Here is a 111,210-nt window from a genome sequence, read left to right as displayed (position 1 = left end):
CTCTGATTTTAGTACCGAAATGACAAAAGGGTTGGAAATCGTTACGATTTCCAACCCTTTTGTCTACAGTCTGAAACGCTCAAAATTTTGAGCGTTTTTTGTTTTTCTATTACTGATTCGTTGTCGAAACATATGCTGTTTAGGTTGTTATTTACATTGATTTTAGCGTTTTTCTCTCCCTCAACCGAACCCGTTACTAAAAAGGAATTGTCTTTTTTAGTTGATGAAATGAAAACACAATTCACATGTGGTCTCGTTTCCGTTCATAATGAACTGTTTAAAGAAAAAATAAAGAAGTCCTTAAGCGCATGCAGTCATCGGAGTAATGGGATGAAGTACCTGCGCGACAACACAATAGTTTCTTGCGCAGGTACCCTCCCCTTATTTACTCTTTCTAACTAGCAACATCATTATTGTAATGATTGAAAACGCCATAAATGATAAAAAAGGGATCGTAATAAAGCCAAGCCAATTAATATACTCCCCTGAGCATGGTACGCCATTTGCACATACACTGAATTCATTTAATGAAGGAATTTTTTGCAATGCGTAATGATAGCCCGAAACCATAATACCGATGACTGACATCGGAAGTACGTACCGATAAATATCCCTATCATTCCTGTAAAATGCAATACCTAGCAAAAATACGAGCGGATACATTACTATTCGTTGATACCAACACAATGTACAGGGGACAAACCCCATTTGCTCACTAAAAAATAGACTTCCCATCATCGCTACTAGTGATACAATCCACGCAAACAGAAGAGGTTTATTTAGCACTCTTCTCAGCCTCTTCTACCATTTTCGCAAAATCATCCATTGTACGTCCCTTGAATTCTTTGCCACCGATAAAGATGGTAGGTGTAGAGGAGATGCCTAGATTTTTAGCAGTCTTCATATCTTTTTCCCATGCGTCTTTTCCTTTATTGTCACTATGCGCAGCCATAACTTGACTCGCTTCTTCTTCACTAGCAACTTCCATTAGCATTTTCTCCAACACTTCATCTGTAAACACGATGGCCTGTTCAGATGTTGGCTGATTGGCAAAAAGCAGATGATGAAATGCCCAAAACGTTTCATTGCCTAGTTCTTTATAGACCGTCTCTGCAAACTGTGCAGCTGTTGTTGAGTCTGGCGCAATAAATGAGTAGTTCATAAAATAAAACTTTGCCTTCCCCGTCTTAACAAATTGTTCCTGAATAAGCGGGAAAAGCTGATCATTAAAATCTTTACAACTTGGACATTTATAATCTCCAAATTCTACAATTTCTACAGGTGCCGAAGCTTCGCCTACATACGGCTGATTTTCATAATCAATAGCAACAGATTCTTCATTTTTATCCGTTAATACAATGATCCCAATGATACAAACTGCAACAATACCTACAAGCCAAAATATTTTTTTAGACAATATACCCACTCCTTGATCCCACTTAATATGTTACAAAGACATTATGTAAATGCGTGGCAAAGCACGTAAGTTCCAGAAGCCTTACCACTTTGCTTAATTATTGTAGTCTGATGCAGCATTATTCGTCAATGAAATCGAACGATAAAAGAGATTTGCTAATAGTTTGTGTAATGGCACCTTATTAAATTTCGTATTTAGGGACATACTTTATGTATTCTTGTCATATAAGGAGATACGATTTATGAGCACACTTGAAAATACTTTGTCGATTTTTGCATTAGGCGGAATAAATGAAATTGGTAAAAATATGTATGTCGTGCAATATGAAGACGATATATTTGTCATTGATTGCGGGTCAAAATTTCCTGACGAAAGTCTTCTAGGGATTGATTTGATCATTCAAGATATTACGTATCTACAGCAAAACAAGGACAAAGTAAGAGCATTACTAATTACGCATGGTCATGAAGATCATATTGGAGGCATTCCATATTTTTTACAACAATTGAATATCCCTGTTTATGCAACAGCAATAACCGCTGGACTAATCAATATTAAGTTGAAAGAACATGGGTTACTTCGACAAACTGAACTAACGATCATAAATGATGAATCTAAATTATCATTTGGAAATATAGCCATCACGTTTTTTAGAACGAATCATAGTATTCCCGATTGTGTAGGAATTGTGTTTGATACTCCAATCGGAACAGTCGTCCATACAGGAGATTTCAAATTTGATTTAACACCAGTGAATAACGATGCTCCGGATATTCACAAGATGGCAGAGATCGGAAAAAACGGTGTGTTAATGTTGCTTTCTGAAAGTACCAATGCAGAGCGTCCTGGGTTTAACCCTTCCGAAATGACGATCGGTGGACATATTGAAGAAGAGTTCAGAAAAGCACGTAAAAAAGTATTTATCTCTACTTTCGCATCCAATGTACATCGTGTTCAACAAGTCATCGATGCCGCAGAAAAAACAGGTAGAAAGCTCGCATTACTAGGGAGAAGCATGATCAATGTAGTAAGCGTCGCCTCGGAACTTGGTCATTTACAAATTCCTGACGACATGTTGATCGAACCGTATGAGGTAGGAAAAATGGATCCTGAAAAAGTGGCCATTTTATGTACCGGTAGCCAGGGCGAACCGATGGCTGCTTTGTCACGTTTATCGAGTTCCAACTTTAGACATGTAGAAGTGCTTCCCGATGATACTGTCATTTTAGCTTCATCCCCTATTCCAGGTAATGAAAAAAATGTCTCTCGAATTATTGATAATTTATACCTTCTGCAGGCCAATGTAATTTACGGATCAGGAGGAACCACCGGTATGCATGTTTCAGGTCATGCGAATCAGGAAGAACTAAAGCTCATGCTAACGCTTATGAAGCCGAAATATTTCATTCCTATCCATGGTGAATATAGGATGCTCTATAAGCATCAACAACTGGCCGAATCTGTCGGAGTGCAGAGAGAAAATATATTTATAATTAATAACGGAGACGTTGTCGATGTAGATCATGAAAAAGCGTACCAAACACGAAAAGTTCATGCTGGCCGTGTGTTCGTTGACGGCTTAGGCGTAGGCGATGTGCGAAATATTGTGTTGCGAGATCGAAGGGTACTTTCAGAAGAAGGAATGCTCGTGATTATCATGACGATAAATAAAACAGACGGCCAACTAGTTTCTGAACCAGATACGATTACTCGTGGTTTTGTTTACCAACCGGATGCTCAAGAACTTATTAATGAAGTGAATGAAGTAGTGAAGACGACTGTTACTAACTTGAAAGCTGTAAATGGCAGTAAACGATCTGTTATTAGACAAAATGTAAAGAAGTCAGTAGAAACCTTATTATTTGCACGAACGAAAAGAAGGCCCATGATCCTTTCGTTTTTAATTGAGATTTGATTAGTGAAGTAACTTAAAACTACCTAGAAGAGGCGTTTAGCCATCAATCTTTGGCTTACTCTTCTTTGTCATTACGCCAGATATTCAAAAAAGTGCTGTACTTCGCAATTTGCTAGATGATAGATTTCCAAAATAAACATACGTTCCGTTACATAACATACAAGTAGGAATCATGAGTTCCTATTGAAAAAAATTCCTATAAATATAAAATAAATGGTGAAGCAATTTATTATTTCATTAGGTAAAGGAGAATGTCTGTGACAGAAAAGTATGTGATGATTACGGGCGCTAACTCAGGAATCGGAAGAGCAGCTGCCCTAAAATTTGCATCAGAAGGCTATCATGTGATTATGGCTTGCCGCAATATGAAAATTAGTGTCCCTGTCCAAAATGAGATTATCGCTAGTACAAAAAACAGCCATGTAGATCTACTTGAACTTGATATTTCTTCTTTTGATTCTATACGGAGATTTTGCAAGATTTTCAAATCCAGTTACTCGCGGTTGGACATAGTAATTAATAATGCGGCTTATTTAAATCATGGAGAAAAAGAGTACAAACTTAGTGCCGATCAAATCGAATTATCTTTTGCTACAAATGCATTCGGGCCATTTTTACTAACTCATTTACTCGCGGACCTTCTTGCAAAATCTCCAGATCCAAGAGTCCTTAACGCCTGTACAACCAATGTCAAAAACTTCTTTGACCCAAAACGAAAAATCGAGTTTGATAATTTACGCGGGGAACTGAAAGATGTCAGACCTTACAGTAAGTATAAGATGTATGGCGACTCGAAAATGGCGCTTTTGATACTCACTTTTAAAATGGCAGAACAGTATAAACACCTAGGTATTAAAATTAACGCGATTCAAATTAATCGTGTAAAACTATCAAAAGAAACGATCAATAAAATGCGGTCTTTTTGGAAAGTGCTTGCATGGGTACAAAATCTAACGAATCCTTTACCGGTGTATATGGCAGATAATTATTTTCACATATGCACGTCAGATGAATTTAAAAATAGTACTGGGCAATTTATCAATCATCACAAAAATATCATCACCCCTTCTATAACTGAAAAAGGTGTTGCCCAAGTAAAGAATATTTTTGGCTTTAGCACCTATCCACGTTATGCATTGGATCCTCAAAATATGGAACAAATATGGACGTTGTGCAAATCGCTTACTAATGAAAAAATCGATGCCAATAGAGTACAGGCTTTATTGTAGTGTTTTGTTTAAAGAAAATGTTTTTCAAAGTTCTAAGATGGGTACCGTAGTTTAAAAAGGATGTGTATGGTATGCCATTCGATTATGATCTCGACTATAGTGCGCTAGATTTACGTGAACATCCTGAATTATATAAAGTCGGAAAAGGCGAGCAAGGTGTTTTACTAGTAGAACCATACAAAAGTGAAATTTTACCGCATTGGCGTTTTAAGACTCCCGAGATCGCGAAAAAGTCGGCCGATAAAATATGTGAACTGTTTGAAGCGTATCGTAAAGAAAATGACTTTGTCGGAATGGACATGGCACGTAAATTCATTCAGATGGGCTATACGCGCTCACGCCGTTATGCAAACCATAAAAGTGGACGGAAATATAATATGGATGGCACGTTAAAAGAACGCGAGATAGATTTAGAAAAGGCAAAATCCGCAGATATTTTTAAAAAGCGTTGGGATGTTATACGTGAGGACGAAGATTATATCAAACGGAAAAAAGCTCATCAGAAGATCTATGGATGAGCTCAGTTTTAAAATAGGAAGCGATGAATGTTGTTCCAATGCCATTCATCGCTTTTTTTATAGTAAGCAATTTAAGTTTCTGATGAGGAAACTGTAAGGTAAGCTCCAACTAATTACTTCGCCAACTCCGCCAGCAAACTCTGTGCTCTCCACTTATTCTCAGTCTGCCCTGCCTCTTGCGCACCGATGCAAACCGGACAGCCATACTCACAATGGCACTCTGCCACATGATCAGCAGCCAGCATCAGCAATTCTTTCCAACGCCCATAAATATTCTCACTTAAACCAATTCCACCTGGATAGCTATCGTAGATGAAAAAGGTCGGAGCTTCCATATGAATCGCTTTCACTTGTGGTACGACATGGATATCGTTGCGATCACATTTGATAAACAGTGGAACCAAAGACTGGATAGCATAAGCAGCAGCTGTCATGGCATCTGTCAGCTCAGATTTCTCCCAGTCCTCCGGTACATCAAACGTCAGCCAAGTACCGGATGTATGCATTTCTTCTGCTGGCAATGAAATCGGTCCCGATCCAATATTGTCGTGTGTGTCGAACTTAATCTTCTTAAAAATAGTCGGAATCGCCAACACCGCCAAGTCACCATAAGCTAGCGTCCGTTCCCCGTCTTCCATTCGTTTATCTTCACTGATCACTTTTAATTCCACTGCTAAATTCGCATCCGTGAAATAATCAACATCCACTACAGTGACATACGCTTTCTTTTCTTCCCAATCCAATTTCTCCACTTGATACTGCGTGCCTTGATGCAAATAAATCGCTTCTTCGTGCAGCAAGGTCATCGCACTGAAACGATCCATCTCCCCGATAACACGTGTCTCTTTCGGATATGTTTGGTCAATAATAATCACATTTTCCTGGGAAGCGGAACGCAGACTGATTTCTCCAGCTGGAAAGCGATCCGTCATCCAATGCCATTTATCGGAAGTTTGTAGCAATACACCTTCACTCTGCAAAAATGCCAGTAATTCTTGTACTTCGAATTCACCATAGGTTTCCGTTGCACTAAACGGTAATTCAAATGAAGCACATTTCAAATGATCCATCAAAATTAGCATATTATCTGGATGTATATGAATCTCTTCTGGTTGCTGCCCAAGCAAATAGGCAGGATGTTTAATAATGTACTGATCAAGAGGCATCGACTGTGCTACATAAATGATCAGTGCATCTTCTTGCCGTCTTCCCGCACGACCCGCCTGCTGCAACGCACTCGCAATATTTCCCGGATAACCTGTCATGATACATGCTTGCAGCTGCCCAATATCGATCCCAAGTTCCAGTGCATTCGTACTGACAACTGTGCGGATGTCACCGTTCTTCAATCCGCTTTCGATCTTTCTACGCTCCGACGGCAAATAGCCCCCACGATAACCCATTACGGTTTCATCAAATAATTTCTTTTTCGTCAATTCCTTCATATACGTCACAAGCATCTCGACACGGACTCTACTGCGGGCGAAGATGATCGTCTGGATATGCTGCTGATATAAAAACGCCCCCAGATCTCTTACTTCTAATACAGCACTTCTGCGTATGCCGAAGACGTCATGGACAATAGGGGGATTATAAAAGACAAAATGTTTCTTTCCGCGAGGCGCCCCATTTTGATCGATGAGCACCATTTCCTTATTTGTCAAATTCTCCGCTAATTCTTTAGCATTCGAAATCGTTGCGGACGTACAAATGAAAATCGGATCACTGCCATAAAAACGACAAATCCGTTGTAATCTTCTCAGTACATGCGCTACATGACTGCCAAATACCCCTTTATAGGTATGCAGTTCATCGACTACAATATATTTCAGATTCTCAAATAATGAAATCCATTTCGTATGGTGAGGCAAAATAGCGGAATGCAGCATATCGGGATTCGTCAAGATGATATGTCCAGATTTCCGCACTTTCGACCGCAATCCAGGGGCCGTGTCACCGTCATACGTATGGCTCAAAATCGTCTCGCCACTAGCTTCGATCAAGTCATGTAAATCCGCCAGCTGATCCTGTGCCAACGCTTTTGTTGGAAACAAATACAATGCGCGGGAAGAAGGTTTGTCCAAAATCGACTGCAATACTGGCAAGTGGTAACAGAGTGATTTTCCGGATGCCGTTGGTGTAATTGCGGTAATGGAATTCCCTTCACTAACCGCGTCAAACGCCTGTCTTTGATGGCTATACAATTGCGTGATGCCTTTTGTTGCCAATGCCTGACGTATAGATGTATGCAATGTAGGAGGGAAATCAGCAACAATTGCCTCTTGTTCCTTCAGTGTTTCAATGTAGGAAATATTCGGCCCAAAGCGCGGATCAGAAAATAGTTGCTGAATGACATCAGGTATGTTTGACTTATTCATTCGAAGAATCCTCTCCTTTTTCATCCATCGCGTTCACAACCGTTTGTAAAGTATAACGGGCGGCATTAATCGACAGGATGAAACGCTTTTTCCCTGTTTCTTTATAAAAAGACTGCACAACGAATTGAGTCATTGAATCTTTCAATGAATCAATTTGCACATCATGTACATATCGTGGTTTCCTTAATTTGATCCAAACCTTCATATCAGTAGCCCAATCTGCAATCGCCCGATGACTCTGATCTGCATAAGGCTTCACTTCCTCAAAAAAATCAGGCGTATGGTCGGTCTCTCTCATTCTATAAAAACGTTGCTCACACTCATCACAGATCACGAGCAAGCTATTTGTATTTTGAAGTAAACTCATTGTATATAACCCCTTCTTCATTCTTTCCCTAGCCTTAGTTTATCAGAAAACCACTTCCCACTCCACTTCCTACGAACAAGTATTCCGCAATCGATTTTTTCAAAGCTTTATATAGTTGTGAAACTTTCTTTTCGGTAACTCGTCTAGTAGTGGGTATGGTATGATTAAGAGTACGAGGTGGTCACTTTGGCGATTCGTTATCCTAATGGGAAAAAATATAATCCGTCAGTACCTACACAAAAAAAGAAAACGTATGACTACTCCTTCAGTAACCGGGGTAAATCATTGGAGGATGAACTAAACGAAACAAATGAATACTATCTGGCGCACGGACTAGCTGTTATTCATAAAAAGCCTGTTCCTATTCAAGTAGTGAATGTCCGGTACCCTGCTAGAAGCGCAGCCGTCATCACGGAAGCTTATTTCCGCACACCTTCTACTACAGACTATAACGGAGTTTGGAAAGGTCAGTATGTGGACTTTGAAGCGAAGGAAACTAAAAACAAAACTTCTTTGCCTTTGCAAAACATTCATACACACCAAGTCCAGCATATGAAGCAAGTAAATGATCAAGCAGGGCATGCTTTTTTTATTGTCCATTTTAGCGCCTTAGATCGATATTTTCTATTGCCTTTTGAACAGTTCCATCCATTATGGATTAGAATGGAAAACGGCGGAAGAAAATCTATTACACTTGAAGAAATGGAAGAATGCTCTATAGAAATCGTGACAGGTATCCAACCTCGGCTAGATTATCTACAAGCTGTTGAATTTTGGATTCAACGTAAAGATATTGATAAAGACATTGAAAGGCAGGAAAGAGAATGAGTGACAATATAAACTCTAGAACCGCGAGAAGGAAACAACAGGAAACTAAACCAAAAAAGAAGCCAGGCAAAAAAGGTCCAAAAGGATGGTTTAAGAAAATCATCATGGCGATTGTCATAGCAGGGCTTGCCGTCTTAGTTGGTGGTGGAGCATTATTTGCTTTTTACGCCAGTACAGCACCTGATTTAGATGAAGAGCTTCTAAAAGACCCACTTACATCTAATTTCTTAACAAAAGATGGAGATGTGTTTTTAAAATTTGGTACGGAAAAACGTGATTATGTTCCCTATGATGAAATACCTGAACAAATGAAAGATGCGATTTTAGCTACAGAAGACGTGCGATTCTTTAAGCATGGCGGAATTGATTTCTATCGTTTGGGAGGAGCCGTGCTTGCTAACTTCCGTGGGGGATTTGGTTCGCAAGGTGCTTCTACACTTACCCAGCAAGTTATTAAGAACTCTTTCCTGAAAGATGAAAAAACATTAAAGCGAAAAGCACAAGAAGCATGGCTTGCCTTTAAACTAGAGAGAGAATACTCAAAAGAAGAAATTTTCGAAATGTATTTCAATAAAGTGTTAATGTCTGGCAATCGATATGGATTTGGTACAGGTGCGAACTATTTCTTTGGTAAGAAACTGAATGAATTGGAATTACCAGAGATGGCGATGTTAGCCGGAATGCCACAATATCCAAATGGCTATAATCCGTTCAAACATCCAGAACGTGCAGAAAAACGCCGGAATATTGTGCTGACACTGATGCATCGACATGAAAAAATTACAAAAGAAGAGATGGAAGCTGCTAAAAAGGTACCTGTCACTTCCACTTTATTACCTGAAGAAGAACGTCAAACAAACGGGAAATACCCTGCATATGTAGATGCCGTTTTGGATGAGTTAGAAGAAGCTGGCTACTCTGATTTGTTGGCAGAAGGTATCACCGTACAGACTTCATTGGATCCAAAAGTACAGGAAACAGTAGAAGCGGCAATTGATGATCCGAGCTACTATGAATCAGATGAAATGCAAGCAGGTATGACTGTCCTCGACACGAAAACTGGAGCAATTGTGGCGATAGGCGGAGGACGCGAGTATGCAGGTCGTAACTTAAACTTCGCAGAACAAAAACGTCAGCCTGGCTCTGTCATTAAACCAATTCTTTCTTATGGTCCTGCGATAGAGAACTTTAGTTGGTCTACAGGACAAAAAGTAGTGGACGAACCATACAAATATAAAGGAACAAATAAGTCTATCAATAATGCAGATGGCAGATTTCTTGGTACATTAACAATGCGAGAGGCGTTATACTATTCAAGAAATATTCCTGCTGTCAAAGTCTTTGAAGAAGTTGGCGCTAAAAATGCAAAGGCATTTGCTTCAGGACTCGGATTACCTTACGATAAAATCAGTTCAGGTAATGCTTTAGGCGGTGGCGAATATGAATTCTCTACTATTCAAATGGCTGGCGCATACGCTGCATTTGGTAATGGTGGAATTTACACAAAACCTCACGCAGTAACAGAAATCACATTACGTGATGGAAAAACAAAGAAAAATTTACGACCAGACCCTGTTACCGCAATGAAGGATTCTACCGCTTATATGATTACAGACGTATTGCGTGATGTTTTAACATATGGAACAGCTAAAAATGCGGCAATTAGCGGAATGGATATTGCAGGTAAAACTGGTACAACCAACTACGCTGCGGATACCATTAAGAAAAACAATTTAAAAAATACCGATGTACCAGATACTTGGTTCACGGGTTATACGACGGAGTACACCATCTCTACATGGGGTGGCTATGCGGATTACAAAACACCTATCTCCACATACGATAAAGGACGCTATGTACCACAAAAATTATTTAAAACCGTGATGAGTAGTATCGCGAGTAATCCGGGACAATTCTCACAACCAAATTCCGTGGAACAAGCAGCTATTGTAAAAGGCAGTGATCCACTCGCATTGGCGAGCTCATTCACACCTAGTAATTTAGTGCGGACTGAATTATTTGTTCGAGGCACACTTCCAACTCAGCAAGAAGTACCTGAAGAAATTTCATTGCCTAGCCCAACTGATTTAACAGCACAATTCGATGCGAACACAAACTCTATACAGCTAGAGTGGAACTATGACGTTCCGGACGAATTCGACGACTTAGGTGATCCTGTCTTCAATGTAGGCGTGTCGGTCGATGGAGGCGCTACTCAAAATATCACCACTACTTCGGATGAATCAGCTGTCTTCTCAGGAGCAGAATTAGGTAAAACCTATACCTTCTCTGTCAGTGCTAGCATGGGTGAGTACACAAGCGGCCCTACTTCTACCACATTGCTACTAGAAGGCGCAGACGAACCTGTTATTGAAGAACCTGATGATAATCCAGACGGTCAAATCGACGTACCGAACAGTGATAACGAGGATAACGAAGAAGATGATGACGGTTCATCAGATCAAAATAATCAAGGTAATTCCGGGCAAGGTAATTCGAATAATCAAGGAAACCAAGGTGATCAAGGTAATTCGAATAACCAAGGAAATCAAAATAATCAAGGACAAGGTCAAGGACAGGGGCAAGGGAATCAAAGTGGCTCACAAGGAAATCAAAATAATCCCGATGGCGGCCAAGGAGATCAAGGTTCCAATCCCAATATTTCCACCCCTAATTCTTCACAGTCTACTAACTAAAGAAACCGGCAAGAGGACGATTCCTCTTGCCGGTTTCTTCTTTCATTCATTTTAACGCTGTACACGCAAACGAGCTGCTTTCTTTTTAACTTCTTCGTACAGCATCGTTAATTGAATCAATGCGTAGTGGCTTGTTTTTTGAAGCTTGATGAACTGGATTCGTTCATCGTAATTATTCGGCTCCAATACATACTGAATTCTGTTTGTATACGCATGTTTAACTGTTCCGCTAGTCTGAATCAGACATTCTAATTGCTCTATGGCTGACTGCAATAAAAGTAACCGCTGATCATCACGTGAAGCATATGCTTTTTCTAATTCAGGCTTCTTGTCATCCCACAATTCCAATGATTGTCTTACCGATTCTTTGAGTTCATCTTGATTCATTTGGCTTTCATCCTTTTCTGACCTTCTCTGCATAAATGTAGCAGTGGACATTCCGGACAGTTCGGATTTTGCGCTTTGCAATGATAACGTCCAAAGAAAATCATCTGATGATGTGTCTGTGTCCACTGTTCTCTCGGTGTCCAACGCATGATTTTTTCTTCCACATCAATAGGACGGTCTTTCCATCGGTTCATCCCGAGTCGTTTTGCTACACGTTCCACATGCGTATCAACGGCTAATGCTGGAATCCCAAACGCATTGGAAACCACTACATTCGCTGTTTTCCGACCTACACCCGGAAGCGTCATCATGACATCACGGTTAGGTGGCACTTCTCCATTATATTCTTCAATCAATTGTTCACTTAATGCTTTAATATTTTTGGATTTGTTACGGTAAAGGCCAATCGAACGAATATCTTGCTGTAATTCTTCGATAGAAACTTCAACATAATCTTCAGGAACTGTATACTTTTGAAAAAGATCAGCTGTCACACGATTCACTAAGACATCTGTACATTGGGCAGATAATAAAGTGGCAATGAGTAGTTCAAACGGATTCTTATGAACGAGCTCACAATGAGCATCCGGAAACATCTCTTCGAACGTTTGCAAGCAGACTTGCCATTGTGTTTTTGTTAACATACTATCCCCTATTCCCGTTCTTCGAGCCAATTATAAAAGGGTACACGCTTAACAGAAGTATTGGCTGTTTGATGATTGACCGCAACACTCACTGGCCGGAATGATTGTGTTTGTCTTTCCACGTCTTGTAATGTTTTGACATTCTTCTTTTTCCATTCAAATAAAATGCGGTCAATATAACGCAAGCTCATTTTTTGAGCTAAGACTGCTTCTTTCAATGCGGCACGGATCACTTCAGCTGAGTGACCATCCTTGTCAATCCACATAGCAATCGTTTCACACTCCATAGGTGAAAGAAAACGTCCAAACTCCTGCTCGAATAGAGAGTAAATCTCCCCTTCCGCTTTTTTGTTCAATTCTTCTTGTGATTGCATTTGTTTCGTTTCGATCGTTTCTACTAATTGATTCCACAAAGGCAACAAAGAAAAACGTTCGTGTAACACTTTAAGCTCGTCTGTACTTTGTTCAATTGTAAATAAACCTTTTTGCATCAAACGTTGCAAGCAGTCTGTAACATCCTTCTCTTTTTGCTGCATACGATTCGCAATATCAGTAGGCGTCGGAAAATAATTTCCGGCTTCTTGAAATGCGATAATATGCAAAATCACCATGGCGTCACTGTCTGAAATCAGCAGTTGTTTATAATGTTGAAAAAAGAGCTGGGAAATGGTGACATTTCCCTGCTCAATCCAAATTTTCAGCCGCTCATCTTGCTGCATGTTTGAAACTTCCTCTCATCAGCAAACAAACTAGTTGCTTCTATACTCTCTTTATGATGAACTTTATGCTTTCCAATGATCCTTGACAAATTTTTCAATTCGATCAATACCTTTTTCTAGCTGGTCAATTGACGTAGCGTATGATAATCGAATCGTCGTATCAGAACCAAAGCCCGAACCAGGAATCACAGCTACATTCGCTTCAGTTAAAAGTGCTTTTGCAAAGTCATCTACTGACGCAAAGCCCGTTTTTTCAACAGCTTCTGACACATCCGGTAAAAAATAAAATGCACCTTGAGGCTTTACTACATGGAAACCTGGAATAGCAGATAGTTTAGGATAGACACGGTTCAATCGAGATTCGAAATCTTTTCTCATTGTTTCCACAGCATCCTGTGGGCCATTGTAAGCCTCAATTGCTGCATATTGAGAAGTCGTTGTCGGGTTTGAAGTCGAGTGGCTTGCCAAGTTTGTCATAGCTCCAACTACTTCTGCATCCCCCGCAATATAGCCAATCCGCCAGCCTGTCATCGAATGGGACTTGGAGACCCCGTTAATGATAAACGTGCGTTCTTTTGCATCCTCTGATAATTGTGCAATAGACACATGCTGTTTGCCATCATATACAAGTTTTTCATAAATTTCATCTGAAATAATCCAAATATCTTTTTCACGACACACTTCAGCAATTGCTTGTAATTCTTCTTTTGAATAGATCATGCCGGTCGGATTACCTGGTGAGTTAATAATTACAGCTTTTGTTTTTGCTGTTATTGCTTCGCTAATTTGTTCTGCCGTTACTTTGAACTGCTCAGCTGCAGTACCTTCAATGAAAACAGGTACGCCTTCTGCTAATTTCACTTGCTCTGGATAACTAACCCAGTATGGAGAAGGGATAATAATTTCATCCCCTTTATTCAACAGCACTTGGAATAGCGTGTGCAATACATGCTTCGCCCCAACACCAACTAGAATTTCGCTGCGTCCATAAGTTACTCCTTGATCTCTCTTCAATTTGTCAATTATCGCATCTTTCAATTCCGGAAGACCTCCGGCTGGAGTATATTTCGTCTTGCCATCCTTCATCGATTGATAAGCTGCTTCCAAAATGTTTTCAGGTGTATTATAGTCTGGTTCGCCTGCCCCGAGTCCGACAATATCTATGCCGGATGCCTTCATTTCTTTCGCTTTTGCAGTAATCGCTAGTGTGGTAGATGGTGATAAAGTACTTACTCTCGATGCTAATTGTTTTCTCAAACTGACCGCTCTCCTTTAATCCTAATTCAACAGTAATCTATAAATGCATTATTCGCTTCCGCCACTCGCCATCTTGAAAATTTAGATAGACATAATTCAAGCTTTCATCTTCTCCTAGGTATGTCACTTCCCAAAACAGAGTCTCTTTTTCCAACCCTAATGAAGTATGGAGAATTTTTTTGACGTGATCTTCCTTTTTCACTATGTCGGCGGCTTCTTGCTTTGTAATACCTTTAGTTGGTGTAACCGTGCGGATGATTTTACCAGCTTTTTCATCCACCAAAATTACTTTACTCTTGCCTTTTTCATCTGTACCGTATACGGAAACTATTGAAGCAGTCCCATGGTAAATATCTGCACGGTCGACTATCTCGAGTGCACCTTCGTTACGAACCAAATCAATGGCAGCTTCTCTAGACGAGGCAAATGGTTTTTCTGCTTGATAAAAAACCATGATGGTAATCGTAATAAAAAGAGTAAGTAAAAAAACGGATAGAAATTTAATCCAATTTAGCATACGTACCCCTTCCTATCGAATGAACCGTAACGAATTTTCGATTCATTTTCTAACCTACTTTCCACTTTTGGTGACATCCAGTTCCAAGCGCCAGTCTCTCGGGTCACTTCGGTCTTTCTGAAAAGGTGCAAAAAGCGCATCTTGTTCAGGAAGCCCTCCAGTGCCTGTCGAGACTAGACGGCGCTTTCCACTTTTGATTCCATCATTTATTATAGCAATTTTCAATCTCGTTCACCAGAGCTTCTAATGATACTTTTTTAACAAAAGATTGTGGTAAGGCTTCTAAAAAGCTTTGACCATACGATTTTGTATCAATTCTTCTATCTAGTATAATAAAAAATCCTTGTTCTTCAGATGAACGGATTAATCTGCCAAATCCTTGACGGAACCTGAGAATGGCTTCAGGTAAGCCTAAGTGTGTAAAGGCATTTTTTTGTTCAGTCTGTAAAGCAGCAGACCGCGCTTTGAATAATGGTTCTTCAGGAGACGTAAATGGCAATCGCACAACGACGACAGCAGAGAGTTCATCACTTGGTACGTCCACGCCTTCCCAAAAGCTTGTAGTTCCAAACAATATAGCTTTTTCCTGCTGTTTAAACGTCTTGAGAAGCTTATGTCGACTTCCTGAACTAACTCCTTGTGCAATTAATGTATACTCACCTTTTAACGATTCGCTGTCCATGATCGATTCATACGTCTTCTTCAGCATGTCATGAGATAAGAATAAAGCAAACACGCGTCCATTGATAGCGATGGCGGTTTGAATCAAGGCATCTGCTACCGCAAGAATATAGTCATCGTTTGAAACTTGTTGTATATCTGGCATGTCTTCCACAATGAATGTATTTGCCCCCGCATAAAAGTCAGTAGGTGCGTCAAAGGTGTATAACGGAACAGTAGAAGAAACCCCTACTTGATTCAGTACAAAGCGTTTATCTTGACCTGCGGTTAATGTGCCAGAAGTCCATAGAATCCCTGCGCTTCCTTCAATTTGATCAATAAATGAGTGAACGACCGAAGAAGCATGAATTGGACTTTTCTTAATTCGCAGACTGCCGGGCAGGCTTCTGCTGTCTTTCTCCATCCAAATTGCAAGATGAGCTTGAGGTTCCTCGAGAAAAAGTTCAACCCATTCTCCTGCTTTTATTTTCATTTCATTCAGCCAGTACAACCATTCGTTTAATGCAGCTTGTTCATGAAGAGTCAATTCTCTCTTTGGTTGCTGTAATGGGGCGATATAGTTTTCAGCTAGGCTTATATACTCATTCATTTTCCGCAACACGATCCGAAAGCTTTCATGAGTCAACGATCTACTCTTTAAAGATTCAACAGTCCTTGTCGCTATCCGATTACTGTATTCAACATCCGTATTCACCAGTATCATCATCGATTCGTCGAAAGCTAACATAAATTCTTCAAAAGTCGTCTGTAGTCGATCGGTAGAAAATCTGTGGTTAAAGTGAAACCCCATCAAAATTTCTTGGATATCGAAAAGCAACTGCCCATTGCTAAATGAATTCAACTGGCTCATTACGTATTTCCAATTGGTGTATGAGAAAACTTGTTCATGCGTTTGAATAGCCGCTTGATGTAATTGATGTGCTTCATCGATAATCAGACCACTTATTGACTGAAATAAAGGATTGATACGCTCGCTATCATTCATAATCATCGCATGATTCGTCAGCAATAACATAGAATGACGGCAACGCTCCAAACAGCGAGAGTAGAAATCAACTACTTTTTCATCCTCTTTTAGTTTCATTGAACGCTTACGGATCCGATCAATAAATAGTGGACCGCCACCTGAGACATTCACTTCATCCAAATCACCCGTAGTCGTTTCCGTCAGCCAAACGAGTACTTGCATAATTGTCATGGAATCATCATAGACCTCGTCACTGAAACGTAGTAATTCTTCAAATTTTCCTAATGAAATATAATTTGCCATGCCTTTAATGACAGCAGTTGGAATATTCATCTGCAACGCATTCCCCAAATGACTGACTTCCTCCGCTAGCATGTCGACTAGATGATTTGTATAAGTGCTGATGACAACCGGCTGTCTCGTTTCATACGCCCGGATCATAGCTGGAATCAAGTAGCCTATCGTTTTGCCGACACCCGTTGGTATTTCGACAGCTACTTGCTTTTTTTCTACAAACGCTTGCCATGTTAAATCCATCAGCTCCGCTTGCCCTCTTCTAACGTGAAACTTTGTATTTATACGCTGTAATAACTCTTCTTTTTCTGCATCACCTGAAGGAAATTTGATTGCCTTATCCCATACATCATAAGTGCTTGGTTCTTTACGATAAGGAATTCCGCGAAAAAGCGCATACTCTTTTGGCGTTTCTTTTCTTCGGGCGAGTGTTAGTGCTTCATAGAACAACGTAGATAGATCTGATTTCAATGCAAATGAACGTTCATGCAAGAGGCTTAGCGTTTCTTTAGGTAAATGATGAATTTTTGTCATTGCTTTCAATAAGAATAACGCTGTCGCCTCTGCATCATCGTCTGCCCGATGTGCTTGATGGAGCGGTATTTGAAGAGCTTCCGCAATGTCCTGTAAGCGATAACTAGGCAAGGCTGGATACAATATTTTCGCTAACTCCACTGTATCAATTTTCTTGCCTTGCCACTTGGACACACCACAGCGGACCAACTCTTTTTGCAAAAATGACACGTCAAAGTCGGTATTGTGCGCAACAAATACGCACCCGGCAAGCAGATCGGCAACTTCTTGTGCGATGGCTTCAAAAGGAGGAGAATCTGCTACATCTTCATCACCGATCGAGGTCAATTGGTGAATAAATGGCGGGATAGAACGTTGAGGATGAACATACCGCATATATTTATCTATAATTTGATTGTTTTCAATAAATACAATTGCAATCTGAATGATCCGGTCTCCCTTTGAAGGTGAATGACCTGTTGTTTCCAAATCGACAACTGCATACTTACTACTAGGCATACCATCATCAACTTCCTATTTGGTTTCTATAGCAAATTGTATCATATTTAGAACAGGTACTCACGTCTTCCACGAACCAAAAAGAAACCCACTTGATGATTCTCAAATGGGTTTCCAAAATACCTTAATAGATCGCGACTCCTGGTTTCTCAGTAATGAGTTCTTTAATGCGATTTTGTTCATCCATAATAAGAACTTTCGGCTGATGGGTACGCGCTTCCTCATCCGTTACATAAACATAGGACAAGATGATGACGATATCCCCTGGTTGTACAAGACGTGCTGCAGCACCATTAACACAAATTACCCCGCTACCTCTCTCTCCTTCGATAATGTAGGTTTCAAAGCGTGCGCCATTATTGTTATTGACGATATGCACTTTTTCATTTGGTAACATACCTGCCGCATCCAATAAATCTGCATCGATCGTAATGCTACCTACATAATTCAGGTTAGCTTCCGTGACGGTCGCACGATGTAATTTACCATTCATCATCATTCTAAACATTTTTCTCATCCTTTATTGTTGACATAATAATATTATCAATTAATCTTGTGGAAGTGAATTTTACAGCTGCCGCAATAATTACTTCTTCTGTCTGATTGAAACCTTCATTCAGCGACGGATAAGCTAGTGCCGTCACATAATCAATCGTTCCAGACGTTTCGTTTTCAATTGCTTTCCGAACAATCTTCTCAACTTCTTGAAGAGGAACACCTTCATAGTATCTTTTTTTGCCCGCCACTAATGCTCGATTGATGGCACTTGCTTCATTCCGTTCACTTTTTTCTAAGCGAACGTTTCTAGAGCTCTTAGCCAAGCCATCTTCTTCACGTACGGTTGGTACACGTGAAATGGTTGTCCGCAGATTGAAATCACGCACGAATGTCTCGATAATGGCCAATTGTTGAGCGTCTTTCATGCCAAAGTATGATTCATCTGGATCGACTATATTAAAAAGTTTCAATAATACTTTCAATACACCGTCGAAATGTCCCGGTCTAGAAGCTCCACATAAACGTGTCGCTTGTTCTCCTGGTAAGATCCGGATACTGCTCGGATGTGGATACATCTCTTTTACAGATGGAATGAATAAATAATCGACGCCAGCTGTTGACGCTAACTCTGCATCTCGTTGCTCATCACGCGGATATGCTTCATAGTCTTCTCCAGGTCCGAATTGAGCTGGATTGACGAAAATACTCATGACCACGATATCGTGATCTCTTCTTGCATGTTTCACTAATGTAAGATGACCTTCATGAAGAAAACCCATCGTAGGAACAAACCCGACAGTCCGCCCATCACGCTGTTTCGTATTCAGTATATTTTGTAGTTCAGCTATAGATCGGACGATTTGCATCGTTGCATTGGCATTCATAGCTTTTTTCCTCCATACAGTGCATCTAGTTCTTCTTCTTTCATCGTGAATCGATGACTTTCAGCAGGGAATGAACCATTTTTTACAGCTAAATTATAAAGCTTGATGGCACCTTCAATATCTTTCCCCACATCGGCATAGCTTTCAACAAACTTCGGTAAATTGTGGTTGCCATATCGAACCATGTCATGGAACACAAGCACTTGACCATCCGTTTCCGCACCAGCCCCTATTCCAATGATCGGAATGGAAACCGATTGTGCCACTTCTTTCGCCAGTTGGAATGGGATACATTCTAACACAATCATAAATGCACCAGCAGCTTCACACGCTTTTGCATCCTCAATTAATTGCTTAGCAGCCGCAGCAGTTTTGCCTTGTACTTTATATCCACCCGTCACACCTGCAGACTGAGGAAGAAGACCTAAATGTGCACACACAGGGATACCAGCTGTAGTTAACAGGTTAATTTTATCGATCACATCCCCGCTGCCTTCCACTTTTAACGCATTGGCAGCTGTCTCCTGGAATAGACGAAGCGCTTGTTGCAATGTTTGATCCGTTGATCCGTGATATGTTCCAAACGGCATATCTACAATGACAAACGTATCTTTGGCGCCTCTTCGCACAGCTTTTCCGTGGTGAATCATCTCCTCTAATGTAACGAGTGCAGTGGAGTCATAACCTAACACGACCATTCCGAGAGAATCGCCAACAAGTAAGAGATCCACCTCTGCTTGTTCCGCTATTTGGGCAGTGGGAAAATCATAAGCCGTTAGCATACTGATCTTGTCACCAGTCGCTTTCATTTTCAAAAAATCTGTTGTTGTTTTCACAGTCATCTTCTCCTTTTTACGGATTTCAGCAGGGTTTTGACTCTCAAAACCAAAATAAAACCCTGCTGATCCAAAATTGGACAGAAGGGTTGCGTAAGCGTAAATAAATTGCTTCCTCCGTCCCTGTCTATGCAGATCAAGGCAGATCTAGTTGCTATTTCATTTTATCTGACAGGTGCAGCTCTTAACGATACCGCCCTACGATTCATACTATATCAAAACAGGCAGATTCTGTATAGCTTTAATTCTTTATTTCTATATCAGCAGAATAAATCCCACGAACTGTGCCGTCTTCAAGTTGCAACTCTAACAAGCCCTCTGCAGAAATACCTAGCGCTATTCCTTCTACTGATTCATTTACCATATTCGCTCTAATCCGCTTACCTGTAATCGAAGCATAACTTTCCCACAATAACTTTATAGGAGCAAAACCTTTCTCTACATAAAGGGCAGTATACTGCTCTACGTATTCTAATATCTTGGCCACTAATAAAGCTCGATCAACCTTTTCACCCTTTTCAATTCGCAAAGAAGTGGCGATCGTTTGCAGCTCTTCCGGAAAATCAGCTAGTTCTTGATTGGCATTCAACCCGATGCCGAGAATAATCGCTTTGACTCGATCAGGATCTGCCTGTAGTTCAGTTAAAATACCAGTTACTTTTTTACCATTGATCAATATATCGTTCGGCCATTTTATCACAGGCTGAATGTCTGCTACTTCTTCAATTGCACGTACAATGGCTACAGCGGTCACAAGCGTTAATTGCGGAGCTTGTTGGGGAGCAAGTTCGGGACGAATGATCAGACTCATCCAGATGCCGCGGCCTTCATTCGACGTCCACGGTCGTGCAAGTCGTCCTTTGCCGGCCGTTTGTTCTTCTGCAATGATTAATGTACCGTCAGCTGCCCCATTCTGCGCTTCTTCATGGGCAATCGTCTGTGTAGTGGGACAAGTTTTAAAATAGTGGATGGTATGTCCATACTCTGCAGTTTGTAAATGCTTTTTTATATTTGCTTGATTCACTAGATCGGGAATTTCAATTAAATAATAGCCTTTTTTCCGCAACGACCCGATTTTATATCCTTCTTCTTCTAGTTCCTTAATATATTTCCAAATGGCCGTTCGGGAAAGACCAAATTCATCTGCCATATCTTGTCCAGACACGGGCTCACCTTTTGCTGCAAACAGTTTCTTCAGCAGTTCATTTTTCACTGGAGATTTCATATAAAAACCATTCCTTTATCGCCTTTGCGTCATTTTCAACTTGCCTGCAGATTACCGCTTCCTCAATTTTGCTAATCCACTCGCTCGTCCACTTCCCGCCACGCCGCCCTGACCATTTGAGTAAGTCATTGCCAGTAAACGAAAGCTCAGAACGGTGTTGAATAGGTAAATTATTTTTACGTTCCCATAAATCTTCACGTGTCACGATCTCTTTATTCGAATGTTGTACTTGATGAATTCTTTCGACAATATCCAATACATCTACTGAAAAATGGTAAAGATCCAAGTCATTGAACTTGCGGTGCGAGCGTCTACATGCAGCTTCATGACATTGCTTCAAAAAACGTTTTTCTTCATTCGATAATTTATAATTATTGGCAATTTCTGCGGGTGTTGCATCACTCGTCAAGAGCAACGCAGCCCATCCATGACGAGCATGGAGGAAAGGCGCATAGACATCAAGACGTTCGAAAGAAGAAAACAAGTCAGGAAAAAGTGTGGGTAATCCGATTTCTCTACCATATTGAAATGCAACCGCTGGGTATTTCCCTTGGAGTAATTTATCCATCTCCACCTTAATACGCTCAATGGCAATATGTTGCAATTCATGAGAGAGTCCTTTCATTGCTTGCAACGTTTCTTGTTCGATTCGAAAATTCAACACGGCCGAAAAACGCAGTGCACGAAAAATCCGTAACGCGTCTTCTCCAAAACGTTCAGCAGGACAACCGACACAACGAATCAATTGATTTTCTAAATCTTGAAGTCCTCCGAATAAATCAATCATCTCACCCTCAGACGTCATAGCCAATGCATTGATAGTAAAATCACGGCGCTGCAAATCTTCTTTCAGCGAGGTGACATAATACACTTGATCAGGTCTCCGGTGATCGCTGTAAGTACTTTCCGTGCGATAGGTGGTCACTTCAATTGGTTCATTTTGCATTAGAACTAATACAGTTCCATGCGCAATCCCGATGTCTACTGTATGGTGAAACACACTTTTGACTTGTTCAGGTGTAGCGGACGTCGCAATATCGATATCCACAGGTGCCTTGCCTAGCGCAAAATCACGTACCGCACCACCGACAAATACAGCTTCATATCCTGCCGATTGTAGTTGCTGAACGACTTGATGGCTCGCAGCTGAACCAAAAGAAGTTGTCATTTCATCTCCGCCACTTCATAGTATAATGCTTCATATTGAGAAACGATTTGTTCGGAACTAAACTGATCACGCACCGTCCGTATCGCATTGTTTTTCATTTGCTGATAGAGTGTATCGTCTGTTAACAGCCGTGATACCCGCTCAGCGACTGCTTGAATATCTCCAAATTGGACCAAGAAGCCATTATAGCCGTCCTCTACTACCTCAGGAATGCCTCCGATCGCAGTCGCTACAGCAGGTATACCGCATGCGAAAGCTTCCAGCAAGACTAAACCGAACGCTTCTTTTTCTGATAATAGTAACATGACGTCGCTTATCGAAAGTAACTCGGGCAAATCATCGCGTTTACCTAAAAATAACACATCATCCTGCAAACCAATTGTCTCAACATATTGTTCTAAATCAAACTTTTCAGGTCCTTCTCCAACCAATAGCAATTTGACATCATGCTGTTGACGGATCAATTGAAAACTTTCAATGATATCTGGAATGCATTTCACTTTCCTGAAATTCGAAATATGGATTAGTATTCTTTCATCTGAAGAAATTCCCAGCTCATTCCGAAGTTCTTGATCATTACGAGGATAATATTTCTCTTCATCGATAAAGTTGTAGATCGTCTGGATGTTTGTTGTCGGTTGTAATAATTCGATCGTTTCATTTTTTAATGAATCAGATACCGCAGTGACTCGGTCAGACTTATTGATTCCATATGATAACGTATTTTTCAACGCAGGATCGTACCCAAGAATCGTAACATCAGTGCCATGAAGTGTGGTAATGATACCGATCGTGGACTCCGCCATGTCTTTTGCCAACACTGCCGAAATTGCATGTGGCACTGCATAATGAACGTGCAGTAAATCGAGTTTTTCCGATTGAATGACTTGTGCGATCCGGTTAGCGAGTGCTATATCATAAGGCGGATACTTAAACACTGCATATCCTTCAATTGTCACTTCATGAAACTGTATGTTCGGGTGGGCATCGAGAAAACGAAATGGCTTACTAGAAGTTATATAATGCATTTCATGGCCTTGATCCGCCATTTTCATTCCCAATTCTGTCGCCACTACACCCGAACCACCTAATGATGGATAACAAATCACACCGACTTTTAATTTTCGTTGTACTGCCATACGTTCAACCGCCTCACCGCAAAATTTTAATCAATGATTTTTTCTAGTCCGTAGACGAACTGTGTTGTCGAGACTGATTCACGAATGGCCAGCAAAATTCCTGGCATGAATGATTTCCGATCGAATGAATCGTGGCGAATCTTCAATAGTTCACCTTCACCGCCCAGTAATACCTCTTGATGAGCTAGTAAGCCCGGAAGTCGTATACTATGTATCTTCATCCCTTCTATATCTCCGCCTCTTGCTCCTGCAAGCTTCTCTTGTTCTTCGGGGTGCCCTTGTATATGTGCAGCACGTACTTCTCGGATCATCTCCGCCGTCTTGACTGCCGTTCCAGAAGGCGCATCTAGTTTGCGATCGTGATGCATTTCTAAAATCTCAATATCCCCTAAATAGCGGGCTGCTTGCTGTGCAAATTTCATCATTAACACAGCACCGATTGAAAAGTTTGGTGCAATGACGCAACTTTTCTTTTGTTCTATCGAAAGACTCTCTAAATCTGTAAGCATTTCTGCAGTTAGACCAGATGTGCCGATGACAACGTGCATTCCTAATGCTAACGCTTCACTTGCATTCACGAAGACAGCATCTGGATCCGTTACATCTAGCAATACATCTGGATTATGTGCTGCCTGTAATGCGGATAATGAGGTATAGATCGGAATTCCCTCTTCCGTTTCGGTTACGATTTCATTATGTAAAAATTGACCATCATATTTATAATCTAATGCTGCCACCACTTCAATATCCGCTGCTTCATTTGCAGCTAGTACCGCTGTGCCACCCATTCGTCCACGTGCTCCAGCTATTGCTAATTTTATCGTCATGTTGTTTCCTCCTTTTTTGTCCAACGGTCCGCATCTCTTGTGTTAAATTTCGTCATTACCGATTCAAGAGCTTCGGATAAATCTATATTCTGCGAATTCGCAAAACAAATAAGTACAAACAATAAATCGCCCGTTTCCTCTTCCAGCGTACGTACGGCTTCCGTCGATTTCTTCTTCTTCATGCCATAACGATCCTGGACTTCACGAGATAATTCGCCTAATTCTTCTGTTAACCTTGCCACTAACTCCATTGGAGGAAAATAACCTTCTTTAAAACTTGTTATGTATGCATCGACATCTTGTTGCATTTGTGCCATTGATTTAGATGGTTCCATTCCGGTATCAGCTCCCCTTCCTATCGTATGCATTCTACTCCCTATTGTCAAAATAAAATATTTAGCACATACTGTCTATATTGCTCTAATTTCAACGAAGTTTTTAGATTCATCTTCACTATAAAATAATATGCCCTCCAATGAAAGGAATGTTGTCGTTGTTCTCAGGTATTCGTATACGCAATATATTATTAATCATACTAGGTGCGGCCATTTTTAGTTTTGGCCTTGTTAACTTCACGATTCAACACGAACTGGCAGAAGGTGGATTCACAGGTATTACGTTGATCTTGCTTTTTGCATTCCAATGGGATCCGGCGGTTATGAACTTAGTGTTGAATATTCCGATGTTTTTTCTTGGGTGGAAAATGCTCGGTAGAAGGTCATTCATTTATACGGTAATCGGCACCGTTGCGGTCTCCTTCTTCATCAAAATCTTTATGAAATATCAAGTAGCGATTCATATGGAAGGCGATTTATTTCTCGTTGCGTTATTCGCAGGAGTCTTTATTGGTGTTGGACTTGGGATTATCTTCAGGAGCGGTGGCACAACTGGCGGTTCTGACATCATTGCCAGACTAGCTCATAAGAAGTTCGGCATTACGATGGGGAAAACGATGTTTGCATTCGATGCTGCAGTGATTTTGCTATCGTGGGCGGTTTATTTGGATTACCGGTCGATGATGTATACGCTGGTCGCTTTATTCGTTGGAGCTCGTGTAATTGACTTCGTACAGGAAGGAGCCTATTCCGCGAGAGGAGCATTCATTGTAACGAATTATCCTGACGAACTAGCAGAGAAAATCGGTAACCACATGGGTAGAGGTGTGACGGTGTTTAAGGGATACGGACACTTTTCAAAAGAACATCGTGAAATTTTGTATTGTGTGGTAGGAAAAAACGAAATGATACGTTTGAAGAATATGATCATCTCTGTTGATCCCGAAGCGTTTGTCTCCTTAATGGAAGTGCACGATGTAATGGGAGAAGGATTTACATTAGACGACCAAAAACGACCGCTTCACGACTAAAAATCCGTCTGCTAACAGTTAGGTTAGCGACGGATTTTTTTACGCAACAAATTTTTATTTGTTAGTCACGATTTACGAAAATCAATACTAGGCGTACTAGTTCAAGAACAGCAACTGCTGTAGCGGCAACATAGGTCATCGCAGCTGCGCTCAATACTTTCTTTGCTTGTGGTTCTTCTTCATTGCGGATAATACCTAGCTCCACAATTTGATCCATCGCACGTGAAGAAGCATTAAATTCTACTGGCAATGTAACAACTTGGAATACGACCCCAACCGCCATTAGCAAAATCCCAATCCCAAGCAATGAATTCATACTGGAGAAAATCAAGCCGATCATGATAAATACCCAAGATGCATTCGATGTCAAACTCGCAACGGGCGCCAATCTGTGCCGGAAGCGTAAAAATGAATAATCTTGCTGATCTTGAATCGCATGTCCTACTTCGTGGGCAGCTACCGCAGTACCAGCAACCGATGCTTCATGATAGTTACTTGAAGATAACGCAACAATTTTCGTCATAGGATTGTAGTGGTCGCTTAAGAAACCTTTACTTTCTACAACCTTCACATCATGTAAACCGTTATGGTCTAAAATGAGGCGAGCCACTTGTGCTCCTGTCATACCTGACGTAGAACGTACTTTCGAGTATTTATTATATGTGCTTTTCACTTTAAATTGTGCATAGATTGGAAGCAATATAATAATACCAAAATAAATCCATATCAAGTTAATCTCTCCCCTTTCTTTCTACTTCAATTTTATAATCTTTGCTTGTTTACTGCAACTATTAGCTATTGGTTCATTCGCAGTGATTTGGCTCTAAATTTCAAGCTCCAGATCGCAATGACGATACATGCAATGGACAGCCAAAATGTGAAATAGCCGATTTGTGGACTATACTTCATTATGTCATGATAAATAGGCATTTGACCAAATACATAGTCAATGACATCATTGTGCAACGTCCAAATGGCTGCAATCGCTATATGCCAACCGCTAAATCGATAATTCCGCATATACAGAACGCCTTGAACAGCCATCGCAAAGTGAGAGCCGATGAGCATCCAACCAACTGGGTCAATCGAGCCTGTCTCTGCTAACATAAGGAAATTCATCGCAACAGCCCATATGCCATATTTAACTAACGTGATGAGTGCGAGCGCTTCCATTAACTTAAAATTTCGTTTCAATAACCATCCAATGATTGCGAAACAAAAAAACAAGGTAGCTGTCGGACTATCCGGCACAAATATCCAAAACTTCGGTTCTGTTATTTCTAGCTGCCACATATACCAATCATATCCGTATACGGTGCCGAATATATTAATGAAAAGAAGAATCCATAAAAATGATTTATGAGAAAGAATCATCCATAACTGTGTAAATAAAATGCGCAAAAACATACCTCCTACCTTTCAATTCTTCCTGAACGTATGTATATTGAGGATGCGTTATCTAGACCGAGTATATAGAAAAAAAGAGTCAGTTTCCTGACTCTTTTTCTTACTTCGTATTCAAACCTTCGATGAACTCAGCAAGAGTTTGAAGATCTTCATCCGAACCTTCCCAAGTACCAGGAGGCATTGCACCTCGACCGTCATGGGCTATTGCAATAATTTCATCTGCAGTCATTCCTGTATTTGTCAATGGTAAACCCAATCCACCTTGAAATGAGTCACCGTGACAGCCGATACAGGAGGAACCTTGGTAAATTTGATATCCTTCGGCAGTTTCATCAAACTCTACTTCTTCAACAATTTGACCTTGAACTTTCGCTGCTTCCCAGTCGTGATTCACAACTGATTCCCAAGTTAAGTAGAAAATTGCCAAGAATGAAAGAATCATAAAGCCTGTAGGCAATGGACGTTTAAATGGACGTCGCTCTTTCGTTGTATCCATGAAAGGTACTAGCATTAATGCCATAACAGCCAATCCTGGAATGACGATGGCACCGATCACGTTATAAGGACCGGATGCAAATTCATATTTCAATAATTGATACATGAATAGGAAATACCAGTCAGGAACCGGTATATACATTGTATCCGTCGGGTCCGCTTGACGCTCAAGTGGAGACGGGTGTGCAAGTGTAACGATTAGATAGCCGATTAAGAAAATCGATCCAATCATCCACTCTTTCAATAGAAAGTTTGGCCAGAATGCTTCGGTTTTACCCGGATATTCTGAGTAATCTTTTGGAACATTCGGCATTTTATTTGATGCTTTAATGCGCGAATCTCCAACAAATTTCATCCCTTTACCGCGGTGCATGTTATTCCCTCCTTCTTAAATTTCAGATGACCGTACCACAAATTCTTATAGTGGTCCGGAAATACCTTGTCTTCTGATCATGATAAAGTGTGCTGCAAGCAACCCAAGCAAAGCAGCTGGTAGGAAAAATACATGAATCGCGAAGAATCTTGTTAGCGTTTGTGCACCTAAAATCGTGGAATCACCCGCGAGAAGAATTTTAATCTGTTCTCCGATGAAAGGCACAGACGCGGCAATCTCAATCCCAACTTTCGTTGCAAATAGAGCTTTCATATCCCAAGGTAATAGATACCCTGTGAACCCTAGACCAAGCATAACGACGAAAATCAATACGCCGACGATCCAGTTCAATTCACGTGGTTTTTTATAAGACCCTGTAAAGAATACACGCAAAGTATGTAGGAACATCATAACGATTACTAGCGAAGCTCCCCAGTGGTGCATCCCACGCACAAGTTCACCGAATGCAACATCATTTTGAAGGTAGAAAACTGATTTCCATGCGTTTTCGATATCCGGTGTGTAATACATTGTCAAGAACATACCAGACAAGATTTGAATCACCGTTACGAAAAACGTCAAACCTCCGAAACAATAGATGAATGCAGAAAAATGATGTGCAGGGTTTACGTGCTCAGGTACTTCATGATCAGCGATATCTCGCCAAATTGGAGTGATATCTAACCGTTCATCCACCCAATCATAAATTTTATTTAACACTACGGTCGTACCCCCTTACCCTTTAGACTAATGTGTTCGGTATTGTTGCACCAAGACTAACAAAGCCGTCGATGATCTCCACTTCATATTCATCAAGCGGTCCAAGCGGCGGTGTTCCTGGTATGTTCGCACCGTTTTTTTTGTAACGTCCTGCGTGACATGGGCAGAAAAATTCGTTTTTATGCTCGTCTCCTTCCCAGTTAACTGTACACCCTAAGTGTTTACAGACTGGAGAAAGTGCGATGACCTTGTCGCCTTCTTTGTAGACCCAAGCCGTATTCGATACGTCAGATGTATACCAACCATCCTGTCGATCTTTGATTGTATAGTCTACACGAACCGGAGTGTCTGTTAACTCGTCGACTTTTTGTGGTGTTGGGATATAATCCGAACTGCCAGCACTCGCCAATACAGGATCAATTGCAAAGCGAACCATCGGCATCAGCATTGCAGAAGCCATGAACCCACCTGTTCCCATTAGTGCATAGCTCAGGAACGTGCGTCTAGACACTTTATTGCTCATCAGTAATTTCCCTCCTCTTACTCCAAAGTCAGTCCCACGGACATTCTTTTGCTAATTGTAATACTAGGACATATCTATGATATATCAAGATGAAAGTAAATTCAATAATGCTTTTACTAGGCCTTTAAGTTTGTGAACAAATATTAAGATTTGGTGACAAACGAGAAAGGTTTTTCAATGTTACTCAAATAAAAGCTTTACATGAAATATTTACTGATAGACTAAAAACTGTATGGAGATTCCGCTCAATCATCCCATTCCAATATTTCACTTTTTTACACATAAGAAATCCCCGTGTTAGCCTTCTCATTATACCACCGCTTTTCACTTCGGGTAGGTCTTACTGGGCATTCCATTTTTCCATAAAATGAGTCAGTACTTGTCTCAGTTGATCTTCCATGATGGTTTGGCGCAAATGCTCGTCCATTGTATCGAGCGGAATCGCCGGTAGCCAAATTATCTTCCCATCCACGGAGACGTTTGTCCATTTTGAGTCGGTCGTCAAATAAAAGATATGCGTAAAAGATGATTGTTTCATATCCTCTGTGAGCGTGTCTGCTAATTGTTGTAAGTCTGTTGATTGTGTATAGGAGACAGGAGGTGAAAACATCATTCTTCCTTTAAATTGTTTTTCAATAAACGTTGATAAGTACATTAAAAATTCTGCGGATGACGCACTGTTTTTCATAGTTTCCGGCCTTGTATCAATTGAAATTAACGGAACTACTAACGTATCAATGTAATCCTTTTGGTTACTATATGTATCCACATCTCTTGGAACCCAGTTCATATCTATTCCTCCCATCATTGCTTTGTAAAGTTTAGCCCAGTTTTTTCTTTAAAGCAATAGAATGACTTCACCACAGTTGGTGAAGTCATTGGTCTTTGTCTTTTTTCATTTCATTCAACAGAGCAGTTAGGCTGATAAAGAGTTCGCGGTCTCCACGGTCTAGCGCCTCATCAATCCTCTTTAACAACATATCATTTGTAGTGAGGGTGAAACTTTCTTCTAACAAACGCTCAGCTATTTCTTGATCTTTCTTCTTCGTTAGAAGGTCTTCAGGCAAATATGGATTTTCTTCTGCAACGCTCGCATACTCTGGACATTTATTGCTATTCCTGAAATTCAATTGAATGAACATTTTTTCATCAGGATGCAACCGCAAGTCGTGAAATGATTTTTCAGCATCTGCAGTCATTAAATTTCCTTTGTAAAATCGAAATGGGATACTGTCTACTTCTGTGGTAGAAATAATCATTGCCCGTGGACAGTGATGAGCTTCGTCTGTAAAGTGAACATTGGTCAATAAATGCTCATTGCTAAGAAGATAATTTAAAATCCATACACATTCCCGCCGCTTCAATCTATAGCGTTTTAAAAACCACCGCAAAAAATCTTTCTTGGCGGTTACAGGAACCATGGCTTTCATTTCACACCTCCTCTTCAGATTGCGCTTCTAAATAAGCCGTCCACTCTTCTGCTTGCGGAGCGTTTTTGACTAGTTGTCGAATCACTTGAAGCGCATCAGACTGTTTGCCTTCCTCCAGTAAAAATTTCGCGTAACTGTCTAAAAAGCCGGCATCTTCAGTCATCCCATCATATGCTTTCACATACATTTCATATGCCTCTTTATAAGCATCCGTACGTTCATAGGCATACGCGAGAAAAGCATGGAGTAACGGAATCTCCAACTGATCTGCTTCTGTATACGTTAACAGCTCAATCAACAGCTCATCTTCTTCCTGTTGATCATACAATGAAGCGAGCGTCACAAGGGCATCGATATATTCAGGATCCAGAACGAGCGCCTCTTTAAGATAGCGTTCTGCGACATCAGGTTGTTGAAGCTTCAGAGCAGCCTTTCCTGCCGCAAGTTGAAGCTCTTTATCAAACGTATCTCGTTCGATCCCTTTCTTGAATAGTTCAAGCGCTTTGCTATCCTCATTTAGCTGAGCATAGCTTTGTCCTGCCAGCATATAGGCAGAGAAATAATCGGGATCCATCTCCAATAATTGTTCCAATCGGCTAAGGGCGTCCGTGTACCGCTCCGTCTGGTAATACGCTAGCCCTAATCCAAATAACTCTTCAGGATTGGTTTCCTGATGTAATAATTCCTCGTAGTAAGGGATCGCTTCCTCGTACGCTGCTCCAGCACTATATGCTTCTGCAAGGCGAGAGGATAAACGGACACCAGCGAGTTCATCACTAGTCTCATGTAGTTTCTTATAAAGCCTCACCGCTTCACTATATCTGCCGGAATCCAACAATAATTCTGCTTGCGCTAGCTGGATCACAGGTTCATGTGGCGCAAGTGTACCGGCTTCACGCACTTTGGCAAGAGCAGTTTCTGCCAGACCCACCATTTGATAATAATCAGCTTGAGCCAAGAGAGCTTGAACATATTCCTCTTCGTCCGGCTCAATTTCAGTCAATAAAAGCAATGCTTCGTCTTCTTCACCTAGTTCAAGCAAGGTAGAAGAACGATCAATTTTCAGTTGTGCTTCATCGGGAAAAACACCTAGCAAATGAGAGAAAATCTCATCCGCCTGTCCGATAAAACCATACTCGATCAATAGATTGGCAACATCGTACAGTACATCATATTCTTCAGTGGATTGAAGATTTTTTATCCTATCATTTAGGGCATCTAGGTCCCCATCCAATAAAACTTGTTCCACATCTTGCAATATATTCATGTTTTCACCTGAACTTTCTATTGTATTTCTTCACTCACTAGATCCGAAAGATCCTCGAAGAAACGTGGATAAGATATGGCGATACATGATGGATTTTCAATATGAACAGGTTCAGAAGTAATCAAGCCTGCGATGGCTGCCATCATTCCAAGACGATGGTCTCCATAGGATTGAAGCGTACCACCTGACAATGGTGTAGGTCCTGTAATGATCATGCCATCCGGTGTGGTTTCAATAGTGGCTCCAAGTTTCCGAAGTTCTGTTGCAACGGCTTCTATGCGATCGGTTTCTTTGACACGTAATTCCTCCGCATCCCTTATGATGGTTGTTCCCTCCGCTTGTGTAGCCAATAATGCCAAAACAGGAAGCTCGTCAATCAATCTAGGAATTAGCTCTCCGCCAATTTCCGTAGCTTGTAACGTGGAATGAGAAATTTGAATGGTGCCATAGCGCTCACCTGAAAAACCATGCTCTTCCAACTGTTTCATGCTCACACCCATCGCTTCCAATACATCCAGTATGCCTGTTCGAGTTGGATTCAATCCTACCTTTTCGAAAGTGACAACACTATCTTTCACCATTGCAGCCGCCACCATGAAAAAGGCTGCGGATGAAATATCTCCAGGCACGACTACATCCGTACCAGTCAATTTCTGTCCACCTGCTATACGAATCGTTTTCCCCTCTTGCGTAAGTTGAGCACCAAACTGCATCAGCATTCGCTCTGTATGATCCCTCGAAACAGAAATTTCCGTAACAGACGTCTCTCCTTCACCATGGAGTCCCGCCAACAACACCGCAGATTTCACTTGTGCACTGGCGACAGGCATTTGGTAATCAATCGCCTTCAATGTAGTTCCTTCCACTGTAAGAGGTAAAAAGTCATCATGTTCATCACTAGTAATTTTAGCGCCCATTAACCCTAATGGTCCAGTCACACGTTTCATTGGACGTTTGGATAAATATTGATCTCCACACATTTTGGAAGTAACCGAAGATCCAGATAAAATGCCAAGCATTAAACGTGCAGTAGTTCCTGAATTGCCTGCGTCGAGTGTTTCGGTTGGTGTTTGCCAATTTGCAATCCCTGGACTTTCCACTACCACATCGGTACCTTTTCGTGTAATCGTCACGCCGAGTTTTCGAAACATATCAATCGTGCTTAAACAATCTTCTCCATCCAAAAAACCTGAGATCGTTGTTTTGCCTTCTGCTATGGAACCAAGCATGACGGCACGATGAGAAATCGATTTATCTCCCGGTACTTGTATAGTTCCACGGAGGACAGGCCGTTCAAATGAAACTGTCTTCTGTTCTGACATCTCGCTCTCCTCCTATCAAAGTACGTGCATAGAATAATCCGTTTCCTGTGTCAGCACTTGTCGCGCACGCTTTCGCTCAGCTGCCGATTGAAAACTGACTACTAAAATTCCATATACATCTGTCCGTGTCTCGACGATTCGGATATTTGTCAAACTGATATTTGCATCTGCCAGGATTTTCGTAATTTCTGAAATGACTCCTGGATGGTCAGGTACATCAATATGTAAATCAAATGTCATATACAGCGCACCCTGAATAGCTCCTTCATATGTGGAAGGCAATCGATCCCTATAGGTTTTAGCTTGAGAAAAAAAGTCGAAAATTTGATTCGGATTATTTTCAATCAGCATATTACGGATATTACTCATTTCATCCAACCAACCATCCACTTGCGACAGCAGTTCATCTCTATTTTGAATCGTAATATCACGCCACATGACCGGATCTGCCGAAGCGATTCGAGTCAAATCTCGAAATCCACCTGCTGCCAGCTTTTTAACAAAAGGCTGACCTTCTTCTTGAGCAGCCAAACGGCCAACCAAAGAAGATGCAACTAAGTGCGGAAAATGACTAATAATGGCTGTCATTCGATCATGCTCCTCTGCCTGAAGCACAATAAGTTTCGCTTTGGTCGATTCAAGCAATGTTTCCAGAAGTGAGATTTGCTCTTCAGTCGTTGTTTCACTCGGAGTTAAAATATAGTAGGCATTTTCAAAGAGATGTTCCATTGCTGCCGAAACTCCACTTTTATGTGAACCCGCCATTGGATGGCCACCGATAAACGTGATGCTTTTTTCCTGAAGACTCTTAGCAGCCTCCATAATCGGTTTTTTGGTACTTCCCGTATCCGTTACAATGGCATGTTTTTTGAACTCCCAATTAATAGCCTCTTCAAAAAGCGTTACTGTTGTATTAACCGGTGTTGCAAAAATAACAAAGTCAGCCTGCTCGCAGGCTGATTTAGCGGAAGGGGCAATTGTGTCAATGATGCCTCTTCGAAACGCCTCGTCTGCGGTTGCATAGGAGCGATCAAAACCGATAAGGTGAACATTCGGATTTCTTTTTAATGCAAGACCGAGGGATCCTCCGATCAATCCCAGTCCTATTATGCTAACAGTCGTTTTCATCATCATCTATCCTTATTTGTTAGTTAGTAGTTGATCGAACGCTTCAAAAAAGCCCGTGTTTTGCTGCTCTGTCCCAACTGTGATACGAACATATCCCGGTGTACCGAGCAAGTTGCCGCTTCGGACAATATATCCATGTTGTAACAGACGTTCGCATGCTTCATCAGCATCCATGGGAACTTCCATTAATACAAAGTTCGTTTCTGAGGGGTAGATCGATAAAGAATTTTTCGCTGCATATGCTGCAAACCGTTTCCGTTGCTCATGATTTTTCGTAACACAATCTTGAAGAAACTGTTGATCCTCTAGTGCTACTTCTGCCACAGCAAGAGCCAACGTATTATTATTAAATGGATTACGCACTTTGTTTAATTCCGCCATATTCTCTTTGTTTGTCACACCATAACCTAGACGGAAACTAGCTAACCCGTAAGCTTTAGAAAACGTTCGCAACACGATCAAATTATCATAGTCATGTATCCAATTTATCGCATCTTCTTGCTCCGGCTTCGTCACATATTCAAAATACGCTTCATCTAACACAACTAAAGCTGTTTTAGGAGCTCGATCTAAGAAGTCTTTAATGTTTTTGCTTGTTAGTAGATTGCCTGTAGGATTATTCGGGTTACATATCCAAATAATAGCGGTCTGATCATCGGCAACCTTTAAAAAGCCTTCCAGATCGTGATCGCCATTTTCAAGCATAGGTACTTCTCGTATTTCAGCACCTTCAATTTTTGCATTATGTGCGTATTGGGGGAACGTGACGGAAGCCATTACGGTGTTGGTACCTGGTTGCAAAAGTGCTCTTGAAATCATCGTCACCATTTCGTCAGAACCATTACCAAATAAGATTTCATATGGATCTACCTGATGATATTCTGCTAGCTTCGTACGCAATCCTGCTGTAAATGCATCGGGGTAGATTTCAAATTGATCTGCTTTAGATTGTAAATAGTCCGTAACTGCTGGCGATGAGCCATATGGATTTTCATTTGACGCTAGCTTATTTACGTCCTGAAGTCCGTATGTCCGTTTCACTTCGGCAATCGAACGACCAGGAGTATAAGGTTTCATAGTTGCTAAAATCGGCTTCCAATACATTGGGGTCCCCTCCGTTATCATAATTCTTTATTTTTGTAAATCAGGGCGTAATTGAATCGCGTTCTTTTGATAAACATGCTGTATTTCATTTTGCTTTATAGATGTGTTGACATTCATCATGACGCGAATGCATTTACGCATAGAACCAGGTACATCGATCTCATGTGTGCACATGACAGGTACATACGTCCAGCCTTCAATTGAACGGATTGCTCTTGCAGGAAATGCCGCTTTGACATCCACTGTTGTGGAGACAATGACTGAGACAATATCTTCCGGCTTAAATTGATTCACTTTCGCCATCTCCAACACAAGCTCCTCTGTTGCCAATAAAATTTCCTGTGCTTCATCTTTCTCTACCGTCGTTGCACCTCGGACTCCTCTGACACTCACACAATCTCCTCGCTTTCTAGCTTCTGCTTAAATAGTTCAAACACTTCCTGACATTCTTCTGTACTAATTTCCTGTACAAATGGCTGCCCTAGTTGCTTAAGCAGGACAAAATTCATTTTTCCAAAAGACGCCTTTTTATCTTTCTGCATATAGGACAATAGTTCATTAAAACTGTATGAAAAAACAGGATCAAATGTATAGCCATTACGCTTCGCAAAATGTAAATAGCGATCCGTAAAATTTTCAGGTAACTCGCCGTATCTTTCGCTTAGAAGGAATGCATATCCCATACCGATGATTACACACTCTCCATGACGTAGACTGCCGAACCCAGATGCGGCTTCTACAGCATGGCCAAACGTATGTCCAAAGTTCAAAAACTTTCGGGTAGAATGTTCAAATTCATCTTCTCCGACGATTTGTGCTTTGACCTTGATCCCTTGCAACAATTCTGTTTCCAACCATTTTATAGAGGGAGAAGTAAATTGATCCTCAACAAGTAAACGCTCCGTCCAGCTAGCATCTGAAATAAACGCATGTTTAATCAATTCTGCCATCCCCGAGCGCATTTCAGAAGCCGGCAGTGTCTTGAATACATCTGTATCAAACAAGACGGCAACTGGTTGATGAAAGGAACCGACCATATTCTTCCCTTCCGGCATGTTAATCGCCGTCTTACCTCCCACTGCACTATCATGAGCCAATACCGTTGTCGGACATTGAATAAAGCGAATACCTCTCATGAACGTAGCCGCTACAAAACCAGTCAAATCTCCACAAGCACCACCACCGAAAGCAATGAGAAGGGAGTTGCGTGTAAATCCTTCTTTTAGAAGAAAGGACTGACAATCCGTATAAACTTCTGGTACTTTACAACTTTCTCCGCCAGGCACGATTTTCACCGACACTTCACGTTCCGTATGAGCTAACGCTTCTTGTAATAACGGAAGATGCAGTTCAGCGACATGAGCATCTGCAATAATCCCAATGCGATCAGTACTTTTGATCAACTCAGCATATTCTGTCGCAAATACTTTATACGTACCAGAACCGATATAGACATCGTATTGGTGATCATGGACGGACACTGTTAACTTTTCCATCTTAATACTCCTTTACATACTGTCTATATTGCTCGATATCCCTTTGTAAACCATCCATTGTATCCGCACGGAATTCTTCCATAATCGCTTTTGCCATTTCAGTCGCAATCACATGCTCTGCGACAACGGATGCTGCAGGCACTGCACAAGGATCAGATCGCTCGATTGTCGCAACAAACGGCTCCTTCGTGTCAATATCTACACTCTCCAAAGGTTTGTATAACGTAGGGATCGGCTTCATCACGCCTCTTATCACAATTGGCATTCCAGTTGTCATTCCGCCTTCCAGACCACCTAAGCGATTGGACTTGCGATAATATCCTTGCTCCTTGTCCCAACTAATCTCATCATGAACTTCACTTCCTGGCATTCTTGCCATGTCAAAACCTAAACCGACTTCTACGCCTTTGAATGCATTAATACTCATCATAGCACCAGCTAGCTTACCATCCATTTTTCTATCAAACTGTACATAGCTTCCTATACCTGGAGGACAGCCTTCGATAATGACCTCCACTACACCACCAAGTGTGTCGCCACGCTTCTTGATGTCATCAATAGCTTCCGTCATTTTGACTGAAGCTACTCGGTCAGCGCAGTACACACCATCTTCCTCGATCGTTTGGCGTAGTTCTTCAATGGTTAAGTTTGCATAGGTTGAAGGATCTGTTTGTATTCCACCAATTTCCGTCACATGCGCTACCGTTTCAATACCTAATTGACGTAAAAACTGCTTGGCCACTGCACCAATCGCAACTCTCATCGTCGTTTCACGTGCAGATGAGCGTTCTAAGACATTTCGCAAATCGCGATGGCCATATTTCATGCCACCTACTAAATCTGCATGACCAGGTCGCGGTCTCGTTATTTGGCGTTTCACGTCTTCTGGATTCACATCTTCCCCTAAAGGTTCTACACCCATAATCCCTGTCCAATGTTTCCAATCATCATTTACGACTGTAAGCGTAACAGGTGAACCGATTGTCTTACCGTGTCGTACGCCTGATGAAATTTCCACACGGTCTTTTTCAATCTGCATTCTTCGTCCTCTTCCGTGACCACCTTGTCTTCTTTTCAATTCCTTATTAATCATCTCGGCTGTCAATTCCATTTGTGCAGGTAATCCTTCTATGATGGCTGTCAGTTGCGGACCATGTGATTCTCCAGCTGTAATATACCGCATGTTCAGTTCCCTCCTTGAATTCTCTATTATTTCTTCCGATAAAAAAATGTATCCATTGATTCGAAACCATATTTTTCCGGGTTGAAGATTTGTTCAGTACTTCCGACAAATAACACTCCACCCGGCTTAAGTGCTATGGAAAAGTTCGTGTAAATCTTATCTTTCGCTTCTTCTGTAAAATAAATCATGACATTCCGACAAACAATTAGATCATAATTCGAATCGTAACGATCTTCCAACAAATTATGCTGTTTGAACGTGACGGTTTTTTTTATCTCATCAACCACTTGATAAGATTGTCCCTCTTTCACGAAATATTTATCGACAATGGGCTTTGGCACTTCTTTCAAAGAACGCTCTCCGTATAGACCTATTTTTGCGCGATCCAACACACCTATATCCAAATCGGTAGCCAAAATAGAAATATCACGCAGCGGAACATGTGAAGATTGTACCATTGCTAATGAATAGGGCTCTTCACCAGTTGAACAAGCAGCACTCCAAACTTTCAAATTTTTATTCTTCTCTAATAAATATGGCAGTATCTTTTTCTCTAACACACTCCAGCGAACTGCATTGCGGTAAAATTCAGAAACATTTATCGTCATTCGATCCAGGAATTCATCCAATAATTCCTTGTCGGATTGAATTGCTTGATAATATTCTTTAAAATCCCGAAAGCCTTTTTTTTCATACAAAGATGTCAATCTACGTTTCATTTGCGCCTCTTTATATAACGATAAGTCGATGCCGGTTTTTTGTTTAATCCCTTGAATAAATATCGAATAATCAGACATGTATTACCCCTCCCTACTGCCCTATCTTTCTATGTACGTTCCTATTATAGCGGAAAAAGCATGTCATATGTATAATCAATTGCACCTAAGCATAATTGCGTCCAGATTTTCGCCACGGTAGAAAGTCAAAATACTTTTCTACCCCGACAAGTTCAACTAACAATCTAAAAAAAAACCGATTGAAGGTTCACTAATCGAACTTCCTCGAAAAGACCTGTTACTCTCGCTGATCAGAAACTTACTGGCATTGATCCCAGCACTGATACAAGTGGGAGCCTTCTACTAAATGCAGATAAAAAAACAGCCATGCGAAATTCGCTCGGCTGTTTTTGGCGATTAGTTTATCCAGTTGTTCACTGATTTGTCATAAGTCACAAGCTCTTCTTCTTTGAAGAACAAGTTAATTTCGCGGCTTGCTGACTCAGGTGAATCTGAACCATGAATAATATTTTTGCTTACCGTTACAGCGAAGTCCCCGCGAATCGTGCCAGGAGCTGATTCTTTTGGATTCGTAGCACCCATCATTAAGCGTGCTGTAGAAATGACGTTCTCGCCTTCCCAAACCATTGCAAATACAGGTCCAGAAGTAATGAAGTCTACAAGCTCTCCAAAGAATGGGCGTTCTTTGTGCTCACCATAGTGCTGTTCAGCAAGTTCTTGAGAAATATTCATTAATTTTCCGCCAACTAACTGATAACCTTTGTCTTCGAAACGGCCAACAATTTCACCTATAAGATTACGTTGTACACCGTCTGGTTTCACCATTAAAAATGTTCTTTCCATCTGTCAAAACACTCCTTCATACGTCTGTCGGGGAATATCCCTTTTAAATCGTACCACCGTCGCCTTGTTCTTTCAACTATTAACAAGTATCGTCAATATTTTCTCTGTCCGATAAAATCTGCAATTTGAACCAGCGCTTTTTTTGACTTGCCATTTGGAAGACTTTCGAGTTCTTTCAGAGCCTTTGCCAAATATAGGTCACTAACATGCTGTGCTTTTTCAATTGCACCACTTTGTCTAATATAACGCAGCATACTTTGCCGTTCAGACTCCACCATATCACCTGTAAATGCACGTTCCATATAAGGTTGAAACTCCACATTTTCTTTTATGTATAAAATAGGCAGTGTGATATGACCATTTAATAAATCACTACCCGCCGGTTTTCCTAATTCGGCATCCGTTGATGTAATGTCGAGAATATCGTCTACAATTTGAAATGCCATTCCTGTAAAATAACCATATCTTTTAAGTTTCCGAACGGTTTCAGAATCTGCATCAGCGCTTAACGCTCCCAATTCGCAACTAGAAGCTAATAACAAAGCCGTTTTACGCTTAATTCGTTGTAAATAATCTCGTAAATTTTGATTTGTTTGTCTCTGAAAATCAATTTGGATGATTTCACCTTTACAAATTTCTAACATCGTCTCTGCCAAGATTCGATGAACAGCTTCTTTTTCAATGCTACCAATGGAAGTTAGCGCGCGAGAAAAGATAAAATCACCAGCATACATGGCAACTCGGTTATTCCACTTTGCCTTGACAGTCTCTAAGCCCCGTCTCATATTTGAATCATCAATGACATCATCATGTACAAGTGATGCCATATGGATCAATTCAAGCGACACAGCGACTTTTGAGGCGTTTTCAAGGGAGTAGTGACCGAATTGCGCTGCCAAAATGACAAAAATCGGGCGAATTCTTTTCCCACCAGCTTTTAATAAATGCAAAGATGCTTGACGGACAATGGGAGAAGAAGATTGCACGGAACGCTCAAGCTCTTTTTCAATATAGGACACGTCTTTACGAAAATCCGTATAAAGTGACATCAACTTAATTTTTTCCAACCCCATTACCTTCTCCCGTGTACTCATTATTTGTATGCAATATGGCCCGCCGCCGCACCGCCACTGTATGCCTTGTATGAAACTTCTTGATAGCCCGCATCAACAAATAGCTGCGCAAGCTCTTTCATTCCCGGAAAATCATTTGCCGATTCCTGAAGCCACGAATATTCTTTATAGCTTTTCGCGAAAAGCTTCCCAAATAACGGCATGACATATTTAAAATAAAAGCGAAACGCCTGGCGATAGACGGGTATTTTAGACTGAGATGTTTCTAGGCATACCGCCATTCCACCTGGTTTTAGCACTCGGTGCATTTCTTTCAGGACAGTAAGATAGTCCGGAACATTACGCAAGCCGAATCCTATCGTTACATAATCGAATGAATTGTCATCAAATGGAAGAGACATCGCATTTCCTTGTAGCAGCGTCAGATTTGGATAAGATGCGGTTTTCGTTCTTGCAGAATCCAGCATATTTGCGCTGAAGTCAAGACCCACTACTTCACCAGTTGGTCCTGCTGCTTCAGCCAGTGCCACTGTCCAATCGCCCGTGCCACAACATACATCCAATGCTTTAGCACCAGGCTGTACGTTCATTCGGGTCATTATGTCATTGCGCCATTTAATATGTTGATTGAAACTGATTACGGAATTCATTTTATCATAGTCCGTTGAAATTTTTTCAAAGACATTATGAACTCTTTCTTCTTTTGAAACCGCCATAACCTGACCCTTCTTTCTAAATCAGTTTGCTAACCCCTTGCTCCGTCAGACTCAGTAATTCGTCTACTAGGGGTTTATGTAAATAAAAACTGTTCTGTAATCTGCTGTGCAAATTATCCCTTAATAGTTCAATCCATTCTTCCGTATCACTCGTATTGGGAGCTAGATGCGGAAATTTCATGTTGCACAAATCATTTTGCTTACTTTGAATTAACCAAAGTAAAGGAAAAGCTATTTCAACAATGGCGATATACCGAGTAAAATCAAACGTTTGATAAAATTCCAGTATACAACCACTCTCTACTTCGCCGATCATTTGCAACCGGTCCTTTAAAGAGTCTGGAGGTGCTTGCAACAGAGTCGTTTTGCTTTCATTGATCTTACCGATCGCAGTGGATAAAGAACGTATAAGATGGAAGTTTGGAATGGAAGCCAATAACTTATAATGGATTCCACTAAAGTGATCACCGGCGAGCACCATTAATTGCTGTTCCTTTGAAGAAGCGTCAGATATGTCGATTTGATCATGGATATCAAAGGCCATATGTATGGCTCCAATTGCTAAGGCTGCGCTATGCATTTCATCGGTCCACTGTTCCCCATTCAATAAAGGTAACAAAAGTAAAAACGCCTTTTGTCTATCAATCGGAGCATGTCCTGCATCTCGCTCGACAATGGGTTGATAAATAGCACTTCGCAAGTTTTGTATATAATTGTCGACTTGATCAGTGAATCCTTTTGTATCCATCAGTATGCTCCATTCCCATCAACCTTAAATTGCCGGTCATTCTTTTTCTTCGCTCGAAATTACTCCATGAGCTGTGTGAATTTCCGCCTCACCTCGAATTTTCATGGCAGACGTATGCTCGGTAAACTGAGCGATCATTACCTCTCCGCGATCTAACTTCTCGGTATGGTGAAACTTTGTATCATTGCCTCTCGTCAAACCAATGACATTCACTCCATCTTTTTTCGCTTTAATTATTAGATAATCAGGTTGTGTCATCCTTTCATCTCCAGTCTCTATATGGTCTTAATAATAGCATATAAATCGAGCGCTCCGCAAAGACCTCAATTCGTTTTAACAAGAGATAGAATTTCTGCCCGCTTCACGTCATCATGTTCATAAATTCCCCTAGCAACTGTTGTAATCGTCTTAGAGCCAGGTTTTTTAATTCCTCTCATCGTCATACACATATGCTCGGCTTCAATGATGACATAGACACCGATAGGATTTAGCATTTCCATCATAGCATCTGCAACCGTTGACGTAATGCGTTCCTGCAGTTGTGGACGTCGGGCTGTTGTCTCGACTGCTCTGGCCAGCTTACTCAATCCTGCAACTACACCATCTCGTGGAATATACGCTACATGGGCTAAACCGAAGAAAGGAACTAAATGGTGTTCACACATGGAGTAAAATGGAATATCTTTCACTAAGACAACTTCGTTATGGTTTTCATGAAAAACAACTTCAAAATATTCCTTCGGGTCCTTGTTTAATCCTTCAAATACTTCATTATACATTTTGGCGACACGCTTAGGCGTATCAAGTAAGCCTTCGCGATTTGGATCTTCCCCAATCGCTTCTAATATCATCTTGACTGCTTGTTCTATTTTATTAATATCTTGCTCATTCATCACAGCATGTCCTCCTTGTAGGAACAAAACCTATTTCACCAAAATAGTAGCATATTCCACCCATTCCGTACAGTTAGGGTACTTCGTTATGTAGTGAGTTCTCAAATGTAAAGGAGTCCATCCATTGGCATCTGGTTGACAGATTCGCTGGACGGACTCCTATGTAAAATCTCGAATTATTTTACTGCGTCTTTTAGTGCTTTACCCGCTTTAAAAGCTGGAACTTTACTTGCAGCGATTTCGATCTCTTCACCCGATTGTGGATTACGACCTTTACGGGCAGCGCGTTCACGAACTTCAAAGTTTCCGAAACCAATCAATTGAACTTTATCACCGTTAGCAAGAGTCGATTGAATTGTATCGAATACAGCTTCAACAGCTTTAGTTGCGTCTTTTTTAGTTAGACCTGCCGCTTCTGCTACAGAGTTAATTAATTCTGTTTTATTCACACCGTTCACCTCCTCTCAAAGGGGGATGCTATTGCTGTTAACACTGTAAAAAGAGTAACATAAGAAAAACGGTGGTGCAACAATATTATCGCGCTTTCCCTTTATAAACAGCTTTTCTGTAGTTTTAATGTTAAAACCATAGAAAAAAGACCCGTTTTACGGATCTTTCCCTGACAATATAAGTTAAACGATAAATGTGATCATCCCTTTATTCCCGTCATTCACCATCTGCTCAATTGTTTCACGCAAACGTTTTCTGGCATTATCTGGTACAGCTGCCGTCTTGAAACGAATACTTTCTTTCATTACTTCATGAAGCGGCGTTCCAAATAATTGTGTTTCCCATAACGCATCTCGGTCATGTAAATACGCATTTTTCAATTCCTTAAGTAAATGATGACTATGGAACTCTGAACCGATTAGTGGAGAAAACTCTGCTTCCATGTCGATCCGTATAATATGCAACGAAGGCGCTTTCGCTTTCATTCTAACCCCATAGAATGTATCCTGCTTAATTAGCTCTGGCGGTGTCGGCTGGAAATCCGCTATCGTCGGAAGAGCGACTCCGTAACCAGACTGTTTAGCTGTATCAATTGCTTCAGCATACATATCATAGGACTTTTTAGCTTTCACTGCTTCCTTAATAAATACGAGCCAGTCTTTTTTCGACCGCATCTCTTTGCCCATAAACTCTTCACATACCGCTATATATGCTCGTTCATCCATATCTATATTAACAATGGCCTTCCCTTTACCCGCATCGACCTCTACTACGTCTGCCTGTCGTACAAATTCCTCTTCTTGTAATAATTCAGCTATCTCCTGCACTTTTCGTATTTTCGAGACACCTAAGAAACCGTCTTTAATGACATGATCAATTCTAGCGTTCAGTTTATGATCGTCACCTAGCTCCTCCATCCAGTCTGGACGTTGTAACTCGATATCCGTAATCGGGAACTCATAGAGTGCTTCCTTTAAGATCAGCTGGATTTCCTGTGCGTTCAGTTGATCTGCACTAATCGCAATGACAGGAACACCATACTTCTCATGTAACTGCTGTTTCAAGTCTAGCGCTCTCTCATGTGCAGGCATTTTAGAATTCAACACAATAACGAATGGCTTACCGATTTCCTGAAGTTTGGAAACAATCTCACTTTCAGCTACCTCTGCAGCAGAGCGTGAAATATTATTTACTGTCCCATCAGTTGTTAGCAAAATTCCAATCGTGGAATGATCTCTAATCACTTTGTCAGTACCAATTCGCGCTGCTTCTTCAAATGGTATTGGTTCATTGTGCCAAGGCGTATGAACATATTTAGGGCCTTCCTCATCTTCATAACCTTTTACTCCATCGATCACATAGCCTACACAATCCGCGAGACGAATCTGAAATGCCAACTCCCCTTCGCCAATCGATACGTTCGTGCCTTGAGCTGGCACAAACTTTGGTTCTGCCGTCATTATCACCGGACCAGGGGAACTTTGAGGCAGCTCATCTTGCGCTCGTACGCGATCGTTCGCATCGGTCATATTCGGTATCACAACTTCTTCCATGACTCGTTTAACAAATGTGGATTTTCCAACACGAACAGGGCCAACCACACCTATATAAATATCGCCATCTGTTCTTCTAGCTAAGTTTTCATATAATTCTTCTTTCATCTTTCGCCCTCCTTTTTCTCCGCATAGTAGTTTATGAAATAGAAAAACGTTTCATGCATAAAGCATGAAACGTTTTATAGTTCAGTAAGCTACCATACTTCCGAGTGGAGAGTAACCTTTAATTTCCGTTCCGTGTGGACACTAGTGAATGAGCAACTTCGGTAATCGACCAAAGTCCTGAGACAATTAGCATCCGTTGTTAGCCGACTCATAGCTGGAGACAATCCCTCAACACGCATATGTAACTAGACGCTTTACTGCATGAAAATTACTTCTTCATAAATACAGGCTCATTCGCTTCGTTCACAGTATACGGAAGTGAATAAGCGGGTAGAATAGGTGAGTTCTCAGATAGTAAGTATCTGATGTCCACTCCCTGCTCAATCTCCGGTTTTTCTTCCATTAAAATTTTATTCAAGTCTATAGAATAATCTACATAGAAATTACCATCTCCAGCGACAACGATTGGTAAATGGGCATTTGAGTAAGGGCTTTCGACTGTTAACGGCTCTTTGAAGCCCATTTTTTTAAAGTCTACTTCATAGACATTCTCGCCTACTGGATCTAGGAATGGTAAGTTTCCGTTAATGAATTTACGCAAATTTAAGTCACGTAATTTCTCAGCAATTCGTAAGTCTACTAGCTTTACAGTCGGATTCTCTTCCACGTCAATCAGCACATACTGGAAGATCCCCCCATTTTCAAATGCGTTGGACGGAATTTTCTCCGTATGGTCAGGAACTATCTTCGAAAATTCAATTGGATATTTGATATATTGATCAATTTCCATATCACGCGTCTTAATTGGTAATAATCCACCTGATTGCTCTTGGAATCTCTCAACCGCTTTTTGGATCGTTTCTAGCTGATCAGGGTATGGGGTCTCACTTGCTTGTTTTTCATCAGGTGGACGCGACAAGCAACCCGATAACAGTAAACTAACACATAACATAACTGATAGTACGATTAACCGTTTATTCATAGGTTACGCTCCTCCAGTCGGTCCATTAAATACTAAATAGACCATCGCAAAGAACGAAGTAATTAATAACGTATAGGCTATAATCGCGAATAGGACTTTAATTAGGCGATTTTTCAACTTATATCGACTTGCATAGATCAAGCCCATTGAAATCACCATAAAACCCATCGCATAAAAAGACAGCCACATTTTATCTAACGAGGACAAAATTGTCACCTTCCTACTGTTTATATATCACCGAAGAACATGTCTATTTCTTGTTTCTTTCCGCGACTCATCAATTGGTCGACCGCTTGCTTTGGCGGAATCTCCTGAAATAAAATGGAGTATAATGCTTCTGTTAAAGGCATAGTTGTCTCAAAATGTTCTGCCAACTGATAGGCCGCCTTGGTTGTACGGACACCTTCAATCACCATTCCCATTTCGCGAGTCACCTTGTCCAGTGACTGACCTTTTCCAAGGCGATTTCCAGCCTTCCAATTACGGGAGTGAACACTCGTACAAGTGACGACAAGATCACCGAGTCCTGTCAACCCAGAGAAGGTTTCTTGTTCCGCTCCCATTTGCACACCAAGTCTCGTGATCTCTGCTAAGCCCCTTGTAATGAGAGCAGCTTTCGCATTATCTCCGTAACCAAGTCCGTCTGAAATACCCGCAGCTAGCGCAATGACATTTTTCAATGCACCACCAAGCTCAACGCCTACTACATCCGTGTTTGTATAAACTCGAAAATAATTATTCATAAATAAATCCTGTACTCGTTCTGCTTCTTTCATATTGCAAGAAGCAACCGCTACAGTTGTTGGATGACGGAGTACTACCTCTTCCGCATGGCTGGGACCTGATAAGACGACAATTGCCGTGCGAAGCGATTCATCCACTTCTTCTTCGATGATTTCAGAGATACGTTTTAATGAATCAGGTTCGATCCCTTTTGAGACATGAACAAATAATGTAGGTGTTTTCAGCTCGTTCTGGATCTTTTTACAAGTTTCACGCATGGCGACTGTAGGTACAGCAAGAATAATAACATTCGCATGCTGTACCGCTTCAGCCAAAACACTAGTAGAAGTAAGGTTTTCAGGCAGAATCACATCGGGTAAATATTGGTTGTTCGTATGCTGAGTATTTATTTCCTCGACTTGTTCTGCACGTCTTGTCCAAACCAAGCTATCATGTCCGTTTTCAGCCAACACAAAACCAAGCGCTGTCCCCCAACTTCCTGCTCCCACAATCGTGACTTTTTCCATTACCTGCACCCTTTCTTATATCATACTTAGCTTCTTGCTCGTGTAATCAAGCGGATTGGCGTGCCTTCAAAACCAAATGCTTCCCGCAATCTATTTTGTAAAAAGCGTTCATAAGAAAAATGCATGAGCGTTGGTTCGTTGACGAATATCACAAAAGTAGGTGGCTGAATTGCCACTTGCGTCGCATAATAAATCCGTAAACGACGGCCTTTATCTGAAGGGGCAGGGTTTCTAGCCACTGCATCCTCAATGACTTCGTTCAAGACACTCGATTGAATACGCAATGCGTGATTTTCACTAATCATTTGTATGTTCGGGATGAGTGTATGCACACGTTGTTTCGTTTCGGCTGATACAAAGTGAATCGGTGCATAGTCTAGAAAACGGAACTGGTCTCTGATGTCATCGATAAAGTTATTCATCGTCTTATCATCTTTTTCTAGCGTGTCCCATTTATTAACAACGAACATAACGCCTTTACCAGCTTCTTCTGCAAAACCTGCCACTCGCTTATCTTGCTCACGAATACCCTCTTCAGCATTCAAAACGATTAATACAACGTCCGAGCGGTCAATCGCTTTTAACGCACGCAAAACACTATATTTCTCCGTATTCTCATACACTTTACCTTTTTTACGCATACCAGCCGTATCGATGATCTTATATTCTTGACCATCTACTACTTTCACGGAGTCAATTGCATCTGTTGTAGTTCCCGCGATATTACTTACAATCACGCGGTCTTCTCCTAACAACGCATTAACAAGTGACGATTTCCCAACATTTGGACGTCCAATCAAACAGAATTTGATGGAATCATCATCGTCTTCTTCTAAATCCATTTGTTTAAAGCTTTCAGCGACTGCATCCAGTAAGTCTCCAAGCCCCAAACCGTGTGATCCAGAAATCGGGTATGGCTCGCCAAAACCAAGAGAATAGAAATCATAAATCATTTCTCTCATCTCCGGATTATCGACTTTATTAACTGCCAAAACGATGGGCTTCTTTGTTTTATAAAGCATTCGCGCAACTTGCTCGTCTGCATCCGTAACACCATCACGGCCATTTGTTAAAAAGATGATGACATCTGCTTCATCGATAGCAATTTCAGCCTGTGCACGTATCTGTTCGAGTAATGGCTCATCACCAAGGTCGATTCCACCTGTATCGATTAAGTTAAATTCATAATTCAGCCAATCAGCTGCGCTGTATATACGATCTCGCGTTACACCTGAGACATCTTCTACGATAGAAATACGTTCGCCCACAATTCGGTTAAATATAGTTGATTTCCCTACGTTTGGTCTTCCTACGATTGCTACTGTTGGTTTTTTCATTTGTTTCATTACACCCTTCCGGACTATCTTTGAATATTATACACAAAAAGAATGATGATGCATATGAAAGCATCATCATTCCGGTTACCCTTATTGTATAAGTTGTTGTCATTTATACTTTATTATTCACATATAAGCTTAAGTACCGTTTATTTTCGTTGCAGTTGGACGCTTTACATTACAATCAATTAAACAGTGCCCTAACATAATAAAAATAGGCAAGTATATTTTTCAAAGAAATTATTCCTTAAATTTCTTTAGTTGATCACCGATGACGTCACCGAATGAGAAACCAGTTGTTTCTTCCGGCATTTCATAGCTGAAGTTTTCCTCACGCGTTTCTTCTGGTTTATCTAGTAAATCTTTAATACTTAATGAAATACGCTTTTCAGAAGGCGTCACGTCTAGCACTTTTACTTGTACTGTCTGACCTTCTTCGAGAACTTCATGCGGTGTACCAATATGAGTATGCGCGATTCGAGAAATATGAACTAGTCCTTCTACGCCCGGGAAGATTTCTACAAACGCTCCATAAGCAACAAGACGCTTGACTGTTCCCTCTAATACAGAACCAATCGGAGCTTGTTCTTCGATGTTCTCCCAAGGTCCAGGTAATGTGTCTTTGATGGATAAGGATACGCGTTCTGCATCACGATCAACGGACAGTACTTTGACTTTGATTTGGTCTCCTTCTTTCAACACATCAGAGACGCTGTCAATATGCCCATGAGAAATTTGAGATATGTGGACAAGCCCATCTACGCCACCTATATCAACGAAAGCCCCAAATGAAGCGATACGCTGTACGGTACCATCTAGGACATCGCCTTCTTGAATCGTGGAAAGTGCTTCTTCTTTTTTCTTTTCATTTTGTGCTTGGACGACTGCACGGTGCGATAAGATCAAACGATTCTTTTCTTGATCCATTTCTACAATTTTAAAGGTCATCATTCGCCCTTTATAATCATCAAATGATTCCACGAAGTGATCCTCGACAAGTGAAGCCGGGATAAATCCACGGACACCTAAGTCCACAACAAGCCCACCCTTAACCACGTCTTTTACTTCTGTTTCGATAATTTCACCATTTTCAAATTGATTCTTTAATGAATCCCATGCGTTTTCTGCATCAACTTGTCGCTTAGATAATACATACGCATCGTCTTCTACTTTTGTAATAGCTAATTGTAATTCATCGCCGACCGAGACTGCATCTGCTGCTTTTTCAATATGCAAGCTGGAAAGTTCACTGATCGGAATCACGCCGTCAAAAGGAGCGCCTGCTATTTCAACAGTCACCGATTTCTCTTCAACCTTCGTCACTACACCTGTTACGTGATCACCTTCACCGTATTCTTTTACTTCATCCATATTCATCTCTTCAGTCATATGTAGTCCTCCTCCATAATGAATCTTACTTCTATAGTATTCGAATCTACACTTAAAAACAAAAAATTACACTTATTCTTTTATTTATATTCTTCTATTAACTTCGCTATTTCTGACATGATGGCCTCTGTCACTTCTTCGGCAGAAGCTTTTCTTTCACGAAATGGCGTCATGTCAATAGCATCACCATACACTACTTTTAGTTGAGAAAATGCTTTGTATGGTCCGATGATAGCACATGGAACAACTTTCGCCTCGCCCCCTTTTAAAGCAAAAAAGCCTGCACCTGCTAACCCTTTTCCCAATTCCCCTGTCTTACTGCGAGTTCCTTCAGGAAATAGTCCGACCACTTTCCCATCACGTAGCAATTTAATCGTCGTTCGGAAAGCCTCTCGATCACTCATGCCTCTTTTAACGGGATACGCTTGAACTTGAGGCAAGACAGTCTTTAGAATAGGTTTAGTAAACAGCTCTTCTTTTGCCATGAAATGAACGGTTCTTGGACAAGTGATACCAACGATTGGCGGGTCCAAATTATCGATATGATTGGTACATAAAAGAACTCCGCCTTCTTCAGGAAATTTCTCCTTCCCAATGATCTTTATGCGATAAAGAGGGTAACAAATCGTACTAATTAAAAATTTTCCTAAAGGATACAGATTCATTTAGTTAACCTCTTTTCGGCATATTCCACGATACGATCCGTCACTTCTTCTATTGTTTTCCCTGTTGTATCAATTATAATCGCATCTTCTGCTTTTTTTAATGGAGAAATTTCACGTTCGCTATCTGCCTTGTCACGTTCTGTTATTTCCCGTTTTAACGTTTCGTAATCATTTGTAATGCCTCGTAATTGTTCTTCTAATAAACGTCTTTGAGCGCGTTCTTCCACTGAAGCTGTCATAAAAATTTTCAATTCAGCATCTGGAAGTACCGATGTTCCAATATCTCTGCCATCCATCACAACCGACGAATCTGCAGCTAAATTCTGCTGTTTTTTCATTAAAAGTTGCCGTACAGATGTTAGTGCGGCAATAGCAGACACTTGAGAGGTCACTTCATGCGAACGAATCGCCTCTGTCACTTCGATACCGTCCAGCAATACTTTTTGAGCATTGCCACCCGGTTGCAGCTCAATTACGGTGTTTCCTACAAGTTTTGCAATTTCTTCTTCATTACGGGGATCAATGAAATTTTGAAGCACTTTATAAGTGATCGCTCGATACATCGCTCCCGTATCGATATAAGTGTAACCTAATTTTTTCGCTACCAATTTAGCAATCGTACTCTTGCCTGCGGCTGCAGGTCCATCGATTGCAATTCTTAATCCACCAGTCATGCTAGTAATCCCTCCATTTACGCCCTAATTGTACCATAAGCAAAAAGGAAAAGTCTTTTGAAGATAGACTTTTCCTTAGGAATTTCGTAACTCTAACTGTCGTTCAAAACAGTATCTAATAATATGCTGTCGGTCTTTTTCATCGATTTCCTCAAACTTTAAAGAGCTAAGCCGACGATTGTCTTGTTCCCAATTTCTCACAACTGTTGCCTTACAAGAAACATATTTGATCTCCTGTTTAGAGAAGTGCAGAACAATCATTAAGTTCAGCTCTTCTTGCGCAGAGAAAAACTCATGACTTTTCATATTCACAGCAAGCCCACCTGCGCTTAAGTCTGCTGAAACTAACTGCAAAGATTCAGTATCTGCTTGTACAGCTACATCGAGAGACGCTTCTACGCGAACAAATTCTCTTCGTTGAATTTTAATTAAATTTTGGTCTCCTGGATATTTTACTTTGAGCATCGGAATCGTCTTATTTAGCCTACTGTGTACTTCTGTCCGAAATGCATAAGATATCTTGTAATCATCCACAAATGTAACCAATAATTGAGTTCCATCAATAAAAAATGCTGTTTTTCCGCTCGCGATATTAATGGGATAGTCCATCATGAAATGATCACCATCTATATCAACTACCCGAGATTTAAATTTTTCCGAGTCCTCTGTGTAATCCTTCTCAAGAGTCAACACAGTACCGATCGTTAGCTTCATGTCTTCACCTGCCAATAGGTTCACTTTATCCTATTATGTCATGAGATGAAGACTTTTCCAATCAAATTCTTATTGTTTTTCAGTTTTGATCACTTCTAGTGTGTCAGTATCAATGACAATTTTATATGTCTCCTGCTTTTTTTCATTAGATACAACTGTGAGGTAGTGAGCTAAACGTTGTTCCAGTTGATTATTTTCCACATACGCAAGCTCTTCTTTCATGATTTTTACATCGGGTCGGAAAAACTCTTTCCAATTTACCGGTCTGATGGGTTGTGGTTTCAATTGCTCTTTGCGAATATATTCAGATGTATTTACACCTAATACTTCCCCATTGTCCTTTGCCATTTTAATATGAATTGGATCAGAAAAAACTTTTGCTCCGTTATCCGGATTCTCCCTGATGAAAACAAAATGCCAAGCTACATCATTTTCTCTTGCCTCTTCGAATACCACATCTTTGTACTCCGCCTTCTCCAAAAATTGATTGGCCATTTGTAGGAGTTCTTCGTAGCTTTTAGTAGGTTTACCCATACGACGTTCTACTAAATAAGACAAAATATGACCACCTTTTTGCGTGATGTCGATATATCCTATAGATGAATTTTGTGAAAAACGTATGTGATAAAATGGATAGGGGGATCCTTTTCTACTCTTTTCGGCAGCGATTACATCATTCGATACTTCAGGAAGAAGGTTTTTAAATCGTTGTATGGCTTCATCTTCTGAAATCTTCGCGTCCTTAATATTGCGTAATTCTTTTTTCTTTTGCGCATCCGTTTCGCTAGCTGTCAAAGGAAATACCGCTTCTCCATATTGCTTAATAGACTGCCCCATCTTACTCCACTTGGTTTCTTCCTCCGTCGTTCCACTGAGCCTGTTCTCCCAATTTTTTATCGACATCTTGCCAGATAACATACCGGAAGTAGCAACTTGCCACTCGTTAGAAAGTTCACTCAAGTTGTCTGATGCTTTTTGAATGACAGCATAATATTCATCAGAATTCCCTTGTTCTGTGGATTCTTTTGCATAGTTTCCTAATCGCCCTAAATAGTTCATCCAAGCAGTAGAAAAGCTTTCATCTACAGGAAGGGAGGCAATGGATGCCTTGATGTCGGATGACAAACGCCAAATATCTTCCCTTTCTTTAGCAGAACTTTTCTTATCCTCAAATAACAAAGATTTTTTCACAGCTTCTTCTAATTCACCGAGTTTTTGTGACGAGTCAGAAATACTTTTAGAATATTGCGTCTGCAATGCAATGGATAATTGTTCGTTCTCTTGTGTTTTACCGAAGGAATAGATTCCTAATACAATAAATGCATAGGTCAGTATAAATATCATTCTTTTCATAGCTCGAATTCGCCCTCCTTTCCTTTACTTAATGACAGAATATGTGTAAACCAATTTTTTTGATTTGTGGTCGAGACCAAATCCACTTACTCGTAGCAGTAATAGGATTGAAATAGTAAATCGCATTTTCGGATGGATCCCAACCATTGATTGCGTCGATAACCGCTTCTTTTGCCCGTTCATTCGGAGTTAACCAGATTTGTCCATCTGAAACAGCCGTAAATGCACCAGGTTGAAAAATAACTCCTCCGATTGTATCCGGAAAATCAGGATGCTCTACCCTGTTCAAAATTACTGCCGCCACCGCCACTTGACCTTCATACGGTTCACCACGGGATTCTCCATATACTGCGTTTGCTAATAAAGTAATATCTTGATTGGTATATTTAGGTGGTGCTTGCGTTTGATTTTGCGGTTTACTCCCCTGTTGCACTTGAGATTCCAATGATTGACCACCATAATAAGTAAATTTATTTCCTTTTGCGATTTGACCTTTTACATACTTTTCATCGTAATCAGAGACCCCCGTTAATTTCTTTTTGACTCCTTTTCCTGCAATGCCGTCTATCGGAAGACCATATTTTTCTTGGAAATTCCGTAAAGCCCAATAGGTTCCGAAACCAAAATTCCCATCAATCTCTCCATGATAAAACCCAATATATTGAAGCCTAGCCTGCAACTCAATGACATCATCGCCTTTTGCACCTTTTGCTAAATCACGTCCGCTGAATGCTTCACTATGACTTACGAAGAATGAAAGGACCATCAGACTCGCCACTAGAATATATAGGAAGCGTGTAACAACTCGCTTCATGTACATCCACCTCCATATTTTTTCTGCTTTTCACTAGTTTGTCCAAAGACATTAATTTTATGAGAAAAAATAAAAAATCCGCCTATTTAGACGGATTTCCTGATTCATTACTTATTTTTTTTCTAAATTGCTGCATAGCAAATGTGTGGGCATACTTTACGCGCGTCAAACCAAACCACCAAAGAAATAACATGAAGGGTATCATTAAATATAACCAATAATCATACAACATTAAAATGGTATTATAGAGAGCATGAAGCGTGAACGAAGCTAAAAAAGCAATAACTATCCATTTGGTTTTTTCAGTTACTATAGAGAACTTTGCTTTCCCAAAGTAATAGCCCATTACCACTCCAAATAACGCATGGCTGGAAACTGGCAGTAACGCACGAATAAATGCCGTATCCAATCCAAATGACAAAAGATATAACATATTTTCAACGGTAGCAAACCCTAACGATACACTAGCACCATATAAAATCCCATCATATGCATCTTCAAATTCCACGATCTTGTAAACTAGCATAAAAAGTATGATCCACTTAAAAAACTCTTCTAAACTACTGGTAAATACCGCATTACGCAAAAATTCATTATTGAATACATGCTCTTCTTCAAAAACATGCTGAATAAATAAAATCGGGAACGTCATAATGGCTCCATAAATAAATGTATGGAACAAAGTGCGCGAAGGCTCTTTTGCAATTTGCTTTCGAAGATACAAATAGCTAAAAAGCGCTAGCCCAGGCGCTATAGCGACAGTAAGTATAATAAACATAGGCGCCTCCTCATGACGCTAGTGTACCATATATATACCATATGACACCCAAACAATTACATCATAATCTTAGAAATCCCGCCTGACAATAGAAAGACAGGCGGGATTTCTCACTATTTATTTTGTTTAATCGCTTCCGCAATCATACGACCATGGAAACGTCCATTCTCAATAAATATTTCATTGGCATTATTTCCTGCTGCAATGACTCCGGCAATAAATAAATTTTTTACATTTGTTTGCATCGTCTGTTCATTATGGATAGGTCGGCCAGTTTCTTCATCTACCTGAATCCCTATTTTGCGTAAAAGTGTGTGATCGGGATGATAACCAATCATTGCAAAGACATAGTCACTTGGCAAATCAAACGTTTTTCCTTGTTGATTAATTGTTACAGCCGTCTCCGTAATCTTTGTGACACAAGCATTAAAGTACATTTGAATCTGCTCGTTGCGCACTAAACTATCAAATCCCGGTAAAATCCACGGCTTAACACTTTTCGAATAGGTATCTTTTCGATAAACGACTGTCACATGTGCGCCTGCTCGTTGAAGCTCTAAAGCAGCATCAACTGCCGAGTTTTTCCCGCCAATTACAATAACATTTTTATTGAAGTAGGGGTGCGCCTCCTTAAAATAATGGAAGACATTCGGTAAATCTTCACCTTCCACTTTCAGTTCGTTTGGCTGATCGTAATAGCCAGTCGCCACTACAACATAAGTGGCTTCATAAAGAGCTTTATCAGTCTGTACGCTGAATCCATCTTCCTGTCTTTGAACATCCAACACTCTTTCATGACTATTAATCTGCAAGTTCTCCAATTGAGCCACTGTTCGATAATAAACCAACGCATCATTTCGTTTTGGTTTTTCAATCGCGGTAATGAAAGGTATATCTCCAATTGATAGCTTGCTACTTGAACTAAAGAATGTTTGGTGGGTGGGGTAGTTATAAATGGAGTGCACGATATTCCCTTTTTCAATGACAACTACTGACAACCCTATTTTTTGCAATTCGATTGCCGCTGACAAGCCACATGGACCGCCACCGACAATTATTGCGTCCACAGAATTCATGGTGCATCTACTCTCCTTCATATTCCTTTGCGTCTCGGCGTCATTGCGTCCAGAACAAAAATTTGTGATATGTGCCTAATAGTGAATTTCTACTACATGGCATTCTGGTTTCGCTCCAAATCGTAATGGCACCATAGTGGTTCCGTATCCATTACTAATTAGTTTTGCCCCATTCGCTGTTTTTTGGAAGCTCCCTACATCTTGAAGTCCCCATTTACCAAAACGGATCTGTCCGCCATGTGTATGGCCAGCCAGCATCACATTGGGTTCCATCCGCCCTTCAATTTTACGGAAAAGAGATGGATTATGAGCAGCCAAGATGATATGCTCACACCAAGCGGATGAGGCGATTGCTTTTTCAATATCTACTGTACCATTTGAAGGATCTTCTAATCCACATAGGCCCCAGGAAGGATGTCCAGGAATGGGCGCTGTACTGTCAACTAGCGTCACACCACCTGCGTCTTTAATAATCTTTAGAACATGTTCTGTTCCCACTTCCTGATCATTGTTTCCAAAAATATAATAGAGCGGACCTATAGAAGCCAACTGTTGAATATTTTGTGTTACACGCATAAGCGGTACTCCCTTTTCCGCCACATCTCCTCCTACAATTACCGCATCTATGGGGAACTTTTGCAGTCGCTTCAGGAGTCGTTTCGGAAGTCGGCGTCTATGAATATCAGAAATGAAGAAAATTGTTAGTGTCTTCGAAGTTCGAGTCCCTATAGAAAGTGTATGAATCAACACACGATTTTGATGGGCTAAGTAAAACATATATGTCAGCACACTCATGCCTGATAGAAGGACTGACAGCAAAGCCTTTAGCAAACTTTTCATTAGACAGCTCCCATAGAAAAAAGCAAAGCATCCACTTTGCTTTTTCAATATTAGTAAAAAACCAACGTTATCATATCAATTTTTCGTTACATTTCATAAAAGATTGCTCACCATTACATAATTTATGGCAAAATTAACGTTTGACCTACACTAATGTTATTAGAGGATAAACCATTAGCTTGTTGAATTTTTTGCACATAAGACCCGTCACCGTAGTAATTAACTGAAATCCGATACAACGTCTCATTTGATTTAACAACATGCTGTCTAGCCGTATTTTGCACAGGTTTTTGTTCTGGTTTTTGTTCTGGTTTTTGTTCTGGCTTCTTTACTGGTTGCTTCGTAACAGGCTCCGACTTAGCAGGAGTCGTCGTTTGATCGGCCGGTTTTTTTTGCTTCTCCACTGGACGTTCGGGATTCACATTAACAGCGGGCTTTTTAGCTGAGTCAACAGTAGTCTCTGGCTTTTCGGCTACTTTATCTTTGTCTTGGGTGGCTGCCCCCGCCTTATCACCTTCCGCAACTGTATTTTGACTAATGGAAACCTTTGTCTTTTCTACAGGAACTTGATTAGGCACAGCTGGTGAATATAAATCTGACAATACGTATAGTAAGATGATGATTGGTATTAACGTGAATATAGCAAGAATGATATTTATCAGTTTCGTCCGATTCTGTTTTTTCTCCTTTTTCTTCTTATGAATCTCTGTACGAGAAGGTAGTTTATCAGAATCGTCATCTACTGTAATCTCTTTGCGATGTTGTTCAAAATCTATTTCATATTGATCTTTTTTCATATACAACTTCTCCTTCACACCTCATAATTTACAGAAGTATATCTTTGGAACGACTAAGCCAAATACCTATATTATGTGATGTAATTCATTTCTCAAACTCTTCAAGAAAGAGACACTATTCGATTGTATTCATACTTACATTATGCCGAATTATGTCGGAAAAGTAAATAAGGACGGAAGACTTAGCCAAGTAACTGGAATAGCCTTTCTTTCCAATCAAGTTCATTTGAAACCTTTTGTTCCACTTCCGTTTTTATGAGCCAATCCTCCTTGAGTTGATGGCAATTTGAACAGCAATCGCCATTCGAAACAGAGAGCTTTTCACCGAAATAACTAAGTAACTGCTCCCTTAAACAACCTTCATGTTGTACGTATTTCTCCATCTCCGCAATCTGATGCTCTTTCACCTGAAAGATTTGCCGAATTTGGCGGATGACATTTTCAATATCAAAATGTTCAAAATAGTATTCAAGCATCCGGAACGCAACTTCCGTGAGTCCTGATTGCTCGGCAGCCAGCTTTCCACTTATACCAGATTGAAGCAATGAATAATAATACCTAATCTGTTGATCGTCAGGTAAATCTTCGTACACAATAAACTTTAATTTCTGGATGTCTCGCTCGCTATATAGTAAGGTAGCGGATGATTTCTTTCCATCACGTCCTGCACGACCAACTTCCTGTATATAAGCAGAAGGAGTAGCAGGCAGATGCTCATGAATAATTTGGCGAATGTCATCTTTATGAATACCCATCCCAAATGCGTTGGTGGCACAAATCCAATCCAACTCGCCTTGAACAAATTGTTCTTGAATGATGGAACGTTCGTCTTGTTCCTTTCCTCCATGATAACTCGCCACACGAATTCCTTTTTGGTGAATGATAGCCGCCAATTCATCTGCTCTTTTTCTGGATGCTACATAGATAATTCCAGGACCTACTGTAGTTATCAGTCTGTTAGCGATCCATTCTGTTTTAGCATGATGATTTTCCATATGCAACAAACTATAGGAAATAGCAGGTCGATCTATCGGTTGACGCTCGATAAAAGGGCTCCTAAGTTGTAGATAAGACGTGATATCTGTAGTGACTTTCTCATTCGCTGTTGCCGTTAACGCTAAAATAGGTGGTCTTTCCTTTTCAGAGAATACCTCTTTTAAACGCAAATAATCAGGTCGAAAATCAAACCCCCACTCTGAAATACAATGCGCTTCATCCACTACAAAAAACGCGATATGGAGCTGTTGAATCAGTTTTTGAATTCCGTCTTGCATTAACATCTCAGGTGATAAAAAGATGAATTTATAACGATCTATCGTTTGTAATGCCAAATCCTTCTCTTGTTTGGATAAAAAAGAATTGATGGCGACCACTCTCTTTTCTTTATGTTTACGTAAATTTGCAACTTGGTCCTCCATTAACGCAACTAATGGTGAGATCACAATAACTGGTCCATTTAACAAATAAGCCGGAAGCTGATAACATAGTGACTTCCCCATCCCGGTTGGAAAAATTGCGATAGCATCTCTGCCTGACAATATATGACGTATCACTTCTTCCTGACCCGGCCGAAATGCCTCGTAGCCAAATCTTTGACGCAGTATCTCATGAGTATTCATCAACGTTCCACCTACTTTCCATGGATCATAATTAATCTGAGCTGAAAATAAGAGAGCTCTACAAAGTGTTCCTTTAACAACCTTAATCGTTTCGTCTCTAGCTGATCAATTGTCTGCCAGACCTTTTCAATTTGTTCATTTGTTATAAACTCTTCGTAAGGAAATACGTTAAAATTCGCAGCCATCTCTACTAGATGATCCTCAATGGTGCTAAGCTTCAAACTTCGTAAAGATGCAATTTGCTCAATAGAATATCCTTGTTGAAATAGTTTTCGTGTTCGCTCTGCAGAGTGGGTTAAATACGTTTCTACCCTGCATCCCACCGCTAAGCTTTTCAATAAAGGCGTTTTTTCGCCATTCTCAATAAAATCAAGTACGATATGTAAGCTCTCTAAATACGAAAGTTGGATGGTCATAACAGGTAATTTCAGCGTCTCAGATAATTGTTCCCACGTAAAAGCAGTCAATTGTTGACCTGTTAACCTATAAGAAAAAATGTCACATTGCTCATCCGATAACTGCCCTTCTGTCATGATCCACTCTAGCTCTTGACGCAATTCTTCAGACAAACGATTCACAGAAATAGACTGACTGCGAATATATTCTTTCACAAAAAGCTGTATATGTAATTCCTTTTGAATGGGGGTAAACATCGTCTGGCCCACCCGAAGATATGACAATGTTTGAACAGTAAGTGCCAGTCGCTTAAAGAACTCTCTTTCTCTTCCACGATATTCCCATCCATTGAAACGCCAAGGCTTGTTAGGAATCTTTTTCAACCCTTTTGCTGTGACATACACTACTCTATCCTCAATCTGAATGAATCCATCTGCTGACATGCCTTCAATCACTTGCTGATAATCATGTATAGGTAAGTTAGGTAATAGTGCATAAAATGATTTTAATTGATAATTTTCAATATCTTGCAATGTTTGTCCTGATTTTTTCCCTCGAAGGATATGATAGACGCCTTGAGCAGAACGCTCACCGTGAAGGCGTTGAAACATCGTTAGTAAGAGTGAAATAAAAACCAATTGCTCTCCCTCCTGAAGAAATAAAGTTTTATTGTTGAAAAGTGATGAAAACAGCTTTAGAATAGAGTAGATACAAAATAGGTTGAGTGAATGGAAGAAGGGAGAAAGACAATGTCTAGCAAAAAGTATACGATTGTCGATCAGGATACATGTATAGCATGCGGGGCATGCGGCGCTGCTGCACCGGATATCTATGATTATGACGATGAGGGGATCGCGTTTGTTATTTTAGATGATAACACGGGAAACACCGAAGTTCCAGAAGAACTGTTGGAAGATCTCGAGGATGCGTTCGATGGCTGCCCTACTGATTCAATTAAAATTGCGGATGACCCTTTTGAAGGCGATCCATTAAAATATGAAGATTGATTCGTTAGAAGACAACACATTTCCGCTTTTGGAATGTGTTGTTTTTTATTTCTTGACTAAATACCTAGGATACGTTCACTGTTCATAGTGACGAGTCCTATTGCATCTACAGCGCTTGGGGGAGTGCCTCTCGCCGTAAACCAGCTAGCAAAAGACGCTAGTTGGCTCATGGATTCGGTCGACCCCGCAGTTGCGCCTTCACTAGTGCAAATTGGTCCTAGAATAAAATTTTTGTCTAGTCTCTTTTTTAAAATAGAATAAATGCTTAATAGTTTTTATATAAGAGACAGCATCTATATCGCTAAAAAAGTAAGTAGTATTTGAAAGAATAAGCGTAATTACTCTTGTATTTTTCAGTAAGCAAGCTCGATTCCTTAAGATTTCTTTTTGTCAATGAGAAGCCCAATTATTGCACCCAACAAAATATTTGTTACTAAAAGCGGGCTTATCGGCTCCAATGAAACCATCGAGATAAATGTTAAAATTCCTGCTATTATAGCAAATAATACAGAATTGCTAGACAATACAACTCCCCCTTAACGTTTAATGGCCCGATTGACAAAAAAGATGCTTAGAAACAGGAACAGCGTATCGTCTGGAGCGGAAAGCAACTGTTCATGACAGTTCGTTATCTGGCCCTATTACTAAATAGGCCCCGTTCTCACATCTAACAAATTATACCTAAAAGAAATTACAAACGTTAATGCTGTTAAAGACAAACCAAGTATAAGCGTACATAAAAAATGATTTTTCCAACTATATTTCTGTTCATATTAAAACGATATTTCCCTATTCATTAACAGCACCTTACTCTAAGGAAGGAATAGATTATTTTTGGTTATTGACGTGGTGCAAACAATATCACTGAAACACCGACCAAGCATATACCGGCACCTATAAAATCATATAAATCGGGTGTTTTTTTATCAATTCCCCATCCCCATAATACAGAAAGAAAGACAAAGATTCCTCCATACGCTGCATAAACCCTACCAAAGGATGGGAACGTTTGGAATGTCACGATCACACCATATAAAACTAGTGCTATCCCTCCGAATAGTCCTAAAATAGCAGATTTATCCTCTCGCAACCATTGCCAAATAAGATAACCTCCACCGATTTCAGCTAAGCCAGCTAAAAGGAAAATAATCATGGCCTTAAACATCTCTAAAACTCACCTCATTAATGTCAACAAACAAATCTAGCTCGTTTACCAAAGAACGTATAGTATAGAGTGTAAATCAATCCAGATGGTAAAACAACCACTAACCATTTTATTTCCAGAGACAATTCTTCCTGTCATGAACATCGAATATAAAAAAAGTGAAGGTCTCCCCAATCATCAAGGGAACCTTCACTTATAAATTAAACTAACAGCTTTTTCTGTTGTTGGAGAATCCATTTCTCCATGCTTCTATATAGCATCAACGAGATCACCAATAACATAACACCTTTAATTAGGTTAAATGGCAAAATCCCTAAAATAATCATTTGATAAAGCGCGTTTCCTGTTACAGCTGGCATTCCTAGGAAATACGTATACATCGGTAAAAATACAAGGTAATTTAGTAAGCTCATGCCAACAGCCATTGCTGTCGTACCTGCGATCAATCCTGCTGTTAATCCTTTTGCTGAACGATACTTCATGAAGATCCAATAGATTGGCATAATAAACAGTACACCGGTCACAAAGTTTGCAATTTCACCAACCGGTACACCAGTTGGACTACCGGATAAAAACCAATGCATGACGTTTTTCAACAATTCTACGCCAATTCCTGCAACGGGTCCCATTGTCATGATCGCCATGACAGCCGGAATTTCACTAAAATCAATTTTCAAAAATCCTGGCAGTGCAGGCAGTGGAAAATTGAACTGCATTAAAACTGTAGAGATGCTACCAAGAATAGCAACCAAAATCAACTTACGCAATTTCTTGTTATTCATTTGTTCCTCTCTCCTTTTGCGATTCACTTCAAAAGAGGAAAGGCTTGCACATCCGCTGCTTCGCTAAAAAACCCTAAAGCAAAATCGCTTTAGGGAGAGTTAAATGCACTGTTAATTATAGATAAATATCAATAAATTTATCCAAGTTTAAACAAGCATCATTTTTGCGTACACAAAAAGATGGCTGCACCTTCACCTTCTCCCATCCAGACTATACTGTCGGCTCCGGAATCTCACCAGAATCAGCTGTTACGCTCGCGGGCTAAAAATAGAAACCTATTTCATTTCCGCCGGTCGGGAATTACACCCTGCCCCGAAGATGAATCAATATTAAGTTATACTCCTATTGTATCTAAAAAAAACTGTTTTGTAAACTACTTGTGTTTACAAAACAGAATTATTCGAGAATGAGAATCTTTGGATTTACACCCACTGGTTTTGGTAATGGTTTAGTAAAATCAAAACCATTCCATTCCTTTTGCATCATATGATCTAATTGAATTTGTCTATCAAAACTGGCTGCCGTTAACAAAAGCCCCTCTATTAATTGCATCGCTTCGTCTGCTTGTAATGTCTCAAGATCCAACGATTTAGTGAATTCCACATGTAACAGGTCTGTATCATCCTTGACAGTAAAATCTACATCTTCTGGAATAACACTCGAATAAATGTCATTCGGGTTTTCTTTCATTTGCATGAGTGCTTCTTCTACCGTGTCAAATGACTCACCGAAATTTGAGGAAAGAAACTGTTCACCGTTCTCTTGCATAAATCGGTAATACGCTTGATGTGAAGTAGCCCCCTTTAGTGAGATCGACTCACTCAGTTCACCTACTTGGTCAAAAGTTATAGCGGATCCATCTTCTTGCAGAAATTTGATTTCATCAAATCCGTAGAATGTATCTTGAACTGACTGATTCAACATTTCCAATGTAGCACTAGCTTTGTCATAAGAATGCGTTGCAGAAAATTTCATTAATACTTGTTTTTCATTCGATGATATTGTGGCATCAAACGGATGATAGTTACTAAAGCCGAGTGATTCTTCATCTATTTTATCGGCATAGGCATTATACAATGCCACTGAATCTATTTGTTGCTCAGCTAAATTTTGTTTTATTTGTTCATCCGGAATCAGAAAGGTTACTGGTATAATCGTTGCCCGATCGGTCGCCAACCCAATGTGGAAAGCTGTCTGATCTATTATATCGTTAGGATAGACAGCATAATGCGGTATAGACATCATTCGGTTGGAAAATGGAGAGATTTCCAGACTCATTGCTTCTTGTACAGAATGATCGCTTTGATCTACACTAGCTTTGTCCATAGTAACCTGAGTGGATTGTTTCATAAAAGAAGGAACTAGGATACTAAGCAATAAAATTGCAGCTACAGTAGCTATGATTGGTGGCCATTTCACTTTTTTTGATTCCTTTGCAGGCTGTACTTCTTTATTCAATCTAGGGTCGTTTTTCAGCCTTTGGAGTACATCTTCTTTCGAGCGATGATCGGAAATCTTAGGTATTTGGCGTAACGTCTCGACTATTTTCTTCTCATTCCAATTATCATCACTCATGTAATCGCCCCTTTCTCCCCAAACGTGATTCTACTTTCAGTTGCAATGATTTGATCGCACGATGCTGGGTAGTTTTCACCTTACCCTCTGTCCATCCCAATATTTCAGCAGTTTCAGAGATGGTGAGGTCTTGAAAGAATCGCATAAGGATCACCATTTTTTGATCCCCTGTACAACTATGCAATTCTTCCAAAACTAGTTGTTTCTCTTCATCTAATTCTACTAGTTGTTCCGGCAGACGATCTTGTGCGACAAGTTCTTGTGTTTCCCAGTCGAAATGCAGATGGGTATGTTTCTTTACAGTTGCTTGTTTACGAAAGTAATCGATGGAGACATTTTTTGCAATAGCAAATAGCCAAGTCTTTTCTGAGCTCTTCCTTTCAAAGCTGTCATAAGATTTTAGAACACGTACATATACTTCATGCATTAAATCCTCCGCTATGTCTCGATTACGCGTCAGATAGGTTAAAAAACTAAAAACGTCTTGGTTATATTCTTCGTATAATCGCAGGAAAACGGAGTCATCCATTCAATCCCCTCGCTCTATATAGTAGTCGACTGATTCGAAAAAAAGTTTCACTGTTTTAACGAATCAAATGGAAGTGAGCAGATAAAGACCGTTCCTTTCACATCTCCTCGAGTGGCAAGAATCGATCCGTGATGTGCTTCCATAATATTTTTTGCAATTGCCAATCCTAAACCAGTCCCACCTTTTCCCCGAGTCCTTGCTTTGTCTGCTTTATAAAAACGTTCAAAGATAAAAGGTAAATCTTTTTCTGGTATTCCTACTCCTGTATCCGAAACAGTTAGATCGATCATACTGTTTGACCGATGAATTCCTAATGTGACAGCACCTCCGTCCGGTGTATGACGAATTGCATTGTCAATCAGGTTGGTGAATACTTGTTCCATGCGGTCTTCATCCGCCATCACGATCAGACTAGCAGGTTCATCTGTCTGCAATGATAAATGCACTTGAGCATCTTTGGCAACTTGAGAAAATTTTGTTATCATGCGTTCCATAAATTCAACGATAAATAGCGGATTCTCATGTAGTTGGATATGGCCAGATTCCATTCTAGCTAAATTCAGCAAGTCTGTAACTAATCGGCTCATGCGCTTTGATTCATCATGAATAATTTGTACCATTTCCATTCGTTCTTCTTCAGTGCTCACCACACCGTCAATAATCGCTTCACTGTATCCTTGCAACATCGAAATAGGCGTCCGTAGTTCATGAGAGACATTGGCAATAAAGTCTGATCGGAGTTTATCTAGCTTATGCTGTTCCGTCATATCTCTGAACACAGCAACCGCCCCGCGAATACTATTTTCACTGTAAAGAGGACTGATCGAAATGACATAAAACTGTCCGCCTAATTCCAATTCATCTTCTACTTGTTCAGAAAAAGAAATCGCGTGTTCGAGCATATGAAAAACTTCTTTCGGAAGTGGATGATTCTTTTTCTCATTGTACCCATACCATTTTTTTAGTAGCAGTTCAGCTTGCGGGTTTTTCAGCAAAATCGAGTAGTCCTGATTAAATGTAATGACCGCGTCTGTCATGGAGGTTAAGATATTGGATACTTGTTCTTTTTCCTGTTTAATCAGTTCAATATTATATTTTAATTGACGTCCCATTTGATTAAACGCTGTAGCAAGCTGACCGATTTCATCGTTTTGCGTGACAGGCAAATGGGTATCAAAATTCCCTTTAGACAATTCAAAAGCCGCTTGTTTCATCTTACGCAACGGCAAGGTAATACGCGTAGATAAGAAAAACGCAAAAAATGTAGTCAATAAGAATGCAATAAAAGCCGATAAGAATACGATATTAGTAGTACTTTTTGTGGTGCGGTGCACTGCATTCAAACTTTGGTAGATGAGAACGCTTGCCTCTTTGCCTGATACTTGTTCAAACGGATAAGAAAGAATCAAATATTGCTCCATCACTTCTTTTTCTGTTAAAGAGGGCAGGATCATTTCCTTTACTTTCTGGTCTCCAACTGCTGGTGACTGGAATAAATTTTTTTCAGATAACAACTTTCGCTCAATTTCCTCTTTACTGCCAGTCGTATGAAATGAATAGAGAACTCTGCCCTCATGATCTACTATGACTGCATTTGTTTCTGCGTCTAAAATGTCATCTATGATTAAATGCATGGAACTCTTCGTTTGGCCTTCGTGATCATTTACAATTTTGCTAATCGTAGCAGCTTCCCTCTGCAAAGACTCTTCCGCTTGTTTCGTATGAAAATTATCCAGAAACTCTAGAAGAAGTAACGTCACGATAAATAATACAAATGAAACGAGAAGCAATATGGTGGCCCATAGCTTCCCGACAATTGAATTCCATATTCTAATCATTCGTTAGGGACCTCGAACTTATAACCGACTCCCCAGACAGTTACAATCATTTTAGCTGCTCGTTCTGATACTCTGCTTAATTTTTCACGAAGCCGTTTGACGTGTGTATCTACAGTACGTAAATCTCCAAAAAATTCATAATGCCACACTTCTTTCAACAACTGCTCACGGTCAAATACCTTATCAGGAGCCTTCGCAAGAAAATATAGTAATTCGTATTCTTTTGGTGTCAAGTTTACCTCTTTACCCTCTGCCGTCACCCGGTGTGCATCGTGGTCAATAGTTAATTGAGGAAACACAACTAAATCTTTTGATGTAGTGGAAGAAGAAACATTCGGGAACGAAACCGATCTTCTAAGCATGGCCTTAACCCGCAAAACTACTTCTCGTGGACTGAATGGTTTGACGATATAATCATCCGCTCCGCTTTCAAACCCTCCTACACGATCGGCTTCTTCACCTTTCGCAGTCAGAAGGATGACCGGTGTCATTTGTTTATGTTCACGAAGCTCCGCCAGCACTTCCAGTCCATCTTTTTCAGGCATCATGACATCAAGTAAAATACAATCATATTGTTGCGCAAACGCTTTCTCTAAAGCCTCCGCACCATCTACCGCTTCATCAATTTCATAACCTTCTCTAGATAGATACATACTTAAGAGTCGGCGAATCCGATCCTCATCATCCACTACTAATAATTTCACTGTTTCTTCCACAACTCATTACCCCTTTCGACAATCTTCTATTTCTATTGTACAATTTCTGGTGTTTAAATGAAATTAATTACGCCTCTACTGATCCAAGAGTGAACGCATCGGTGAATTCAAATAAAAAGGCTGCATGACAGGGTTTGCCATGCAGCCGAGGCTTACGCGTATGAATGCAAGCCTGCAATGATTAAGTTGACCGCAATCAAGTTGAACATAATAATCACGAAACCGATCACTGCCAGCCATGCTGACTTCTCGCCTTCCCATCCACGAGATAATCGCAAATGAAGGAACGCTGCATAAAATAACCAAGTGATAAGAGCCCATACTTCTTTAGGATCCCATCCCCAGAACCGCGACCATGCTTCATGTGCCCAAATCATAGCGAAAATCAAGGCGCCAAGTGTGAACACTGGAAAACCGATCAAGACAGAACGGTAACCAATTTCATCCATCAATTGAGAATTCGCTTTCTTAGCAAGTGGCTGGAAAACAGCGGCGATTGGCTTACGTGCAATTAAGCGTAGCAGCAGATAAAGCACAGAACCTACCGCGACAGCCCATACAAGAGAAGATAACTTCTGCGCGTTGATAATTGGCGGTAATTCAAGCCAAGGCGTCATCGTATCAGGTGTCATTGCTTCGTATTCATTCATTCCGAATAACGGTGGAACATGATACGTAATCTCAGCAGGCGCCTGATTTTTATCAATATATGTGAATTCCGCTTCATAATTCATTACTTTAAATGTGGTAGTGGTTACGACAAAACCGAGTACAAGGATTAAGGTATACATAACCGCTTCAATCCAAAAACGTTGTTTAGATTTCTTTGTCATATCAATATTTTTCACTAAAAACACAAGACCTGCTATCGCACTGATTGCAAGTATAGATTCACCAATAACCGTTGTGATTACGTGGATGAATAACCATTTACTTTGCAATGCAGGGATTAGGGGAGTAACTTCCCGCGGGAACATCGTTGCATAAGAGATAATAATAATCGCAATCGGTAATGCAAACAAACCAAGCGAAGGTGTTCGATACAAAATATATAACAAGATGAACGCACCTACAAGCATCATCCCGAATGCAGTCGTGAACTCGAACATATTACTGAGTGGTGCGTGACCTGACGCGGCCCATCTTGTAAAGAAATAACCTAAGTGAGCAAGGAAGCCGATGATCGTTATGACAAGACCGATCGTTCCCCACTTACTGTTATGATAGGCTTTTTCAGTTGTCGATTTTTTAATAGCTCCTCCGAAAAACAGTGTCGCCACTAAATAAGCAACAAATGATACAAATAATAAGTTACTACTGACAGCAACTAAATCCATTACTTTTCGTCCCCTTCCTGTTCTTGCTTGTCCAACTCAGGATCTTGGCGATCTTTATAAGCAGGCAAGACGGCAGACTCTCGTACTTTATCTAATTCTTTACGTAAAGCGAACCAGTTTTTGTTTGTATGGGCCGCAACTAACACGTGATCTTCCGAATTTTTTTGTATCCAGATTCTGCGATGCTGCCAATAAGACCCTTGAATAACACCGATCATGAAGATAATACCGCCCAATAGCAAAATATATAGCGTTTTATCTTTTCGAATCGTTAAACCTGAAATATTACGTGTTTCGGCTGAAGCAAATTTAACGGCATAATCGTTTTCCTCCACCTCTAGCGTTTGACGAATGGCGACAAAACTTTTTTCACCATCCGGTTTGTCAGGTGTATTCATTTGGAAAATAAACGCTGGATTATTGGGAATTGGTGATTTAGAATACGGTTCGCCATCTTTAATTCCATCATAGTCAGGATAATAGCCAAGCATATTGACAGAGGAGCCATTTCCTAAATCATACGCTTTTTCAGGATTACTCAAATCTACAGTAAACTCGCCTAAAGACTTTTCAGTTGATTTATTCATTAAGTGGAAGGTCATAGTGCTCAGTTCATTGAGCTTATAGTCCATCTGAAATACATTGTAACCATTAAATTTCAACGGTTTATTTACGACAATCGAATAATCTTGCATTTTTTCAAGATTATCACTGCCTGGTAAAGAGCCTTCTTTTTCTTTATAAAGTGTCACATCCGTCTGATATGTTTTGACGATATTCCCCACTTTATCTAAAGCAGCCCCGAAAACTTCCGCAGCTTCTTCTTTCGTATAATTCTCTAGAATAAACCCTCGATTTTCGAGTACGTAGCCAGGTGCACCGACAATATTACGAGTCTCCCCTTCACGCAACCACATCGTTTCATCTACGTAGAAACCAGGAATCCCTCTTAATAGGATACCTGCAAAAAAGATAATGAGGCCGGTGTGATTAATATAAGGGCCCCAACGAGAAAATCGATGTTTTTCAGCTAAAATGGCACCATTCTCAGTTTTCACATGATAACGTAACTCTTTCAGCTTCTCCTCAGCCTTAGACAAAGACTCTTCAGGATTTGCCACATCGCCTTCTCCATAAATACGCTGACGCTTCATGAAGGACGGGTGGCGGCGTGTCCGTTGCTTTTTCAATGATTTGTATAATGGCACGACACGGTCAATACTTGCAATAATGATAGAAGTTGCCAACATGCCGATCAGTACTTTAAACCACCAGCTATTGTACATATCATAAAAACCAAGTTCATAATAAAATTTTCCTACCGTACCATATAAACGTTCGTAGTATTCCGCATAGTCTGCTTCCGTTTGAGCAGGAACATAGAACTTCTGCGGAAAAATGGTTCCAATAGCTGATGCAATCAACACAGCAGCGATAATGCTGACGCCTATCTTGACACTAGAGAAAAAGTTCCATATTTTATCAACAATTGAACTTTTATATGTTTGGGACCTTCTAGAAGAGCCTTCATATCGCATATCGACAATTTCACTCTGTTGCGCCTTCTCAGATAATGGTCGCCCACATTGTTCACAAAGCTCCGTACCATAAGGGTTTTCATGCCCACATTGGCATTTTATATTGCTCATTGAGTAACAGACTCCTTACTTTGGTTGTATGCTTTCTAAATGCTCAACAATTTGTTGTTCTGTCATTCCTTGTTTAATTACTTTTGTAATCTTTCCTTCAGGATTAATTAAAAAAGTGGTAGGCAATGGTTTAATATTGTAAAGATCCATGACTGTTTTATTCTTATCCCATAACATCGGGAATGTCAGGCCAAGATCATCTCGGAAGAGTTCTACCTTTACTTTCGGTTCACCTACATTGACCGTTAGAATATGTACACCCTTCGATTCAAAATCTTTGTAAATGTCCTCCATATAAGGCATTTCCTTTTTACAAGGAGGGCACCAAGTTCCCCAGAAATTTAGAAACACGCCTTCCCCTTTATAATCAGACAAACGGTGTGCATTGCCTTCTAAATCCACAAGCTCAAAGTCAGGAGCCTTATCTCCTTCAGCTAATACTTTCACTTTATCTTTTGAAGTAATCGCGTATACAATGATTGCTGCTAAAATTAAGAGAAGAACTGTCCTGCTAATTAGCCTAATGGTTTTTTTGTTCTTCTTGGCCAATCGTGTAACCTCCTGTCAAATTTATGTTCCAATCGCTATTATACCAAAAGGAAAAATCAGATGACCTCATAGTCGTGATAGGTTTGTGAACTTTCAAGGAACCGTTATCCTATTTTACCAGTTTCAGCAAGTACACGTAGTTGTTTCAACTCATGCGTAGTCAATTCTCTGGCTTCTCCTGCATTCAATCCTCGCGTCGTCAAATTGGCAAACTGCTCCCGTTTAAGTTTTTGGACTGGGCAACCGATTGCCTCAAACATTCTACGTACCTGTCTATTGCGACCTTCGTGAATAGTAATCTCGACAATCGCAGAGTTCGTTTTCTTATCCATTGCGGTCATTTTCACTTGTGCTGGAGCTGTTTTACCATCTTCCAGATCAATCCCCGTCTCCAGTTTTTTCAGATTTTCGCGTGTCGGAATGCCTTTTACTTTCGCTACATATTTCTTTTGAATTTCAAATTTCGGATGGGTCATTAAATAAGAAAAGTCCCCATCATTTGTTAGAAGCAACACACCTGATGTGTCATAATCCAATCTGCCGACGGGAAAAATTCGTTCACTTACTTCCGGAAGCAAATCAATGACAGTTTTACGTCCTTTTTCATCTTGAACAGTAGAAATATAGCCTCGTGGTTTATAGAGTAAGTAGTATACAGGCGATTCTTTTGTTAACTGAACGCCTTCTACTTCAATTGTATCCATTCTGCTCACTTTTGTTCCGAGTTCTGTCACAACTTGGCCATTAACTTTTACCAAGCCATCCACAATCAATTTTTCTGCTTTTCTTCTTGATGCGATACCAGCCTGTGCCAATACTTTTTGTAATCTCTCCATAAGTTCCTCCTTGATTTGCATAAAATAAATAATAGATAGCTACTACGTTTCGCTGATTTTCACTCAATTAGATGCTTTTCGCTTCAATCAACGATTATTTCTCTTGTATAAATATCTCCCTAAAATGATATACAATAATCAATTCGACTGATAATGATACTGAAAAAATTATGTCACACTTTGATGCAAATGAAAAGAAGACTGACCCTGATAGGTCAATCTTCGAAATAATGTGTAATTAATTCACTTTTCCGTCTTAATCTCTACGGCAACTGTCTTGATCGGTTCAGTGTTCAAATAGATCGACCAGTAGCCTTTTTTCTGTTCTTGTTCTGTTTGAGGGATTTGCAATACATTGGATAGCTGTTTTTTTTCTTCTTTTGATACAAGTAATTTGATGGGCTTATCCACTGTTGCCGTCATATGTGGAAATATCTGATACTGACCCTTTTTTGCCACAGTATAGTTCTGATATTCAGAGAAGACTTGTTGTGATAGCTGTTTGTGCATCTTCCAGTCATCACCATTATTCAAAGTAACCACAATGACTGACTTACCGTCTTTCTCGAAATATGTTGCTAATGTTCGACCTGCTGCTTTTGTAAAACCAGTCTTCCCTGCAATTGCAGAAGGCTCAGACAAAATTAGCTTGTGCTTATTCTCCCAGCTGTTTTTTCCATTTTCATTTTCAAACGGATGATTTTTAGTTGTAGCGATCTTTCTGAAGTCTGGATTTTTCATACCATAATATAACATTTTAGCTGTGTCATATGCAGAAGATAGGTGACGTTCATCATGCAAGCCAGATGGGTTGGTAAAATACGTATTTTCGAGACCATGTCGTTGTGCTTTCTCGTTCATCAAGTAGACAAACCCTTCCAATGATCCGCCCGCATGTTCTGCAAGGGCATGTGCAGCATCATTACCTGAACGAAGCATTAATCCATAGAGTAAATCAGTCGTTTGCATCGTCGTACCTGGTTCTAAATAAATAGACGAGCCTTCAGCAGTGGCAGCCTCTGACGATATAATCGTTTCTTCACTGTCAGACTTCAATTCCAAAAATGTGTAAGCCGTCCACATTTTTGTCAAGCTCGCTATAGGCAAGGGCTGATGTTCATTTTCACCCTGTAGTATTCTGCCATTTTCAGCGTCAATTACTACCCAAGCTGACCCTGCAGCACTAGTACTTTGGGGACCAATGAATAGCATGATGAATAGCAACACGGATGCAATGCCTGCAATCTTTCTCAAACATCATTTCCTCCTTCCCCTTGTATTGAGAATGCTTCTTGGAATTTCGTCATAAACAAATCTGGGTCCTCTGTATCTTGTTCTTCTTCCAAGGAAAGTGGAGGTAATTCTTTCAATGAAGCAAGGCCAAAACGATCAAGGAAGAAATCGGTTGTCCCATATAATATGGGCCTACCTGGTCCATCCATACGTCCAACTTCCTCCACAAATCCTTTACCAGTCAACGAATGCAAGGCTCGTTCGGATTTCACACCACGCAAGTCGTCGATTTCCACTCGCGTAACCGGCTGTTTGTATGCGATAATCGCGAGTACCTCTAATGCCGCCTGAGTAAATGTAGATGGCTTAGGATTTTCAAGCATTTTTTTTATTTCCTCTGCTAATTCACTTTTTGTGACTAACCGGAAGCTTCCTCCATATCTTTTTAATGTAATGCCTCTCTTTAAATTATTATCGTAGCCATCCTGTAGCGCAGTCATGATTTCATTTGCTTGGTCTTCATTGCGATCAAGCAACGCAGCTAATTGTGCAAGGGTTAAACCTTCCTCCCCTGCCACAAACAAAAAACTCTCCGCCATACCTAGGAGTTGTGATTCTATTTCCATTTAACTCATCTCCTCAAATCAGTGAGATTATTAACTCATCAAAATTATTACTTTGGCGGACCGTAACTTCTTGTAACTTCATTAGTTCAAGAAGCGATAAAAATGTCAGAACTAACTCTGCTGTGCTACTTGTCTCAAAAAGAGCATGAAATTCACATTCCCCGCCGCAAGTTTCCAACTTACTCATAATAACAGACATCTTATCACCGACAGACTGCTCAGTTTTTGTTATACTCGCTGTTAGAGGTAATCGAAGTTTTTTTCGATGAAGCATTTTTTGGAATGCTCCAATTAAGTCAAAGACATTTAAGGTCTCTTCGGTTTCTTGAACCATTACTTCTCCGTAATCTGAGAGATCTTCAGGCTTTTTTGTAAAATAATCCTCACGATCTGCAGCGGATTCACGAAGCGAAGTGGCCGCTTCTTTATATTTACGGTATTCAATTAATCTGGCAATAAGCTCTTCGCGCGGATCTTCTTCTACATAATCAAACTCTTCATCAAATGCTTCATCTTCATTAACAGGTAAAAGCATTTTACTTTTAATCTCTAAAAGAGTGGCTGCCAACACGAGATATTCACTTAGCTCATCCAATTGAAGTACGCGCATGGCATATAAATGCTCTATGTACTGGTGGGTCAGTTCTGCCATAGGTATATCGTAAATATCGATTTCCAACCGATTGATCAAATGTAATAATAAATCTAATGGCCCTTCAAAAACTTCTAATTTGACACTATAACTCATTTTAACTACCTACCTTAACAGAAAGGAATGATTCAGATGCACCCTTACTACCATCCTCTTTTTCTACAGTTTATTGTTTATTTCAATGACAATCAAGATTATTTCGAGTGCCACGAGGTGCTAGAAGAATATTGGAAAATGCAGAATAATTTTTCAAAAGAACATCCATTGACTGGATTTATCCTTATGGCAACAGGATTATACCACTGGCGAAGAGGAAATGTCACCGGTGCTACTAGGTCGTTGAAAAAAGCATTGCTTCGTTTTCAACAGATACCCGTTCAATATAACGTCTACAAAGAAGAAGTAAATATAGATCAAATCATTGAACACGTAAAAAAGAGCTTGGATTACATCCAATCCGACACTTGCTTTACCTCCTTCTTACTACCGATTTCATCTTCACTAGAGAATGAGTCGAGTAAAACCAAGCAATCGATCACACTGCTTCCAAAGAATAGCGAATCCGTTATTCATAAACATATGCAACGAGATCGTTCCGATATTCTTTTACAACGCGAAGAAAAGAAGAAGGGCAGCCATTAACGATCTGCGTCTTCTTCTTTTCGTTGACATTTCTCTATGAACTGCTCAGTAAAATCGTTGCTTTTGCATTGATAGCCTGGATAAATCAATTCTAATTCTTTGACCATTTCATAGCCAATACCTTCCCCGCGAAACGATGGATTGACAGAAATATGCTGAATCGTATAAATGCGGTCGGTTTCATTGACCTCTACACCGATCAACCCAATATAGTCCTCAACCTCTTTACAAAGAAACAGTTGCCAATTTTCATCTTGAATATATTGCTGGATAGTTTCTTGTAGTTTACGCACCATTTTTTCGCCAGGGATATAAGATAAAAAACCCATAGCAATTTTCTCTTGCGCCTTTTTAAAACGGATAAGCTTCAATAGTAACCCCTTCTTTTCGTAAATCCTTTGTACAGTTTATACGAACATTCCATTTTATTCAACTCATCACTTTCTTGTTAGCGAGGGTCGATGACCGGCACGACAAAATACCAATAGACGGCACCCCAAATTAATGCTATGACAAGAATCGCTAAAAAAAGGAAGAGATTTTTCTTTCTCATTTAAAAATCTCCCTTTCTTTTTGCTGTAACGGAAGATCTAATTTAATAATATCTTCATATGTTTCTCGTCTTACCACGAGTTGGTGTTGCCCATTCTCTACAAACACAACAGCTGGTCTTGGCAAACGATTATAGTTGCTTGCCATGGAATACGTATAAGCTCCTGTACAGAAAACAGCTAGTAGGTCACCTGTCTCTACTTTAGGCAAAAAGGCTTTTTCAATAAGCTTATCACCTGACTCACAGCATTTACCAGCAATCGTCCACTGGTGGTCATGAGGTTCATTCATACGATTTGCGATGGCACTTGAATACTGTGCATCGTATAACGCAGGACGAATATTATCGGACATTCCTCCGTCCACCGCCACGTATGTTCGAACGCCTGGAACTTCTTTTGTGCTACCTGCAGAATAAAGTGTGGTACCCGCGTCACCTACAAGAGATCGACCAGGCTCAATCCAAATTTCTGGGATTGGATATTGACATTCTTCAGCCATCAACTTCACCACATCAGCCATTTCTTCTACGTAAGCAGACGGCTCAAGAGGGTGGTCTTCTTCTGTATAACGAATGCCAAAACCGCCTCCCAAATTCAAGACAGGACAAATAAACTGATAGGATTTGCGCCATTCTACCATTTTTTCCATTAATACTTCAGCGGCAAAACGAAATGCATCTGTCTCAAAAATTTGAGATCCAATATGGCAATGCATACCTAAAAAATTAATGTATTCATGGTCATGCAATGCACAAAATGCTTCATCAGTTTGTCCATTTTTTAAGTCAAAACCAAATTTCGAATCCTCTTGCCCTGTAGTAATATAATCATGTGTATGGGCTTCAACCCCTGGTGTAACTCGGATTAAGACGTTCATTTTCTGTTTACGCTCGGAAGCAATTTCTTTAATCATGTCAATTTCCAAAAAATTATCGATGACGATACAGCCAATACGCTCTTCGAATGCGTACAAAATCTCTTCTTTACTTTTATTATTCCCATGAAAATGAATTCGTTCACGTGGGAACTCGGCTGCTACAGCTGTATATAGCTCTCCACCAGACACTACATCAAGAGAAAGCCCTTGCTGCTTTGCCAATTGATAAATCGCAAGGGAAGAAAAAGCCTTACTTGCATACGCCACCTGTGCTTCTATGCCTTTTCTTTCAAATGTATCCTTAAATCCCTGTGCCCGCTCCTTAAACAACTCTGTGTCATAGACCATTACTGGCGTTCCATACTCTGAAACGAGCTCGGTAACATCTACTCCCCCAATTGTTAAATGACCCTTTTCGTTCACTGTCTGTGTTCCATATAGATGCATGTTGTTTACCCCTCCCGCGTTCTCTTGAAAAGATTACGCCTCGGTATAATTGTGTCTGGATTTTGAATAGAAGTCTGCATAATTCGTTCTTTTCAAAATCCATGACATCTACCGGCAGCTTTATCTAGTTCAGCATGCATACAACGCTTCCTCCTAAACAGAAGATTTCATTCTATACATCCTATCACTAATAAAAGTGTAGGTCATCCGCTGAATATAGATAAACTTTATCATAAGATTACGGAAAGAGGCAATCTTCGTTCAAGAACTACAGAGCTCACGACATTCTGTCACGATTTGGAGATTTTGTTATAAACGGCCGTGGATCATCAATCGTCATAGGGAATCGAATGAGTACACGTAACAATGCTTTTGGGAAAAACGGTGTGAACGGCCACATATAAGGAACATTCATCGGTTTTAAAGAACATAAGTAGTAATACATGATCGCAAACGCAACAAAAAATCCTGGCGCTCCAAATAAAGCAGTTGAAACTAGAAGGAAAATTCGAAACACTTTGGTCGTAATACTTAATTCAAACGACGGAATCGCAAAAGTCAAAATTGCACTCACCGCTACATATAAAACTACTTCAGATGAAAATAATCCAACATCAATAGCAACTTGACCAATGACAATTGCGGCAACGAGTCCCATAGCTGTGGATAATGGGGTAGGCGTATGAATGGCCGCCATTCGTAAAACTTCAATCCCTATGTCTGCTATTACGAGTTGAACGAATAACGGTACTTCTCCCCATTCATTCGGCCCAATATACTTAATGGCGTCTGGTACAAATTGTTTTTCTGTCGATAACAAATACCAAAATGGCAGCATCACCAAACTTAAAAATGTACCAATGAAACGTACAGCTCGAATGAATGTACCGATCAAAGGCGCTTGTCTATACTCTTCAGCGTGTTGCAAATGATGAACAAGCGTGATGGGCACCAGAATAACGGAGGGTGAAGTATCGACAATTATAGCGATATGCCCTTCTAGTAAATGAGACGCACAAATATCAGCCCGTTCTGTATACCGAACAAATGGCATGGGATGAAATCCTTGTTTAAAAAGGAACTCTTCTAGAGATTTGTCGGTCATCGTCAAGCCATCTGTTTTTAGTTGGTCCAAACGTTCTCGAACAAAATTCAAATGTTCTTCATTTGCCGCCCCTTTTAGGAAAGCTATCGCGATATCTGTCTTTCCTTTTACAGAGGTTTCATGCATTTCAAACCGAAGCTCTGTAGCTCGTAATCTTCTCCGAATTAAAGACGTGTTGGTCAGTATATTCTCTGTGAAACCATCTCTTGAACCCCGAATAACTTTTTCGGTGTCAGGTTCTTCAGGCTGCCTCCCTGGATAAGATCTAACATCCAAGCTAAATGTAAAGCCATCCCGCATAACGAAAACAGCTAAGCCGCTTAAAATTTCCTTTGCTAGCTGATCTTCATTCTCTACAATTTCTAATGCGTGATAAGGAAAATAATTTACCATTGCCCGATCCGTATCTTCCGAGGAAGCATCCTTAAACAGTTCATTCCGATACTGCATTTCTGTCAGTAAGGTTGTTAAGACATCTCCATCTACTAGTCCATTCATATACAGAAGAAGTATTTCTTTATCCCATAGGTGGATCAACCGACGTGTCGCATCGAATGTTTCATCTTCGCCAAATTGGTTGATGAACCACCTTTCCCCTTCTCTAATAGACGTAAATAGAGTCTTGGTCAACTTATTTTCTCCTCACCTTCTCGAGTGTTTCTTCCGCGTTGGCCCCCATCCAAGTTTTCATTTGAGCTAATATCTTCTTTTCCAATCTGGAAACTTGAACTTGTGATATGCCGATCCGTTCGGCAATGTCACTTTGGGTGTAATCTAAGTAATAACGCATATAAATAATGGTTTGATCCCGTTTATTTAAACGAGTGATGATGTCTCGCAATGGAATGTGATCAAAAACACGCTCTGAACGATCATCTCGCAACTGATCCATTAACGTCAGACTATCCCCATCACTTTCATAAAGCTGTTCATGTAAGGATGCAGGGTCACGTAAGGCGTCGGAAGCTAAGATAATATCCTCCACTGTTACGTCCAGCACCTCTGCAACCTCCGAAATGGAAGGAGATCGTCCATTTTTCTTAATAAAATCATCCGTCGCATGTCGAATTTTATAACTAAGTTCTCGAATGGTCCGACCTACTTTCACCATGCCATCATCACGCAAATAGCGCTGGATCTCTCCGACGATCATCGGCACTGCATACGTTGAAAATTTCACCTCATACGAAAGATCGAACTTATCTATCGATTTCATTAGCCCAATACAGCCAATTTGAAATAAATCTTCTAAATCCGCGCCACGCGAAGCAAATCGCTGAACGATGGACCACACTAATCTCGTGTTGCCTTCTACCATCATTCTCCTAGCTTCTTTGTCACCAGCTTGTGATTCTTCGATGAGTTCTCTCATTTTCTCTTGGGACAGTAGAGCGTGTTGCTTCTCAACAGATGCTTCCATAAGTCACCTCATTCTACTTACTTCTGTGACAGGAGAAAAGCTTTTTTCAAATGTCACGATTGTCCCATTTCCAAGGGTAGAATCTACACGTATACCATCAGAGAAACTCTCCATTATGGTGAAGCCCATTCCAGATCGTTCCATCTGCGGCTTCGTCGTAAACATGGGCTCCATTGCCTGCTCCACGTCGAAAATCCCCATACCTTCATCTGTCACTGTCATTTTGACTACGCGGTCCTCAATCGTTGCGTGAATCGTCACCAAACTTTTTCCATCGCATTCATATCCATGAATAATTGCATTAGTAACTGCTTCCGAAACAATCGTTTTGAATTCAGAAATTTCTTCTAACGTTGGATCTAGCGGCGTGATGAAGCATGTCATCGCCATTCTTGCAAGTGCTTCATTCTCCTCTATCGCTAGAAATGATAATGTCAACTCATTTTTCATGTACAACCCCTCCGATTTCGTCGATTGCTTCCTCGACTGTACATTTCCTGATTGCATCCCCGAGACCAGAAAACTGAAAAATTTTCTCCATAGTGGGGGAAGGATTCAAGATCAATGTCTCCCCATTAACGGGCGCCAAGTCACGCATTCTTCCTAAAATTAATCCAATACCCGCGCTATCCATAAAAGCCAATCGATATAAATCCCAAATAATCGCACGAGTTTTTCCAGTAAAGATGGCTGTCGATACTTCTGCTCTAATTTGATTGGCTTCATGGTTATCCAGCTCACCTGCTAATGTGATTAAGACAATGCCATTTTCCAATTGAGTAATAGTTGCCATATGTTAAACGCCTCCCTCATGAAGGTATCATTACACAACTAGCACCAAAATCCTTTCGTATTGACAAAACTAGTCAGCTATCGCGAAAACTTCTTATCTTACGACATGGATAACTGTCCCTTTACCGATAATTTATTCAGTAAGCTTCATTCAAGCTAGTTAGAAGTATGGTCAACGAAAATCTTTTTTACACATAAACAATAAAAAAGCCATGTGGTTGAGATTCCGTTTTTCGCGGTATGTCTCAAGCACATGGCTAATGTTTTTTATAGAGAGTGAATCAAAGGAGGTGCGTCTATTTTTTCGATCGATATATGAATATGCTCTTGCAGTAGGTTGATCGATTCGTCTGCTTGTTGCTGGTTCGTATGGAGAATGGCTAGTGCCTCTCCTACTTCCACATAGTCGCCGATTTTTTTCCGAAGCATGATGCCCACTGCTAGATCGATGACGTCTTCTTTTGTAGCACGACCGGCTCCTAGCAGCATCGCGGCTACACCAACTTCATCCGCATCGATTTTACTAATATACCCACTTTTTCTAGCAGGTACTTCGATCTGGTACTGCGCTTTTGGTAAAAGATCCGTGTTGTCTATCACTTCAGGATTTCCACCTTGGGCTTTAATCAATTCACCGAACAACCGCAAAGCATCGCCGTTATCCATGACCTTTTGCAGTTGAGTGCGCGCATCTGATTCTGTCTCTGCTCTACCGGCTGCCAAAATCATTTTGCTGCCAAGTACTAAGCAAAGTTCAGTTAAATCGGCTGGCCCTTTTCCTTGCAGTGTGTCAATCGCTTCTTTCACTTCTACTGCATTGCCGATTGCAAAACCTAAAGGCTGACTCATATCGGAAATGACTGCACTTGTGTTACGCCCGACTTCATTTCCGATCGCCACCATCGCATCCGCCAGTTGCCGAGAGTCTTCCAATGTCTTCATAAAAGCGCCAGCACCTGTCTTGACGTCCAGCACAATTGCATCTGCACCCGCAGCTAGCTTTTTACTCATGATAGAGCTAGCGATAAGCGGAATGCTGTCTACGGTCGCTGTGACATCTCGTAGCGCATACAATTTCTTATCCGCCGGGGTTAAATTTCCACTTTGACCGATCACTGCGATCTTTAGATCATTGACTTGTTGAATGAACTGCTCTGTCGAAATTTCAACATGGAATCCTTTAATTGCTTCTAGTTTATCCAGAGTACCACCCGTGTGTCCAAGTCCCCGACCACTCATTTTGGCAACAGGCACGCCACACGCAGCGACCAGCGGAGCTAAGATCAATGTCGTCGTATCCCCTACGCCACCTGTCGAATGTTTATCCACTTTTACACCGTCAATAGCGGATAAATCGATTTGATCACCCGACTCGGCCATCGCCATCGTTAAATACCCTTGTTCTTCCGTCGTCATTTTCTGGAAGTAAATGGCCATCAAAAATGCACTCGCCTGATAATCAGGGATGGAGCCGTCCGTATAGCCGTTTACAAAAAACTCGATCTCTTCTTTCGAAAGAACTTCTCCGTCTCGCTTCTTCGCAATCACATCCACCATTCGCAACATAACACTTACTCCTCCTCAGCCAAAAAAGATAAAAAGCTCTCGCCATGTTCAGGTTTTTCTACTTGAAAGTTATCTGCGATGGTCGCACCGATATCAGAAAACGTCTTACGCACAGGTAACTCGCAAGCATTTTTGTTTTTAGGAGAGTACACGAGCAACGGAACATATTCTCTCGTGTGATCTGTACCTTCGTGAATTGGATCATTGCCATGGTCTGCCGTAATGATCAATAAATCATCAGGCTGAAGTGCAGACATGATTTCGGGCATGCGTGCGTCAAATTCCTCTAATGCTTTGCCATAGCCAATTGGGTCACGGCGATGACCGTATAATGCATCGAAATCGACTAAATTTACAAAGCTCAAGCCCTCGAAATCCTGTTGCATTACGTTCACCAATTTGTCGACACCATCCATATTGCCATTTGTACGTACTGCTTCCGTTACACCTTCGCCATTATAGATATCAGCGATCTTACCGATTGCGATAACATCATAACCTTTATCCTTTAATTCATTCATCACTGTTTTACCAAATGGTTTCAATGCGTAATCATGGCGATTCGTTGTTCGTTTAAAACTACCCGGCTGTCCGACAAACGGTCTGGCAATGACCCGACCTACCAGAAATTCCGGACGCAACGTCAATTCCCTAGCAATTTCGCAAATCCGATATTGTTCTTCAATCGGAATAATTTCTTCGTGAGCTGCGATTTGCAACACTGGATCTGCAGACGTATAGACAATAATCGCGCCTGTTTCCATATGTTCTTGACCTAGTTCTTCAATAATTTCTGTTCCACTTGCCGGTTTATTACCAATCACTTTACGACCTGTTTTTAATTCCAACTCATCAATCAGTTCTTGTGGGAAACCATTCGGATAAACTTTAAATGGCTTGTCTATACGCAAGCCCATGATTTCCCAATGACCTGTCATCGTATCTTTACCAACTGAAGCTTCTTCCATTTTCGTATAATAGCCTTGTGATGTCTCTTGAGCTTTCAATCCTTTGATCGGTGCAATATTCGCTAGCCCCAAACGCTCTAGGTTTGGTAAATAAAGTCCATCCATTTCTTCACCGATATGGCCAAGCGTATTCGCTCCAACGTCGCCAAAAGCTTCAGCATCCGGCGCCTCCCCGATACCAACTGAATCTAAAACGATTAAATGAACCCGGTTATAACGTAAAATTTTCATATAAAACCCTCCAATATAGTAGTTTACGCCCTTGGATGATATAAACTGTATACATCTTTCAAACGCTTTCTGCTGACGTGTGTATAGAGCTGTGTTGTAGAAATATCGGCGTGACCAAGCATTTCTTGAACAGCTCGTAAGTCAGCCCCATTTTCAATCAAGTGTGTAGCGAAGGAATGACGTAGCAAATGGGGTGAGATGACCTTTTGTATATTCGCTTTCTGTCCCGCGTCCTTGAGGATCTTCCAACAGCCTTGTCTAGTTAGACGCCTTCCATGCATATTCAGGAATAAAGCATCGGTATCTTGCCCTGTCCCGATGAACTTCGGACGCGCCTCATTCAAATAGCTGCTACATGCATCTATCGCAGAGCGTCCTAAAGGCACGATCCGTTCCTTACTTCCTTTTCCAAATACTCGTACAAACCCCATCGTTAAATGAAGATCTGCCAAATCAATTGCTATAAGTTCACTTACCCTCATTCCGGTTCCATATAACAATTCAAGCAAAGCCAAATCTCGCATTCCTTGTGAAGTAGATGGATCTACCACTTCCATTAATTGTTCGACTTCCGGAATGGACAATACATCCGGCAACTTTTGTTCGATTTTAGGTAGTTCTAAATGGACTGTGCAATCATGGGTTGTCAGTTGCTCTCTAACTAAAAACTGATGGAACGAACGAATGGAAGAAATATGTCGGGAAAGTGTACGGGAAGACTTACCGCTCTCTTTCAGCTTTTTTAAATATTGCAGAACAGTAGAACGTTCAATTGAATTAAGCGTTTGCAATGGAAGACTTTCTAAAAACAATAAGTAAGAGGTTAAATCTCTCTTATAGGATTTCACTGTATTCTGAGCTAACTGCCGTTCCACTGTTAGAAAGTGCAAATAATCCTCCAAAGCGAATTTCGCTTCTTCCATCAAGCCATCCCCCTTTCTTTATTTAAAGTAAAAAAGGATAGCAGCTTATGCCATCCCTTCGTCCTCTTTGTTCTTTTCTGCTTCCTTACAGCGTTTGCAGATACCGTGAAAAGTCAGCCAATGGTCTTTCACCGTAAAACCATATCGACTCTCTACGACTTTCTCAACTTCACCTAGCAAATCTTCTTGAATTTCATCGACGACTCCACATTCTAGACATATCAAGTGATGGTGGAATCGAGCAGCGCCTTCTTCACGTAAATCATAGCGCGCGACGCCATCGCCAAAATTAATTTTATCTACAACTTTTAACTCAGTTAGTAATTCTAATGTGCGGTAAACAGTAGCGAGCCCAATATCGGGTGCTTTCTCTTTTACTAAAAGGAATACATCCTCCGCACTTAAATGATCTTCTTTATTTTCAAGAAGAACCGCTACAGTTGCTTCACGCTGAGGCGTCAACTTATAGCTGGCCCCGTGCAATTGCTTCTTGATTCGTTCAATTCGGCTTTCCATAAGACGCCCCCCTCAAATTGTCTCCATTATACCAAACTGTCTTTCAAGATGACAATAGAAAGGAAATGATCAGTTCGTTCAGACAATATTTTAATTATATTATGCTACAAGTCTCTAGTAAGCCCTAATTTTCCGCTCATTTTGTTCAGTACGAGCTCTTATTTAATAAAGTGAAAGATCGATAGTTCTATTAGCTGAATAACCAAAAGTAATCCAATTAAAAGAGGGACAGCAGATAACGGACGATCTTTCCGCAATGCCGGAGCCGCAAAGAATGGTGGGTTCAACACGGTGCATAAAATTAAAAATAGTAAACATCCGATTAGTTGAAATGGAAACCACCAAACAGAATACAGTATCATCTTCATACCAGTCGACAAGAAATAGGTGGACGACAGGCCGAACAATACGCATTTTACCGCTCCGATCATCATAATGATAAAACGGACTCTCTTATATTTAGCTAGAATAATGACAATCGTTATGAAAACAAACGTCACGAGAAATGGGGACCAAATGAAAGCCTCTGAACCCTTTACTACCCGTTGATCATACAAGCCTACGACCTGTTCCAACGAAGTGAGCGGCCATTCTCTGAATAATAAGGCCCCTCCTATGTAACTGATTGCGAGTATAACGAATAAATAGATAAAAGACAATGATCGAGCCATTGATAGGACACCTCCGCATCGTTTCTACAACATATGCTTGTCCGTCCTAAATTAACTCTCTTGTTTCAAGTCTTTTTCTGTACATTAAAGACTTTTTGCATACCAAACCGCTACTACCGTCTTGGCATCAAAAATTCGTTCATTTGCAATTAATTCTTCTGCCTCTTCAACTGTCACTTCTAAAATATCGATAAATTCATCTTCATCTCCGGCAGCAGGCTGCTCCACTTTCTCTAAATCCTTCGCTACATATAGGTGAATGATTTCATTTGCAAAGCCTGGCGAGGTGGAGAAAGTTTGTAAGTACGTAAATGAATTGGCACGGTAACCTGTCTCCTCTTCCAATTCTCTGATCGCGGTCAATTTAGGCTCTTCTCCTGGCTCAATTTTCCCTGCCGGTATCTCCAATATCGTCCGTTCTAACGCTTTTCTGAACTGCTCCACTAAAACCAATTTATGATCTGCAGTTAATGCGATAATCGCTACGGCTCCTGGATGTTTCACTAGCTCTCTTTTTGCAATTTTCCCATCAGGCAGTTCGACCTCATCCACTTGCATCGAAATAACTTTACCTGTAAAGATTTGTTCTGTCGAGAGGGTTCGTTCTTCAAACTTCATCTATTGTTCAACCCTTTCCATTGGTTTTCTATCTAGTATTCATTGTACCATGAATGCTAAAGGAGAGATGCAAATGAAGATGCGAAAACTAGGTTCTAGCGATTTGCTAGTTTCCGAACTAGGGTTAGGTTGTATGTCATTGCCTACTGAACTAGAAGCAGCACGATCGGTAGTCGACGCGGCAGTAGATAGTGGTATAAACTATTTTGACACAGCAGATCTTTACGATAAAGGGATAAACGAAGAGCTAATTGGAAAGATTTTAAAAGAAAAACGAAAAGATCTGATTATCGCAACAAAAGCGGGAAATAAGTGGACGCCTGGTGAAGATCAATGGGAGTGGGACGCTAGCAAAGCTCATATAATGGATGCAGTTAAACATAGCCTTCAACGTTTACAGGTAGATTATATTGATCTTTATCAGCTTCATGGAGGCACAATGGAAGATCCTGTGGAGGAAACCATTGATGCGTTTGAGACGCTGAAAAAAGATGGAATCATTAGGGAATATGGTATTTCCTCCATTCGACCTAACGTGATTCAGCGTTTCTTGAAGAACAGCAATGCGGTCTCCGTCATGATGCAATATAGCTTGCTCGATCGCCGACCTGAAGAATATTTCCCAATGATCGAACAGCATGGCGCATCTGTTGTCACACGAGGAACGATTGCCAAAGGGTTGCTGACAGATGAAGGTATTGAAAGAGTGAAAAAAATGAACGGATTCGCATCCTATTCACAAGCTAAACTGCAGCAAATTGTTCAGGAACTTTCTGAAAAAACATCAAATCTTCACGCCGCCGCTCTCACATATACGCTGATGCAGCCGGTTGTAGCTTCTGCATTAATCGGCGCGAGAACGCCTGAACAGCTTGAGCAATCAATAAAGGCATATAGAACAGCAGTCAATCCTCAGCTTCTGAATGAGATGATGTACATGACTACACAGCACCGATATGAACAACATAGGGTTGACAGTTAATAATGCGTCATATAAAAAGAGCAACTGCAAAAGCAGTCGCTCTTTTATATTTTTACTTTCCTTGAGCAGAAGCACTTACCAAAACAGAAGATGAACCTTCTTTCATTGTCACAGGACTGGTCTTCATTTCACTAGCCTTTTGTTCCGATTGCTTCTTTCTTGAAGGAATCATATTGAAAATGATATTCAAGAAAATCGCAGTTAGACTTCCGAGCACAATCCCATTACTCGTCAAAATCTGAACGCTATCAGGTAATTTTGCGAACAAATCAGGTACCACCGAAACACCAAGGCCAATACCGACTGAACATGCAACGATCATTGCATTATCTTGAGATTTCGTAATAACTGGGCTGAGCATCTTAATGCCTTGCGAGACCACCATACCGAACATCGCAACCATCGCGCCACCTAGAACAGCATTCGGGATAATTGTAGCCAATGCCGCTACTTTTGGCAAGAAGCCTAATGAAATCAACATGATCGCTGTTACAAAAACAACCCGACGAGACTTCACTCCTGACAACTGCATCAATCCTACATTTTGAGAAAATGTCGTATAAGGAAAGGCGTTGAAAATCCCACCAATTACCGAAGCCAGTCCTTCGGCACGATAACCTTTTCCCAATTTACTCTGATCAATTTCTTGCTCACAAATATCTCCGAGCGCAAAATATACCCCAGTCGATTCCACTAATGAAACCATCGCGACCAATGTCATAATCGCAATCGGTAACAGATGGAAAGTCGGAGTTGCTAAATAAAATGGCATGACCATATGCACATAAGAAGCATCATGGACATTGGAGAAATCTACAATCCCTAAAAATACAGCTGCCACGGTTCCTCCTACTAAACCAAGCAAGATGGCAATGGATTGTAAAAAACCTGTAGAAAATCGATACAATAATACAATGAACAATAACGTACCGAAAGAAAGGCAGATATTCGTCATTGAACCGAAGTCATCAGCACCTTGACCTCCACCCATATTGTTTATTGCAACGGGAATCAACGTAATTCCGATAATCGTTACGACAGAACCTGTGACGATCGGAGGGAAAAAACGCACAAGACGTCCAAAAAATCGGCCAATCACAACAACAATTGCACCCGAAGCAATAACCGCCCCGTAAATAGCCGAAATCCCATATTCATTCCCAATCAAAATCATCGGACCAACAGCCGTAAACGTACAGCCTAGTACAACAGGAAGCCCAATCCCGAAAAAACGATTACGTATAATTTGCAAAATCGTTGCAATACCGCACATCAAAATATCGATTGAAACGAGATACGTAAGCTGTGTAGGCGTCAAACCAATCGCATTTCCAACAATTAATGGAACCATTACGGCTCCGGCATACATAGCAAGTAAATGCTGAAAACCAAGCAATGTAGTTTTCATCGGATGACTTCCTCCCCAACAAATTGAACTTGTCCATCTTGCAATGACTGAAGTTCAGCCAATGATTCGACTCGAATTCCTGATTTCCGTATTAATTCTCCACCTGGTTGGAATGATTTTTCAATCACGATCCCTACTCCGGCGATATTCGCACCTGCTTGTTGTGCAATATCTATTAATCCGAGAGCAGCTTGTCCGTTCGCTAAAAAATCATCGATCAGCAAAACCGTATCTTCGTTTGAAATAAAATCTTTAGAAACCGAAATATCATTTGATTCATTTTTTGTGAATGAATGAACTTTTGCAGAGTAGAGATGATCCGTCAAAGTGAGAGATTTACGTTTTCTCGCAAAAACAACAGGGACGCCTAGGATCAGACCAGCCATCGTAGCAGGAGCAATTCCTGAAGATTCAATCGTGACGATTTTCGTGATGTTCTGATCACTGAATCGCGTTACGAATTCCTTGCCAATTTCGTGCATGAGAACTGGATCGATTTGATGGTTCAAAAACGAATCGACTTTCAATACCTCTTCCGATAATACTTTACCTTCTTGTCGAATCTTCTCTTTTAGCAACTCCACTATGTGATGCTCCTTTCAAATTTACGAATAAAAAAGCGCACATGCCATTTCCCCATATAATCTATGAGTGAGCGGCATCTACGCTTTTTAAAGATGAAAAAGCATTTTCTTGTCGAACGACAAAGAAAACTGCTTTTCATTCTCCCCATAGGCGATCTATTTACGGTAGACCGGTAGAAACTTGCGAGCCATATTCCCGCGATTATATGAGTTCTATTGAACTGAATGCTAATAGTATAGCACGATTCGACAACATTTCAAGATCGGTTTAAAACAATGTTTTTTCTGTCAATTCACTTACATTCAACTGAAAATAATAGATGATAAATAAATGACAACACCGACCGTAAAACTACTGGCGACGGTAGTGAACAATACGATTTGTGCCGCTAATTCTGACTCGATGTCATACTCCAACGCAAGGGTAGAACTGTTACGGGAAGTCGGAAACGAACTAGCAATCCACAAGGACTGTGCGGTCACTCCGTCAATTTTCAACAATACGATCAAAGCAAACGCAAATAGAGGAGAGAGAATGAGACGACCGAAGCTACTCAGGAAAATTAGTCGATTCCACAGCGTCTTCACTTTAATTTGAGCTAATTGTGCTCCTAATGTAATTAACGCAATGGCAATAAAAGCATCTGCCAAATGCCCAATCGGCAATTCAATGAATGGAGGTAATGGAATATTTGCCAAATTAAAGAACGCACCAAGCCATAAAGCATGAATAATCGGCATTTTCACAAATTGCTTAAAAACGGTTGCGCCTGACTGCGTAGCAGAAACCAAATTATATAATCCATAAGAATAGGTCAGCAGGTTTTGATAGACGATGAGGATAATTTGGATCGATACCCCAAGCGGATTTGCGTGGAAGACCAACTGACTCACGGGTAAGCCATAGTTTCCTGAATTAATGAGAACGATGCTATTCTTCATAACAGCTGATTGTTGGCGGTTGAGCCTTAACATCTTGCTGAATAGATGGCCCATAACTATCAGCGACGTGCTAAACAATACGACAAAAAATAAAACATCCAGCAAAACTTCTACATTGATTACGGTATGATATAAATTCATAAAAACAGCAGCTGGTATGAGACAATAGGTTAATATATTCCCGAGTGCCTTGACGTTAAAAGTAAACTTTATTTGCAATACCACGCCAATTGCTAATAAAATGAGCATCGGTGTGATAACATTTACAAAGACTATGAGCAAGTACTCCACAAAGGATTCTCCTTTCTGCTGTTGTAGCTACATACTTCTCAGTACAATCTTCATGGAAAAATTAGGGGGCTTCACAATGGTGAATTTACAAAAAGAACGTCCAAGCAAGCATTTACACTTTCCAAAGAGTCAGTGGATACTATTAGCCGGCATTTTATTTATAGCGGCAACGATTCGTTCACCACTTACCTCTGTTGGTCCTATTATCGGATCCATTCGCGACCAATTGCAAATATCTAATTCATTAGCAGGCTTTTTGACAACAATTCCTTTGTTGGCATTCGCGATTGTTTCACCTTTCGCACCACGTATCTCCAAGCGGTACGGATTGGCACCAACACTTTTTTATTCAATGATTTTATTATTAGCGGGCGTTTTAATGCGATCTGCAGGCTCTAGTACTCTACTGCTGATCGGTACATTTTTAATAGGCGTTGCAATTGCTTTTGGTAATGTCCTCCTACCAAGCCTGCTAAAATTAAGTTTTCCTTTACATATTGGGTTGATGACAGGTTTATACTCGGTTTCTATGAATATATCCGCTACTCTCGCTTCAGGAATCGCCGCTCCCATTGCGAATAACACGTCTTATGGGTGGCAAGGCGCGTTAGGTGTATGGGGAATTATCACCTTCATTGCAGTAATCGTTTGGATTCCGCAAGTCCGCAAGAAACGCGTAGTGGAGAAAGAGATCGTAAAGAATTTGAAAGTGCGGCCAACCATCCCACTTTGGCGTTCACCCATTGCGTGGAGTGTAACATTCTTCATGGGCTTGCAATCATTTCTGTTTTATACGACATCTTCCTGGATGCCAGTTGTCCTTCAAACGACCGGACTGACAGATGAGGCAGCCGGATGGATGCTGTCTCTTGTACAGCTATCACAGTTACCTGTCGTGTTCATCATACCAGTGATTGCCGATAAAGTTAAAAACCAACGAGGTCTTGTGACGGCTGTCTTCGCGTGCTATGTCATTGGATATGGTGGTGTCCAGTTCGGAAGTGAGAATTTTACAGCTCTATGGATGATTTTCATTGGATTAGGAGGTGGCGCTTCATTTGGTCTAGCCATGATGTTCTTCACGTTGCGCTCTAGCACGCCAGAAGAAGCAGCTTCACTATCTGGCATGGCACAATCTGTCGGCTACATGCTTGCGGCAATTGGCCCTGTTCTGTTCGGTTCACTGCACGACTATACAGGTTCATGGACCGCACCTCTTTATATCTTTCTCGTCGTCGCGTTTCTATTATTCCTAAGTGGATTGAGCGCAGGGAAAAATCGTTATATTTTTCCGAATAAAAAAATGCCATAACAAAAAGAGCAAGTGCAATGTCACTTGCTCTTTTTTGATGAATTAAAATACTAACTCTGCAGAAATCGGACAATGATCGCTACCCAACACATCGGAGTGGATTGTACTCGTTTGAAGCCGGGATTGAAGTCGATTTGAAATGACTAGATAATCAATACGCCAGCCAATATTACGTTCCCTCACTTTATTCATATACGACCACCACGTATAAGCGCCTGTCTGACTAGCATTCAAAAAACGGAACGTATCAGTGAAGCCTGAATCAAGCAAGCGAGTCATTTTCCCACGCTCTTCTGCAGTAAAGCCTGAATTACCATAATTCGATCGAACATTACAAATATCAATTTCTTCATGCGCGACATTTAAGTCGCCACAATAAATAACCGGCTTTCGCTCATCCAATGTCAGTAAATGAACCAGCATTTCATCTTCCCACTCCAATCGGTAGGATAAACGCGCCAAGTCTCTCTGTGAATTAGGAGAATAGCTGTTTACCAGGAAAAAATTTTCGAACTCTAACGTAAGTACACGGCCCTCTCGTTCATGATCCTGACCATTTAATCCATACTGTACGGAGAGTGGATGATCCTTCGTAAACACAGCTGTACCGGAATACCCTTTTTTCTCTGCATAATTCCAATATTGTTCGTAGCCGTCAAACGACAATTCAATTTGTCCTTCTTGACATTTGATCTCCTGAACACAAAAGATATCCGCTTGCACTTGTTGAAAAAAGTCATTGAACCCTTTCTTCACACAAGCTCGTATGCCATTGACATTCCAAGAAACTACTTTCAAATTTACACAACCTATCTAGTTAATTGCCGTTAAAACTGACAGCTAGTTTTGCTGCTAGTTCCGCATTGGATTTCACCAAAGCGATATTCGCCTCTAAACTTTGACCATTCGTTAGTTCCTGAACTTTTTTCAGCATGTGTGGTGTTAACTCTTTGCCGCTAACACCTAACTGCCGTGCTTCTTCTAAAGCATCAGAAACGAGTTGATCCATGTACTGCCGATCCATCGCATATTCTTCTGGAATGGGATTGGCGATAATTGCACTGCCTTCAAGGCCTAAATTCCATTTAACTCGAAGCATCTCAGCCATTAAGTCGATATCATCCACTTGAAAGTCCACTCGATGTTCGCTTCCTCTCGTATAGAAAGCAGGAAAAACATCAGTCTGATATCCCATGACTGGAACCCCTTTTGTTTCTAAATATTCGAGCGTCTTGCCTAAATCAAGTATGGATTTAGCTCCTGAACAAACGACCGCAACGCTTGTGCGCGCAAACTCTTCCAAATCTGCAGAAATATCCATCGTCTGTTCCACACCTCGATGAACGCCCCCGATCGCTCCTGTAGTAAACACCCGAATACGCGCCAGATCTGCGAAAAACATAGATGCCGCTACGGTTGTAGCACCAGGTTGTTTCGTTGCGATAAGATAGCTGATATCTCGTCTAGAAGCTTTAATGACTCCCTTACTATCACCAAACCGCTCCAGCTCTTCATCTGTCAACCCAATTTTGATTTTGCCATCCATAATGGCGATCGTTGCAGGTACCGCTCCATTATCTCGAATAATTTGCTGAACTTCGCGTGCAGCTTTAACATTCTCTGGGTAAGGCATGCCATATGTAATGATCGTTGATTCCAATGCAACTAAAGGTTTACCATATTTCATTGCTTCTTTGACTTCTTCTGAATAAGAAACATATCTCCTCATCTGAATCTCCCCTTTGACCGTTCAATAGCTATAGCTTTATGATAAACATTCTGAACAATTAGTTCAATGCTGATCATCAATAATCTGTGCGACCTGATAGCTTTCAAGATCCCATCCAGTTGCTTCACCGAGTGCTAATTGGGATAAAAGCTTACCCACAAACGGTCCGATCGTTAAACCCGAAGAACCCAAACCATTCGCAATCCAAACATTTGGATGATCAGGCAACGCACCTATAATTGGCATGAAGTTTGGCGTATGAGGACGAATCCCAACTCGCACTTCAGCAATTTCAGCTTCGCTTAGTAAAGGAGCCATAGGTAACGCTTTCGATAGCACTTCTAGTATACCACCAGCTGTAGGCCGAATATCAAAATCATCCGTTTCTTCATGTGTTGCACCCGTCACAAATTTCCCTTCTTGGAAAGGCACAATATATTGCGTGGTGGGCGGCATAATAACTGGCCAATCACCTGATAATGTATAGTCGGTCTGTAAATGAAGAATTTGGGCTTTCTGTCCAAAAACCTGTAGTTTCTTTCCTAGAGGTTGTGTAAATTCATTGGCCCATGCGCCTGCCGCTAAAATGAATTGGTCACCTTCGATAATCTGATCTTCCACAATTACCCCTCGTACACTTCCTGCTTTTATGTATGGAACTGCATTGCCCTTTATGAGTTGCACCCCTCTTTTCACTACTATGCGCTCCAACGCGTCTCGTAGTGCCCTGCCATCAACCTTGGCCCCACCTGAAATTCGTACAGAACTGTATTCTGCTGATAGAATAGGAAAGTACTTCGCTGTTTGGTCAGCATCTAGTAACTCCACTTCGCCAATTTCTGCAGATATTTTTTTACGTTCTTCCAGTAAGTCGGCTTTTTTTCGCAGACGTTCCCAGTCAGTATGGATAGCTAGAGTGCCCACCTGTTGATATCCTGTTTCCGACTCTCCGGCCTCTTCCAATGAATGAATGAATTTAGGATAATATGCGGCTCCTGCTGCAGCCAGTGTATACCAAGCTTTATTTCGACGTTGTGAAGCCCATGGACAAATAATACCCGCTGCCGCTTTCGTTGCTTGCCCTGGTTCCTGTCTGTCGATCACGATGACTTCAACATCTTGACTTGAAAGGTGATACGCTGCCGAAATCCCGACAATTCCTGACCCAATTATGATGATTTTTTTCATATAAAACTACTCCTTTTTTGAATACGATTCAAAATCGACAAATTTTTCACTTTATTTTTTTGAAAAAAGCAGTATAATAAGTCTATTCGAAAAACTATTTTCGGAATATTCCACATCCTGAGGAGATCTGATGATTATGACAAGATTACCTATACAAATAAAACTAACGCAAAATAAAAAAGAAAAGCCTGACCCTACTACTTTAGTCTTTGGTAAAACATTTACGGATCATATGCTGGTCGTAGATTATGAGGAAGGTAAAGGCTGGCATAGTCATCGTGTCGTTCCATATGCTCCCCTTACACTTGATCCTGCAGCCATTGTCTTGCACTATGGACAGACCGTTTTCGAAGGAATGAAAGCATATAAGTCGGTAGAAGGAACAATCCGCCTCTTCCGTCCAGAAGAAAATATGAAACGGCTAAACTATTCACTTGACCGTTTGTGCATGCCACGAATCGACGAAGAAAATGCGTTATATGCGCTTAACCAGCTTTTGCAAATCGAGAAGGATTGGATTCCTACACTAGATGGGACTTCATTATATATTCGACCTTTTGTAATTGCAACGGAAGCTTTCCTTGGCGTAGCTCCAGCGAAAAAATATCAATTTTATATGATCCTGTCACCTGTAGGCTCGTATTATAAAGAAGGTATTCACCCTGTAAAGATTCTAGTTGAAAATGAATTTGTTCGTGCAACAAAAGGTGGAACAGGCAGCGCCAAAACAGCTGGTAACTATGCTTCAGCTTTAAAAGCACAGGAAGTGGCAGATCAACAAGGTTATTCACAGGTGCTTTGGTTAGATGGCGTGGAACGAAAATACGTAGAAGAAGTTGGTAGCATGAATATTTTCTTCAAAATTAACGGTGAAGTCATCACTCCTGCGATCAATGGTAGCATTCTTGAAGGGATTACACGAAAATCTATCTTGCAGCTTCTGCGTCACTGGGAAGTGCCTGTAGCCGAACGAAAAATATCTATGGATGAAATTCGAGACGCCTATGAAAACGGCCAGCTGGAAGAAGTATTTGGTACCGGAACAGCTGCTGTCATCTCACCAGTAGGCGAACTCAATTGGGACGGCTATAAAATGATTATCGGTAATGGGGAAACAGGAGAACTTTCCAAAAAGTTATATGATACGCTTACTCATATCCAAACCGGTCAAGAAACCGATCCTTTTAATTGGGTATACGAAATCAAAAAAAATCCGACACAACAACTTGCTTAATTACACACGAAAGAGAGGCTATCTGAGAAATCATTTCCAAATGACTTTTCGGATGACTCTTTTTTGTTTATCCAGGGCTTTCTAGATAGAGTAAATATGCGATGAACGGCTGGTTTGATTCGCGAGTAGTTTGAATCGTACGACTTAACCAATGTGTGGTACTAAGGGGTTTTAATACAGTTCGATGATTCGTTGGAGCGTACCTCTACTTCTCTATCCAATCACACGAGAAAAGGCTGTCACTGAAAGTTATTACTTTTTCAGGACAACCTTTTACACTTTTATACAGATAATAACGCTGCATCACTAGTTAACTGCTCACCACGAATTCGCTGGAATTCATCCATTAGCTTCGCAATCGTCAAATGTTGCTTTTGCTCTTCTTCTACTTCCAAGATGATCTGTCCCTTATCCATCATGATCAAACGATTTCCAAGATCCAGTGCTTGCTGCATATTATGAGTCACCATTAACGTCGTAAGTTTGTCTTTCTCTACTAATCTCTTTGTCAAATCGGTAATTAGCTCTGCACGGGAGGGATCAAGTGCTGCCGTATGTTCATCGAGTAACAGGATAGATGGTTGAGTAAACGTAGCCATCAGCAATGACAGAGCCTGTCGCTCCCCGCCAGACAACAAACCTACTTTAGCGGTCATTCGATTTTCTAAATTTAAATGCAAGGTTTCGAGTGATGTACGAAATAAATCTTTCCGTTTCTTGTCGACACCTCGATGTAATGAACGACGCTTATTTCGAGAATACGCCATAGCAAGATTTTCCTCAATGGTCATCGTGGGTGCTGTGCCTGCCATTGGATCTTGAAACACGCGACCAATCATTTTAGAACGCTTGAACTCAGCTAATTTCGTAACATCTTTACTATCAATATAAATATTTCCAAAATCCGGCATCAGCGCGCCAGAAATCATATTCATCATCGTAGATTTTCCGGCTCCGTTACTACCAATGACCGTAACAAAATCACCTGGTTGCAAATGAAGATTAATCTGATCTAGCGCCACTTTTTCATCCGGGGTTGATTCATTAAAGATTTTATTGATTTGATCTAGTTTCAGCAATGCTATTCACCCCTTGTGTCGCTTTCATTTCCATTCGCTCAGCCTGTCTACGTGCTTTCCGAACTTTTTCACGTCTCTTGTCTAGGATCTGCGGAATAATTAATGCTGCTATAACGATGACCGCGGTGATCAGTTTCATATCACCTGAATCGAGAATCTTCACTCGCAAAGAAAGCCCTAAAACAATTCGATAGATGACAGCTCCGATAATAACTGCCATTGTCGTACGAAAAATCGTCTTTGTTCCAAAGATCGCTTCTCCAATAATAACGGATGCAAGACCAATAATTATCATACCGATTCCCATGCCATTATCAGCAAATTTTCCATACTGTGCAATCAGCGCGCCTGAAAATGCTACCAGTGCATTGGAAATTCCTAACCCTAAAATTACGAGTGTATCCGTATTTGCAGAAAAACTACGGATCATTTTTTTATTATCACCTGTTGCACGAATCGCCAATCCAACTTCTGTCTGTAAAAACCAATCGGCAATCACTTTAATCAGGATCGTAACGAGAATCATTAAAAATAAAGTCCCCCAAGTGGAAGGCAAATGTTCAATACCTATCCCTGATAGGAAACCATTAATCGCTCCATCAATTCCTAAACTACTCCAAAATTCTTGAAACTTACTGAAAATTGTTTCTGCATTTAAGAGAGGAATATTCGGGCGACCAACTGAACTTTCAGTAGTCAGTCCCATTATCCGAAGGTTTATCGAGTAGAGGGCAATCATCATGAGGATTCCGGATAAAAGTGGATTGATTTTTCCTTTGGTATGTAATAAGCCTGTTATACATCCCGCAAAAAACCCCACGATAATAGCGGTAAGAGTTGCAACGAGGGGATGATAATCAAATACGATCATTGTAGCCGCCACAGCTGCTCCCGTTACGAAACTTCCGTCCACCGTTAAATCTGGAAAATCAAGCACTCGGAATGTAAGATACACTCCGAGCGCCATGATCGCATAGATGATACCCTGCTCAACTGAGCCAAAAACAGCTGAAAACATGCAAGATCATCTCCTAGTTTATTCTACAGTTTCTGCATTCCAATCGTCTTGGATTTCTAGACCAATTGTTTCAACAGTCTGTTTATTAAGCATTAATTTCAAATTCTGTGGTACTTGTACAGGTAATGATTCAGGAGAAGCTTCTCCTTTTAGAATCTTCACTGCCATTTCGCCTGCTTCATATCCGATATCGAAATACTCAAAACCGTAAGCCCCTAATCCGCCACGTTTGACAGAGTCAAACTCTCCGACCATCATAGGAATTTTATTGTCATTGGCAACGGAAACTACTGATTCTAAAGCTGACACTACTGTATTGTCTGTGATGATGTAAAACGAATCAACCGAACCAATCAATGATTCAGCAGCTTGTTTTACATCTGCTGACGTAGCAACAGAAGCCTCCACTACTTCCATATCCATGTCTTTTAAGATTTCTTTCACGTGATCTACTTGAAGGCGTGAGTTCTGTTCACCCGAGTTGAAGATCATACCTACTTTTTTTGCACTTAGATTATCTTTTAAGAATTTCATAGTATTTGCAATAGCATCCGGATGATTATCAATTGTTCCGGTCACATTTCCGCCTGGTTCTTCATTAGAAGCAACCAGTTCAGCTGCTACTGCGTCCGTGACAGAAGTGAAGACAATCGGAATATCCTGGGTTGCACTAGCTGCTGCTTGAGCACTTGGTGTAGAGTTAGCAAAAATTAAATCTACTCCTGCACCTGCTAAGTTATTCGCAATAGTTGAGTTCGAACTATTATCGTTTTGCGCATTTTGTATGTCGTATTCCACATTCAAACCTGCTTCTTCAATTGCCTTTTGAAAGCCTTCAAATGCAGCATCTAAAGAAGGGTGTTCAACAATTTGCGTCACACCAATTGTGTATTTTTCTCCATCTTTTTCTGTATCATCATTTTGATCGTTTGTCGACGAACCTGATGACTCCTTTTTTCCTCCACACGCAGCCAGAATGAGCACAATACTGAATAGTGCCGCTGCATAAGTCATCCAACGTTTCTTCATTCAAAATCCCCCTTACTTTTCTCTATCACCCTGTCGAATTAATCAGAAAAGGCAATAATTATACGTAATCGTACACTCTACTTACCTATTCGTCAATGCATTATTCTATATTTTACGTAAATTCTCATAAGTAAAAGAACACTTCTAGACATATTGTTTATAAATTCCAAAAACTTCATTTAGAAAGATTACATTATACATAGAAGTAGCCAAGTGCTTTCTGCAACGCTTGGCTACTTTTATTATAATTTAGTCCTGATATTATTCATAAAGTTCGTAGTTTAAGAATTGTTTTGTTCGCTGAACTTTCGGCGCAGAAAAGATTTCTTGAGGACTTCCTTCCTCGACAATCGATCCTTCATCCATAAAAATTACACGGTTTGCGACATGGCTGGCAAATTCCATCTCATGCGTCACAACGATCATAGTCATATGTTCTTCTGCCAACTTTTTCATTACATGCAAAACTTCTTTGGTTAACTGTGGATCAAGCGCAGACGTTGGCTCATCAAACAATAAAATATCAGGATTCATCATTAATGCCCTAGCGATTGCTACCCGTTGTTTCTGTCCTCCAGAAAGTCTTGAAGGGTATTCATCTTGTTTAGAGGATAACCCCACCTTTTCTAGCAGTTCAACACTTCGTAAGCTATAATCCTGAGATCGTTCTTTTTTCACCAACTTAGGCGCTAACTCTAAGTTCTGTTTAACTGTCAAATGAGGGAAGAGGTTAAACTGTTGAAACACCATTCCCATTTTGGCTACTACTTTTTTGCTATCTATGGGCTTGGAATACACCCCATCCTTCACAAGAAAGTCACCGTCCACCGCTATACTTCCTCCATTCACTTCTTCTAATTGGATCAAACTTCTAAGCATAGTACTTTTACCAGATCCTGATGGTCCGATGATTGCCAGGACATCATTTTTCTCCACTTCAAATGTTAAACCTTTCAAGACTTCTAACGGACCGAAAGATTTCTGTAAGTTACTAATTTCAATGAATGACATAGTTTTCTCTCCTCAATCGTATTGCAGCTTTCTCTCCAAATATTTGAATACCATTGTCAGCGCAAAAGCAATCAGCAAATAGATCCCTGCTGCAATGAAAAACGGGATAATTGTAAAATCTCGATTGACCACCGTCTGCGCATAATGCAGTAGTTCAGGAACCGCTACGGCGTATAATAAGGCCGTATCCTTTACTAAAGAGACTGATTCATTGGCGATAGGAGGTAATGTCACTCGGAACATTTGCGGTAAAATTACTCGCACAGTCGTCTGCGATTTTGTTAAACCTAATACTTGAGAAGCTTCATACTGTCCTTTATCAATAGAAAGCAATCCACCACGAAATATTTCTGCAAAATAGGCCGCGTAATTTAAAATAAAAGCCAACGTAGCAGCGACAAACCGATCCAATACTAAATATTCTCCGATTACCGGCAGAAGTGGTAAACCAAAGACAAAAAACAATAGTTGCAATAACAAAGGAGTCCCACGCATGATATATATATAGGATTGCGCTAAGAAAGAAATTGGTTTCATACTACTTCTTACGGCAAGTGTCAGCAAAAAACCCAGCGGAATCGAAAGAACAATGGCGAGTACAAATAAAAGTACAGTCGCTTTAGCTCCTTCAAGCATAGGGATCAGCATAGACATAAAATATTCATAGGTCATCTTTTAATTCCTCCAAAAACCGGTTAAGGGTTCCATCATATAGAGCCACAGAAAGTTAGAGCTACTAACCTTCTGTGGCAAAAATTACACGTTTCCATACGTTCACATTTCCTTAACGTAACACTTTATCTTCTCCAAACCACTCTGTAGAGATTTTAGCAGCCGTACCATCTTCATTCATGGTCTCCAATGCTTTTTGAAGATTTTCTAGTAATTCTTCATTGCCTTTCTTAACACCGATGCCATACTCTTCAACTGCTAATGAACCGTCAAGTTTTTTGAAGACGCCTTCTTCAGTCGTCATATAGTAATCGATGACGACTTCATCAATGACAACCGCATCCAACCGGCCAGTCTTTAGGTCTGTCAGTGCAAGCACATTATCCGCGAACTCTGTAACGGTTTTCACTTTCTCATGTATAGGATGGCTTTCTAATGCAGGTCCGGCAGAAGATAGCGCCTGTAAGCCCACTGTTTTTCCTTCTAGTTCTTCTACTGCTTGAATATCTGAGTCTGCTAATGTCACAACGACTTGATTATTATCCAAGTAAGGTTTTGTAAATAATACTTTTTCTTTACGTTCATCTGTAATTGTGTACCCATTCCAAATTAAATCAATTCGTCCACTGCTCAATTCTGTTTCTTTTGTTTTCCAATCGATTGGTTGGAATTTGGCTGTAACATCCATATGCTCGGCAGCCGCTTTTGCCATGTCAATATCGAAACCTACTAGTTCATTTTTTTCATCTCGGAATCCCATAGGCGCAAATTTATCATCTACACCGATGACGATTTCTTTGCTTTCTTTGTCTTTCCCAGCATCTGAAGATGACGTATCTCCGTCAGAAGACTTGGATCCACATCCCGCAATGAATAACAACACTGCAGCCAACCATAACGTAAATGTTACTTTTCTCATCTCTTTCCCCTCTCCCTCTTAACCCTTTATCACTTTAACGAGTTAATATACTACTAAAATAACATTAGATGCACGAAATGAAAAGACCTTTCTTCATTTGTTGCCTAATCATTAGCATAGAAAAAAGAATAGACATTGGCCTATTCTTTTTTCTATTATTTAGTTCGTCTAAACACCTTATGCCCATCATAAGAAAATATCAGTGGTTTGTTCTCAAGTACCGTCTCCATATGCACGATACGACCCCACAGATGATGAATGTGTGGCAATACGTGTTCTAGATATGGAAGGTCTAATTCGGTCTGCTCATAACGATGGACAAGATATAATTCCCCATTACGCATATAATCGCCATCTTCCACAACTATATAAGGAAAACCACCGTTCACTCTACTACCAATCAATTGATTCCGTACATTATCTGCTTGTTTGTCAGAAACTGTATACAAATTCTCTTCCTTTTGGAACACATACATATCTTCTTCCTTAATTAAATCATCTGTTAAATAGTTACGAATAAATGATGTATCATTTTCAATTTCTCTCGCTTCGAAAATTTTTTCACGACCTGTCATAGCTCGTTCGCCTTTCCGTTCTGCCTCTGTTGCCAACTGATTATGACGCCTTTCAATGTCCTCAAAAATTTTCACTCCGAGATAATACGGATTGATGGATGTTTTAGAAGGCTGGAGAACATTCGCATTGAGCTTTGCGAATTCAATTGTCTCGGATGGAGTTAAATCCATTTCCCGCAATATTTGTTGATGCCAATAAGAAGCCCAACCTTCATTCATAATTTTCGTTTCCAGCTGTGGCCAAAAATACAACATCTCTTCCCGTAACATGGTGAGAATATCAGCCTGCCAATCATCCAAATTTCTACTATTCTCTAAAATGAATAGTAAAATATCTTTCTCTGGTTGTTCAGGATTTTTTTTATTCATCTCAATTGCCTGCTGTCCAGGAATCGGCCGCTGATCTAAATCCCACAAATCATCGTAAGCAGTTCTTCTAGGTTGATCACGTTCAAAAAGAGATGGAGAAGGCTTGATATCACGAACGATGCTCGGATCAATATGTTCTTGAACAGCCAATACGGCATCCAAAAACTTCTCTACTCGCTGCTTCCCATACCGAATTTCATAGTCAGCAATACGCTCTGCCGTAGCCGCCATACTTTCGACCATGTCTTTTCGCGTCTTGGAAAAATAGATATTATTTTTAAAGAAATCACAATGTGCCAATACATGAGCAATGATCAATTTATTTTGAATTAAACTATTCGTATTCAGTAAAAACGCATAGCATGGGTTGGAATTTATAACTAGCTCATATATCTTACTTAGTCCTATGTCATATTGGAGCTTCATTTTATGAAATTGCTTACCGAAACTCCAATGTGTGAAACGAGTTGGCATCCCGTAGGCACCAAACGTATATAAGATATCTGCCGGACAAATTTCATATCTCATGGGGTAAAAATCCAGTCCAAATCCACTGGCAATTTCGGTTATTTCTTCAATAGCACGTTGTAAAGCTAGTTGTTCTGTCAGCGGAATCCCTCCGTTCGCTTTTCAAAAAACTTCTTCAGGGCAAAGTAAACATCTCGATTTTTCTGTAAAATATAGTAATTAAACTTTGGATGTTCTATTGATTTATATGCTGACATTAACGTGGACATTCTACGATGTTCATTTACTTCTGCATAACCAAACATGTTAGAGATCGCTAATAATTCATCCACATATTCTAGACATTTACGGTTATCACTCGTCATATTTTCTCCATCAGAAAAGTGCACTGGATAAATATTATAACTCGATGGGGGATACGACTCTTTGATGACTTGCAAAGCTTTTTCGTATGCAGAAGAGCATTTTGTTCCGCCACTTTCACCCTTATTGAAGAAATTTTCTTCCGTCACCACCTTCGCTTCTGTATGATGCGCAATAAATTCGATATCCACTGTCTCATATTTTGTGCGAAGAAACTTTGTCATCCAGAAGAAAAAACTCCTGGCCATATACTTTTCAAATTTCCCCATAGATCCACTCGTATCCATCATTGCTAAAACTACTGCTTTAGACTGTGGCTTCTCTACAGGATTCCAGGTTTTGAATCGCAAGTCATCTTCCATAATGGGAGCAATTACTGCTTTTCCTTTCATGGCATTGCGCTTAATGGCTGATAACAATGTACGCTTTTTATCCAAATTACCAATCAGTCCCTTTTTCCGGATATCCGTAAAATCGATATCCTCAATAGTCGTGATTGATTGTTCTTTCTGCTCCAAATTAGGTAACTCTAATTCTTTAAAGAACATTTCTTCCAACTCTTCCATTGAAACTTCTGTCTCATATATATCTTGACCCGGTTGATCGCCTGCTTCTTTTCCAGCGCCTTCTTGTCCTTGCTTTTGCTCCCCCTGCGCCACGACATCTCCAACTTTACTGTCGCCCTTTCCTTGTCCCACATGCTTAGACTTGTCATGGTTATAGCGAATCTTAAACTCATCTAACGAGCGAATCGGAATTTTCACCATGTCTTTTCCATTGGAAAGGATAATATTTTCTTCACTAATCAAGTCTGGTAAATTACTTTTCAATACTTCTTTAATTTTGTCTAGATGGCGTTGCTGATCCTGGTGGCCTTTACGATGGAGAGACCAATTTTCCTCGGTAACAACAAAGCGACTTTTCTGGTTTTCTTCCATTCGAATCCCCGCCTATCTCTCGAACAATTTGTTTCCCTATCATATGCGTTAGATGTTTGAATATTGACTAAATAGAAAGAAAACGTAACTACTTAGGTAGACCAAGAATAAGGGTTTTCCTAAATAAACTGAAATAAGAGAGGCTACTCCAAAATATTGTTTTATGGACGCAGAAACGCTCGCTTAGATTCTCCGCCCTATCTTCTTTCGCTCATGTTTAATAGGAGCAATGAGAGCGGTCTGTGTTTACTATTTCTCTTTCCTTGTTTCAAAATGATATCGCGACACATTTTCCAAACGATCTGGTTACTTCATTTTCTCAGTAATTTACACTACATAACTTTTTTACTATGTATGCTGTCCTACATTTTCCGAGCAATTAAGACAAACTTTTGTGAATTTTTCATTCACCAATTTAGATAACACATTCATTCCCAACAACCACATGATATTTTTTCGTCTCATACCATAATGAAAAAATACAGGTCTATTATGCCGCAGATATGCAAGACATCACGTAAAGTAGGCATACAAAAAAAGCTTTGTGATTCGCTATTATTGGAATAGGTATAAAACAACTACCTAAAAAGCGATGCAACAACTTATGATTTACACTAAATACCTATCTATGGATTCAAATCACATAGTGACCCTTCACAAAACAGGCATCATCCCAAATCCCCAAAATACACAAACATTCACAAAACAACACAAACAAATATGAAAAATATTACAAATAAATATATCTGTGACTAAAAAAACCTTATATTAACGGTTATTTAGAGGTTACCAAATTTTCTAAATCATATTGACAATTTGTATTGGTCACTTTAATATGTTAAACATACCTCAATAACAGTCATGAACAGTCATGAACAGTCATGAAACAAAACAAAACCACAACTAGAAGTAATTAGGAGGAATTTGATGACGCAGGCAAAGACACAGGTTAAAAAATGGTTTACACTTTTTATTTTAATTTTAGGTGGGGGGACGATATTTAAACTTTCTTCATTAAAAGATGCCTTTTATATACCAATGCAAGAGCATTTTCATCTTTCACACACACAAATTGGTTTGGCATTATCTATTTACGCTCTAGTACAAACCATTGGAATCATATTTTCTATTTATATTGCGCAACGTTTTTCGAAGAAAATACTCCTCCCTATAGGTTTAATCGGAACTGGGGTCGTCGGTATTTATTTATCCACCTTCCCGTCCTATTATGGAATCCTACTTTCATGGGGAATTATGGCATTGTTCGCAGAAGTAATTTTTTGGCCCGTTCTAATCAAAACTGTTAAATTATTAGGCAACTCAGATGAACAAGGAAGAATGTTTGGATTTTTGGAAGCTGGAAGGGGTGTTATTGATACGATAATTGCCTTTTCAGCATTAGGCATATTCATTTGGTTAGGTTCTGGTGTAGTTGGATTTCGAGCAGCTATCTTATTCTTTTCAGCAACCGTAATTATAGTAGGAATTATTACATACTTCTTCGTTGAACACGATTCCATTGTCCCTGATGAGGATGAAAAAGAATTAAGTAAAAATAAAATAGCTCTAAAGGGCGCATTGCAAGCAATTAAACTACCTGAGTTATGGGTTGTTGCATTTACAATCTTTTCGGTTTATAGCGTATATGCTGGATTGACCTATTTCATACCCTTTCTTAAAGAAATTTACGGTATGCCAGTCGCATTAGTAGGAGCCTACGGGATTATAAATCAATATGGATTAAAAATGGTGGGAGGACCAATTGGTGGATTTTTAGTTGATAAAAAATTTCGATCTGCTTCCAAATATCTTCGCTTCACTTTTTTATTAGCTGTTATAGCTATGGTTATATTTATCATGCTGCCACATGAAACAATGAATGTATATCTCGGTATGACAGCAACACTTGGATTTGGTGCGATTATATTTTCACAACGGGCTGTATTTTTCGCTCCCTTAGATGAGATTCATATACCTGAAAAAATTAGTGGGGCTGCTGTTTCTGTAGCTTGTTTAGTAGGTTACTTCCCTTCTATATTTGCATTTACGATGTACGGAAGTGTCTTGGATCATAATCCTGGTATGTCCGGCTATAGAATAGTGTTCATGATTATGATTGCATTTTCAATCATCGGTTTCTTCATTAGTCATTATCTTGTTCATATTATTAAAAAGAAAAAGGATATTGCTGTGTAATAGATATTTTTTGGAGGGGACTTTTATGAAACTAGGATTAGAGACTGAAAGCTATCATCTATATTTCCAACATCATCGAATGGATATATTTGATTTCATTCATAAAACTGTCGATTTGGGGTTAGATGGTGTGCAGATCAATATTATTGAAGATTTACATCTCGATCCAAATTGGGGAACGTTAGGAAGCAATCATCCAGAACACTTAAAAAAAGTAAAAGGTTTATTAGATAAATATCATTTATTTTGTGAAATTGATTGTCGAGGGATTGAGTATAATCATCTTAAGGAAATTATTGAAGTAGCCGATAAAATAGGTGCAGACGTAATCAGGACATACATTAATAGAGGTCATTATGATAAAGTAAAAACAGATCATGCATATATAGAACTAAAGAAAGTCGTCCCATTGTTAAAAAAGTACAGAATTAAATTAGCAATTGAAAATCATGAAGAAGAAACTGCAGATGAAATTATTAGTGTTATACAGGCAGTTGATAGCCCTTGGATCGGGGCATTATGTGATAATGGCAATGGAATGATGGCTTGGGAAGACCCCATTGTTACAGTCAACAAACTGGCTCCTTATTCCGTTTCAAGCCACTTCAAGGATCATTTCGTCATCCATGATGGAGAGGATTATCGAGTAAGCGGTTGCCCAATCGGAAAAGGAAACATCAATGTCGATGAATGCTTCAAAATTTTAGTTGAACATTCGACATTGCAAAGAATAAATATTGAAATGTGCCATCCTTATGTATCGACTTTCAAGAGGCCAATTGGAACAGGGGGAGTTAACTCGCTTGGAAACGGGGCATTTAAAGTAGAAGAGCCATATTTCCCATTTGAATTGATAGCTCCTTTAGATTCTTATTATCCAACAGAAGAACTTTTGGAGAAAATGCTAGTAGATCAGGACAACGGAGTGAAAGAATCAGTAAAAGTAGTAAAAGAATTGAGAGACAAATATTGCAGATAAAGAATGACAAGTTAAAAATAGCCTCACGATACTGATGATGAATTTTAGAAAAACAATAACTAGGAGAAGATTGCATATTGTTACTATCAGAAGAGCGTAAAATAGAAATCATTGATGAATTGAATCGAACTGGAAAACTAAAAGTAGCTGAGCTAGCAAGGAAGTTTAAAGTCTCACCCGAAACAATAAGGAGAGATTTGACTTTTTTAGAAGAGGAAGGAGTATTAAAACGCGTTTATGGTGGAGCTATTAAATCTCCCTATCAAATGGGAGAACCTCCATTTTTACATAGAACGGAAGTTAATACGAATGCAAAAAAAGTGATAGGAAAGCTAGGGGCAGACCTCGTTTTGGATGGCGATACTATATTTATCGATACAGGCACGACGGCTGCAGAATTAGCTCTTCAAATACGAAATAAAGAAAATGTTCGAATTTTAACAAATTGTATTCCTGTTGCAATAACTCTTATGGATTCGCTCAATAGAAAGCTTTTTTCTGGTGAAGTTATTTTATTGGGTGGAAATTTAGATCCTATTCAACAGTCAATTAGCGGTCAATTGTCTGAACCGATCATAGAAAATTTCAATTTAGATAAAGCGTTTATATCAATAGGTGGCATTTCATTAGTCAAAGGCATTAGCGATTATAATTTAAATGAATGTTTGCTCTCAAAAAAAGTGATTGCTAACACTAAACAAGTTGTCGTGTTAACAGATCAATCCAAAATAGGTGTTCAGGCATTATGCAAAATAGCTCCGTTATCCGATGTTGATGTTGTAATATGTGATCAAGAGTGTCCTGCATCTTGGAAGAACGATATAATGAGTTTGGGCATTGAATGGATTTCCGGTTCATATTAAATAGAGTGAAATCTATTGTATTTGGCAAGTAGTGACCATGCATTGATCTAAGCAATTGGAACAGTAAAAGACCAACAGTGCCAAATATGCAAACTGTTGGTCTTTTATCGCGTCTTCGTGATCTCAGCATATATACGTGTAAAGTGATATCTAAACTGGATTCCGTATCCTTAATTCAAGGACCTTGTTTGGCATAATTACCGGTTCAGTAAACTGCCAACATAACGCAAAAGTTCATTAGCAGAAACCGAATTATAGCCATGCTCATCAATCAGTCGAGCCACCACTTCATTCATCTTCTTTAGCTGCGTTTCGTCAGGTGTAGCAGATGTGGTAGTAATCTTGACCACGTCTTTTAAATCAGCGAACAGCTTCTTTTGTATCGCTTCTCTTAAGCGATCATGTGAACGATAATCAAAGCGCTGATTCTTGCGCGCATATGCAGAAATTCTAATCAATATCTCTTCCCGGAACGCTTTCTTGGCATTCTCCGAAATCCCAATTTGTTCTTCGAGAGAGCGCATCAATTTTTCGTCAGGATTGACTTCTTCACCTGTTAATGGATCTCTCAATTTGTTCTTATTGCAATAAGCTTCAACATTATCTAAATAGTTATCCATTAAAGTTTTAGCAGATTCTTCATAGGAATAGACAAAAGCTTTCTGTACTTCCTTTTTGGCGATTTCATCATATTCCTTACGAGCCATAGAAATATAATTCATGTACATATCTCGATCCTCTGCTGAAATAGAAGCGTGCTGATCAAAGCCATCCTTTAATGATCGCAATACGTCTAACGCATTAATGCTTGGTACTTCTTTGCGAATAATAGCAGAGGAAATTCGATTAATCACATAGCGAGGATCGACCCCATCCATTCCCTCATCCATGAATTCGTTCTTCAATTCTTCTGTGTCCGCATCATTAAAACCTTCTACGCTTTGCCCATCATAAAGCCGTAGCTTTTTCAAACGGTCGATCCCTTGTTTCTTAGACGCTTTCAAACGAGTAAGAACCGAGAAGATAGCAGCTACTCTCAAGGCATGGGGAGCGATGTGAACATGTGCCATATCACTTTCTCGTATCATTTTCTGATAAATTTTTTCCTCAGCACTTACTTTCAGATTATACGGAATCGGAATGACGATGAGTCGCGAGTGTAACGCTTCATTTTTTTTATTGCTGATGAAAGAGCGGTATTCGGTTTCATTTGTATGGGCTACAATCAGTTCGTCTGCACTAATTAACGCAAAACGCCCTGCTTTAAAATTCCCTTCCTGCGTCAAGGATAATAAATGCCAGAGAAACTTTTCATCAAGCTTCAACATTTCTTGGAATTCCATCATTCCCCGGTTTGCTTTATTCAGTTCCCCATCGAATCGATAGGCTCTCGGATCAGATTCGGAACCATATTCTGCAATCGTGGAGAAATCGATGCTTCCTGTTAAATCTGCAATATCTTGAGATTTAGGATCTGATGGAGTAAAGGTACCAATCCCCACTCTGCGATCTTCAGAAAATAAAATTCTTTCTATTACTACATCTTCAATTCTACCTTCATACTCTTCTTCAAGACGTAATCTATTCAATGGAGACAGACTGCCTTCAATGCGAATTCCATACTCCTCAAAAAATGAATCACGCAAGGTGGTTGGTATGAGATGTAAAGGATCTTCATGCATCGGACAGCCTTTAATCGCGTACACAGCGCCTTCATCGGTGCGCGAATACTGCTCTAACCCGCGTTTCAACATCGTGACGATTGTAGATTTCCCACCACTGACAGGACCCATCAATAAAAGCACACGTTTCTTGACATCTAGACGTTTAGCCGCAGGGTGAAAATATTCTTCCACCAACCGTTCAATCGACTCTTCCAGACCAAACAATTCTTCGTTAAAGAACTGATAGATTTTTTGACCGTTCTGCTTTTCAACCCCCGCACTTTCAATCATTTCGTAAATTCGCGAATGAGCGGTTTGCGCAACTTCTTTACGTTCCTTTAACAACTCCAAGTATTCTTTAAACGTACCTTCCCACTTCAACTCATTTTCTTCTCTACGGTAATTATGCAATTGATTTAAAATATCCAACGGCTCTCCTCCAATTAGGCTGTGATGTATTATCGTATGCCCGTACAGGAAAAATGATTCTTTCTGATTGGAGAACAACTTCTAACTTTTTTTCTTAAAGATATAGATTTCCACCACACATGTACACTCTAAGAAATTGTAATTAGAAATCTACTCAGCTACGTGACAATAAAACTAACTATCTAATACGAAAACTTAGAGGAATACCTGTAAATAGATACTTTCTTTCAAACATGCAATTAAATGAATAAAATCAGACTGTAGACAAAGGAAAAGAAAGAGGGAAAGGTACCGTTGATCTACGTTCCAGACGTACGCTTTCCGGAGGGCGTGGCTTGAGCCAATCGAACAGCGAAGGATTCGATTTGTATAATTTCTGCGGCTTTTTGCAGAAATTATACAGCGGTGCTCCTAACGCTACGACTTTCGCTCCCTGCGGGGGTTCAAGTCTCACGCTGATCCTCTCGGAGTAAATTTTGCCGCGGGCTCACACGAAGTGAGTCATGCAACCGTTGCCGCAGGACGCGGCGAAATTAGGTTGCCTTCCACTACGATCAACTAGCGTAATTCTTTGGTTTTTTAAGAGGATCGGCCATTTCTAGTTCGTAAAAGAGAGTATTGTTACCTTTTTGAGAATTGTTAGAGACTAATATCAATGAAAAAGTTAAAGTTAATGAACGAACCTTTTATTAGGATTTGTCTACAAGCTGGAATAAAATAGATATACATAATGAAAGCATTCACAAGCAAAGGCGCAACTGCGGGGTCAGCCATAGTCAAGAGACAACGAGCGCCCTTTGCTTGTTGGCTCTCTAGTGTAAGGCAATCCCTCAGCGCCGCAGCGGTACTAGGACCACTCTCCCTACACACTAAATATATTTACTCAGTAACCGTCAACTATAATTAGAAATATCTTTTATTCACACTAGGCTCTTTTCAGATATTCCGGTAAAATAGAAAGTATTGGATGTAGCAAAGGGGAGTTATATGAAGAAACAGCATAAAAAAGAAACACTAGGCCATTTTAAACTGTACCCTATAAGATGGACACTTTGAAAAAGTCCCTCTTATAGGGTATTTTTGTTTATACATGAAAAATGA

Annotated in this window: 112 protein-coding genes and 2 riboswitches; of the genes, 14 read left to right on the top strand and 98 right to left on the bottom strand. The window is 40.2% G+C overall.

Going from position 1 to position 111,210, the window contains the following annotated elements:
* Nucleotides 1-381: 381 nt before the first annotated feature.
* Both GD002_RS10155 and GD002_RS10150 read right to left on the bottom strand, forming a co-directional pair.
* Nucleotides 382-786 carry a disulfide oxidoreductase gene (locus GD002_RS10155; protein ID WP_153732255.1) on the bottom strand — a complete coding sequence of 135 codons (405 nt, stop codon included), beginning with the start codon at nucleotides 784-786 and terminating at the stop codon, nucleotides 382-384.
* Nucleotides 776-1,426 (bottom strand): DsbA family protein, encoded by a 651-nt coding sequence (locus tag GD002_RS10150; RefSeq protein WP_408020092.1) that lies wholly within the window; start codon nucleotides 1,424-1,426, stop codon nucleotides 776-778. The genes GD002_RS10155 and GD002_RS10150 overlap by 11 nt, the downstream gene beginning before the upstream one ends.
* 232 nt (nucleotides 1,427-1,658) lie before the next feature.
* Here GD002_RS10150 and GD002_RS10145 point away from each other — a divergent pair, with 232 nt between their 5' ends.
* From GD002_RS10145 to GD002_RS10135, 3 genes are all read left to right on the top strand, one after another.
* A complete protein-coding gene (locus GD002_RS10145; protein ID WP_153732253.1) occupies nucleotides 1,659-3,332 on the top strand; it encodes a ribonuclease J in 1,674 nt (557 codons plus the stop codon).
* Nucleotides 3,333-3,589: 257 nt separating this feature from the next.
* Nucleotides 3,590-4,561 (top strand): SDR family NAD(P)-dependent oxidoreductase, encoded by a 972-nt coding sequence (locus GD002_RS10140; protein WP_153732252.1) that lies wholly within the window; start codon nucleotides 3,590-3,592, stop codon nucleotides 4,559-4,561.
* Between the two features lie 71 nt (nucleotides 4,562-4,632).
* Nucleotides 4,633-5,079 carry a DUF4385 domain-containing protein gene (locus GD002_RS10135; RefSeq protein ID WP_153732251.1) on the top strand — a complete coding sequence of 149 codons (447 nt, stop codon included), beginning with the start codon at nucleotides 4,633-4,635 and terminating at the stop codon, nucleotides 5,077-5,079.
* 113 nt (nucleotides 5,080-5,192) lie between these two features.
* On the opposite strand, the gene GD002_RS10130 is transcribed toward GD002_RS10135, so the two are convergent.
* Together GD002_RS10130 and GD002_RS10125 are read right to left on the bottom strand one after the other, a co-directional pair.
* Nucleotides 5,193-7,457: a DEAD/DEAH box helicase gene (locus GD002_RS10130; protein ID WP_153732250.1), complete on the bottom strand. Its 2,265-nt coding sequence runs from the start codon at nucleotides 7,455-7,457 to the stop codon at nucleotides 5,193-5,195.
* On the bottom strand, nucleotides 7,450-7,824 hold the full coding sequence (locus GD002_RS10125) for a YppE family protein (RefSeq protein WP_153732249.1): 375 nt from the start codon (nucleotides 7,822-7,824) through the stop codon (nucleotides 7,450-7,452). The genes GD002_RS10130 and GD002_RS10125 overlap by 8 nt, the downstream gene beginning before the upstream one ends.
* 186 nt (nucleotides 7,825-8,010) lie before the next feature.
* Here GD002_RS10125 and recU point away from each other — a divergent pair, with 186 nt between their 5' ends.
* Nucleotides 8,011-8,652 carry a Holliday junction resolvase RecU gene (gene recU, locus GD002_RS10120; RefSeq protein WP_153732248.1) on the top strand — a complete coding sequence of 214 codons (642 nt, stop codon included), beginning with the start codon at nucleotides 8,011-8,013 and terminating at the stop codon, nucleotides 8,650-8,652.
* Nucleotides 8,649-11,348: a transglycosylase domain-containing protein gene (locus GD002_RS10115; protein ID WP_153732247.1), complete on the top strand. Its 2,700-nt coding sequence runs from the start codon at nucleotides 8,649-8,651 to the stop codon at nucleotides 11,346-11,348. Before recU ends, GD002_RS10115 begins: the two co-directional genes overlap by 4 nt.
* Before the next feature lie 51 nt (nucleotides 11,349-11,399).
* On the opposite strand, the gene GD002_RS10110 is transcribed toward GD002_RS10115, so the two are convergent.
* From GD002_RS10110 to GD002_RS10045, 14 genes are all read right to left on the bottom strand, one after another.
* Nucleotides 11,400-11,735, bottom strand: coding sequence for a YpoC family protein (locus tag GD002_RS10110; protein WP_153732246.1), 336 nt, complete (start codon nucleotides 11,733-11,735; stop codon nucleotides 11,400-11,402).
* The gene (nth, locus tag GD002_RS10105; RefSeq protein WP_153732245.1) at nucleotides 11,732-12,379 is read right to left on the bottom strand and encodes an endonuclease III; all 648 of its coding nucleotides are present in this window, start codon (nucleotides 12,377-12,379) and stop codon (nucleotides 11,732-11,734) included. The genes GD002_RS10110 and nth overlap by 4 nt, the downstream gene beginning before the upstream one ends.
* An 8-nt stretch (nucleotides 12,380-12,387) precedes the next feature.
* Entirely contained in the window at nucleotides 12,388-13,098 is a 711-nt protein-coding gene (locus tag GD002_RS10100; RefSeq protein ID WP_153732244.1) for a DnaD domain-containing protein, read from the bottom strand.
* Between the two features lie 63 nt (nucleotides 13,099-13,161).
* On the bottom strand, nucleotides 13,162-14,355 hold the full coding sequence (locus tag GD002_RS10095; protein WP_153732243.1) for a pyridoxal phosphate-dependent aminotransferase: 1,194 nt from the start codon (nucleotides 14,353-14,355) through the stop codon (nucleotides 13,162-13,164).
* Nucleotides 14,356-14,392: 37 nt separating this feature from the next.
* Nucleotides 14,393-14,872 carry a cell wall elongation regulator TseB-like domain-containing protein gene (locus GD002_RS10090; protein WP_153732242.1) on the bottom strand — a complete coding sequence of 160 codons (480 nt, stop codon included), beginning with the start codon at nucleotides 14,870-14,872 and terminating at the stop codon, nucleotides 14,393-14,395.
* A 202-nt stretch (nucleotides 14,873-15,074) separates the two neighbouring features.
* Nucleotides 15,075-17,846, bottom strand: coding sequence for an ATP-dependent DNA helicase DinG (gene dinG / locus GD002_RS10085; protein ID WP_153732241.1), 2,772 nt, complete (start codon nucleotides 17,844-17,846; stop codon nucleotides 15,075-15,077).
* A 124-nt stretch (nucleotides 17,847-17,970) separates the two neighbouring features.
* Entirely contained in the window at nucleotides 17,971-18,354 is a 384-nt protein-coding gene (gene panD / locus GD002_RS10080) for an aspartate 1-decarboxylase (RefSeq protein ID WP_153732240.1), read from the bottom strand.
* A complete protein-coding gene (panC, locus tag GD002_RS10075) occupies nucleotides 18,347-19,228 on the bottom strand; it encodes a pantoate--beta-alanine ligase (RefSeq protein WP_330583382.1) in 882 nt (293 codons plus the stop codon). The genes panD and panC overlap by 8 nt, the downstream gene beginning before the upstream one ends.
* On the bottom strand, nucleotides 19,225-20,064 hold the full coding sequence (gene panB / locus GD002_RS10070; protein WP_194841549.1) for a 3-methyl-2-oxobutanoate hydroxymethyltransferase: 840 nt from the start codon (nucleotides 20,062-20,064) through the stop codon (nucleotides 19,225-19,227). The genes panC and panB overlap by 4 nt, the downstream gene beginning before the upstream one ends.
* 241 nt (nucleotides 20,065-20,305) lie before the next feature.
* The gene (locus tag GD002_RS10065) at nucleotides 20,306-21,289 is read right to left on the bottom strand and encodes a biotin--[acetyl-CoA-carboxylase] ligase (RefSeq protein ID WP_153732238.1); all 984 of its coding nucleotides are present in this window, start codon (nucleotides 21,287-21,289) and stop codon (nucleotides 20,306-20,308) included.
* On the bottom strand, nucleotides 21,267-22,457 hold the full coding sequence (locus GD002_RS10060; protein ID WP_153732237.1) for a CCA tRNA nucleotidyltransferase: 1,191 nt from the start codon (nucleotides 22,455-22,457) through the stop codon (nucleotides 21,267-21,269). The genes GD002_RS10065 and GD002_RS10060 overlap by 23 nt, the downstream gene beginning before the upstream one ends.
* Entirely contained in the window at nucleotides 22,454-23,596 is a 1,143-nt protein-coding gene (bshA, locus tag GD002_RS10055) for an N-acetyl-alpha-D-glucosaminyl L-malate synthase BshA (protein ID WP_153732236.1), read from the bottom strand. Before bshA ends, GD002_RS10060 begins: the two co-directional genes overlap by 4 nt.
* A gap of 26 nt (nucleotides 23,597-23,622) precedes the next feature.
* A complete protein-coding gene (gene dapB / locus GD002_RS10050) occupies nucleotides 23,623-24,423 on the bottom strand; it encodes a 4-hydroxy-tetrahydrodipicolinate reductase (RefSeq protein WP_153732235.1) in 801 nt (266 codons plus the stop codon).
* Nucleotides 24,420-24,758, bottom strand: coding sequence for a nucleotide pyrophosphohydrolase (locus tag GD002_RS10045; protein ID WP_153732234.1), 339 nt, complete (start codon nucleotides 24,756-24,758; stop codon nucleotides 24,420-24,422). The genes dapB and GD002_RS10045 overlap by 4 nt, the downstream gene beginning before the upstream one ends.
* Nucleotides 24,759-24,916: 158 nt before the next feature.
* Between GD002_RS10045 and GD002_RS10040 the strand changes: the two genes are divergently transcribed.
* Nucleotides 24,917-25,789 carry a YitT family protein gene (locus GD002_RS10040; RefSeq protein WP_153732233.1) on the top strand — a complete coding sequence of 291 codons (873 nt, stop codon included), beginning with the start codon at nucleotides 24,917-24,919 and terminating at the stop codon, nucleotides 25,787-25,789.
* A gap of 61 nt (nucleotides 25,790-25,850) precedes the next feature.
* Here the strand turns inward: GD002_RS10040 and GD002_RS10035 are convergent, their stop codons facing one another.
* From GD002_RS10035 to GD002_RS09845, 39 genes are all read right to left on the bottom strand, one after another.
* A complete protein-coding gene (locus tag GD002_RS10035) occupies nucleotides 25,851-26,519 on the bottom strand; it encodes a zinc metallopeptidase (protein WP_194841548.1) in 669 nt (222 codons plus the stop codon).
* 65 nt (nucleotides 26,520-26,584) lie between these two features.
* Nucleotides 26,585-27,196, bottom strand: a complete 612-nt coding sequence (lhaT, locus tag GD002_RS10030; RefSeq protein ID WP_153732231.1) for a lipoprotein heptaprenylglyceryl N-acetyltransferase LhaT — start codon at nucleotides 27,194-27,196, stop codon at nucleotides 26,585-26,587.
* Between the two features lie 100 nt (nucleotides 27,197-27,296).
* Nucleotides 27,297-28,064, bottom strand: coding sequence for a menaquinol-cytochrome c reductase cytochrome b/c subunit (locus GD002_RS10025; protein ID WP_153732230.1), 768 nt, complete (start codon nucleotides 28,062-28,064; stop codon nucleotides 27,297-27,299).
* Between the two features lie 45 nt (nucleotides 28,065-28,109).
* Nucleotides 28,110-28,784 carry a menaquinol-cytochrome c reductase cytochrome b subunit gene (gene qcrB, locus GD002_RS10020; RefSeq protein WP_081244540.1) on the bottom strand — a complete coding sequence of 225 codons (675 nt, stop codon included), beginning with the start codon at nucleotides 28,782-28,784 and terminating at the stop codon, nucleotides 28,110-28,112.
* 22 nt (nucleotides 28,785-28,806) lie between these two features.
* Nucleotides 28,807-29,310, bottom strand: a complete 504-nt coding sequence (locus GD002_RS10015) for a QcrA and Rieske domain-containing protein (protein ID WP_153732229.1) — start codon at nucleotides 29,308-29,310, stop codon at nucleotides 28,807-28,809.
* 337 nt (nucleotides 29,311-29,647) lie between these two features.
* Nucleotides 29,648-30,097, bottom strand: a complete 450-nt coding sequence (locus GD002_RS10010; protein WP_194841546.1) for a DUF2487 family protein — start codon at nucleotides 30,095-30,097, stop codon at nucleotides 29,648-29,650.
* A gap of 85 nt (nucleotides 30,098-30,182) precedes the next feature.
* A complete protein-coding gene (locus GD002_RS10005) occupies nucleotides 30,183-30,737 on the bottom strand; it encodes a ReoY family proteolytic degradation factor (protein WP_153732227.1) in 555 nt (184 codons plus the stop codon).
* 1 nt (nucleotide 30,738) lies between these two features.
* On the bottom strand, nucleotides 30,739-32,004 hold the full coding sequence (locus tag GD002_RS10000) for a tetratricopeptide repeat protein (RefSeq protein ID WP_153732226.1): 1,266 nt from the start codon (nucleotides 32,002-32,004) through the stop codon (nucleotides 30,739-30,741).
* A 17-nt stretch (nucleotides 32,005-32,021) separates the two neighbouring features.
* A complete protein-coding gene (gene aroA, locus GD002_RS09995) occupies nucleotides 32,022-33,326 on the bottom strand; it encodes a 3-phosphoshikimate 1-carboxyvinyltransferase (protein WP_153732225.1) in 1,305 nt (434 codons plus the stop codon).
* Between the two features lie 15 nt (nucleotides 33,327-33,341).
* Nucleotides 33,342-34,454 (bottom strand): prephenate dehydrogenase, encoded by a 1,113-nt coding sequence (locus GD002_RS09990; RefSeq protein WP_153732224.1) that lies wholly within the window; start codon nucleotides 34,452-34,454, stop codon nucleotides 33,342-33,344.
* Between the two features lie 12 nt (nucleotides 34,455-34,466).
* Nucleotides 34,467-35,558, bottom strand: coding sequence for a histidinol-phosphate transaminase (gene hisC / locus GD002_RS09985; protein ID WP_153732223.1), 1,092 nt, complete (start codon nucleotides 35,556-35,558; stop codon nucleotides 34,467-34,469).
* 27 nt (nucleotides 35,559-35,585) lie between these two features.
* Nucleotides 35,586-35,951 carry a chorismate mutase gene (gene aroH, locus GD002_RS09980; RefSeq protein ID WP_153732222.1) on the bottom strand — a complete coding sequence of 122 codons (366 nt, stop codon included), beginning with the start codon at nucleotides 35,949-35,951 and terminating at the stop codon, nucleotides 35,586-35,588.
* The gene (gene aroB / locus GD002_RS09975; RefSeq protein WP_153732221.1) at nucleotides 35,948-37,054 is read right to left on the bottom strand and encodes a 3-dehydroquinate synthase; all 1,107 of its coding nucleotides are present in this window, start codon (nucleotides 37,052-37,054) and stop codon (nucleotides 35,948-35,950) included. The genes aroH and aroB overlap by 4 nt, the downstream gene beginning before the upstream one ends.
* A 1-nt stretch (nucleotide 37,055) precedes the next feature.
* Nucleotides 37,056-38,237 (bottom strand): chorismate synthase, encoded by a 1,182-nt coding sequence (gene aroC, locus GD002_RS09970; protein WP_153732220.1) that lies wholly within the window; start codon nucleotides 38,235-38,237, stop codon nucleotides 37,056-37,058.
* A 26-nt stretch (nucleotides 38,238-38,263) separates the two neighbouring features.
* On the bottom strand, nucleotides 38,264-39,034 hold the full coding sequence (locus GD002_RS09965; RefSeq protein ID WP_153732219.1) for a CheR family methyltransferase: 771 nt from the start codon (nucleotides 39,032-39,034) through the stop codon (nucleotides 38,264-38,266).
* 336 nt (nucleotides 39,035-39,370) lie between these two features.
* On the bottom strand, nucleotides 39,371-39,817 hold the full coding sequence (gene ndk, locus GD002_RS09960) for a nucleoside-diphosphate kinase (RefSeq protein ID WP_153732218.1): 447 nt from the start codon (nucleotides 39,815-39,817) through the stop codon (nucleotides 39,371-39,373).
* Nucleotides 39,818-39,909: 92 nt separating this feature from the next.
* Nucleotides 39,910-40,884 carry a polyprenyl synthetase family protein gene (locus tag GD002_RS09955; RefSeq protein ID WP_153732217.1) on the bottom strand — a complete coding sequence of 325 codons (975 nt, stop codon included), beginning with the start codon at nucleotides 40,882-40,884 and terminating at the stop codon, nucleotides 39,910-39,912.
* Nucleotides 40,885-40,910: 26 nt separating this feature from the next.
* Entirely contained in the window at nucleotides 40,911-41,606 is a 696-nt protein-coding gene (locus tag GD002_RS09950; protein WP_153732216.1) for a demethylmenaquinone methyltransferase, read from the bottom strand.
* A 16-nt stretch (nucleotides 41,607-41,622) separates the two neighbouring features.
* Complete coding sequence (locus GD002_RS09945) at nucleotides 41,623-42,354, bottom strand: heptaprenyl diphosphate synthase component 1 (RefSeq protein WP_153732215.1); 732 nt, start codon at nucleotides 42,352-42,354, stop codon at nucleotides 41,623-41,625.
* Nucleotides 42,355-42,390: 36 nt separating this feature from the next.
* Nucleotides 42,391-42,612, bottom strand: coding sequence for a trp RNA-binding attenuation protein MtrB (gene mtrB / locus GD002_RS09940; protein ID WP_153732214.1), 222 nt, complete (start codon nucleotides 42,610-42,612; stop codon nucleotides 42,391-42,393).
* A 65-nt stretch (nucleotides 42,613-42,677) separates the two neighbouring features.
* Entirely contained in the window at nucleotides 42,678-43,247 is a 570-nt protein-coding gene (gene folE / locus GD002_RS09935; RefSeq protein WP_153732213.1) for a GTP cyclohydrolase I FolE, read from the bottom strand.
* A gap of 176 nt (nucleotides 43,248-43,423) precedes the next feature.
* A complete protein-coding gene (locus GD002_RS09930) occupies nucleotides 43,424-43,696 on the bottom strand; it encodes an HU family DNA-binding protein (RefSeq protein ID WP_037561579.1) in 273 nt (90 codons plus the stop codon).
* A 183-nt stretch (nucleotides 43,697-43,879) separates the two neighbouring features.
* Nucleotides 43,880-45,358, bottom strand: coding sequence for a stage IV sporulation protein A (spoIVA, locus tag GD002_RS09925; RefSeq protein WP_153732212.1), 1,479 nt, complete (start codon nucleotides 45,356-45,358; stop codon nucleotides 43,880-43,882).
* A 268-nt stretch (nucleotides 45,359-45,626) separates the two neighbouring features.
* Nucleotides 45,627-46,340: a hypothetical protein gene (locus GD002_RS09920; protein ID WP_153732211.1), complete on the bottom strand. Its 714-nt coding sequence runs from the start codon at nucleotides 46,338-46,340 to the stop codon at nucleotides 45,627-45,629.
* A 3-nt stretch (nucleotides 46,341-46,343) separates the two neighbouring features.
* Entirely contained in the window at nucleotides 46,344-46,556 is a 213-nt protein-coding gene (locus GD002_RS09915) for a DUF2768 domain-containing protein (protein WP_408020091.1), read from the bottom strand.
* Nucleotides 46,557-46,567: 11 nt separating this feature from the next.
* Complete coding sequence (locus tag GD002_RS09910) at nucleotides 46,568-47,590, bottom strand: NAD(P)H-dependent glycerol-3-phosphate dehydrogenase (RefSeq protein ID WP_153732209.1); 1,023 nt, start codon at nucleotides 47,588-47,590, stop codon at nucleotides 46,568-46,570.
* Nucleotides 47,591-47,616: 26 nt separating this feature from the next.
* A complete protein-coding gene (gene der, locus GD002_RS09905; RefSeq protein WP_153732258.1) occupies nucleotides 47,617-48,927 on the bottom strand; it encodes a ribosome biogenesis GTPase Der in 1,311 nt (436 codons plus the stop codon).
* A 240-nt stretch (nucleotides 48,928-49,167) separates the two neighbouring features.
* On the bottom strand, nucleotides 49,168-50,316 hold the full coding sequence (gene rpsA / locus GD002_RS09900) for a 30S ribosomal protein S1 (protein WP_153732208.1): 1,149 nt from the start codon (nucleotides 50,314-50,316) through the stop codon (nucleotides 49,168-49,170).
* Nucleotides 50,317-50,396: 80 nt separating this feature from the next.
* Entirely contained in the window at nucleotides 50,397-50,981 is a 585-nt protein-coding gene (locus tag GD002_RS09895) for a lysophospholipid acyltransferase family protein (RefSeq protein ID WP_153732207.1), read from the bottom strand.
* Nucleotides 50,978-51,655 carry a (d)CMP kinase gene (gene cmk / locus GD002_RS09890; RefSeq protein WP_153732206.1) on the bottom strand — a complete coding sequence of 226 codons (678 nt, stop codon included), beginning with the start codon at nucleotides 51,653-51,655 and terminating at the stop codon, nucleotides 50,978-50,980. Before cmk ends, GD002_RS09895 begins: the two co-directional genes overlap by 4 nt.
* Nucleotides 51,656-51,730: 75 nt before the next feature.
* Nucleotides 51,731-52,369, bottom strand: coding sequence for a flagellar brake protein (locus GD002_RS09885; RefSeq protein WP_153732205.1), 639 nt, complete (start codon nucleotides 52,367-52,369; stop codon nucleotides 51,731-51,733).
* A gap of 69 nt (nucleotides 52,370-52,438) precedes the next feature.
* Nucleotides 52,439-53,722 carry a PepSY1/2 domain-containing protein gene (locus GD002_RS09880; protein WP_153732204.1) on the bottom strand — a complete coding sequence of 428 codons (1,284 nt, stop codon included), beginning with the start codon at nucleotides 53,720-53,722 and terminating at the stop codon, nucleotides 52,439-52,441.
* A gap of 28 nt (nucleotides 53,723-53,750) precedes the next feature.
* On the bottom strand, nucleotides 53,751-54,536 hold the full coding sequence (gene sleB, locus GD002_RS09875) for a spore cortex-lytic enzyme (RefSeq protein ID WP_153732203.1): 786 nt from the start codon (nucleotides 54,534-54,536) through the stop codon (nucleotides 53,751-53,753).
* Between the two features lie 82 nt (nucleotides 54,537-54,618).
* Nucleotides 54,619-55,314 carry a glutamic-type intramembrane protease PrsW gene (gene prsW / locus GD002_RS09870; RefSeq protein WP_153732202.1) on the bottom strand — a complete coding sequence of 232 codons (696 nt, stop codon included), beginning with the start codon at nucleotides 55,312-55,314 and terminating at the stop codon, nucleotides 54,619-54,621.
* 113 nt (nucleotides 55,315-55,427) lie between these two features.
* Nucleotides 55,428-56,390: a YpdA family putative bacillithiol disulfide reductase gene (locus GD002_RS09865; RefSeq protein ID WP_153732201.1), complete on the bottom strand. Its 963-nt coding sequence runs from the start codon at nucleotides 56,388-56,390 to the stop codon at nucleotides 55,428-55,430.
* A gap of 75 nt (nucleotides 56,391-56,465) precedes the next feature.
* Complete coding sequence (locus GD002_RS09860; RefSeq protein WP_153732200.1) at nucleotides 56,466-57,230, bottom strand: metallophosphoesterase; 765 nt, start codon at nucleotides 57,228-57,230, stop codon at nucleotides 56,466-56,468.
* A gap of 122 nt (nucleotides 57,231-57,352) precedes the next feature.
* Nucleotides 57,353-58,027, bottom strand: coding sequence for a LysM peptidoglycan-binding domain-containing protein (locus GD002_RS09855; RefSeq protein WP_153732199.1), 675 nt, complete (start codon nucleotides 58,025-58,027; stop codon nucleotides 57,353-57,355).
* A 182-nt stretch (nucleotides 58,028-58,209) separates the two neighbouring features.
* The gene (locus GD002_RS09850; RefSeq protein WP_153732198.1) at nucleotides 58,210-59,646 is read right to left on the bottom strand and encodes a RecQ family ATP-dependent DNA helicase; all 1,437 of its coding nucleotides are present in this window, start codon (nucleotides 59,644-59,646) and stop codon (nucleotides 58,210-58,212) included.
* An 11-nt stretch (nucleotides 59,647-59,657) separates the two neighbouring features.
* Nucleotides 59,658-60,680 carry a helix-turn-helix domain-containing protein gene (locus tag GD002_RS09845; RefSeq protein ID WP_153732197.1) on the bottom strand — a complete coding sequence of 341 codons (1,023 nt, stop codon included), beginning with the start codon at nucleotides 60,678-60,680 and terminating at the stop codon, nucleotides 59,658-59,660.
* Nucleotides 60,681-60,791: 111 nt separating this feature from the next.
* On the opposite strand from GD002_RS09845, the gene GD002_RS09840 reads away from it, so the two are divergent.
* On the top strand, nucleotides 60,792-61,049 hold the full coding sequence (locus GD002_RS09840; RefSeq protein ID WP_153732196.1) for a ferredoxin: 258 nt from the start codon (nucleotides 60,792-60,794) through the stop codon (nucleotides 61,047-61,049).
* A gap of 374 nt (nucleotides 61,050-61,423) precedes the next feature.
* Here the strand turns inward: GD002_RS09840 and GD002_RS09835 are convergent, their stop codons facing one another.
* The 14 genes from GD002_RS09835 to GD002_RS09770 all read right to left on the bottom strand — a co-directional run bounded on the left by GD002_RS09835 (nucleotide 61,424) and on the right by GD002_RS09770 (nucleotide 74,633).
* Nucleotides 61,424-61,573 carry a hypothetical protein gene (locus GD002_RS09835; protein WP_153732195.1) on the bottom strand — a complete coding sequence of 50 codons (150 nt, stop codon included), beginning with the start codon at nucleotides 61,571-61,573 and terminating at the stop codon, nucleotides 61,424-61,426.
* A 314-nt stretch (nucleotides 61,574-61,887) separates the two neighbouring features.
* The gene (locus tag GD002_RS09830; protein ID WP_153732194.1) at nucleotides 61,888-62,214 is read right to left on the bottom strand and encodes a YnfA family protein; all 327 of its coding nucleotides are present in this window, start codon (nucleotides 62,212-62,214) and stop codon (nucleotides 61,888-61,890) included.
* Between the two features lie 200 nt (nucleotides 62,215-62,414).
* Complete coding sequence (locus GD002_RS09825) at nucleotides 62,415-62,996, bottom strand: ECF transporter S component (protein ID WP_153732193.1); 582 nt, start codon at nucleotides 62,994-62,996, stop codon at nucleotides 62,415-62,417.
* A gap of 190 nt (nucleotides 62,997-63,186) precedes the next feature.
* Nucleotides 63,187-63,321: riboswitch (FMN riboswitch) on the bottom strand.
* A gap of 72 nt (nucleotides 63,322-63,393) precedes the next feature.
* Complete coding sequence (locus GD002_RS09820) at nucleotides 63,394-64,572, bottom strand: hypothetical protein (protein ID WP_153732192.1); 1,179 nt, start codon at nucleotides 64,570-64,572, stop codon at nucleotides 63,394-63,396.
* Nucleotides 64,565-65,101 carry a sigma-70 family RNA polymerase sigma factor gene (locus GD002_RS09815; RefSeq protein WP_153732191.1) on the bottom strand — a complete coding sequence of 179 codons (537 nt, stop codon included), beginning with the start codon at nucleotides 65,099-65,101 and terminating at the stop codon, nucleotides 64,565-64,567. Before GD002_RS09815 ends, GD002_RS09820 begins: the two co-directional genes overlap by 8 nt.
* 47 nt (nucleotides 65,102-65,148) lie before the next feature.
* Nucleotides 65,149-66,939 carry an ATP-binding protein gene (locus GD002_RS09810; protein ID WP_153732190.1) on the bottom strand — a complete coding sequence of 597 codons (1,791 nt, stop codon included), beginning with the start codon at nucleotides 66,937-66,939 and terminating at the stop codon, nucleotides 65,149-65,151.
* Nucleotides 66,936-67,655, bottom strand: a complete 720-nt coding sequence (locus GD002_RS09805) for a response regulator transcription factor (RefSeq protein WP_153732189.1) — start codon at nucleotides 67,653-67,655, stop codon at nucleotides 66,936-66,938. The genes GD002_RS09810 and GD002_RS09805 overlap by 4 nt, the downstream gene beginning before the upstream one ends.
* 152 nt (nucleotides 67,656-67,807) lie before the next feature.
* Nucleotides 67,808-68,992: a c-type cytochrome biogenesis protein CcsB gene (gene ccsB, locus GD002_RS09800; RefSeq protein ID WP_153732188.1), complete on the bottom strand. Its 1,185-nt coding sequence runs from the start codon at nucleotides 68,990-68,992 to the stop codon at nucleotides 67,808-67,810.
* Nucleotides 68,992-70,641 carry a cytochrome c biogenesis protein ResB gene (locus GD002_RS09795; protein ID WP_153732187.1) on the bottom strand — a complete coding sequence of 550 codons (1,650 nt, stop codon included), beginning with the start codon at nucleotides 70,639-70,641 and terminating at the stop codon, nucleotides 68,992-68,994. Before GD002_RS09795 ends, ccsB begins: the two co-directional genes overlap by 1 nt.
* A 15-nt stretch (nucleotides 70,642-70,656) precedes the next feature.
* The gene (gene resA / locus GD002_RS09790; protein WP_153732186.1) at nucleotides 70,657-71,190 is read right to left on the bottom strand and encodes a thiol-disulfide oxidoreductase ResA; all 534 of its coding nucleotides are present in this window, start codon (nucleotides 71,188-71,190) and stop codon (nucleotides 70,657-70,659) included.
* A 104-nt stretch (nucleotides 71,191-71,294) separates the two neighbouring features.
* Nucleotides 71,295-72,026 carry a pseudouridine synthase gene (locus GD002_RS09785; RefSeq protein ID WP_153732185.1) on the bottom strand — a complete coding sequence of 244 codons (732 nt, stop codon included), beginning with the start codon at nucleotides 72,024-72,026 and terminating at the stop codon, nucleotides 71,295-71,297.
* 243 nt (nucleotides 72,027-72,269) lie between these two features.
* On the bottom strand, nucleotides 72,270-73,280 hold the full coding sequence (locus GD002_RS09780) for a D-alanyl-D-alanine carboxypeptidase family protein (RefSeq protein ID WP_153732184.1): 1,011 nt from the start codon (nucleotides 73,278-73,280) through the stop codon (nucleotides 72,270-72,272).
* A complete protein-coding gene (gene scpB / locus GD002_RS09775; RefSeq protein ID WP_153732183.1) occupies nucleotides 73,277-73,885 on the bottom strand; it encodes an SMC-Scp complex subunit ScpB in 609 nt (202 codons plus the stop codon). Before scpB ends, GD002_RS09780 begins: the two co-directional genes overlap by 4 nt.
* 13 nt (nucleotides 73,886-73,898) lie before the next feature.
* Nucleotides 73,899-74,633, bottom strand: coding sequence for a segregation/condensation protein A (locus GD002_RS09770; protein ID WP_153732182.1), 735 nt, complete (start codon nucleotides 74,631-74,633; stop codon nucleotides 73,899-73,901).
* 27 nt (nucleotides 74,634-74,660) lie between these two features.
* Between GD002_RS09770 and GD002_RS09765 the strand changes: the two genes are divergently transcribed.
* A complete protein-coding gene (locus tag GD002_RS09765) occupies nucleotides 74,661-75,179 on the top strand; it encodes a DUF309 domain-containing protein (protein ID WP_330583381.1) in 519 nt (172 codons plus the stop codon).
* On the opposite strand, the gene GD002_RS09760 is transcribed toward GD002_RS09765, so the two are convergent.
* The 12 genes from GD002_RS09760 to GD002_RS09705 all read right to left on the bottom strand — a co-directional run bounded on the left by GD002_RS09760 (nucleotide 75,176) and on the right by GD002_RS09705 (nucleotide 85,867).
* Nucleotides 75,176-75,550: a GNAT family N-acetyltransferase gene (locus GD002_RS09760; protein ID WP_228548349.1), complete on the bottom strand. Its 375-nt coding sequence runs from the start codon at nucleotides 75,548-75,550 to the stop codon at nucleotides 75,176-75,178. The genes GD002_RS09765 and GD002_RS09760 overlap by 4 nt on opposite strands.
* Nucleotides 75,551-75,728: 178 nt before the next feature.
* Nucleotides 75,729-77,057, bottom strand: a complete 1,329-nt coding sequence (gene lysA / locus GD002_RS09755; protein WP_153732180.1) for a diaminopimelate decarboxylase — start codon at nucleotides 77,055-77,057, stop codon at nucleotides 75,729-75,731.
* A 277-nt stretch (nucleotides 77,058-77,334) separates the two neighbouring features.
* Entirely contained in the window at nucleotides 77,335-78,792 is a 1,458-nt protein-coding gene (locus GD002_RS09750; RefSeq protein ID WP_153732179.1) for a spore germination protein, read from the bottom strand.
* 1 nt (nucleotide 78,793) lies between these two features.
* Nucleotides 78,794-79,582, bottom strand: a complete 789-nt coding sequence (locus GD002_RS09745; protein ID WP_153732178.1) for a SigF/SigG family RNA polymerase sporulation sigma factor — start codon at nucleotides 79,580-79,582, stop codon at nucleotides 78,794-78,796.
* 3 nt (nucleotides 79,583-79,585) lie between these two features.
* A complete protein-coding gene (gene spoIIAB, locus GD002_RS09740) occupies nucleotides 79,586-80,032 on the bottom strand; it encodes an anti-sigma F factor (RefSeq protein WP_153732177.1) in 447 nt (148 codons plus the stop codon).
* Nucleotides 80,022-80,375 (bottom strand): STAS domain-containing protein, encoded by a 354-nt coding sequence (locus GD002_RS09735; RefSeq protein WP_153732176.1) that lies wholly within the window; start codon nucleotides 80,373-80,375, stop codon nucleotides 80,022-80,024. The genes spoIIAB and GD002_RS09735 overlap by 11 nt, the downstream gene beginning before the upstream one ends.
* Before the next feature lie 266 nt (nucleotides 80,376-80,641).
* The gene (locus GD002_RS09730; protein ID WP_153732256.1) at nucleotides 80,642-81,937 is read right to left on the bottom strand and encodes a pyrimidine-nucleoside phosphorylase; all 1,296 of its coding nucleotides are present in this window, start codon (nucleotides 81,935-81,937) and stop codon (nucleotides 80,642-80,644) included.
* A gap of 8 nt (nucleotides 81,938-81,945) precedes the next feature.
* The gene (deoB, locus tag GD002_RS09725; protein WP_153732175.1) at nucleotides 81,946-83,139 is read right to left on the bottom strand and encodes a phosphopentomutase; all 1,194 of its coding nucleotides are present in this window, start codon (nucleotides 83,137-83,139) and stop codon (nucleotides 81,946-81,948) included.
* A gap of 23 nt (nucleotides 83,140-83,162) precedes the next feature.
* The gene (xerD, locus tag GD002_RS09720) at nucleotides 83,163-84,062 is read right to left on the bottom strand and encodes a site-specific tyrosine recombinase XerD (protein ID WP_153732174.1); all 900 of its coding nucleotides are present in this window, start codon (nucleotides 84,060-84,062) and stop codon (nucleotides 83,163-83,165) included.
* Between the two features lie 45 nt (nucleotides 84,063-84,107).
* A complete protein-coding gene (gene fur / locus GD002_RS09715; RefSeq protein ID WP_153732173.1) occupies nucleotides 84,108-84,578 on the bottom strand; it encodes a ferric iron uptake transcriptional regulator in 471 nt (156 codons plus the stop codon).
* 158 nt (nucleotides 84,579-84,736) lie between these two features.
* The gene (locus tag GD002_RS09710) at nucleotides 84,737-85,249 is read right to left on the bottom strand and encodes a hypothetical protein (RefSeq protein ID WP_153732172.1); all 513 of its coding nucleotides are present in this window, start codon (nucleotides 85,247-85,249) and stop codon (nucleotides 84,737-84,739) included.
* Between the two features lie 84 nt (nucleotides 85,250-85,333).
* Entirely contained in the window at nucleotides 85,334-85,867 is a 534-nt protein-coding gene (locus GD002_RS09705) for an NUDIX hydrolase (RefSeq protein WP_153732171.1), read from the bottom strand.
* A gap of 73 nt (nucleotides 85,868-85,940) precedes the next feature.
* On the opposite strand from GD002_RS09705, the gene GD002_RS09700 reads away from it, so the two are divergent.
* Nucleotides 85,941-86,849, top strand: a complete 909-nt coding sequence (locus GD002_RS09700) for an aldo/keto reductase (RefSeq protein WP_153732170.1) — start codon at nucleotides 85,941-85,943, stop codon at nucleotides 86,847-86,849.
* Between the two features lie 52 nt (nucleotides 86,850-86,901).
* Here GD002_RS09700 and GD002_RS09695 read toward each other — a convergent pair whose 3' ends face one another.
* From GD002_RS09695 to GD002_RS09685, 3 genes are all read right to left on the bottom strand, one after another.
* Entirely contained in the window at nucleotides 86,902-88,257 is a 1,356-nt protein-coding gene (locus GD002_RS09695) for a nucleobase:cation symporter-2 family protein (protein WP_153732169.1), read from the bottom strand.
* Complete coding sequence (locus GD002_RS09690) at nucleotides 88,254-88,841, bottom strand: xanthine phosphoribosyltransferase (RefSeq protein WP_153732168.1); 588 nt, start codon at nucleotides 88,839-88,841, stop codon at nucleotides 88,254-88,256. The genes GD002_RS09695 and GD002_RS09690 overlap by 4 nt, the downstream gene beginning before the upstream one ends.
* A 128-nt stretch (nucleotides 88,842-88,969) precedes the next feature.
* Nucleotides 88,970-89,071, bottom strand: a riboswitch (purine riboswitch).
* 73 nt (nucleotides 89,072-89,144) lie between these two features.
* Nucleotides 89,145-90,074, bottom strand: a complete 930-nt coding sequence (locus GD002_RS09685; RefSeq protein ID WP_153732167.1) for an AEC family transporter — start codon at nucleotides 90,072-90,074, stop codon at nucleotides 89,145-89,147.
* Between the two features lie 76 nt (nucleotides 90,075-90,150).
* Here GD002_RS09685 and GD002_RS09680 point away from each other — a divergent pair, with 76 nt between their 5' ends.
* Nucleotides 90,151-91,386 (top strand): CynX/NimT family MFS transporter, encoded by a 1,236-nt coding sequence (locus GD002_RS09680; protein WP_228548348.1) that lies wholly within the window; start codon nucleotides 90,151-90,153, stop codon nucleotides 91,384-91,386.
* 42 nt (nucleotides 91,387-91,428) lie between these two features.
* Here the strand turns inward: GD002_RS09680 and GD002_RS09675 are convergent, their stop codons facing one another.
* From GD002_RS09675 to GD002_RS09665, 3 genes are all read right to left on the bottom strand, one after another.
* Nucleotides 91,429-92,184, bottom strand: coding sequence for an exodeoxyribonuclease III (locus GD002_RS09675; RefSeq protein WP_153732165.1), 756 nt, complete (start codon nucleotides 92,182-92,184; stop codon nucleotides 91,429-91,431).
* A 19-nt stretch (nucleotides 92,185-92,203) separates the two neighbouring features.
* On the bottom strand, nucleotides 92,204-93,115 hold the full coding sequence (locus GD002_RS09670; protein ID WP_153732164.1) for a pseudouridine-5'-phosphate glycosidase: 912 nt from the start codon (nucleotides 93,113-93,115) through the stop codon (nucleotides 92,204-92,206).
* Between the two features lie 63 nt (nucleotides 93,116-93,178).
* Complete coding sequence (locus GD002_RS09665; RefSeq protein ID WP_153732163.1) at nucleotides 93,179-94,303, bottom strand: NAD(P)/FAD-dependent oxidoreductase; 1,125 nt, start codon at nucleotides 94,301-94,303, stop codon at nucleotides 93,179-93,181.
* A gap of 136 nt (nucleotides 94,304-94,439) precedes the next feature.
* Between GD002_RS09665 and GD002_RS09660 the strand changes: the two genes are divergently transcribed.
* Nucleotides 94,440-95,537 carry a branched-chain amino acid aminotransferase gene (locus GD002_RS09660; protein WP_153732162.1) on the top strand — a complete coding sequence of 366 codons (1,098 nt, stop codon included), beginning with the start codon at nucleotides 94,440-94,442 and terminating at the stop codon, nucleotides 95,535-95,537.
* A gap of 281 nt (nucleotides 95,538-95,818) precedes the next feature.
* On the opposite strand, the gene GD002_RS09655 is transcribed toward GD002_RS09660, so the two are convergent.
* The 8 genes from GD002_RS09655 to yhbH form a co-directional block, all read right to left on the bottom strand.
* On the bottom strand, nucleotides 95,819-96,616 hold the full coding sequence (locus GD002_RS09655; RefSeq protein WP_153732161.1) for an ABC transporter ATP-binding protein: 798 nt from the start codon (nucleotides 96,614-96,616) through the stop codon (nucleotides 95,819-95,821).
* Nucleotides 96,591-97,634: an ABC transporter permease gene (locus tag GD002_RS09650; RefSeq protein WP_153732160.1), complete on the bottom strand. Its 1,044-nt coding sequence runs from the start codon at nucleotides 97,632-97,634 to the stop codon at nucleotides 96,591-96,593. Before GD002_RS09650 ends, GD002_RS09655 begins: the two co-directional genes overlap by 26 nt.
* Nucleotides 97,635-97,652: 18 nt before the next feature.
* Nucleotides 97,653-98,663 (bottom strand): ABC transporter substrate-binding protein, encoded by a 1,011-nt coding sequence (locus GD002_RS09645; protein WP_153732159.1) that lies wholly within the window; start codon nucleotides 98,661-98,663, stop codon nucleotides 97,653-97,655.
* Nucleotides 98,664-98,924: 261 nt separating this feature from the next.
* On the bottom strand, nucleotides 98,925-99,674 hold the full coding sequence (locus GD002_RS09640; RefSeq protein ID WP_153732158.1) for an amino acid ABC transporter ATP-binding protein: 750 nt from the start codon (nucleotides 99,672-99,674) through the stop codon (nucleotides 98,925-98,927).
* Nucleotides 99,675-99,686: 12 nt separating this feature from the next.
* Nucleotides 99,687-100,346, bottom strand: a complete 660-nt coding sequence (locus GD002_RS09635; protein WP_153732157.1) for an amino acid ABC transporter permease — start codon at nucleotides 100,344-100,346, stop codon at nucleotides 99,687-99,689.
* Between the two features lie 112 nt (nucleotides 100,347-100,458).
* The gene (locus GD002_RS09630; protein ID WP_153732156.1) at nucleotides 100,459-101,265 is read right to left on the bottom strand and encodes an amino acid ABC transporter substrate-binding protein; all 807 of its coding nucleotides are present in this window, start codon (nucleotides 101,263-101,265) and stop codon (nucleotides 100,459-100,461) included.
* 155 nt (nucleotides 101,266-101,420) lie between these two features.
* On the bottom strand, nucleotides 101,421-102,818 hold the full coding sequence (locus GD002_RS09625; protein WP_194841550.1) for a SpoVR family protein: 1,398 nt from the start codon (nucleotides 102,816-102,818) through the stop codon (nucleotides 101,421-101,423).
* The gene (yhbH, locus tag GD002_RS09620) at nucleotides 102,815-103,978 is read right to left on the bottom strand and encodes a sporulation protein YhbH (RefSeq protein WP_153732154.1); all 1,164 of its coding nucleotides are present in this window, start codon (nucleotides 103,976-103,978) and stop codon (nucleotides 102,815-102,817) included. The genes GD002_RS09625 and yhbH overlap by 4 nt, the downstream gene beginning before the upstream one ends.
* Before the next feature lie 927 nt (nucleotides 103,979-104,905).
* On the opposite strand from yhbH, the gene GD002_RS09615 reads away from it, so the two are divergent.
* The 3 genes from GD002_RS09615 (at nucleotide 104,906) to GD002_RS09605 (ending at nucleotide 108,016) form a co-directional block, all read left to right on the top strand.
* On the top strand, nucleotides 104,906-106,174 hold the full coding sequence (locus GD002_RS09615; protein ID WP_153732153.1) for an MFS transporter: 1,269 nt from the start codon (nucleotides 104,906-104,908) through the stop codon (nucleotides 106,172-106,174).
* Between the two features lie 25 nt (nucleotides 106,175-106,199).
* On the top strand, nucleotides 106,200-107,153 hold the full coding sequence (locus tag GD002_RS09610) for a sugar phosphate isomerase/epimerase family protein (RefSeq protein ID WP_153732152.1): 954 nt from the start codon (nucleotides 106,200-106,202) through the stop codon (nucleotides 107,151-107,153).
* Between the two features lie 77 nt (nucleotides 107,154-107,230).
* Nucleotides 107,231-108,016 carry a DeoR/GlpR family DNA-binding transcription regulator gene (locus tag GD002_RS09605; RefSeq protein WP_228548347.1) on the top strand — a complete coding sequence of 262 codons (786 nt, stop codon included), beginning with the start codon at nucleotides 107,231-107,233 and terminating at the stop codon, nucleotides 108,014-108,016.
* A 197-nt stretch (nucleotides 108,017-108,213) separates the two neighbouring features.
* On the opposite strand, the gene GD002_RS09600 is transcribed toward GD002_RS09605, so the two are convergent.
* Nucleotides 108,214-110,109 (bottom strand): PrkA family serine protein kinase, encoded by a 1,896-nt coding sequence (locus tag GD002_RS09600; RefSeq protein WP_153732150.1) that lies wholly within the window; start codon nucleotides 110,107-110,109, stop codon nucleotides 108,214-108,216.
* Nucleotides 110,110-111,210: the final 1,101 nt, after the last annotated feature.

Source organism: Sporosarcina obsidiansis (genome assembly GCF_009651005.1).
Classification (GTDB): Bacteria; Bacillota; Bacilli; order Bacillales_A; family Planococcaceae; genus Sporosarcina; species Sporosarcina obsidiansis.
The sequence above is the reverse complement of the archived record's forward strand: the minus strand, read 5'-3'. Positions and strand labels throughout refer to the sequence as shown.

Bases quoted from the DNA above. Each gene is read 5' to 3' on its own strand.
- GD002_RS09885 (WP_153732205.1), bottom strand. From the start codon at position 52,369: ATGAAGCTAACGATCGGTACTGTGTTGACTCTTGAGAAGGATTACACA.
- GD002_RS09665 (WP_153732163.1), bottom strand. From the start codon at position 94,303: ATGAAAAAAATCATCATAATTGGGTCAGGAATTGTCGGGATTTCGGCA.
- GD002_RS10145 (WP_153732253.1), top strand. From the start codon at position 1,659: ATGAGCACACTTGAAAATACTTTGTCGATTTTTGCATTAGGCGGAATA.
- lysA (WP_153732180.1), bottom strand. From the start codon at position 77,057: ATGCATCTATATGGAACACAGACAGTGAACGAAAAGGGTCATTTAACA.
- GD002_RS09815 (WP_153732191.1), bottom strand. From the start codon at position 65,101: ATGGATGACTCCGTTTTCCTGCGATTATACGAAGAATATAACCAAGAC.
- GD002_RS09700 (WP_153732170.1), top strand. From the start codon at position 85,941: ATGAAGATGCGAAAACTAGGTTCTAGCGATTTGCTAGTTTCCGAACTA.
- rpsA (WP_153732208.1), bottom strand. From the start codon at position 50,316: ATGACTGAAGAGATGAATATGGATGAAGTAAAAGAATACGGTGAAGGT.
- GD002_RS09650 (WP_153732160.1), bottom strand. From the start codon at position 97,634: ATGTTTTCAGCTGTTTTTGGCTCAGTTGAGCAGGGTATCATCTATGCG.
- GD002_RS09990 (WP_153732224.1), bottom strand. From the start codon at position 34,454: ATGAAAACGACTGTTAGCATAATAGGACTGGGATTGATCGGAGGATCC.
- GD002_RS10125 (WP_153732249.1), bottom strand. From the start codon at position 7,824: ATGAGTTTACTTCAAAATACAAATAGCTTGCTCGTGATCTGTGATGAG.
- GD002_RS09830 (WP_153732194.1), bottom strand. From the start codon at position 62,214: ATGTTTAAGGCCATGATTATTTTCCTTTTAGCTGGCTTAGCTGAAATC.
- GD002_RS09640 (WP_153732158.1), bottom strand. From the start codon at position 99,674: ATGTCATTCATTGAAATTAGTAACTTACAGAAATCTTTCGGTCCGTTA.
- GD002_RS09860 (WP_153732200.1), bottom strand. From the start codon at position 57,230: ATGAAAAGTTTGCTAAAGGCTTTGCTGTCAGTCCTTCTATCAGGCATG.
- GD002_RS09630 (WP_153732156.1), bottom strand. From the start codon at position 101,265: ATGAGAAAAGTAACATTTACGTTATGGTTGGCTGCAGTGTTGTTATTC.
- GD002_RS09950 (WP_153732216.1), bottom strand. From the start codon at position 41,606: ATGGCGGTTTCAAAAGAAGAAAGAGTTCATAATGTCTTTGAAAAAATT.
- GD002_RS09610 (WP_153732152.1), top strand. From the start codon at position 106,200: ATGAAACTAGGATTAGAGACTGAAAGCTATCATCTATATTTCCAACAT.
- GD002_RS09765 (WP_330583381.1), top strand. From the start codon at position 74,661: ATGATTCAGATGCACCCTTACTACCATCCTCTTTTTCTACAGTTTATT.
- GD002_RS10005 (WP_153732227.1), bottom strand. From the start codon at position 30,737: ATGAAAGCCATGGTTCCTGTAACCGCCAAGAAAGATTTTTTGCGGTGG.
- GD002_RS09660 (WP_153732162.1), top strand. From the start codon at position 94,440: ATGACAAGATTACCTATACAAATAAAACTAACGCAAAATAAAAAAGAA.
- GD002_RS09635 (WP_153732157.1), bottom strand. From the start codon at position 100,346: ATGACCTATGAATATTTTATGTCTATGCTGATCCCTATGCTTGAAGGA.
- GD002_RS10090 (WP_153732242.1), bottom strand. From the start codon at position 14,872: ATGCTAAATTGGATTAAATTTCTATCCGTTTTTTTACTTACTCTTTTT.
- sleB (WP_153732203.1), bottom strand. From the start codon at position 54,536: ATGAAGCGAGTTGTTACACGCTTCCTATATATTCTAGTGGCGAGTCTG.
- aroC (WP_153732220.1), bottom strand. From the start codon at position 38,237: ATGCGGTATATTACAGCTGGAGAATCACATGGTCCGCAACTGACAGCC.
- aroB (WP_153732221.1), bottom strand. From the start codon at position 37,054: ATGGAAAAGTTAACAGTGTCCGTCCATGATCACCAATACGATGTCTAT.
- spoIIAB (WP_153732177.1), bottom strand. From the start codon at position 80,032: ATGAAAAATGAGTTGACATTATCATTTCTAGCGATAGAGGAGAATGAA.
- GD002_RS09965 (WP_153732219.1), bottom strand. From the start codon at position 39,034: ATGTCTGATTATTCGATATTTATTCAAGGGATTAAACAAAAAACCGGC.
- GD002_RS09920 (WP_153732211.1), bottom strand. From the start codon at position 46,340: ATGAATAAACGGTTAATCGTACTATCAGTTATGTTATGTGTTAGTTTA.
- yhbH (WP_153732154.1), bottom strand. From the start codon at position 103,978: ATGGAAGAAAACCAGAAAAGTCGCTTTGTTGTTACCGAGGAAAATTGG.
- GD002_RS10000 (WP_153732226.1), bottom strand. From the start codon at position 32,004: ATGAATATATTGCAAGATGTGGAACAAGTTTTATTGGATGGGGACCTA.
- GD002_RS10100 (WP_153732244.1), bottom strand. From the start codon at position 13,098: ATGCAGCAAGATGAGCGGCTGAAAATTTGGATTGAGCAGGGAAATGTC.
- GD002_RS10115 (WP_153732247.1), top strand. From the start codon at position 8,649: ATGAGTGACAATATAAACTCTAGAACCGCGAGAAGGAAACAACAGGAA.
- deoB (WP_153732175.1), bottom strand. From the start codon at position 83,139: ATGAAAATTTTACGTTATAACCGGGTTCATTTAATCGTTTTAGATTCA.
- GD002_RS09745 (WP_153732178.1), bottom strand. From the start codon at position 79,582: ATGGAAGCATCTGTTGAGAAGCAACACGCTCTACTGTCCCAAGAGAAA.
- GD002_RS10060 (WP_153732237.1), bottom strand. From the start codon at position 22,457: ATGACAACTTCTTTTGGTTCAGCTGCGAGCCATCAAGTCGTTCAGCAA.
- GD002_RS10110 (WP_153732246.1), bottom strand. From the start codon at position 11,735: ATGAATCAAGATGAACTCAAAGAATCGGTAAGACAATCATTGGAATTG.
- GD002_RS09840 (WP_153732196.1), top strand. From the start codon at position 60,792: ATGTCTAGCAAAAAGTATACGATTGTCGATCAGGATACATGTATAGCA.
- dinG (WP_153732241.1), bottom strand. From the start codon at position 17,846: ATGCCTAGTAGTAAGTATGCAGTTGTCGATTTGGAAACAACAGGTCAT.
- GD002_RS09820 (WP_153732192.1), bottom strand. From the start codon at position 64,572: ATGAGTGATGATAATTGGAATGAGAAGAAAATAGTCGAGACGTTACGC.
- panC (WP_330583382.1), bottom strand. From the start codon at position 19,228: ATGAATGCCAATGCAACGATGCAAATCGTCCGATCTATAGCTGAACTA.
- ccsB (WP_153732188.1), bottom strand. From the start codon at position 68,992: ATGGATTTAGTTGCTGTCAGTAGTAACTTATTATTTGTATCATTTGTT.
- GD002_RS09735 (WP_153732176.1), bottom strand. From the start codon at position 80,375: ATGGCAACTATTACTCAATTGGAAAATGGCATTGTCTTAATCACATTA.
- GD002_RS09695 (WP_153732169.1), bottom strand. From the start codon at position 88,257: ATGAAAACTACATTGCTTGGTTTTCAGCATTTACTTGCTATGTATGCC.
- GD002_RS10045 (WP_153732234.1), bottom strand. From the start codon at position 24,758: ATGGAACCATCTAAATCAATGGCACAAATGCAACAAGATGTCGATGCA.
- GD002_RS09645 (WP_153732159.1), bottom strand. From the start codon at position 98,663: ATGAAGAAACGTTGGATGACTTATGCAGCGGCACTATTCAGTATTGTG.
- GD002_RS09785 (WP_153732185.1), bottom strand. From the start codon at position 72,026: ATGGAGAGATTACAAAAAGTATTGGCACAGGCTGGTATCGCATCAAGA.
- folE (WP_153732213.1), bottom strand. From the start codon at position 43,247: ATGAATGAGCAAGATATTAATAAAATAGAACAAGCAGTCAAGATGATA.
- GD002_RS09850 (WP_153732198.1), bottom strand. From the start codon at position 59,646: ATGAATACTCATGAGATACTGCGTCAAAGATTTGGCTACGAGGCATTT.
- GD002_RS09865 (WP_153732201.1), bottom strand. From the start codon at position 56,390: ATGAATTCTGTGGACGCAATAATTGTCGGTGGCGGTCCATGTGGCTTG.
- ndk (WP_153732218.1), bottom strand. From the start codon at position 39,817: ATGGAAAGAACATTTTTAATGGTGAAACCAGACGGTGTACAACGTAAT.
- GD002_RS09705 (WP_153732171.1), bottom strand. From the start codon at position 85,867: ATGAAGTTTGAAGAACGAACCCTCTCGACAGAACAAATCTTTACAGGT.
- GD002_RS09855 (WP_153732199.1), bottom strand. From the start codon at position 58,027: ATGAAAAAAGATCAATATGAAATAGATTTTGAACAACATCGCAAAGAG.
- panD (WP_153732240.1), bottom strand. From the start codon at position 18,354: ATGTTTAGAATGATGATGAATGGTAAATTACATCGTGCGACCGTCACG.
- prsW (WP_153732202.1), bottom strand. From the start codon at position 55,314: ATGTTTATTATACTTACTGTCGCTATAGCGCCTGGGCTAGCGCTTTTT.
- GD002_RS09615 (WP_153732153.1), top strand. From the start codon at position 104,906: ATGACGCAGGCAAAGACACAGGTTAAAAAATGGTTTACACTTTTTATT.
- GD002_RS09680 (WP_228548348.1), top strand. From the start codon at position 90,151: ATGGTGAATTTACAAAAAGAACGTCCAAGCAAGCATTTACACTTTCCA.
- GD002_RS09825 (WP_153732193.1), bottom strand. From the start codon at position 62,996: ATGAATAACAAGAAATTGCGTAAGTTGATTTTGGTTGCTATTCTTGGT.
- GD002_RS09945 (WP_153732215.1), bottom strand. From the start codon at position 42,354: ATGGATACAAAAGGATTCACTGATCAAGTCGACAATTATATACAAAAC.
- cmk (WP_153732206.1), bottom strand. From the start codon at position 51,655: ATGACTGGTGGATTAAGAATTGCAATCGATGGACCTGCAGCCGCAGGC.
- der (WP_153732258.1), bottom strand. From the start codon at position 48,927: ATGAAAAAACCAACAGTAGCAATCGTAGGAAGACCAAACGTAGGGAAA.
- GD002_RS10135 (WP_153732251.1), top strand. From the start codon at position 4,633: ATGCCATTCGATTATGATCTCGACTATAGTGCGCTAGATTTACGTGAA.
- scpB (WP_153732183.1), bottom strand. From the start codon at position 73,885: ATGGAAATAGAATCACAACTCCTAGGTATGGCGGAGAGTTTTTTGTTT.
- GD002_RS10130 (WP_153732250.1), bottom strand. From the start codon at position 7,457: ATGAATAAGTCAAACATACCTGATGTCATTCAGCAACTATTTTCTGAT.
- GD002_RS09810 (WP_153732190.1), bottom strand. From the start codon at position 66,939: ATGATTAGAATATGGAATTCAATTGTCGGGAAGCTATGGGCCACCATA.
- aroA (WP_153732225.1), bottom strand. From the start codon at position 33,326: ATGTCAGAACAGAAGACAGTTTCATTTGAACGGCCTGTCCTCCGTGGA.
- GD002_RS09910 (WP_153732209.1), bottom strand. From the start codon at position 47,590: ATGGAAAAAGTCACGATTGTGGGAGCAGGAAGTTGGGGGACAGCGCTT.
- GD002_RS09770 (WP_153732182.1), bottom strand. From the start codon at position 74,633: ATGAGTTATAGTGTCAAATTAGAAGTTTTTGAAGGGCCATTAGATTTA.
- hisC (WP_153732223.1), bottom strand. From the start codon at position 35,558: ATGTATTGGAAGCCGATTTTAGCAACTATGAAACCTTATACTCCTGGT.
- GD002_RS10065 (WP_153732238.1), bottom strand. From the start codon at position 21,289: ATGAAATCTCCAGTGAAAAATGAACTGCTGAAGAAACTGTTTGCAGCA.
- mtrB (WP_153732214.1), bottom strand. From the start codon at position 42,612: ATGACACAACCTGATTATCTAATAATTAAAGCGAAAAAAGATGGAGTG.
- GD002_RS10010 (WP_194841546.1), bottom strand. From the start codon at position 30,097: ATGAACTGGGTTCCAAGAGATGTGGATACATATAGTAACCAAAAGGAT.
- nth (WP_153732245.1), bottom strand. From the start codon at position 12,379: ATGTTAACAAAAACACAATGGCAAGTCTGCTTGCAAACGTTCGAAGAG.
- GD002_RS09670 (WP_153732164.1), bottom strand. From the start codon at position 93,115: ATGAGGAGATATGTTTCTTATTCAGAAGAAGTCAAAGAAGCAATGAAA.
- GD002_RS10025 (WP_153732230.1), bottom strand. From the start codon at position 28,064: ATGCACCGCGGTAAAGGGATGAAATTTGTTGGAGATTCGCGCATTAAA.
- lhaT (WP_153732231.1), bottom strand. From the start codon at position 27,196: ATGTTTTTGCGCATTTTATTTACACAGTTATGGATGATTCTTTCTCAT.
- GD002_RS09710 (WP_153732172.1), bottom strand. From the start codon at position 85,249: ATGGCTCGATCATTGTCTTTTATCTATTTATTCGTTATACTCGCAATC.
- GD002_RS09895 (WP_153732207.1), bottom strand. From the start codon at position 50,981: ATGAATCTGTATCCTTTAGGAAAATTTTTAATTAGTACGATTTGTTAC.
- spoIVA (WP_153732212.1), bottom strand. From the start codon at position 45,358: ATGAAAGAAGAATTATATGAAAACTTAGCTAGAAGAACAGATGGCGAT.
- dapB (WP_153732235.1), bottom strand. From the start codon at position 24,423: ATGACGATAAAATTAGCAATAGCTGGAGCACGTGGACGAATGGGTGGC.
- bshA (WP_153732236.1), bottom strand. From the start codon at position 23,596: ATGGCAGTACAACGAAAATTAAAAGTCGGTGTGATTTGTTATCCATCA.
- xerD (WP_153732174.1), bottom strand. From the start codon at position 84,062: ATGGAAGAAGCGAAATTCGCTTTGGAGGATTATTTGCACTTTCTAACA.
- fur (WP_153732173.1), bottom strand. From the start codon at position 84,578: ATGGAAAGCCGAATTGAACGAATCAAGAAGCAATTGCACGGGGCCAGC.
- GD002_RS09880 (WP_153732204.1), bottom strand. From the start codon at position 53,722: ATGAAAAGAATGATATTTATACTGACCTATGCATTTATTGTATTAGGA.
- GD002_RS09795 (WP_153732187.1), bottom strand. From the start codon at position 70,641: ATGAGCAATATAAAATGCCAATGTGGGCATGAAAACCCTTATGGTACG.